Below are 109,859 nucleotides of genomic sequence, written 5' to 3' on the forward strand. Positions count from 1 at the left end.
CATCGGGATGGCACCACTCCGGGAAACAGTTACCATAGAGGGAGATAAAGAAATTGAGCTAACGCTTACGCTGTCCAATTTTAAATTAAAAGAGGTAGAAATCACAAGCAGGCCTGTTTCTGATATCAATGCCACGCATATGGGTAGTTCCTTTATCGATCAGAAAATGCTGACCCGCATGCCCAAACTATTAGGGGAGGCCGATGTGTTGCGGAGCGTTTCAGCATTGCCGGGGGTCGTGAATGCAGGCGAAGGTACATCGGGTTTTTTTGTACGAGGTGGCAGCGCTGACCAGAACTTAGTGCTGATGGATGATGCCCCATTGTTTAACGCCAATCACCTGTTCGGTTTTTATTCTGTTTATAATCCGGATATCCTTAAAAGCTATGAGTTGCATCGAAGCGGGATATCCGCTAGGTATGGCGGAAGAATATCTTCTATCTTAGATGTGAGCCTGCGGGATGGGAATGAGGAAAAAATGAGGTATGAGATCGGCGTGTCCCCTATTTCAGGCAAGTTTAGCATGGATGGGCCCATTTCTGATAAATTCACTTTCCTGCTGGCCTTTAGAGGCGCTTTCCCGGGCTACATAATGAAGCTCTTCCCTAATAGTAATATCAAGAACAGCTCCGGTAGTTTCTATGATGGCAACCTGAAGTTCAAGTACAAGCTGGACTCGAAAAACACCATCAGTTTCTCTGGCTACCACAGTGCGGACGGCTTCAAGTTTCCCAACGATACTACCTATCAGTGGAAGAATACGCTGGGCACGCTCAAGTGGAGTCATCTCTTCAACAACAACTTTACAGGTATAGCCACATTGGTTAAAAGCCATTATGCAAACAAAGTAGAAGGCATTTCTACGGGAGAAGAGTTTGAGCTCAATTCTGAAATAGACCTGACACAGCTGAAACTTGACTTCGGATATTTCGGACTCGAAAACCACCAGCTTGACTTTGGGGGAGATGCCTCTTTATATGTTATTCAACCCGGTGAGTTAGTGCCGTACGGCAGTTCGAGCCTCAACCGGCGCCGACTGGAGTATGATAAAGGGTATGAAACTTCCGCCTACGTAAATGATGAAATTACACTTACTGACAAGCTCTCTGCGTCTGTAGGGCTGCGCTTTTCGCAGTTTGCGAAACTAGGCCCTTCAGACATGTATGTGTACGCAGAAGGAGTGCCTAGGAGTGATGTGAATATTGTGGATACGCTTTCCTATAGTGCAGGGAGTGTGGTGCAAACGTATTCAGGGCTTGAGCCGCGCGCATCAATCAAATATTCTTTAACGAACAATTCATCTTTGAAAGCGGGCTACAGTAGAACTAGGCAATACATTCAGCTCATCTCAAATACGGCTGCAATTACTCCGGTAGATGTCTGGAAGCTGTCAAACAACTACATAAAGCCCCAAGTAGCGGACCAAGTGGCTTTAGGGTATTTCTATACGCAGGAAGAGGGTTGGTATGACTTCAGCTGGGAGGTGTATTACAAAAAATTATATAACCAAGTAGATTATAAAGACGGAGCAACGCTACTGCTTAACCCCACACTCGAATCCGATCTGTTATTCGGAGATGGAAATGCCTACGGCTCTGAATGGATGCTAAAGAAGAATCAGGGGCGACTTACAGGGTGGGTTAGCTTAACTTACTCTAGGTCTTTCAGAACGATAGCAGGTAAAACCGAAGCAGAAACCATTAATGGGGGGAAAGCTTATCCATCCAATTACGACAAACCCATCAACCTAAACATCTTTGCCGATTACCATCTTTGGCCTAAATGGAAAGTGACTGCAAACTTTACTTATACAACCGGGAGGCCTGTTACCGCAGCGGATTCCTGGTACTGGTACCAAGGACAGATCTTCGCCAATTATTCCGGGCGTAATCAGGAACGGATGCCCGACTATCATCGCTTGGATGTGTCTTTGAACCGTGAAATCATCAAAAGAGGTAAGGCTGAGTATAGTGGCAGCTTCTCCATTTATAATTTGTATGCTAGGAAGAATGCCTATTCTATGCTGTATCAGCACTATTATGGAGAAGCGCCCGGAGCCTATAAACTGGCTGTCATTGGTGCTCCCATACCTTCAATAAATTTTAATGTTAAATTTTAACTGGTATGTTAAGACGATTACTGCCATTTATCCTCCTGCTTCTCATGGGATGTATCGACCCGGTTGATACGGACCTAGAGACCCAGAAAAAGCATTTGGTTGTGGAAGGGTATTTTACAAACGAAGCCAAACTAAACTATGTGCGGCTAAGTTATTCTCAACCCCACTCCTCGCCTTACAATGAGTTTGAGGCAAAGGCGGTCGTAACCGTATGGAGCAACGAGGGGGAATGGTACTTGTTTTCCTATGATAAAGAAGGCTACTACTATCCTTCCGCTGGTAGCGAGGCTGTAGGGGTTCCGGGACATACGTATATGCTTAACGTCGCTGTAGGTAACCAGCTATACCAATCGGAACCAGTCATCATGAAAGAACCGATAGCAATAGACTCTATTCAGTTTGAGATTGGCGAGCAGACATTTGCCTTTCCTGGGGAGCGTGAAAAACAGTTACTACCTGGGTACAATGTGCTTGTTGACTACAACGATCCGGCAGGAGAGAAGAACTTCTTACGTTGGTCTTTCACGACACAGTACGAAGTCAGGACACAACCCCAAGATTACATTCATCCCTTCACCGGTATGCCCGCTCCCAAAAATTGCTGCATGCAATGCTTTCTTGAAGAAAAGCTAGAGCAGCTCAAAGTGATAGATGACCGCTTGACGAATGGCAAGAAGGTGCTTCATCAAAATGTGCTCTTCATGCCTTTTGAGAAATATTTGGGAGTCAAGAACAAGCTGACGGTTTATCAGCACTCGATTACCGAAGATTCTTACAATTTTTTCCGGATTCTGGAGCAGCAGAAGATAGCCACAGGTACTGTGTTCGATCCTCCCCCTGCTGAGGTAAAAGGAAACATGTTCAATGTAAATAACGAAAATGAGCAGGTGATAGGCTTTTTTGACGTCTCTGGGGTAAGCTCGAAAAAAGTAACCATCCTGCGTAATGCTATTGATTATCCTTTTGCACCGTTCCGCTTCCCCGATGATTGCCAAGTGATGAGAAACGCAACCAAAACAATACCTGAAGACTGGTAGATGTTGACGCCAAACCCCAAGGAAGAGCTCTTTTAAAAACTCTCCTTCCTGAGAGGCGCTTTCAGGTAAATCACTTATAAACCAAAAAGACAGCCGGTTGCTTGTGTATGTCTGGCAGTTTGCCCTTCCATTCGGCGATGGTTTTGGTTTGGATGAACTCGTGCTCCGGGGAGGTGATGTTAGCGGCAATGCAAAGGCGGGTGCCACCGCTCAGGGTCTGCAGTAAATCTTCTAGCAGTTTGTTGTTCCGATAGGGCGTCTCCATGAAAATCTGGGTCTGGTCGTGCTGCAGCATTTCTTTCTCCAGGTTCCGGAGCGCCTGCAAACGAGGCCCCTTTTCGATGGGGAGGTAACCATGAAAGGCGAAGCGCTGTCCATTGAACCCACTAGCCATCAGGCTGAGGAAGATGGCGGAAGGACCGGCAAAAGGCACCACCCGTATACCTTTCTGATGCGCGTACTTAGCCACCTCCGCACCCGGATCAGCTATACCTGGGCAGCCTGCCTCTGAGATAATTCCTGCGTCTATACCTTGCTCCAGCAGTGGCTTAAGCGAGGCCTGTACCTGAGCCGGCGTAGCATCCTTATCAACCTGCACAAACTGGAGCTGCTCAATCACCAGTTCCGGGCAAATGCTCTTGACGTAGCGACGAGCCGTTCGCAGGTTCTCCACAATGAAATAAGTCAGCCTCCGCACCGTATCCTTCACCTGCGGCGATATCACTTGGTCAGCTGTGTCGTCTGCGAGTATGGTCGGTATGAGGTATAGCGTACTAGTCTTTTTCATGGCGTATCCAAAAACCGTGTTACGAGATCGTATACCTCATCCGGCGCTTCGGCGTGTACCCAGTGGCCGGCGTTCGGGATGGTCTCCACTTCTACTAATGTAAATAGATGCTCAATGCTACCATATACATCTTCCGGTAGAATGTATCGTGAGCGCCCGCCTTTGATAAAAAGAGTGTTCTTCTTGAAAGGCGTATCCGATGTGATAGGGGCCGCGATTTTTTCGTAGTTCTTTTCTATGGCGTTGAGGTTCATGCGCCAACCGAAGCTGTTGTCCTCTTTTCGGTAGAGGTTTTTCATCAGGAACAGACGCACCTCCTCCTGCGAAATGGTTTTGGCCAATTGCTTGTCTACATCGCCCCGGCTGGTTACATTGCTCAGGTCCACTGACTGCAGGGCGTCAATAATCTCATCGTGATGCGGTGGATAAGCCTTTGGCGCGATGTCCACCACAATCAGTTTAGTGAGGCGGGTCGGGTACTTCAGCGCATAGTTCATGGCTACCTTTCCGCCCATGGAGTGGCCCATGATGGCGGGAGTTGGTATCTGGAGGTCATCTACGAGTCGTAGCACGTCTTCAGCCATGGCGTCGTAGTCGTGCTGCTCGCTATGCGGAGAGCGGCCGTGGTTGCGCAAGTCCACCATAAACACATTGTAATGCTCAGCTAGTCGCTTAGCCAGTGTTGCCCAGTTATCCAATGTGCCAAACAGTCCGTGCAAAATCAGCAGCGGCTGCCCATGGCCCATTTCCTTGTAGTGTAGTTTCATTTCTTTCAGTTAACAGTGATCAGTTATCAGTAAACAGTCTAAGCTTACGGAAGTACGTTGTAATTGGTCGCTATACTACCTTTATCAATTTTTTCTCACTTTTGCGCTCTTTCAGCACACCAAGCGGCTGCAGTTTCAAACCGTAATTCTCAAACACCTGCAGGACTTCTTCTCTGCCAGCCGGATCTACGGCGACTAACAGGCCGCCGCTGGTTTGCGGGTCACAGAGCAAGTGTTTCTGGTCGGGGGTGAGCTCGGCTATTTTGTGGCCGTAGCTGTCGAAGTTGCGGTGCGTACCGCCGGGTATGGCCTTTTGAGCCATATACTCGAGCGCTTCCGGCAGCACCGGTACTTTATCAAGGTATACCTCAGCCATCAGGTTGCTGCCTTCGCACATTTCCGAAAGGTGGCCCAACAAGCCAAACCCCGTTACGTCGGTCATGGCTTTTACTTGTGGCAGTTGACCAAGGTCTGCGCCTATTTTGTTGAGCTGCATCATTTGCTGCGGTGCTAGGTGCGCATGCTCAGGCTTTAGGATGGCCTTCTTCTGTGCCGTAGTGAGTATGCCTACACCGAGCGGTTTGGTTAGGTATAGCTCGCAGCCGGCGGTGGCGGTATCGTTGCGTTTCAGGTTCTTGATGTCGAGCATACCTGTTACGGCCAGTCCGAAGATCGGCTCGGGACTGTCGATACTGTGACCGCCTGCCAATGGTATACCTGCCTCGTGACAGATGCTGCGGCTACCCTCGATCACCCGCTTGGCTACCTCGGGGGCTAGCTTGTCTATAGGCCAGCCCAGCACGGCGATGGCCATGGTAGGTATGCCGCCCATGGCGTAGACATCCGAAATGGCGTTAGCGGAGGCGATGCGGCCGAAATCGTAGGCATCATCCACGATCGGCATAAAGAAATCGGTGGTACTGATGACGGCGCGGCCATTGCCGATGTCGTACACAGCGGCATCGTCGCGGGAGCTGTTGCCTACCAACAGCTTATCATTCTCTGGGTAGTGGATATCAGTGTGCAGGATCGTATCGAGCACTTTGGGGGAAATCTTGCAACCGCAGCCAGCGCCATGGCTGTACTGGGTCAGTTTTATATCTTGATGAGTTGTCTCTTCCATGGTATCAGATCAGCTGGTGCTGTTTTGCAAATTCAATCACGCGGCGGGCGTTTTCTTCCGGGTTTATACCTTCAAGCGGGAGCCGCAGCACCTGCTGCTTTTTAGCCAGTTCATAGGTATAGGCCTTGTCGTAGTAAGAGAGGGCAATGTCGACCATCTTTTCCATGTCGCCGGTATGGATGGCTTCGATCGCCTCCTTGGTGTCTAGCCCGCCCAATCGTTTCTTTATTCTGAGAATGGCAGCTTCCAGTATGGCTGGATCGGTGAGGCAGTATTCAGCTGCCAATTTTTGTATGCGCAGTACCTTTGGCACTTCGAGTACGATGGTAGGCGAAGCTTGCATCTGGTCGAAGAGCGGCTTGGGTAACTGGACCCGGCCGATGCTGATGCTTTCGTCTTCCAACCAAACTGGCTGTTGGCTATCGAGTTTGAGCATTTCCATACCCAGCAGGTTTTCGAAGTGCTCGGTGCTGGGCTGCGGTGCCATATCTATGCCTCCGAAAGAAGAGCCTTTGTGACTGGCTATACCTTCTAAGTCGATTATCTGCTGACCCTGCTGCTGCAGGTGAGGGAGTAGATCGGTTTTGCCACTGCCTGTAAAGCCACTCAGCACAACCAAAGGTCTGGATTTCTCGATCTGCTCGTGCATGAAGTGTCGGTAGGCTTTGTAGCCTCCCTGCAGCAGATGCACTTTAAAGCCTGAGAAGTCGAGCAGCCACGCCATGGAGCCGCTACGCATGCCCCCGCGCCAGCAGTGCACAAGCAGCTCTTTCTGCGGCGCCAGCTTTTCCGCTTCACGCACAAAACTTGACATCTTCGGTCCGAACAAGTCCAGCCCGATCAGTACGGCCGGGTCGTGCCCTTGCTGCTTGTAAGCAGTGCCTACGTTGGCTCGCTCCTCATCCGAAAAGATGGGAAAGCTGTGCGCCTGAGGGATATGACCGATGCCATACTCCTTAGGGGCACGCACATCGAGCACGGGCAATTGCGCCGCTTTCTCCAGAAACTCCTGTATGGTTATGCTGTTGACCACCGTTATTTAAGTTGACGCAGGTATAGCTGGATCGTGTTTTCCAGTCCGTAATACAGCGCATCGCAAATAAGGGCATGACCAATGCTCACTTCCAACAAGCCCGGCAGGGTGTCTTTTAGATACTTAAGGTTGTCGAGGTCTAAGTCGTGCCCGGCGTTGAGGCCGATGCCGAATTCCTGTGCTTTTTGTGCCGCGACAAGGTATGACCTAATGGCATCCTCGGGGTTGGTAGGATATCCTTTCGCATAGGCCTCCGTGTATAATTCCACCCGATCAGTGCCTATCAAAGAGGCGCCCTCCATCATACGTACATCCGGATCCACAAAAATAGAGGTGCGTATACCTAGCTCTTTCAGTTCCCCGATCACGTCGGTCAGGAAGTCTTTGTGCTGCAGCGTATCCCAGCCGGCGTTAGACGTGATGGCATCCGGTGCATCGGGCACGAGCGTAGCCTGTGCCGGTCGTACTTCTTTCACCATTTTTAGAAAGTCAGGGGTGGGGTTGCCTTCAATATTGAACTCGGTCGTTACCACTTCTTTAAGGTCATACACATCGCGGTAGCGAATGTGACGCTCATCCGGACGTGGATGTACCGTGATGCCCTCAGCCCCGAAACGCTCGCAGTCTTTTGCCGTCTGTACCACGTTGGGTCTGTCGCCGCCGCGGGCATTCCGAAGCGTGGCTATTTTGTTTATATTTACACTCAGTTTGGTCATGGGTATGCTTGTTATGGCCCTCGGGCTTGTGATACTTATCCCTACGGAAAGACTAAATTAATGTAATTTTGCTTAACATGATAACCTATGGCCTTTGCCGTAGTAGTGTATACTATAGAGGCAGGGCGCAAGCCACGGGCCGGTAACCTTTAATCAAAATAAAACCATGAGTTTAAAACAACGCATAGAAGGCGACATCAAGCAGGCCATGCTTGCCAAAGACAAACCCCGCCTGCAGGCACTCCGCAGTATTAAATCGCTTATTTTGCTGGCTGAAACCGAGAAAGGCGGAACCGACGGCTTAAGTGAGGACACTGAGATGAAGCTGCTAACGAGAGCTGCCAAGCAGCGCCGCGAATCGGCTGAGGTATACGCCCAGCAGCAGCGTACTGACTTGGAGCAAATCGAGCTGGCCGAACTGGCTGTGATAGAAGAATACCTGCCCAAGCAGCTGGACGAAGGCGATCTGCGTGTGCGCTTGCTTGAGATCATTCAGCGTGTGGGTGCCTCGGGTCCATCTGACCTCGGCAAGGTAATGGGCGTGGCTTCCAGAGAACTGGCCGGTCAGGCCGATGGGCGTGCAATCTCCAAGGCGGTGGGCGATCTGCTGAACAATACCGATTTTTAGTATTTGCACTTTTTGCAGCCCGACGGGCTATGAGGAGTGCAGCTTTTAAACTATATTTGAAGGCAGGAGCGACAGGTGTTCGCTTCTGCCTTAATTTTTTTCAGATTGAGTACGTTTGATATTTTTCTGGCTGTGCCTATCCTCTTTGGCGCATTTATGGGTTTCCGCAAAGGTCTTTTGCTGGAGCTGATCTCTCTCTTCGCCCTCGTGTTGGGCATCCTGCTCGGGCTCAAGCTGCTCGACTCCGGCCTGCCCATTATGAAAGAATACATCGGCGATGCCGGTGGTCTACTGCCTTTCGTTACCTTTCTGGTCATCTTCGTTGCCATTATACTTGGCGTGCGGGTATTAGGACTGCTTCTCAAAAAAGTAATTGACTTTACACCCTTCGGTTTGTTCGACAACATATTGGGTGGTATGCTGGGCGCTCTTAAATGGACGCTGGCCCTAAGCCTTCTGCTCTATGTGTCGGAGATGGCGGGTATCTCGATCACACCCGAAACCGCAGCCAGTTCTACAGTATATCCTTTTGTAGTCAAAACAACCCCTTACGCGCTCAGTGTTATGAGCTATGTGCTACCCTTTGTCAAATCCCTGTTGCTCTCCCTTAAAGAACATTTTTAGATTTTCAGATTTGGAAATTTGGAGATGTGAAAATGGGGCTGTGTGCTATTGATAGGTTAGGGTGTATTACAATTATAGAAAATGACCAGATCTCTACTTGAGCGAATACAGGATTGGTACAGAAATAACTGTGACGGAGATTGGGAGCATGGCTTCGGAATCAAAATCACCTCAGTAGATAATCCTGGCTGGTCGGTTGCGATAGAACTTCAGGATACGCCTCTTGAAAATGCCGAGTACAAGAAGCAGTATGACAATGGAGACGAAGACTGGTTGTTTATCGGTGTAAAGGACGGGAAGTTTACTGGTGCTGGTGACCCAGACAAGCTTAACGAAATCTTTAGGATTTTCTTAGATGAAGTCCTGCCTTATCAAGCAGATGCAAGCTATACTTATTCAATTTATGTTCCTGTGCCTAACACTAGAATACCTGTTTGGAAAGAAGTAACGGCAAGAGCAGTTAATGAAAGTGTATTTGAAATCATCCAGATAGATGATACGACACTCCAGAAATTGAAAGTGCTGGATATTGATGATTATCAAAACATAGATCTGAAGTCACTCGACAAATTGGAGTATAAAGAAGGCGACAAAGTAAAGTGCAAGCTGCAGACCTTCTTTGAAGGGTTAGGCCCAGTTGTGACAGAAAAAGTAGAATAACAAACCCTAACCCTGCACATAAGCCAAGCATCGGCTAGGCTTCGCTCGCTTTATGTACTAACCGATGTAAGCTGAGTTCGGATTGAGTTTGTCTTGAGCAGAGATTCACAAAGAATTTTTTCTGATTCATCACCAAGTATTGAGAAAGAGCTAAGCAGTTTCCAAAAAGGAAAAACTAAAAGTCGGTCCAAAGCTTAGATTTTAAGTTAAGTTTAAATTTTACGACTCTTATTAATTTCACATCTATACATCTCCAAATTTTCAAATCTCCAAATCTGAAAAATGCTTCTGCTGCTCGATAACTTCGATTCCTTTACTTACAACTTGGTGGATTATTTTGGTCAGTTGGGAGAGGAGGTGCATGTGGTGCGCAACGATGTGGCACTGGAGGAGATCAAGGCGCTGCCTGTTACAGGTATAATTTTGTCGCCAGGACCCGGAGAGCCAGAGAAGGCGGGCGTAATGATGGAGGTGATCCGGCATTACCATGAAAAGGTGCCGATGCTGGGCATCTGCCTCGGGCATCAAGCTTTGGGCGAGTTCTTCGGGGCCACTTTGGCGAAAGGTATAAAGCCCATGCACGGCAAGATATCTGAGATTGTCTGTGAGCCGGATCCGCTGTTCGCTGGCTTACCTCAAAAAATGCCGGTGGTGCGCTACCATTCGCTGGTTTTGAAGCAATGGCCTGACTGCATCGTGCCGCTTGCGTATACAGCCGAAAGAGAGCTAATGGCTTTTCGGCACAGAACGCTGCCGCTGCATGCGCTGCAGTTCCATCCGGAGGCCGCGCTCACTACTTATGGGCTGGACATGCTGCGAAATTGGCTTAGTATTGCTAATATTGCAGGTCGGAAGCAACCGATTTGAGTAACATCTATTTTAATTTACAGTTTTCGAAATGAATCTACAGATCAGACAAGAAGGCGAATTCCAGTATATAGACGAGGGTGAAGGTGAAGTATTGCTACTGTTGCACGGGTTATTTGGTGCCCTGAGCAACTGGCATGGCGTAGTAGACCATTTCTCGAAACAATACCGGGTCGTTATTCCGCTGATGCCGATCTACGAGATGGCACTACACAAAGCAGGCGTGCCGGGGCTCGTTTCTTTTATCGAGGATTTCGTTAAATTTAAGAACCTGAACGACCTGTCCTTGTTAGGCAACTCGCTGGGAGGGCATGTGGCGCTGGTGTATACCTTGAAGAACGCCTCAAAAGTGAAGCGCTTAGTGCTGACTGGCAGTTCTGGTCTGTTTGAAGACTCCATGGGTGGATCCTTCCCGAAGCGCGGCAACTACGAGTATGTGAAGGAACGCGTAGAATATACCTTCTACAATCCTGAAACCGCTACCAGAGAACTGGTGGATGAGGTGTTCGACATAACAAACAGCAATGCCAAGTGTCTGCGCATTATTGCCATCGCCAAGTCGGCCCAGCGCCACAACATGGCCAAGGATATCACAAACATAAAGGTGCCGACGTTGTTGATATGGGGACTGAACGATACGATAACCCCGCCGCTAGTAGCGCATGAGTTTAACCGTCTTATGCCTAACTCAGAATTATACTTCATCGATAAGTGCGGGCATGCGCCGATGATGGAACATCCGGAGCGGTTTAACAGTATCTTAGATAAATTTTTGGCCAAAACAGAAGCAAGGGAACCAGCCACATGATCGCAGAAGAACTCATCAACCAAATGATACCGCCGTTGAAGTTTTACGACACAGTCGACAAGGCTTTGCGATGGATGGATGAGTTCCGCGTAAACGAGCTTCCCGTGTCGCGCAACCGCAAGTACATGGGCTTGGCCACTGAGACCAACCTGATCGAACTGCCCGACCGTAACCAGACGCTGGAGCATGTGCCATTGGATTTTCAGGATGTGTTTGTGATGCACCACCAGCACTTTTACGATGTGATGGAGGCCGCCATCAAAAACAAGATTCAGGTAGTACCCGTGCTCGACGAAGAGCAGGACTACATGGGTATCATCACCATTAACGACACGCTGGCCGCCTTCGGACAGATGTCGGCGCTGCAGGGGCAGGGTAGCATTCTGGTGCTCACCATGCCGGAGCGAGACTACTCCCTAGGCCAGATCAGCCGCCTGATAGAAGAGGAGAATGCCAAAATCCTGAGCGCCTACGTGTCGCCGGATGAGGTGGACCCTTACAACATCAAGCTCACCCTAAAGCTGAACACCTCCGATCTTACCCGCATCATTGCCACGCTTGAGCGTTTCGAATACCGCGTGACGGCCCAGTTCCAAGATGCGTCCAAATACGACGTGGGCCGCGACCGGCTGGATATGTTGTTCAAGTATCTGGACATATAGCCACGGCAGTGCCTCTCCGCGTCGCCTTCTTCCTGTGCTTTTTCCTGTTGTGCCGAAGCTTAGCGGCCCAGCCTTGCGATTCCGCTACTGTTGTGATCGATAGCATCCGCTTTTCCGGTAACGAGGTCAGCAAGGCCCGCATGCTGCTTTTTGAGCTGAACATAAGCCCGGGCGATACAATACAGGCTGACCAGTTGGATGAGCGGGTGGAAGATAACCGCAAGCGTCTTTTTAACTTGCGCCTTTTTCATGAAGTAGGCTATACCTATACCTGCTATGAGGGGCGTGTGGCCGTGCTGTATACCATGCAGGAGCGCTTTTACCTGTACCCTATCCCCATTTTTGACTTGGCTGACCGTAATTTCAATGCTTGGCTTGAGCGCAGGGACTGGGGGAGGGTAGATTATGGCATAAACCTGATCCGCCGTAATTTCAGGGGCCGAAACGAAGAGGTGCGCATGCGGATACAGCAGGGCTTCAATAAAAGACTCGAGTTCACCTACCGGGTACCTTACATCAGTCGGGCGCATAAGCTGGGCATAGATTTCGGGATAGCCGACTACCGTAGCCGGGCAATCGATTACCGCACATCAAACAACCGGCAGCGCTTCTTCGTGCAGGACCAAGGCGTACCGATACAGCGCACCGTTCTAACTACCGGCCTTATACATAGGCAGAGTGTGCAGCGGCAAGAAGGCCTGCGACTTACCTACGTACAGGAGGGGGTGTCCGACACCGTGCTGGCGCTCAATCCGGAGTACTACAACTACAGCACACAAGAGCGACAGTATATGCGCCTAGAGCTGTCAAAGGTGGTGAACCTGCGCAATTCCTTTATTTATCCGCTCACGGGGAGTTACTTTGAGGCCATTGCGGCGCAAACTTTTTTTATGGGAGGAAGCGGATCACCCATCACCACGCTGCGTGCGAAGTATGTGAATTATCGCAACATATCCGGTAAATATTACTATTTTGTGGGTGGCGAAGCGCAGACCCGGCTATCGAGGCGCTATGCTTACGCTGATAATGTGGCGCTTGGTTTCCGGTCGCTGGTGCGCGGTTATGAGTTGCAAGTGGTTGGTGGGCAGCATTTCGGACTTTTTAAGCAGGGGCTCACACGTGAACTGTTTCAGCATAAGGGCGTGCACCTGAAGTTTATCCGAAGTCCGAAATTCAACAAGGTGCCGTTGGCCTTGTACGCCAACGCCTTCACAGACGCAGGCTATGCTTCGGACAATGTGTTTGAGAAAGGCAATCCGTTAGCCAACAGGCTACTGCTGGGTGCCGGCGCCGGCTTGCACTTGGTTACGTTCTACGACTTTGTGTTTCGGGCGGAATATACGATTAATAGGGAGGGGGCTAAAGGGTTTTATTTTAGTGGCCGATTCCCTTTTTAACTAAAGAAGATATATGAAAATAGCTATACTAGGAAAACCCTTTGAGGAGGAGTACGGCCCTTTTATTCAGAATCTGTTTGATGAGTTGCAGCGCCGCAAAGCCGATTTGATGGTGGTGGAGCACTTCAGTCTGTTTCTGCAGAACAGAATCAACCTGCCCACCGGTATACCTACCTTTAACCGTGGCGATAAGTTAGATGACGTGGATATTGTGCTGAGCATTGGCGGAGACGGCACGCTGCTGGACACGGTGACTTACGTGGGCGCACTGCAGATCCCGATACTAGGCATCAATACAGGCCGGCTCGGCTTCCTTGCAACGATCGCCCATGACAGCATTAACCTAGCCCTCGATGCTCTGTTCAAGGGGCATTATACCTTAGATGACAGGGCTTTGATCCGAGTCGACTCCGACCAAGAGATCTTTGACGGGATAAATTTTGGATTAAACGAGTTTAGTTTGCTAAAACGCGATTCGTCGTCCATGATAGCTGTTCATGCGTATATAGATGGAGAGTATCTGAACACGTACTGGGCCGACGGGTTGGTTGTCGCCACCCCTACCGGATCGACTGGCTATTCACTCAGCTGCGGCGGTCCGCTGGTGCTGCCGCAAACCAACAATTTCGTTATTTCACCCGTATGTCCACACAACCTCAATGTGCGGCCTATGATTGTGTCTGATCGGAGCGTGATCTCGTTTGAAGTGGAGGGCCGGAGTACTACATACCTTGCCTCCCTCGATTCAAGATCCGTACCTGTAGATATGTCAGTTCAGATAGCGGTGCGGCGCGAGAGTTTTGTGGCTAGGCTTGTTAAACTGCACCATGTTAATTTTTTAACAACATTACGCGGGAAGCTCAACTGGGGGCTTGATAAAAGGACAAATATTTTTAGGTAAGTTATATTTAATATTTGATATACATATTTTTATACCGAGAAATTATTTCTATTTTTGTCACAATAGTTTACTTTGCACGAGTTCTAACCCTTTGGGAATACGCTTAAAAGAAATTGGTTCGCTATGAAGAAATTTACTACGCTGTTTTTGCTCTTATTTGTTGTGCTTACCACGGTTTCGATTGATGCCGAGGCGCAGCGTTTCACAAAACGAAAGGAGTATGCCACGCTGGGTATTCAGCTGGGCGCCTCTAACTACTTCGGCGACCTAGTGCCGCAGCCGGACTTTACGAGTATGCGTCTTAAGTCCACTCGCCCGAGCATTGGTATTAACTATACCTATCGCCACTTCCCGCGTATTTCCTCCCGTGTTTCATTTAACTGGAACCGTATTTCCGGAGACGACGGCTTGGCGGCAGGTCCGGATGAAGGCGAGAACGCAGGCCGTTGGCTTAGAAATCTTTCCTTCCGGAATGATATCAAAGAGCTGAGTGCCGTAGCGATTATTGACCTTTTCGAAAACCGCAACTATTATCGCCGCCGTCCTGATTTCGTGCCTTACGGCTTTATCGGTATAGCTGCGTTCCACCACAATCCGAAAGCATATTATGAGAATGGCTCGCATCCGGGTCTTTCAGGAGGAAACGATATTCCTACTGGTTGGTATGAGTTGCAGCCGCTCGGCACTGAAGGGCAGTATGTAGATCAGCCGGGCACCGTAAGCAGCCCCTACAAGCGCGTTCAGATCGCTATTCCTTTTGGTCTGGGTGTAAGATACAAGCTGGACAGAAACTGGGACTTTAGCTTCGAAATGGGCTGGAGAGCCACCTTCACCGATTATCTTGACGACGTAAGTACTGCGCACGTAGACAAGGATGTGCTGCTAAGTGATAATAACAGATCAGAGAACCGAAATGCTTCTGTAATCTTCTCGGATAGGAGTGCGGAGTCCGGTGTAACGAATATATATCCTTTAGTAAGAGAGCCCAACGGATATAGCCGTTTGCAGCCATACGGCACAAGCAACAACCGCACCCGTGGTAACAGCTCAGACAATGACTGGTATATCCAAACAAGCCTAGGCCTGAACTATATCTTAAATCCGCGCGTAAGAAGACCGAAATTCAGATAATATAAAGGAGGCGGGTACGTTTTCACCTAAACTCCGAATAAAAGTATACATGACTTTACATACGATTAGACAAACACTCCTTATTTGTTTTATACTGCAAATAGGGAGTGTTTTTTTTGGCAATGCTGCTTACGCACAGTTTATAGAAAAAAAACCTGTCACGACCAGCGAAATAGGAGTGGGTATAGGAGGTGCCAATTACAAAGGCGAGATTTCTCCTAATTACCGCTTCCTGAATAACCAGCCGGCAATGACGGTGTTTTACCGTAAAGACATCTCGGCACCAATCACCTTGCGAGCAGGGTTGATGGGGAGTCACCGCATCTTCAACGACAAAGCTTTTAGAGATGAGTCGCAAGACCTGCCCTACCACGACTGGCGTGACGCAGAACTGAAGCTAAGCATGTTTGAGCTAGCACTCGGGGTTGAATATAATTTCTTGGACTACTATGAAAACATCAGAAAGCCACACCGGGTCTCTCCCTACTTTTTCATTGGAGCCGCTTTGCTCAACTATAATCATCAGCTAGTAGAGCGGGGAAATATTACAAAGCCATTTGATAACACATTCACGGTTTCTATGCCATTTGGCGTTGGCGTAAAGTACGCCTTAAGCAAACACTGGAACCTAGGACTAGAGTTTGGCGCCCGCAAAATGTTCAACGACGTACTTGACTACCTAGATGCGAATGATAGCAAGGCGAAAGCCAATCCGCATGACAATGACATGTACTTCTACAACGGCATAAGCCTTTCCTATACCTTCTATCGCAATAACTGCCCACCTGTTTACAAGCGAAAAGCTGGAATACTAGATTAACACGCTAAAATTTCATTAAATTATCTTGCTTTTTGTAACTTGCAAGGAAATTGTGGTTTAATGAATTTTAGGGAACAAGTAGATTTAGACAATTTGCCAAAGCACATTGCCGTTATTATGGACGGAAATGGACGCTGGGCAAAGAAGCGTGGAGGCCTTCGGATTTTCGGCCATCAGAGCGCCATTACAGCTGTTCGTGAGACAGTGGAGGCCGCGGCAGAACTGGGCGTCGAGTACCTGACCCTATATGCTTTTTCTACTGAGAATTGGTCGAGACCGGCCACCGAAGTTTCGGCACTGATGCAGTTACTCGTGTCAACTATCAGAAAAGAGACTGCCACGCTTAATAAGAACAACATCCGGCTGCAGACGATAGGAAACACCGATAGCCTGCCCAAAGCCTGCCAAAGAGAGCTGCTCGAAGCAATTGAAATAACAAAGGGTAACAAGCGCATGACTTTGGTGCTGGCCCTGAGCTATAGTGGTCGTTGGGATATCGCACAGGCCATGCAACGCATAGCTGTTGAAGTGGGTCATGGTACTATAGCGCCTCAGGATATTGATGAGGCCACCATTGCGGGCCACCTCTCAACAGCAGGTATGCCAGATCCAGAATTGCTTATTCGCACAAGCGGTGAGCAGCGCATCAGTAATTTTTTGCTTTGGCAATTAGCCTACACGGAGCTTTATATTACGGAGCTGCTTTGGCCCGACTTCCGCAAAGAAAATCTATACGAAGCTATTATCGCCTTCCAGAAGCGTGAACGCCGATTTGGCAAGACAAGTGAACAACTAACAAAGTGAACAAATTAATGACAAGATGCATATGGGTGCTTGTGTTTCTGCTAATCACAGGCACAGCTTCTTCACAAGTTCTAAACAATCCTGCACAGAACAATACCATTGATTACGCCCAACCCCAGCAGTACAGGATTGGAGGCATTGAGTTTACTGGTCTCAAGTTTTTGGACCCCACTTCGCTTATCGCTGTTACCGGCCTTAAAGTAGGGGATGAGATTACAGTTCCGGGAGAGGACATGAGCCGCGCCATCCAGAAACTGTGGGACCAAGGCATCCTAGGTGATATAGAGGTGTTCGTAACCCGTATCGAAGGCAATCAGATTTTCCTGAATTTCGACCTGAAGGAGCGTCCTCGCCTGTCACGTTTTGAATTTACAGGTATAAACAAGTCACAGCAGGACGCACTGCGCGAAAAGATCAACCTGATCAGAGGCAAAGTGGTGACTGACGCTGTACTGAATAGTACCCGCTCAATCATCCGCAAATACTACGCGGAGAAGAGTTACCTCAACGCTAAGATCAATATTACCCAGAAGCCAGACTCACTGTTGCCAAACAGTGTGGTTCTGAACATTGATATAGACAGAGGGGATAAAGTTAAAATCGCAGAAATTCTGATTGAAGGGAATGAGGCCTTTACTGACAATAAACTAAAGCGACAGCTTAAGAAGACCAAAGAAAAGCGTCTTTACAAGATTTTCACATCCTCTAAGTTCCAACGCAGTGAATATGAGAATGACAAGCAGCTCTTAATTGACTTCTATAACTCAGAGGGCTACCGCGATGCCATTATCGTTTCTGACACGGTATACAATGTAAGCCAAGACAGATTGGGCATACGCATTACTGTGGATGAGGGCAACCAGTATTACTACCGAAATATCACTTGGAATGGCAATTTCCTGTACGACGATGAGTATCTGTCGCGTGTACTGGGTATAAGTAAAGGCGATGTGTACAACAAGCAGGAACTCGATAAGCGCATCAACTACAACCCAGCAGGGGTAGACGTTTCTGCGCTTTACCAAAACGATGGTTACCTGTTCTCTAGCATCGATCCGGTAGAGGTAACAGTAGATGGTGACTCCATCGATATTGAAATGAGAGTAACGGAAGGTCCACAGGCTACCATCAACAAAGTAACCGTGACCGGCAACACCAAGACCAGTGACCATGTAGTACTGCGTGAGATCCGTACGCTCCCTGGTCAGAAGTACAGCCGCGACGACCTGATTCGCTCCCGAAACGAATTAGCGAACTTAGGCTACTTTGATCCGGAAACAATCGGACTAAACCCGATGCCAAACCCAGAAGAAGGAACGGTGGATATTAACTATACCGTATCAGAGCGTCCAAACGACCAGATTAGCTTGTCCGGTGGTTGGGGTGGCCCGATCGGTGCGGTAGGTACGGTAGGTCTTACGCTGAACAACTTCTCTACGCGTAAGCTGCTTAAATTGTCGGAGTGGAGACCGCTGCCTAGCGGCGACGGACAGCGTTTGAACCTGAATGTGCAGGCAAACGGAAGGTTCTTCCAGTCCTACTCCTTCTCCTTTACAGAGCCTTGGCTGGGAGGCCGTAAGCCAAACTCACTAACTGTGAGCTTGTTCAAGACCATTCGTCGAGATCCGAGAGCAGAGCTTGACAGCCGTTTGAATGTGGACGGTGGTGCGATAAGCCTAGGTAGAAGACTGCAGTGGCCGGATAACTTCTTCCAGTTAAGCCATTCACTGAGCTACAACCGATATACCCTGAAAAACTTCAGACTATTTGGTGAATTTGATAACGGAACATCAAACAGTATCTCATTTAATAACACGTTGGCCCGTGTGAGCATTGACAACCCTACCTTCCCGAGGAGAGGTTCAAATATCTCACTGAGTGTTAACTTGACGCCACCATACTCCCTGTTCTCCGAAAAGCGGAACAACTTTGAGTATGTAGAATTTAACAAATGGATGTTCGATGCCTCGTTCTTCATGAATTTGGCAGGGAATTTGGTACTGAACACAAGAGCGCACTTTGGTTTTCTAAACAGGTATAGCTCTAAGACTAGTATCGGACCATTCGAACGCTTTAGATTAGGTGGATCCGGACTAGGTGGTCAGAACATTTTTGTGGGAACTGATTACATTGGTCTGCGTGGTTACAGCGACGAGTCTGTGATTAACAATTCAGACCAAACACTGGCTAATACTGGTGGTATTGCCTATAACAAATTCGTGACGGAGGCTAGATACTTGATCTCTCCTAATCCGGGAGCTACCATTTATGGTCTGGCTTTCTTGGAGGCTGGTAATAACTTCGGTTCTTATGATCGATATACTCCGTTTAAGCTGTATCGCTCAGGTGGTGTGGGTGTGCGTATCTTCATGGCGGCGTTTGGCTTGTTAGGCTTTGACTACGGTTGGAGATTCGACGATCTGCCAGGCCGTCCGGATGATAAGCGCGGACAGTTCCACTTCATGATCGGCCAGCAGATTCGATAATGAATTAGTATGAAAAAGTTTTTGTTCATCTTTTTAGCTGGGTTTTTCTTATCGACTGTTTCGCAGGCGCAGAAGTTTGGTTATATTGATTCTAACTTTATTCTGAGCAAAATGCCCGCTTATGCGAAGGCACAGGTAGAGTTAGACAAGCAGAGCGCTGCTTGGCAGAAAGAGATCGAGGGGATGTACCAAGCCGTCGAAAAGATGAAAGAGGACTATAAGGCCGAAGAAGTCCTCCTGACTGAGGAGATGAAGAAAAAGCGCCAAGCTGAAATATCTCGGAAGGAGAATGAGGTGAGGGAGTACCAGCGCAAGGTCTTCGGTTTTGAGGGCATGATGTTCAAGCGCCGACAGGATTTGATCAGACCAATACAAGACGAGGTGTTTACGGCTGTGGAGAAAGTAGCCAAAGCAAGAGGCCTGCAGACGGTTTTTGATAAATCGGGTGACTTGATTATGATCTACACCAATCCGGTGCATGATTATACCGAATATGTGCTGGAAGAATTGGGATTAGCTACTGATAAGCAGAATGTACCGGGTAAAAGGCCAGCAGATGCTATCGTGGATGACCCGGAGAACCTTCCTGAAACAGGAGTAGAAAACGAAGAAGGCCAGACACAAAAGCAGACTAGGCAAAAGACACCGCCTACCAAAAAGAAGTCAAACAACTAATACAAGCATAACAAATTAACCATCCAATCATGAACAAAATCAAAACCTTAGTAGCAGCGTTTTTATTGATCAGCTTTGCTTCTTTTGCTCAGACCAATGAGCAGGCGACGAAGATAGGATATGCTAACGTGGAAGAGATTCTAAGCAAAATGCCAGAGAGAATGGCGATGCAGAAAGAACTGGAAACGTATGGCAAAAAGCTGCAGGAAGAATTTTCTACTAAAGAGAACGAGTATAACACAAAACTGCAAGCTTATCAGAAAGGCGCAACTGCCATGGATAAGGTAGTGCGTGAGGACAAGGAAAGAGAGCTGATGAACTTGGAGCAGTCTATCCAGAAGTTCCAGTACGACGCTCAGATGTCTCTTCGCGAGAAAGAGCAGTCTTTGATCCAGCCGGTTCTGGTAAAGATCGAGAACGCAATTAAAGAAGTAGCGAAGGAGAACGGTTACCTGTACATCCTGAGCGAGCAAGCAATCTTGGAAGGTCCAGAAAATGGTAGCATCAACAACTTGGTGTTTAAAAAGCTGGGTGTAGATCCTAGCAAGCAGCCAGCCGCTGCTCAGCAGGCGCAGCCACAACAGCAGCCAGCTGCTACTAAACCAGCCCAGAAGACTACTACTCCAGCCAAAAAGAAGAAGTAATCTAACTCCTTTGTGAGTACAGGAAAGCCGATGTTTTATACCTCGGCTTTCTTTTTGTTTATACCTAAAGCTAGTTGCCTGTGATTGATATTGATGAAATAGAGAGCATAGAGGATTCGGATGAATTATATGAACACCATCGCATTGTAGTGGATAAGGGACAGGCCTTGTTGCGGATAGACAAGTTCCTGATGGATCGCCTCCCGAATGTGACACGAAACAAACTGCAGGGTGCCATACGCTCAGAATCGGTGCAGGTGAACCAGAAGCCCGTAAAGGTAAGCTATAAGGTAAAGCCACTCGATGTTATCACCATCACACTGGCCAATCCACCACGCGACACAGACGTAGTGCCTGAGGATATACCGCTTAACATTGTGTATGAGGACAATGAGCTGCTGATTATTAACAAACCCGCCGGTATGGTGGTGCACCCCGCCTACAATAACTGGACTGGTACCTTAGTGAATGGCCTGACTTTTTATTTTCAGAATCTGCCCACTACCCGAAATGGAGAAGGCCGACCCGGTTTGGTGCATCGTATCGACAAGGATACATCCGGTCTGTTAGTTATAGCGAAGACGGAATACAGCATGGCCTTTTTAGCTAAGCAATTCTTTAAGCATACAATAGAGCGTACATACTATGCCTTGGTTTGGGGAGTGCCCAAGCAGGAGCAAGGCACTATAGTCGGTCATGTGGGGCGCAGTGCGAAAGACAGGCGTGTAATGGCTGTATATCCTGATGGTGAGTATGGCAAACATGCAGTGACACACTACAAGGTGCTGCGCAAGTTTAAGTATGTCTCTTTGGTGCAATGCAACTTGGAGACGGGACGCACGCACCAGATTAGAGCGCATATGAAGCACTTAGGACACCCGCTGTTCTCTGACACCACTTACGGTGGCGATAAGATACTACAAGGTATGCCAACGGGCTCATACAAGACTTTTGTAGAGAATGCCTTTAAGCTGATGCCAAGGCAAGCCCTACATGCTAAGTCCTTAGGTTTTATCCATCCTGTCACGAAGGAGTCTTTACTATTTGAATCTGAACTGCCGGAGGACTTTAAGGCTGTATTAGAAAAGTGGTCTTTGTATGAGAACCAGTAAGAGATTTTAAGTGGTTTGTTGTGAGTAGAAAACCATGTAAAAACAGAAAGCCCGCTCCATTTGGAGCGGGCTTTCTGTTTTTATAAAGACGTTAATTATTAACGTTTCTTTTTAGTCCCAGGAGTTTTGTTGATTTCAGCAAGTGCTGTTTCAGCCTGTGTATTCGTCGGGTCAAGCGTCTTTACTTCTGTCCAGTGCTTGATGGCGTTTTCACGCTCACCTTTCAGATAGAAGTAATAGCCCAGATAAGTATTAGCTTCGATAAGCTCTTTCTTGTACTTCTCCTTCTCACCTTCCGTCAGTTTTATAAACTCCTCGTAATGTGGCTTAGCAAGGCCTTGCTCGGTTTCAGGGTCTAAGTTAGACTGTGCACGGGCTCTCCAGATATGGGCATAAGCATAAGTTGGATTTGCATCTGTAATCTTCTTATATGTTTCGTCCGCCTTATCATATTGCTCAGCCAGCATATAGGCATTACCCAAGTGGAAATAGTCAGTATTAGAAGCTCCGAGTTTTTCCTGCTTTTTGTTGTATACCTCTACTGCTTTGTCGAACTGCTTTTCACGGGCATATTGGTTGGCCAGATCGTAGTACAGCTCTGCTTTGCTAGGATCCATCTCAATCGCTTTTTCCAAGTTTTGGATAGCCTTTGCAGATTGGTTGTTTCTGCCTAAGATTTTACCATAATACTCGTAGTCGCTCGCAATAAGAGTAGACGTGTCTGCCATTGTCAAATAGTTCTCCATGGCTTTCAAGGCTTCTTCAGGCTTGCCAAGCTCAAGGTAAGAGTAAGCCAACAGACGGTTCATTGTCTTGTTGCTAGGCTCAGTCTTCAGTACCTCCTGCGCTTCGTTAAGAGTTCCTTCATAATCTTTTGTCAAGAACAAGAAAGAGGCATACTTAGCACGAGTGGCTGGCGTGTTCTCAGCCATATCCATGTACTGTTTGAAGGTAGAGAGTGCTCTATCGTACTGACCAGCGAAATAATAAAGCTCGCCTAGGTCACTGTAAGCAGGAGCATAGTTCGGATCTACTTCAATTGCTTTTTTATAAGCTTCTTCTGCCTCGTTGTAGTTACGTGAGCTTGTGTAAAGCTGGCCTCTCTTCAAGTGCGCCTTAGCGAACTTGTCATTAAGCTGAGTCGCTCGGTCATAACTTGTCATGGCCTGACCACCATTGTTGAGTTTCAGGTATGCGTCACCTAAAAGTACATAAGCTTCGGCATTGTTTTTATCGCGTTCTACAGCCTGCTTCAAATATTCAACAGCCTTATTATAGTCTTGCTCTGTGGCGTTTGGAGCCTCAATGTAAGCCTCACCAATAGAAGCTAGCACATAAGCATCTTTCTTACCGCGCTTCATGGCATTATCAAAATGCTTTTCAGCAGCGGCACGATTGCCTTTTTCTAGCTCAACTTTACCAAGACCCACCATGTTGATAGCGGACTTAGAATTTTTGGCCAAACCCTGATTAAAGTAGTAAGCAGCTGAGTCTACGTTTTCAGTGCGCAGATACACATCGCCTAATGCAAAGTAGGCGTTGTCAGCTTTTTTGTTATTTAGCTGAGATTTATAAATAGATTTAGCTTCCTGATAGCGTTCTAAATCTACTGCTCTTCTTCCTTGATCGCCTGATTGCGCAAATGCCGCAGCAGTCGGGAACATAGCAGCTACCAGCAAAGCATATTTCCAGTTATTTGTCATTGTTCGTTAAATTTAGGTTGTGTTATTATTGTTTGTTTATTTTTACTCCTCTTCCTGGCTGAAACTCCTAGCCTTATTGTTGAAGCCTACTATACGTACAGGCATTGTGGCAGGCACAAGACCTGACTTCAAAATAATTCGCTGTCCTTTGTCACTTGCAACATAGGATGCAAAACCTGTGCCAAGACCTGCACGACCCTCAGTACTAATGATATACCAGAATCTTCTGAGTGGATATTCACCTTGTGCTATATACGCTTGGTAAGGCTGATAGTAGCTATCAGTCGTTATAGGATTGTCTTCAACACTTAAGCCTACTACTTTAACTTGGCTCAGGAAGTTTAGCGAAGTAGAGTCGTCGCGATCGCTTATCCAGTTCACGCCAATTACGCCAATTGCATTTTCATTCTTAGCCACATAATCGATAAGGGCAGGGTGCGAGTTACTCGCTGAGGCAGTAGGGGGCAGTGGCTGTCCGGCCATTAGCGTGTCGCGCATATACCTAGCCGTGCTTGAGTTATTATTATCAAACACGATGGCTATGTCTCGCAGGCTACTTTCCGGGTTTAGCTGCTTCCAAGTGGTTATTTTACCAGTAAATATGTCGCGTAGTTGATTCATCGTCAGGAGCGTGTCCTGATTTTTTTGATTCACTATCAGTGCAACGGCATCTATCGCTATTCTAGTATACCTAGGTGTCAATTTTCGCTGGTCGAAAACCGCCTTCTCTTCCTCGGTTAGCTTACGCGAAACAATCGCAATACGGGTGCTGTCATCCACTAAATCCCCGAATACCTTTCCTTCTGCTTTATACTGTGCGTTGATATTGGCATATCTGTAAATACCCTCAAAAGTGCTCACCTGACTCTCTATGATTGGTTGGAAAGTCTCATCCACACTAATACTGATGGTGCCAGTCGTAGAAGTATCACGGCTCGTCTCTGGATTACCACCGCATGCTGCTAAAGTTGCAAGGCTGATACCCAAAAACATTTTGGCTGCTTTAATCATTATATCTGTTTCGCTTAGAAGATTTGGAGTTTACCTGATACGCTCTGATAAAACGTATGATGCCGTATAAAATCAATGTACCGCCAAATATCATGCGGGCTGGTTCTGATATGTCTAGGTTGTACTGTTCATCATCCATAAACATGATGAACAAGCCAAGCGCGACATATACCAGTGTCATGAGCATGCCAAAGTAGCGTGCGAATTTATTGAAAAAAGTTACCGACGGTTTTTCGTCTTCCCTTCGTGGTCGTAGCATCGTTCAGGTTTTACTATATATGTAGGCCTAAATTTAAGGTATATACTTTAAAAACTAAAGCAGAAGCCTGCGCTATATGCATTTTGGCTTCTGCCTTATACTATATATACGGGTTTATCGTTGTAAGTTGAAGCGTATTGGTAAGGTATAGCGCACTGCCACGGGTTTTCCATTCTGTTTTCCCGGTGTCCAGTTAGGCAGGCTATTAATTACACGTAGCGCTTCTTCGTCCGTTCCGTAGCCCAGTCCTTTGATTACGTTTGCATCTGTTACCTTTCCATATCTGTCAACAACAAATGTTACGACTACGATACCCTCTACTTGTTCTTGAACGGCCTTTCTAGGATAACGCATTTTTTTGCTAATATGTCTCATTAGGCCGTTTTCACCTCCCTCAAAATAGGGCATATCGGCTACATGATCAAAAATTGCGTTTTCTCCACTATCTGTTGATGAGCCCGGGGTTGTACTTCCTGTTTCTATTCCTTCTAAGTTCTGTTGTGCCGTCAGTTCTCCATCTATATTCTGCGTTCCGATTATGGCTCCTTCCATTTCTTTAATGGTGGGAGTCGTTTCTTCTGGACCTGCATGGTTATCCTCAACTACTTTTGGAGGCGTATGTTGAATAGCTTTCACTTTGTTTTCCACGGGTGTCACTTGCTCAACCTTTGGTTTTGGATCTTCTATTGGTGGAGGTAAAATATCGGGCCCCAAGTATATTATGCCTTTATCGTCTTTATCAACTGGGGCTTGGTTTTCAATTTGCTTTTCAGGCATCACTAACGGCCATGCCAATGCGCTTACAAATAGTGTTGTGGCCAGTAATGCTGCTGTTAGTACATGTCTGCTGTAATCTCTGCGTAGTTCATAGGCGCCGTATTCCTTGTTTCTGCTGGCGAATACAACATTGTTAAATTGCATGTCGAATAAATAGCTCTCTTTCATGGCTCATTCATTTTATGGTGGATAAATACTTTTATGTTTCTCGTATTTTCCTATTAGATGAACCAACTGCTACTATTCCACAATATAGTTTAAGCTTTTTTAAAATATATTGGAGCTGCTATGCTTTTAGTTTTTGTTGATCGAGTTTTATGTGGTGATGATTCAAATGTAGCGCTTTTTGCAAATTTGCTGGAAACGAAAACGGCCCTGACAAGCAGGGCCGTTTTTGGTTGTTATGAAATTGATTTACTTAATCGCAAATCTAACTGGCAATGTATAGCGAACAGGTACTGTTCTACCGTTCTGCTTTCCTGGCGACCACTTAGGCATTGTTTTCACAACACGCATTGCTTCTTCGTCAGTACCAGATCCGAGGCTTTTTACTACCTCGATTTCGGAGATTTCACCTGTGCGGCTTACAACGAAAGAAAGCACTACTAGACCTTCTACGCCTGCACGCTGTGCAGCTGCCGGGTAGCGGATGTTTTTACCTAGGTACTTCAACATTTCGCTTTCACCACCTGGGAATTCAGGCATCTGCTCCACGTAAGTATAGGGTTTTTCTTCTACTACATCTGCTACGATATCGCTTGTACCGTCGATATCACCTAGATCGAGAGGAGCACCTTTAACACCTTCAACATTTTTAGTTCCGATGTCAATATCCTCCAGTTCTTCCTGATCCGGTACCTGCTCTTCTTCCACAACTTCTGCGTCACGCTTCACAACTGGAGGCGTAAACTTCACCTGTGCACGCACTGGCGGCGGCGGCGGCGGAAGATCTGGCGGCGGCGGTGGCGGTGGCGGCGTCGCTTCGTCAATTGGTGGTGGTGGGGCTAACTCTACCTCTGTTACAATTCGCTCTACGGGCACTACTTCTTCCTCTCCTTCTATCAGTTTCGCAACAAGCGGGATACTGATTAACAGCGCGAAGACAGAAATTGCTATTAAAGCTGCCGTAGATACGTGTTTATTGTACAGTTGGCGTAGTAGGTAGGCGCCATACGCTCGGTTTCGTCCTTCGAAGACGATATCGTCGAGCGATGCTTTTTCTAACTTACTAGTTTCCATGTGTTACTGTCCAAATTTGCTCTGAACCAATTCCTTATCATTGTCTGTAATGTCAACAATGGCAAAGCGATTAGTATCAGTGATTTTCAATTCATCTAAAATGTCTACTACGTTCTTGTAGCGCGATTTCTCCATTGGCTTCACTAGCACAGTCATTTTTTGATTGCCACGCACCTGTGGCGATATCAAGACTTTTCTGATGCCATTTGACGAATAATCTGTCTTTTGAACTTCCGGGTTCTCGGCAGGATCGCCAAGACCGAAATAGTAGTACAGATTGTCGTTCTCACCTAGGATAATCGTCATTGCATTACTTGCCTTCAGGGCAATTTGCTCATCAGGGTTGTCCGGCTTCACAGGCATGTTAATTTCCATGGTCTGTGGTTTACTGAACGTGGTAGTAAGCATGAAGAACGTCAATAGAAGAAACGCAAGGTCTACCATGGGCGTCATGTCCAGATGGACAGACATTTTCTTGGACCTCTTTTTCCCACCTTTACCGGAGTCTTTTTCTTGTACTTCTGCCATTTCTTAGCTCCTTTCTGTTATAGGTTAGTTGGTCTATTTTCCATGTCAGTAACCAGGTTGAACCTGTTTATCTTACGGTCTTGCAGCGTCTGAATTACCTTCTGCACAATGGTGTAGTCCACATCGACATCCCCTTTGATGGCAACTACCACTTTTTGGTTTGTCAAACGCGTCTGGTGCACCCAGTCACCCAATTCGTTTCTTGCAGAATCGACTGGAATACCTGGTTGGTTTACCTCTTTACGAGCAGTTGGCTCCATGGAGAGGTATGATTTAAGCTGGTTTACCGGAACGCCGAAGTTAGTTAGCAGGGAGAAGGTTTTACGCTCTTCCTCTGTGAAGCTAACGCCGTACTTGCTACCCATCTTGTCAAGCAACGATTCTTTAGTTCCCTGACCATCAACACCGAAGAACACCCGATTGTCTTTGTCAACCGTAATGGTGATGATGTTGGTGTCTGGAAGCTTGATCTCTGATACAGAGGATGGAGTATCTACAACCACCGCCTCTTCAGGAGCAAACTTTGTTGTCAACATAAAGAAAGTAACCAGCAAGAAGGCCAAGTCCACCATTGGCGTCATGTCCAACGTAGGTTTGGTTCTTTTTACTTTTACTTTAGGCATTTTCTTGGGTTATAGCGATTAGATAGTTGTATGCGGTCTTACAGTGTTTGCTGCAGTTTCGTGCTGCGAAGCGAACGTAGAGATGATGCTGAAACCAGCTTCGTCAATGCTGTAAGTCAACTCGTCAATCTTGCTTGTAAAGAAGTTGTAAGCAATGATCGCGATAGCAGAACCAGTTACACCAAGAGCCGTGTTGATAAGGGCTTCAGAGATACCGTTTGCAAGGGCTACTGCGTCTGGAGAACCTGCTGTTGCAAGAGCCGAGAACGCCTTCACCATACCAAGTACTGTACCGATCAAACCTGTCAGTGTAGATACCGAAGCGATAGTCGAGATAATCACTAGGTTTTTCTCCAGCATTGGAAGCTCCAGTGAAGTAGACTCTTCTATTTCTTTTTGAATAGCAGCTACTTTCTCAGCCTTAAGCAATTCTGGCTCGTTCTGCATTTCTTTATACTTCAGCAAACCAGCTTTTACCACGTTTCCAACAGAACCTTGCTGAGCGTCACAGGCTGCAATAGCTCCGTTGATGTCGCGCTGGTTTAGTTTAGAAGAGATTGTACGTACGAAACCGGCAACATTCTTAGTTCCTTTTGCTTTGCTGATGGTAAGAGAACGCTCAATAGCGAAGATGAATACCAGTAAGTTAAGTGTCAAAAGGATAGGTACTACCCAACCACCTTTGTAAACGATACCCAAGTAGTTATCAGGAAGTGGGTGATTCGCGTTGTCTCCACCTTCAAAGTTGGCTGGGTTACCGAATACGAACATATAGATAAGTACACATGCAATGAATGCAACCGGAATTACGATAGTGGCAAATAGAGAGGATGTGGTGCCGCTCTTTTTTTCTACATTAGCATCTTTGCTCACTACTGCAGTCTTTTTTTCCATTTTGTTTAAAAGTTTAAAGTTTAGCTGTTTGTGTTGTAATTAAATCGATTGTGTAATATAAGAATGTAATTGTTTTGGATTTAGTTCTTTCTTGGTTTTGCAATTTCTGCTTTTTCTTCAATTTTCAAATGCTTTTACGCTTTAAATTTTGAAAAATCCTATTGTAATACCGAAGACTCTGATAAAAATCTCTTTTTATGCAGCTTCCTTTTAGGCGTGCATTGCGGCTTTACAAATATATTTTATTTTAAATTCTAATCCAAAGTTTAAACTTCATGCTGTGTTTAGAAGCATCGCTTTAAAATCTGTTCATGATTGCTGCTCAAGCTTTTACTAATTAATCCGTTAAGATAAGCATATGTAATGAGCAGGCGCGACAGAGTTCTAGATTCCTGTATTTTTATAAGCTAGGCTAGAAAAGCAATGTAAGTGGAGCAAGGCATTCAAACTAATAGATACCAATAAAATAAACTGAATCAAGTTTGCTTGGGTGGCGCTTAGATACAAATCAAACCATAAATATAGTATCCACCTCGCAAACTTGTATGCATACCTATCTTTTTTTCGCTTGATTCCAGTAAATATCCATTTCTTTTAAGGTCATATCCTGTAAGCGCTTCCCGTCTTTAGCTGACTCTTGTTCCATATACTGAAATCGGTCTATAAACTTAAGGTTGGTTTTCTCAAGTGCCTCCTCAGGGTTTATATCGATAAAGCGGGCAAAATTAATAAGCGAAAATATTAAGTCACCAAACTCGTTCGTTGCTTTTTCGTGGTCTATCTGGTTGGTGTCTAGTGTGTTAAACTCCGATTCGAACTCATTTAGTTCCTCTTGCACCTTTTCCCATACCTGTGTTTTGTCATCCCAGTCAAACCCGGCCCCTCTTGCTTTCTCTTGAATGCGCATAGCCTTTACAAGTGCCGGCAACGAAGATGGTACGCCTCCTAGCACGGACTTGTTGCCTTCCTTTAGTTTGAGTCGCTCCCAATTTTGCTTTACTTCCTCTTCGGTAGTGGCCGTTACATCCCCATAAATATGCGGATGCCGGAAAATAAGCTTCTCACAAAGCGAATTGAGCACATCGGCGATATCGAAGGCTTGCTGCTCCGAAGCGATCTTGGCATAAAAGACCATGTGCAGCATAATGTCACCGATCTCTTTTTTGATCTCCTGCATATCCTTCCTGATAATCGCATCAGACAGCTCGTATGTTTCCTCGATCGTTAAATGGCGCAGACTGTCTATGGTCTGCTTTTTATCCCAAGGGCACTTTTCTCGCAATTCATCCATTACGTCAAGCAATCGATTAAAGGCTTGAAGCTGACGTCCGCGTGGTGTATCTTCAAAATTCTGATTATTCATAAAAGCAAAGATAATAAATTCCTCTTTGAGCGAGTTTTAGTTCTCATTAGGGTTTTAGTTATGTACATGCTTGTAATCAAAAGCGGCTTCGGCCAGTCTAACACCAGTTCTTTGGTATTTATGATGCAGAAAGGATGTAAATTCCATAAACTATAAAACCTAAAAACTAAATTATTACTTTTGCAGCTGAAAAAAACATATTTCAAGTGGCTTTAATAAAATCAATTTCAGGAATCAGAGGTACAATCGGGGGGCAAGCCGGCGACGCGCTCACGCCCGTTGATGTTGTAAAGTTCGCTGCCGCGTTCGGTACGTGGGTATTGCAGACTACTGGTAATAATACAATAGTGGTTGGCCGCGATGCGCGCATCTCGGGCGATATGGTGAATAAGCTGGTATGTGCGACCTTGCAAGGCTTGGGTATAAATGTTGTTGACCTAGGATTGTCCACCACGCCTACAGTGGAGATGGCCGTACCGGATTACAAAGCTGGAGGCGGCATTATTTTAACGGCTAGCCATAACCCGAAGCAGTGGAACGCCCTGAAACTTCTCAATCAGAAAGGCGAGTTTATATCGGATGTGGAAGGCAAACTGGTGTTGGAACTGGCCGAGAAAGAAGCTTTCAACTTTGCTGAAGTAACGGCACTGGGCAACTACACGACTGACGATACTTACTTTAAAAAGCACATTGATGCCATTTTGGCCCTGCCGCTGGTTGATGTGGAGGCTATTAAGGCCAAAGACTTCAGTGTAGCGATTGACTGCGTGAACTCCACCGGAGGTATAGCGATACCGATGCTGTTGGAAGCGTTGGGTGTAAATAAAATAGAAAAGCTGTTCTGTGAGCCGGACGGTCACTTCCCGCATAACCCGGAGCCCCTGCCAGAAAACCTGCGCGAGATTTCCCGCGTGATCGAGAAAGGCAAATTTGACTTAGGCATTGTGGTAGACCCAGATGTGGACAGACTGGCCCTAATCAACGAAGACGGTAGCATGTTCGGCGAGGAGTATACCTTGGTAGCTGTGGCCGATTACGTGCTCAAAAACCAAGTAGGCAACACTGTGTCGAACCTGTCATCAACCAGAGCCCTGCGCGACGTGACCGAGAAGGCAGGTGGTAGTTATTATGCTGCTGCCGTGGGCGAGGTGAACGTGGTAAATATGATGAAAGCGGAGAATGCGATCATCGGCGGAGAGGGCAATGGTGGTATCATCTACCCAGAGTTGCACTACGGCCGCGACGCTCTTGTAGGTGTGGCTTTGTTCTTGACGCATTTGGCCAAGTCAGGTATAAGCATGACACGCCTGCGTGCCAGCTATCCGAACTATTATATTTCTAAGAACAAGATCGAGCTGACACCTGACATCAACGTAGATGATGTGTTGGTACAGATGCAGGAGCGTTACGCAAAACAGCCGATCAATACGATTGACGGCGTGAAGATTGAGTTTGACAAAGAGTGGGTGCACTTGCGCAAGTCCAACACCGAGCCGATCATACGCATTTATGCAGAGTCGGAAAGTAACGCCACAGCCGAGCATTTGGCCAATAAGATCATTGATGACATCAAAGAGATCATCTCGACCAAAGCGTAATGTGTTGTTGCTGTAGCATATTATAACTAGCAATCAGAGGTTGCGCCAGAGGAGAAATGAAGTCTTTTTCTCTCTTGGCGCAACTTTTTTTTATACTTTAGTAGTTCGTTTAAAGAGAATCCAATACAAAATATCATGCGTGTTTATTTAGATAATGCAGCTACCACCCCTCTTGACAAGGAGGTTTTTGATGCCATGGCTCCTTTTATGCTTGAGCATTTCGGCAACCCATCGTCCATTCATTCGCATGGGCGGGAGGTAAGGTCTGCCATCGAAAAAGCCCGCCGCACGGTAGCTGCTTTGCTGAACACGTCGCCTGCCGAGATCTTTTTCACATCGGGTGGTACAGAGGCTGACAACTCAGCTATCGTTTGTACTTGTCGCTCATTGGATATCAAGCATGCCGTGACCACTAAGTTAGAGCACCACGCAGTGCTGCATACCATGGAGATGCTCGATAAGAAAGGCGAAATGCAGGTCAGCTACCTGCGCCACGACGAACGCGGCAACCTCGATCTAGAACATTTGGAAGAGATTCTTTCTAACCAGCCGCGCACGCTGGTTTCTATTATGCATGCCAATAATGAGATCGGCACGCTGAATGACATTGAAAAGATCGGAGAAATCTGCAGAAAACACGACGCCATTTTTCATTCGGATACGGTGCAGACGATGGGCCATTACAAGCACGATGTACAGAAACTGGGTGCTAATTTTATAATTGGCTCTGCACACAAGTTTCATGGACCAAAAGGAGTCGGCTTTCTGTATTGCGATGCTGGCACCAAGATACAGCCGTTGATTCAAGGTGGCGCGCAGGAGCGCAACATGCGTGGTGGCACCGAAAACGTGTATGGCATTATCGGTCTGGCAAAGGCGCTGGAGATTGCCTACCGCGATATGGAAGAGCATCAGAAGCATATGCAAGGCTTAAAAGATCGCATGATCCACAAACTGCGCGAACAGATGGAAGATGTGAGCTTCAATGGTATGTCCGAGTATGGAGACAAAAGCCTTTACACGGTACTGAACGTGAGTCTGCCAGCTTCTGACATCAATGAAATGCTGTTGTTCAGTCTGGACATTGCCAAGATTTCGGCTTCGGGCGGTAGCGCCTGCAGCAGCGGTGCCAACGCTGGCTCGCATGTGCTGCGTGCTTTGGGCGTTGATCCAAGCCGTGGTTCGGTGCGCTTCTCGTTCAGCAAGTATAACACGGAGGCTGAGATCGACTACGTGGCCGAAACACTTGCCAAAATGTATAAAAAACAGCTGGCCTAGGTATAGCCAAGCTTTATTAATATTATAAAAAGGCTTCAGCAGAAATGTTGGAGCCTTTCTTTATCAACAAAAATCAAGGTATAGCAATGAGAAGTATAGGTGTTTTTTGTGGAGCCAATGCAGGTATAAACTCTGTTTATGGCGAAGCCGCAGTACTGCTTGGCGAACTGATGGCTGTGCAAGGTATAAAACTAGTGTATGGCGGCGGCAACGTCGGATTGATGGGGGTGATAGCCGATGCCGTATTAGCCTGCCAAGGTGTAGGTATCGGTGTGATTCCGCAGAGTTTGGTGGATCGTGAAGTTGCTCACAAAGGACTGCAGGAACTAGTGGTAGTAGAAACCATGCACGAGCGTAAGGCTATTATGGCCGCCCGTTCAGATGCCTTCATCGCCATGCCCGGCGGCTTTGGTACGTTCGACGAAATCTGTGAGATCATCACTTGGAACCAGTTAGGTATTATTAAAAAGCCTGTCGCCTTTTACAATATCAATGGCTATTGGGACAAGTTCATCGAGATGATCGACCATACCGTGTCAGAAGGCTTTGTGAAGTTCGATCAGCGCGAGAACCTGATCATAGAAAGCGACCCGGAAGTGCTATTGCAGAAAATCAGAACCTACGCCGACGCCACTTCTGATTACTGGGTAGATTTTAAGAGAATATAAATTGATTTGAAGATTTGGAAATTTGAAGATGTGGAGAGGATTTCCTGAGTCAATTATTTGATTTTCAATTCAATTTCATAGGATGAAGGTATTAAATTGTCATTCTTAGCACAATGAAAACGAGAGCGCCGCTGCATGACTGTAGCGGCGCTCTCGTTCTATACCTGTAGAGACATCCTCAAATCTCCACATCTTCAAATTTAAAAAACCTAATGTTGCAGAATCAGATCTTTCACGGCTTGCACCCAAGTATCGTTTGAGTTCAGGCTTTCTACCAACTGCCACTTATCACCGCCGGCGTGCTCGAACATCTCCTTAAATTCTTCGCCTACCTCAATGGTCGTTTCAAGGCAGTCCGCTACAAAGGCAGGGCTATAGGCCAGTACTTTTTTGATTCCTTTTGCTGGCAGTGTTTTCAGCACCTCGTCGGTATACGGCTGTAGCCACGGGTCTTTCAGGAGCCTAGACTGGAAAGTAACAGTGTACTGGTCTTCGCGCAGACCAAGCTTTTCGGCCAGTAGCCTGGAAGTGGCAAAGCAGGCGGCGCGGTAGCAGTATTTGTTGCGCTTGTTGTAACTGTTGCAGCAGGCTCCCAACTGGCAGTAGCCTTTGTCACTGCCTTTCAGTACTTGTCGCTCTGGCAGACCGTGGTAGCTGAAGATCACATGGTCGTAATCATCCTGCGCCATGTGCTGCTTACCCAATTCTGCAAAAGCATTGATAAAGCCGGGGTCATCACAAAAAGAGGAGATAAAGTTAATGCTAGGTATAACCCACCATTCTCGCACGATCTCCATCACTTTATCCTGCACCGAGCCGGTAGAAGCAGCGGCATACTGTGGGAATAGCGGGAGCACGATAATGCGGTCCACGCTCTTCTCTCGCAACTCTTCCAAGGCGCTGGCGATGCTGGGGCTCTGGTAGCGCATACCAAAGGCCACATGATAGCCGGAGCCCAGCGCCTCCTGCAGCTTTTTCTGCAAGTCCAGTCCGTGAAATAGCAGGGGAGAGCCACGTTCTGTCCAAAGCTGTTTGTATACCTTGGCAGATTTTGGGGCCCTGAAAGGTGCGATCACGCCATTCACCAAGGCAAATCGGCCTACGGGATTAATATCGATCACACGCCTGTCCAGCAGGAATTCGCGCAGGTATTTTCTTACGTCAGGTGTGTTGGGAGTGTCTGGTGTCCCTAGATTCACCAATAACACGCCTATCTTACTATTTGCCTTCTTACTCATTCAACTTTAAAGGTTTATCGCTTGCAAAGATACAAAGTATAATAATGTTGGGTGTAAGGAATAAGCAAGGATAAAGATGATGTTCATCACCTCTTATTTGCCTTGGGCCTTCTGCTGTATAAGCTTGCAGAGCCTCGAAATGTTCTGCCAGCAGGCTGGTAAACTTAACATCATTAGCCTAATTCACTCATTTTCATAGCCTCTCATTCCGAAATCTTTACGGTAAGGTGACGGAAACCGTAAAAAAAGAAGTAATTTTGCAACCTCAAATTTTTAAGTATGTCTCAAGCTCCGCACAAAGCCGGTTTTGTAAGTATAGTAGGGAAACCGAATGTGGGCAAGTCCACGCTCATGAACGCCCTCGTAGGCGAGAAGCTTTCTATTATTACTTCCAAGGCGCAGACCACGCGCCACCGCATCATGGGTATCCTGAACGGAGACGATTTCCAGATCGTGTATTCTGACACGCCTGGCATCATCAAGCCGCAGTATGCGCTGCACGAGTCGATGATGAGTTTTGTGCGCACTTCGCTGGAGGACGCCGACATTATCCTGTTCGTGACCGACATTTATGAAAAGCACGACGAAGACGATGTGATCAAGCGTCTGCAACATGCTGAAGTGCCGATTCTGTTGCTCATTAACAAGATAGATCAGGCTACAGAGGAAGAAGTGAATGAGAAAGTGGCCTATTGGCAGGAGAAGATGAACCCTACCGAGATCCATCCGATTTCGGCCCTGCATAATTTCGGAGTAGAGCAACTGTTCAACCGTTTGATGGCTTTGTTACCCGAGCATCCGGCTTTTTATCCGAAAGATGAACTGACTGACAAGCCCGAGCGTTTCTTTGTGTCGGAGATCATCCGCGAGAAGATTTTCCTCAACTATAAAAAGGAAATCCCATACAGCTGCGAAGTGGTAGTAGAGGAGTTTAAGGAGGAAGAGGACATCATCCGTATCCGTGCCGAGATCAGTGTGGAGCGCAAGAGCCAGAAAGGCATTGTGATTGGCCACAAAGGTGAGGCGCTGAAAAAAGTAGGCACGCAGGCACGCCTGGATATGGAGCAGTTTTTCCAGAAAAAGATATTTCTTGATTTATACGTGCGCGTGAACGAGAACTGGCGAACCGACCAGAAGCTGTTACGCCGATTCGGCTACAGTGAGTAGCGCACTATTAAAGCTTCGGGGCAAGGTGCTCCGAGGGCACTTTAACTATTTTATTTTTATTAGATGTCAACCAACATCATTGCAATCGTAGGCCGCCCGAACGTGGGCAAGTCTACACTTTTTAACCGCCTTGTAGGGCGCCGCCAAGCCATTATGGACAATGAGAGCGGCGTAACCCGCGACCGTAGCTACGGGCACGGCGACTGGACCGGCAAGTATTACACTGTGATCGACACAGGTGGCTATGTGCACGGATCCGACGATATTTTTGAAGGAGAGATCAACAAACAGGTAGAGCTAGCCATTAAAGAGGCCGATGTGATCCTGTTTATGGTAGACGTGGAGGCCGGCCTAACCGGACTGGACGAAGAGTTCGCCAACGTACTGCGCCGCACCGACAAGCCTATTTATGTGGTAGCCAACAAAGCCGATACCAATTCTCGTGCACACCAGATGGGAGAATTCTACTCGTTAGGTGTAGGTATAGACATTTTTCCGGTTTCGTCGCAAAGCGGATCCGGTACAGGTGATCTGCTGGATGAGGTGGTGAAGCACTTCAAAACGGAAGGTACAGAAGACCCGGATGCAGGTATACCTAGACTTGCGGTGCTGGGCCGTCCGAACGTGGGTAAGTCCTCTTTCGTGAACATGTTGTTAGGTGTGGAGCGTAACATCGTAACGGATATTGCCGGTACAACCCGCGATGCCATCGACTCGCGCTACAATGCCTTTGGCAAAGAGTTTATCATTGTTGATACAGCTGGTCTGCGCCGCAAGAGCAAGGTGAGCGAAGACATTGAGTTCTATTCCGTGATGCGCTCAGTGCGTGCCTTGGAGGATGCCGATGTTTGTATCGTGATGCTGGATGCCACCCGTGGTATCGAATCGCAGGACGTGAACATTATCTCGCTGGCCGAGAAGAACCGCAAAGGCATCGTGATTCTGGTGAACAAATGGGATTTGGTAGAGAAAGAAACAAACACGACTAAGGAGTTTGAAGAAAAGATACTGGAGGCGATTGCGCCGATCAAGTATGTGCCAATCATCTTTACTTCGGTAGTAACAAAGCAGCGTGTGCACAAGGCTGTTGAGACAGCGATGGAGGTATACGAACAGAAAACGCGTAAAATCTCTACTTCAAAATTGAATGATAAGATCCTGCCGGATATTGAGCGTTATCCGCCACCGTCTGTAAAAGGTAAGTTCATCAAGATCAAGTATGTGACGCAGCTGCCGACGCACAACCCAACATTTGCGTTCTTCTGCAACTTGCCGCAGTACGTAAAAGAGCCTTATACGCGCTACTTAGAAAACAGCATTCGTAAGCATTTTGGCTTCGAGGGGGTGCCGATTAAAGTATTGTTCAAGAAAAAATAAAAGCTTCTATATCAGTATATTCAGATATAGTGTTATATTTGAAGCTTCATTTTATACAAAACACAAAACATCATGAAAAAAGTATTCGGTTTACTATTCGTTGCGGGTCTTTTCACATTCGCTTCATGCAACAACACTGAAGAAACTGCAACTGAAGTTGAGACTACTGAGACAGTAGAGGAAGTAGAAGTTGAAACTGAAATGGAAGTAGATACTACTGCCACTATGGATACTACTACTGTTCAGTAATTAAAACAGTACCAGTACTACCAGTTTAAGGCTGGACCATAAAAAAAGCACTCCTCGGAGTGCTTTTTTTATATAGGGTAAAACCTATACCTAGTAGGTGCGTATTGCAAGGAGCTTATTTCTCACCTTAACCAAAACGACAATGAAAAAGCCCTTATTCATGATTCTTGCAGCCGGCCTGTTCATGTTCTCATTTGCCTCATGCGACTCGCGCGAAGAGAACAGACAAGAGCGTATGGAAGACAGAGCCGACGAAGTAGGCGACGACTTGGAAGAAGCCGCTGAAGAAACGGAAGACGAAGCAGAAGAAGTGGTTCAATAATATATTGAGAGCACACAGAGATGGCAGGTCCTTTACGGGGCCTGCCATTTTTTTATACCTATACCTGATAGAGCTAAGGCCCTAGGCGCTTTTGGATCATGCTGTTCACGAGCGCGAAAAGTCGCTTCGGCGTATAGGTTCGCCAATGCAGGTCATCGAGGGTGCCACCCGAGTTGATGTAAGAATCAATGTTGTAGCCGCGCATTTCGCTGAGCACAAAGTCCCGGAAACTGATGGCCGCGATCCAGCCTTCCTCTACATCCTCAAACCATTCTTCGTAGTAGTCATCCTCAGAGCCATGGAAGTTGAACACGTTCTCGCCGATCAGGATGAAGTGTTTTATCCCTTCTTGCACCAGTGGGTCGATGATGTTGCGCTTCAGCTTCATAATGTCGTTGTTCAGCGCGTCATTCCACTCGCCTATAAACTCAATCACAGCATAACTGAGGTCATAGTCAGCGTAAAGTATTTTGATGTAAAGCGTCTCAGAATCGATGTCGTCCCACTGCGGATGAATGTAGTAGCCATAAATAGTATGGGTATAATGTGTCAGGCTGTTCTCAGCCCCATAAAGCGGAGAGCGAGGGTCGTCGGCGGCAGAATAAAGCTCCAGCCAATTGTAAAAGGGTTCAATGGTATGCATACGTTAGTCAATTCGGCTGCCTGTCTATTCTAGCAGGGCGGCTTTTGTCTGTCTACTTAAAGAATGTGGGCAAAGTTGGCTATATTTAAGGAAGAAACACGATGCCATCCAACTCTGTTGCGCTGATTCAGGTATAAGCGGATACAAATTGCAGACTTTACATGCTAAGAGCAAAACGAACACGTTATAACAGAACACGTTCTATCTGAAAACACCACCCATTTTATGCAGTTCACATTACGCCTCCAATTTCTAAAGAGTATAACCTCCTTTTTACTTTTGCTGGCATTGCTCAGCTTTGGCCATCAGGCGCTTGCCAAGGCCGATTACGTAAAGGACTACCATCCGCGCATCAACAAGGCGGAAATAATGGTGATGGCACAAGACTATGCAGGGGCGCTCGATCTTTACCAAAATGCCTTTGCGGCAGTGCCTCGTGGTTTTGCCCGTGATTATTACAATGCGGCTGTCTGTGCCACGCTGACCGAAAACGAGAAGCAAGCCATTAACTACCTCGAAAAACTGGTAGAGACTGGTGTTAGTTTGGAGTATCTGGAAAGTCAGGAAGTGTTTGCCCCTCTGCAGGAGTACAAGGGCTGGAAGAAGTTTGTGAGAAAGTACCCGAAGCGGCGCAAGGCGTTCCGGGAGAAAACGAACCTTGACCTACGTGCCGACCTAGATGAACTCTGGGCTCGCGACCAGTTCTTCCGGCAGGCGAAAGGTGGACTGCGTGTGCATGGCGACACGATCAAAAAGATAGAGGCTGATAACGTGAAAAAGCTGTTGGCATGGATAAGTCAGCACGGCTACCCGGGAGAAAAGCTAATCGGAGTGGCCGACACGATTGAGCAGCTGCCACGTTTCAGCATTGTGATACAACGTCAGACAGTGGCCCGCAATGGCTTCGATTTCACACCCGTGCTAACCAAGGCGGTGCATGAGGGTAAGCTGGATCCGCATGCAGCAGCTTACCTCATGGACCAGCAACAAGGCAGGAACCTATACCGCTCTAAAGTGCTGGCCAAGGTGAACTGCAACAATCCCAAAGAGTGCGCCGACGACGAGGAGTTGGGTGATCTCAGCAATCGCTACCTCACACAGAAAATAAGCGAAGAGGATGAGGCGAAAGCCAATGAACTGCGTGCCGCGCTTGGATTGGAGCCCGTAGCTGACTACCGCGAGAAAATGCGCTATGCTATGCAAGACCCTCGCTTCAAGCTAGGTTACGATTGGGCTGTGACCAACTATAGAGTGCCAAGCAAGGAGGCCGCTAAAGTATTGGTAGAAAGCATGGCGGCAATAGAATAATAGACTAGAAGCGGGCCGGATAAGAAAAAGGGCATGCTTGGGATAAACCGAGCATGCCCTTTATATTGATATCAGTTACAGCTATACGTTGTTGCCGTTATTATTGCGGTAGGCCTCTATGGCTGCTCGCACACTGCCGTATTTCTGAAGCAAGGCGGCAGCTTCGGGCTTTGCCAGTTGGAGCTCCTCCATCAGCATACGGGTGCCGCGTTCTACCAGCTTGGTATTCGAAAGCTGCATATCCACCATTTTGTTGCCTTTCACATGGCCCAGTTGGATCATGGTCGTAGTGGTGAGCATGTTGAGCACCAGTTTTTGAGCGGTGCCGGCCTTCATGCGGGTGCTGCCGGTTACAAACTCAGGTCCCGTGATCACCTCCACCGGATAGTCGGCTACGGCGGCTACGGCACTGTTGGCATTGCACACGATACAGCCAGTGGCTATACCTTGGCGGCGGCAAGCTTCCAGTCCGCCCACCACATAAGGGGTGCTGCCCGATGCCGCTATACCTACCACCATGTCCTTGTCAGTGATGTTATGCTCCTGCAGGTCTTTCCAAGCCTGTGCGGTGTCGTCTTCAGCAAACTCTACGGCTTTGCGGATGGCAGTATCGCCACCGGCGATAATACCGATTACCATACCATGGGGCACCCCATAGGTGGGAGGGCACTCTGATGCGTCTACAATTCCGAGCCGACCACTCGTGCCTGCCCCGATGTAAAACAGTCGGCCTCCTTGGCGAAGTCGCTCAACGGTGACATTTACCAAGGCTTCTATGTGCGGAATGGCCCGCTCTACTGCCAGCGGTACGCTCTTATCCTCTTGGTTGATGTTCTCCAAGAGTTCACGCACGGGCATTTGCTCGAGGCTATCGTAATGTGAGTCGGATTCGGTTGAAGACACTGTTATATGGTCAAAAAATTAATATTCAGTTATACGTGAGACTTAAGCGTTCTGCATTTTCAGGAGCTCCTGATGGTACTTAATCAGGCCTTCGCTCGGGCTGGAAATGATCACGCCTATGTGACAACCATACTTTTTGGCTACCAGCTTCAGGGTATCGGAAAAGTGAAACGCAATGGAGCCTACAAAGTTTACGGGTAATTCACCGAAGCCCTCGTACTTGCTCACGTGGCGCTCAAAAAACTCCTCAAAGTTCTCGTAAATCATTTCCTTGATCACCGGATTCTTGCGCTTCTCGTGCATGAACTTGGCAAAAGTAGCCAAGTACTGGCTCGGGATAGCAGAACCGTACACTGCATCCAGTATACCGTCTTTGGTCAGGTTATACCTGTTTTTGAGCGAGGTTGCCAGCTCTTCCGGAAGCTCGCGGTACATGTAGGCTTTGATCAGGAGTTTGCCCAAGTAGGCGCCGCTTCCTTCATCTCCCATCAGGAAACCCAATGAAGTCACGTTGTCGATGATATTCCTGCCATCGTAGAGGCAGGAGTTAGAACCAGTGCCCAGAATGCAGGCAATGCCCGGCTTGTGGCCGCACAGCGCGCGTGCCGCAGCCAGCAGATCGTGGTCTACATAGTTCGGCACGTTCGGGAAGGCGCGGCTCAGGGCGTCTTCCACGCGCTTGTTGCGCTCCGGGGAGCTGCAGCCAGCACCGTAATAATAGATGGCGCTGATGTTCTTCTCTTTCAGCTGGGGTAGAAGCTCTGTAGCGAATATGAGGTAAATCTGATCTGTATCGAGATACTGGGGGTTGATGCCGGTGGTATTTACCTGTTCATACTCCTTGTCGGCATCAATTATGCGCCAATCCGTTTTGGTAGAGCCGCTGTCAGCTATCAGAATCATAGTAATGGTATTTATAGTTAATCAGAAGTCCGCTTTGCCGGAGCCGCGGCTTTCTAAGTTTCATTTTCGGTATACTGAGTTTTTGACCTGTCCGATCACATCAAATTTGTCAAACACATATTCGGTGTGTGGCGCGTCCTTGAGTTCTTCGGTCAGGTCCTGCCCAGCCCAGTGCTCGTAGTGGTTTCCCGTGCGCCACAGTCTCGACTTTCTCACGTCGTAAATCAGCCCTTTATAAGCCACCCACACCTCATCACGATCCTGACCGTTGCGGAGGGCGAGCTGTTGCAGGGTGTATTCAGGGAGATTTTCTTCCATTTTTTCGGGCTCTTTGAGGCCCCGGATTGCAAAAATAATAAAATGCGCTGTTGATATGGGCAAACGTCACAATTTCAGGATTGTTTCTTCCTGTACCACCCTGCCGCATGGGTTGTAAAAAGCGTGATTACCCGATCCGTGCCTGCGTCAAAATCCAGCGGTTGGGCACTTCGCCTTTGATGGCCTGCAAGTAGTCTTCGTAGCTGCAAGGGATAATACGGGAGCCTTTGTCTTCGGAGAGAGGCTCTACTTCCATCCACCACTTTTCGCTTGCCTTGCTTTTGAAGAAGGTCATGCGATCAGGGTTGTCGCTGAAGGCCACAGCGTACTTGGTAAACTTTTTGGAGCTGAACTCAGTCTCGTTCTTGCGATGATAGAAGCCCTCAATGAAATACCAGATCATGGTGGCAATGGTCATGGCGGTAAGCTCATGACCGTCCTGTGTCGGATCGTATTCGTAGATGCCGAGCGACGTCATTTGATCATTCAGACCGGCATACCAGCAAATCTGGCAGGCCTCCTCACCGGTCAGGCCAAAAGGGTTGGCAGGGCTGTAGCCCGGCGCATCCTGATGGCGTATAGCCGAAATGTCGAAAGAGAGTAAGTCCGCCTGACGCACCACGGGTTCTATCTCCTGTATGCTGCGGTGTACTTCGCCCACCCGGTAGGCCTCAAAATGCAGCTTCTCAAAAGTCGCCATCACTTCCGGGTCAACTAAGTAGGATTGATAACCAATCTGGGCCATGCTGAACAGGTAATTCGGCTCGTGCATCAGGATTTGGCGCAGTTGCGTCTTGTGAGCCAACGCATCGGTGTCCTCTGTCATATCCACGCTACTGTCTACGGTCACCATGTTCACGGGGCGCTCCAAATGTTCGTAGCCCATAAACTGTCCGTACTCCAAGTCATGCGAACCGCCTATAATAACAGGTATGGTATTGTGGGAGATGAGTATTTCAACAATTTCCTTGAGCCGCAGGTAGGTATCTTCGAGTGTGATGCCCGGGCGCAGGTTGCCCAAGTCCACAATCTGCCCGCGGCCGGCTCCCTTGTGCAGGCTGTACAGTTTTTTGCGTACATAGCGGGCTGGCGCTACTTCGAGCTGTTCCTCTTCTCCGCGTCCTCTCGTTTCGTTCACCCCAACGATGGCGATGTCAGCCGCTCGCCAGTCCGGGAACTTACCGGTAAAGCGGTTGATGTAGGCGCCCAGTGTGCGGGGCTTATCCAACAAGGCGAAGATGTCCTCGTTTAGAGGCTCGAAGAAGATAGAAAGATTCATAGCATTACATCCCAAAAGTCAAATATAACAAAAATGCGGCAGCCATATGCCTGTTTAAGCCAAGTATAGGTTTTTGCCGTAGAAATTCCTGTGAATATAAGTGATGGTAAATATTTGTATAGTAGGGTATAGAAATTTCAGAAAAAAATAGTTAAAATGCAGTTAAGAATAGCCCGCATGTTCTTTGTTAGAACACCGAGCGCTATCAGAAACGAAGACACACACTAACCTTTAGCAAGCACAATGAACGTAACCCGCACTCTTGATCTGTTGCCTTTTCAGCTGCAGAACTCGCCACAGCCGGACTGTCTGGCTACAAAAGTTAACGGACAATGGATTAAATACAGCACACAGGATGTGCAGGACACTGCCAATCAGGTAAGTCTTGGCTTGCTGAAATTGGGCATCGGGAAAGGCGACAAAGTGGCCATCATTTCCCTGAACCGTCCGGAGTGGGTGTTTGCTGACTTTGGTATACAGCAAATAGGCGCCATCAGCGTGCCGATGTACCCAACCATCACCATAGAGGACTACCGCTACATCTTCAACGATGCGGAGGTAAAGGCTGTGTTTGTGTCAGATGCGGAATTATATAATAAAGTGGTGGCCGCTACTGAGGGAATGGATAGCATTAAAGAGATCTATACCTTCGACGAAGTAAAAGGTGCCAGCCACTGGAAAGAAGTGATCAAGCTAGGTGTAGGCGAAGACGTGGCCCAGCTGGAACCGCTGAAAGCCGGAGTTGGTCCTGACGATATCCTGACTATTATCTATACCTCGGGTACGACCGGCAACCCGAAAGGGGTAATGCTGACGAATAACAACATCATCAGCAATGTGACGGGCACGCTGCCTTATGTGCCGGTGAACAGTTCGCACCGTGCATTGAGCTTCCTGCCGCTTTGCCATATTTTCGAGCGCATGCTCCTTTATTTATACATGCGTATCGGGGTGTCGATCTACTATGCAGAGAGCATCGAGAAAGTAGCCGACAACCTGAAAGAGGTGCAGCCGCATGTGTTTACCACGGTGCCGCGCTTGCTCGAGAAGGTATATGACAAGATCGTAGCCAAAGGTATGGAGTTGACCGGTGTGAAGCGCAGACTTTTCTTCTGGGCGCTGGAGCTTGGTCTGGAGTATGACACCCGCGAAGACAAAGGCTGGTGGTACAACAAACAGCTCGATCTGGCTAACAAGATCATCTTTAGCAAGTGGCGCGAGGCGCTAGGCGGCAATGTGATCGCGATCGTATCGGGTGGTGCAGCTTTACAGCCACGTCTGGCCCGTGTGTTCTGGTCAGCTAACATCCGCGTGATGGAAGGCTACGGTCTGACAGAGACTTCGCCAGTAATCACCGTGAATCGCTTCGAGCCAGAGAACAACGCGATCGGTACAGTTGGTTTGCCAATTGACGGTGTGGAAGTGAAGATTGCCGAAGACGGTGAGATCCTAACCCGTGGACCGCACGTGATGAAAGGTTACTACAAGAAGCCTGACCTGACAGCCGAAGTGATCGATTCCGAAAACTGGTTCCATACCGGTGATATCGGTGAGCTAGTAGACGGCAAATACGTGAAGATCACGGACCGCAAGAAAGAAATGTTCAAGACGTCAGGTGGCAAGTACGTAGCTCCGCAGCCGATCGAGAACAAACTGAAGGAGTCGGTGGTGATTGAGCAAGCGATGGTAGTAGGTGCCGGCCAGAAATATGCGGCTGCCCTGATCGTGCCTTCGTTCTTAGGTTTGCAGGATTGGTGTGCGCACAAAGGCATACCATATACCTCTGATGCCGAAATGATCGAAAAGCCGGAGATAATTGACAAGTATAAGCGTGAAGTGGACAAGACGAACGAGGGATTGGCTCAATTTGAAACCATCAAGAAGTTCAAGCTTGTTCCGAACTTATGGACCGTAGAAAGTGGTGAGTTAACGCCAACCCTTAAGGTGAAACGAAAAAACATTACAACCAATTATCAGAAAGAAATAGACGCCATGTTCTAACAGAGTCATTTCAGACAACAAAAAACCCTTTCCAGACCGGAAAGGGTTTTTTGTTTGTAACCATTCTTCGAATTATACATAAACTATAGCAAAAGGTATTATAGTGCGAAATCCGCTTCAGCATATGAAGTCGGGCAGGAGATTAATTTTTAATTAAAATAGTATGCTTGCATAACATTTTTCTTTATATTTGGTATAAACAATACGATGCATGAAGCCCGAAGAGACCGTAGATTATAATGTAAAGGTATGTTGGCACGCTATCTCTCGTATGTATAATACAGAGGCGGCCAAAAACGACATCACCACTTCCATAGGATTTGTTCTTCTCAACATCAATCAGGAGACAGGCACTCCGGCCACCAAGATAGCCCCTTTGCTTGGGTTGGAGGCACGCAGCCTGACCCGCATTCTGAAAAGCATGGAGGAGAAAGGCCTTATCTATAAAGTGTCTGACGACAAGGACAAACGGCTGGTGCGGATTTTCCTGACTGAATTAGGGTTGGAGAAAAAAGAAGTGTCACGGCAGACAGTGCTCCATTTTAACCGTAAGGTGCAGGAGGCTATACCGCAGGAGGAATTGAATACCTTTTTCCGGGTGTCAGAGCGCATCATCAACATGATCGAAAATAAAGAGATTTTCTAACCATAGTAGACCATCAAGCTTTTTCTATGAAAAGAATTATTAAGAAAGTAGCCGTGCTGGGTTCCGGTGTCATGGGCTCCCGCATTGCCTGCCACTTTGCCAACATTGGTATGCAGGTGCTGTTGCTCGACATCGTGCCGCGCGAACTCACCCCCGACGAAGAGAAAAAAGGGTTGACGCTGGAAAGCAAGCATGTCCGCAACCGCATTGTGAACAGTGCGCTGGAGGCTGCCATCAAGTCAAACCCATCGCCGCTCTACCGCAAGTCCGACGCCCGCCTGATCCAAACGGGTAACTTCGAAGACAACATGAAGGACATCGCCACCGCCGACTGGACCATTGAGGTCGTGGTGGAGAACCTGAAGATCAAGAAGACGGTGTTTGATCAGGTGGAAGAGCACCGCAAGCCGGGTACGCTGATCACTTCCAACACATCAGGTATACCGATCCATATGATGCTGGAAGGACGTTCCGACGACTTCAAGAAGCACTTCTGCGGTACGCACTTCTTTAACCCACCGCGTTACCTCAAGCTTTTAGAAATTATACCTACGCCAGAGACCGATCAGGAGGTAGTAGACTTCTTGATGCACTACGGCGATCTATACCTTGGCAAGACTACCGTGTTGGCCAAAGATACACCGGCCTTTATTGCGAACCGTGTGGGTATCTACGCCATCATGCAGGGCCTGCAGGTGATGAACAAACTCGGTCTGAACGTGGATGAAGTGGACCGCATCACGGGTCCGATCATCGGTCGTCCAAAGTCAGCCACCTTCCGCACACTAGATGTGGTAGGTCTGGATACCTTGGCGAATGTAGCCAACGGACTATACCAGACTGGCGAAAAGGACGAGTCACGTGAGCTGTTCAAGCTGCCGGACTACCTGCAGAAGATGGTGGAGAACAAATGGCTGGGAGACAAGACTGGTCAGGGTTTCTACAAAAAGACAAAAGACGCCAAAGGAAAGACTGAGATTCTGACGCTTGACCTGAACTCACTGGAGTACGGACCGAAACAGCGTCCGAAGTTCCAGAGCTTGGAAGTGCTCAAGCCAATCGAAGATCTGAAAAAGCGCGTGAAGACCTTCTCAAAGCAAAACGACAAGGCTGCGCAATTCTTCAACGAGTCGCTTTATGGACTGTTCCAGTATGTGAGCAACCGTATACCTGAGATTTCCGACGAGCTATACCGTATCGACGATGCCATGCGAGCCGGCTTTGGCTGGGAACTTGGGCCGTTCGAGTACTGGGATGCCATTGGTGCTCGTGAGGCCGTGCAGCGCATGACCGAAGCTGGGTATAAGCCAGCGTCTTGGGTAGAGGAGATGCTGGAGAACGGCAAAGAGTCTTTCTACATCGTGGAGAACGGCAACCGCCGCTACTACGACATCCAAAGCAAAGAATACAAAGCGATACCGGGTGCCGAGAACTTCATCATTCTCGATAACCTGCGCAGCAACAAAGTAGTGTGGAAAAACTCTGGCGCTACCCTGATTGACTTGGGCGACGGTATCCTGAACGTGGAATTCCATACCAAGATGAACACCATCGGTGGTGACGTGGTACAAGGCCTGAACAAAGGCATCGAGATCGCTGAGAAGGAATTCCGTGGGATGGTAGTGGGCAGTGACGCCGCTAACTTCTCCGCTGGTGCCAACGTGGGTTTAATCTACATGTATGCTTTGGAGCAGGAGTATGACGAGATTAACTTCATGATCAAGCAATTCCAAGACACCATGATGCGCATGCGCTACTCGGCTATACCTGTAGTAGGCGCGCCGCACGGCCTGACCCTAGGCGGTGGCTGCGAACTGAACCTGCATTGCGATCATGTGCAGGCGGCCGCTGAGACCTACATGGGTCTAGTAGAATTTGGTGTAGGCCTGATACCGGGCGGTGGCGGTACCAAAGAAATGACACTCCGCGCAGCTGAGATGCACGAAGACGGCGACATCGAGTACAACACACTCAAGAATATCTACCTCAACATCGGCATGGCCAAGGTGTCCACTTCGGCCAAAGAGGCCTTTGATCTGGGCTTTATGCGCCAAGGCGACGCCATTACCCTCAACAACAACCGACTGATTGCGGACGCGAAGGCGCAGGCCATTCGTCTGGCAGAGGCAGGGTATACGCAGCCAGCCAAGAAAACCAAGATAAAAGTGCAGGGCAAGGGCGCGTTAGGCATGTTCCTGACAGGAGCCAGCGCTATGGTAACAGGCGGCTACATTTCAGAGCATGACCAGAAGATATCGCACAAGCTGGCTTACGTGATGTGCGGCGGCGACCTCTCTGCCCCGACAGATGTGAGCGAGCAATATCTGTTAGATCTGGAGCGTGAGGCCTTCCTGTCCCTGACCGGTGAGCGCAAAACGCTTGAGCGTATCCAGAGCATCCTGACTACGGGTAAGCCGCTGAGGAATTAATGTCTAATGAATAATGGGTAATGAATCATGATTGTGCTCTTCAGTCAAAGATCTGAGGAATCAACAATCAACCATTTAACAATTTAGCAATCAGAAAATATGAACAACGCATATATCGTAGCCGGATTTCGTAGCGCAGTAGGCAAAGCCGGGCGCGGGGGCTTCCGGTTCACCAGACCCGATGACTTGGCCGCTGACGTCATCAAACATCTTTTGGCTTCCGTGCCTTCACTAGACCCCGAGCGCGTAGACGACCTGATCGTAGGGAACGCCGTGCCGGAAGCGGAGCAAGGCCTGCAGATCGGTCGTATGATTTCTTTGCTGTCCCTGCCCATGTCGGTATCGGGTATGACCGTGAACCGCTACTGCGGCTCGGGTGTGGAGACTATTGCCATTGCCAGTAACCGTATCGCGGCAGGTATGGCAGACTGCATCATTGCGGGTGGTACGGAGTCTATGTCGATGGTACCAACTGTTGGCTGGAAGACGGTACCTAACTACAACATCGCCAAAAAGAATCCAGACTGGTACCTGAGCATGGGCCTTACAGCGGAGGCAGTGGCCAAAGACTACAATGTTTCACGTGAAGATCAGGACGAGTTTGCCTATAACTCACACCAAAAAGCCATTAACGCCATAAAGAGTGGTTTCTTTAAAGAGCAGATCGTGCCGATTACGGTAGAGGAAACCTACATCGACGAGAACGGCAAAAAGAAGACACGCTCTTATGTGGTAGACACCGATGAAGGCCCACGAGCTGATACTTCTTTGGAGGCTTTAGCTCGCCTGAAGCCGGTGTTCGCAGCTGGCGGTTCTGTAACAGCCGGAAACTCTTCGCAGACATCTGACGGTGCCGCCTTTGTGATCGTGATGAGCGAGCGCATGGTGAAAGAGCTCAACTTGGAGCCGATCGCGCGCATGGTAAGCTACGGCACAGGCGGCGTTGATCCGCGCATCATGGGTATGGGCCCGATCGCAGCCGTGCCAAAAGCACTTAAAATGGCAGGTATGACACTCAACGACATCGACCTGATCGAGATGAACGAAGCCTTTGCAGCGCAATCTATCGCTGTGATGCGTCACTTGGACTTTGATCCTGCGAAGCTTAACATCAGTGGTGGCGCCATTGCGTTAGGTCACCCGCTGGGTTGCTCCGGTGCCAAACTCAGCGTGCAGCAGTTCCACGAACTGCGCCGACTCGGTAAAAAGTACGGCATGGTGACCGCCTGCGTAGGCGGTGGCCAAGGCGTTGCCGGCATCTACGAATTATTGAAATAAGAACTAATCTGTACCTAAAACACTAATCATAATCTGCCATGGAAAATGTAACAGATAAAAATAAAGCCACTACCGTTCGCGGTGGTGAATTCCTGATCAAAGAAACTGATCCGCAGGACGTATTTATACCTGCCGAGTTTAGCGAGGAGCAGCGCATGATGGCGCAAACCTGTCTGGACTTTGTGCGCGAAGAAGTAACTCCACTCCTCGAGCGCCTCGACAACCACGAGGAAGGCCTGATGGAAGGTCTGATGAAGAAAGCCGGTGAACTCGGGCTGTTCGCGGTATCAATGCCGGAGCAATACGGCGGCCTGAACATGGACTTTAACACCTCGCTTCTGGTAACAGAATCAGTAGGTGGTGGACACTCGTTCCCGGTGGCTTTTGCGGCGCACACAGGTATAGGCATGCTGCCGATCCTGTACTTCGGTACGGACGAGCAGAAAGAAAAGTACTTGCCTAAACTGACTTCTGGCGAATGGGCGGCAGCTTACTGCCTTACCGAGCCGGGCTCTGGTTCTGATGCCTTGGCTGCCAAAACCAAAGCCGTACTGAACGAAGCAGGCACGCACTATATTCTGAACGGCCAGAAAATGTGGATCACGAACGCTGGCTTTGCCGATGTGTTTATCGTGTTCGCGCAGGTGGACGGCGACAAGTTCACGGGCTTTATCGTAGAGAAAGGCTACCCGGGCCTAAGCCTTGGCAACGAAGAGCACAAGATGGGTATCAAAGGTTCTTCTACACGTCAGGTGTTCCTGTCTGACTGCGAAGTGCCGAAAGAGAACGTGCTGGGCGATATTGGCAAAGGTCACTTGATCGCTTTCAACATCCTGAACATCGGTCGTATCAAGCTTTGCGCCGCTACCTTGGGTGCCTCTAAAAAAGTGGTAGACTTGTCGGTGAAGTATGCCAACGAGCGTCAGCAGTTCAAATTGCCTATCTCGAAGTTCGGTGCTATCCGTCACAAACTGGCGGAGCAGGCCATTCGCATTTATGCTGTGGAGTCGGCACTATACCGTTGCGGTATGGATATCTTCCGTAAAGAGCAGGAGCTGTTGGCAGAAGGCAAAGGCGAGAACGAAGCCATGCTGGGTGCCGCCCGCGAGTTTGCCGTGGAGTGCGCCATGCTGAAAGTAGAAGGCTCCGAAGTACTCGACTATGTGGTAGACGAAGGCGTGCAGATCTACGGTGGCTACGGCTTCTCAGCCGACTACCCGATGGACCGCGCTTACCGCGACTCCCGCATTAACCGCATCTTTGAGGGTACCAACGAGATCAACCGCATGCTCACCGTGGACATGATCCTGAAGAAGGCTATGAACGGCGAGCTTGACCTGATGGGTCCTGCTCAGGCTGTACAAAGCGAACTGATGGCTATACCTGATTTCGGTGCGGAAGAGGAAGGCCTGTTCGCGGCAGAGTACAAGGCGATCCGCAACCTGAAGAAGGCGATCCTGATGGTGGCTGGCACGGCGGTACAGAAGTACATGAACTCACTTGCCAAAGAGCAGGAGATTCTAATGAACATCGCCGACATGGCCATCAAAACCTACGTGGCGGAATCAACACTTCTGCGCGTGGAGAAGCTAGTAGGTATGAAAGGCGAGGATGCCGTGGCGAATCAGATCGATATCGTGCGCGTGACCGTGAACGATGCTGTAGATACCGCCTTCTTGGCTGGTAAGGATGCCATCGCTTCGATGGTGGAAGGTGATGAGCAGCGTCTGTTGTTTATGGGCCTGAAGCGCTTCACCAAGAAAGACCTCTACAACACCAAAGAGGCACGCCGTCGTATAGCAGCTGCTATGATCGACGCAAACGAATTTGTATACTAGATTCTGACAAATCTATAGTTTTGGAAAGGCTACCTCCGTAGGGGGTAGCCTTTTTGCTTTAATGAGTTACTGTTGAGTGACTTAATGGTTGAACATGCGTAAACATATCAGAATACCGAATTGTCATAAAACATAGAGAAAAGTATGGGGGTAACATGCTTGATTCCATGCCATAACGAACGAGACCGCATTGCAGCAGTGCTGGATGCTGTGACCAACGTGCATGGTATACAGCAGGTAATCTGCATCGATGACGGGTCGGCTGATGGCACAGCGACAATGGTAAGTAGGCGATGGCCGACTGTGCAAGTCATCCGCCTTAGCCAAAATCGGGGAAAAGCGGCCGCTATACAGTATGGTCTCCAATTTGTGCAGTATGAGACAGTTCTTCTAATGGATGCCGATCTGCAGGAACTGAATGGAACTGAGCTGGAAAAAGCCATCCATGCTTTCCAGAACACGACAAATATTGACATGCTGATCTTGCGGCGGATACGGTCGCCATGGTTTGTGCGCTGGTACCGAAGCGACATCTTATTATCAGGAGAGCGACTCCTGCGACGATGTGATTTGGAAGAGGTGCTAGCCCAGCCTGTGGCACGTTACCAGCTGGAAGTAGCCATCAACCGCTACATGATCAAGCGCCACAAACGGGTACGCTGGATGCCTTGGTCAGCCATGAACACTTATAAAGTAGATAAACTCGGAGTGCTGGAGGGTTCTCGCAGGGAGTTCAAGATGTACGTCGAGATCGTGGATTATGTCGGTTTTGTGCACATGCTGGTGCAGCTAAGCTCCTTTACCCGGAAACTCCGAAAGCAAAAAAGCGCAACCGGGTCACGGTCACGCTTTCTGCACAGTATAAAACTGTAAGTGCTATTTGATGTAAAGTCGACGTAACTGTAGGCTGTTCGCTTTCTTGCTTGGTCGTACCACCGTTACAAGGTCGCGCTCCGAAAGCCAAGCAGTGAAGTCCTTCACATAGGATATATTCTTATCATCGGCTACGTTGAGACCGGCTGCCTTGGGTGCTTCGGCTTTGCCTGTGCTGGTGTCGATGCGGCGCAGGTATAGGTCATGCTTTCCGTCAAGTTCCTCTAGCGTGAGCAGGTGCAACGTGTTACCAGTTAGGTGGTGTCTGTAAGAGATACCCGTAAAAGCCTCGTCAGCAGGCGCCTTTTGGTTTTTCATCAGTACAGAGCTCCACGCCGTGCCCATGTACTGGTCATAGGCAAACAGATGAATCTCTTTGGCATAGTAAGGCGAGTTCTCACCACCCTCCATGTATTTTTTCTCCGCCAGCACGATCAGTTTTTCATCTGGTGTCAGGATCAAATCTGTCAGGTAAATGTCTTCGAGACGATTGGATTTGGCTCCACCGCTTTTGTCAAGGCTGTTCACACTAGCAAGGTACTCCGGCGTAAACCTGAATTCCTCGGCAAACACCATGTCTTCGTTCTCAAAGTCGAACTTTACTGCTTTCAGGCTGTAGTATTCGCCGGATTTCTCGTCAGCGGTGAGCACAACGCCATACAGGTTGCCATTGGGCTGCAGGGCATACTTGCTGTCCATGATGTAAACACGCTTACCGTCAAAGATACCCCCCACCAGCACCGACATGCCCTTGGCATCCGGCGACTTCAAGGTATACTGGCGCACGGTGAGGCGGTCCATGTTCTCAGAAATCAAGCTGATAAACTGGTCGCCGGCGTCATTCACAATTACCTCAGCTGAAACAATATTGCGCAGGTCGCGCAAATTGTAATCCGTGTCTTTTACTTTCTGTAGTTTACCGTCGTACAGACTACCGCTTATACCTTGCACCACTTGGTTGCCGGTGGTGCTATACCTGTAGGCCAGCAGTTTAGTGCCGTCAGGCGATATGGCTATACCTGCTTTGCGGGCGCTAGCCGGAGCCTCAAGCAGCAGTACAGGCTTGTCTTTCTTGCCATTGCCAAGATTGATTCGGTGAGCATGTAGCGCTTGGGTGCCTTGCCCGTTGTCGCGATGGGTTACTACCAAGGCGGCATCCCCGTTCTGTACAAATGCCTCTATGGTTTCGTCTCCGGCAAGTGGGATGGTGGCCGACCAAGCTTTCTTGAGCGAGATGTTGTAACGCTCCACAGCGTATTCGGTAGGTTTGCTTCGGCTAAGAATCACAAAACCATCAGACCCGACAGGAAGTGTCTTGCTGCGGATGCTCTGGTTATACTGGTCTTCGGTGTTGTCAGGTATATAGCTGAAGGGAACAGACGCGTTGCGACCCTGCGCCAAGGCCGGTGCCATCGCGCAAGACAAAGCCAAAAAGAGGAGCGATAGAAATTGTAGTGCTTTCACGGTATGGTATTAGGTATAGAGTTGACTTATCTGGTAAAGAAGCATATAAATTTGCTGCAAGCCGCTAAACTTTGCAAGTAAAGTTGCACAAAAATAATACCCTGTTTCGCGTGGAACCTCGGCGAGCGCTTAACTAATACGGCTCCAGTTGACGGTGTTTACACTGAGCGACTTGATGTGCCGTAGGATATTCTGGTTCTGTGGTTGTTCTAACTGTGGATCTTCATTCAGCACGCGTTGTGCCGCAGCCCGCGATTCCTGCAGGATCGGTGCGTCTTTGGCAAGGTCGGCAATTAACAGATCGAGCACACCGCTTTGCTGCGTACCCATCAGGTCGCCCGGACCGCGCAGTTTCAAATCGATGTCAGCAATTTCGAAACCATTATTAGTGCGCACCATGGTTTCGAGGCGGGTCTTGCTGTCTTTGCTCAATTTGTACCCCGTCATGAGGATGCAGTAGCTCTGCTCAGCGCCACGTCCCACACGGCCGCGTAACTGGTGCAGCTGCGACAGACCGAAGCGCTCAGCGCTCTCTATGATCATCACAGAGGCATTCGGTACGTTCACACCCACCTCGATCACAGTGGTAGCCACCATGATCTGGGTCTCGTTGCGAACGAAGCGCTGCATTTCGTAATCTTTGTCCTGCGCCTTGAGCTTGCCATGCACCATGCTTACTTGGTTCTCCGGGAAAGCTCGTCGTATACTTTCATAGCCATCCGTCAAGTCCTTATAATCCATCCCCTCCGACTCCTCTATGAGCGGGTATACGATGTATACCTGTCGGCCCAGCTTGATTTGGTCGCGTACGAATTGGAACACACGCAGCCGGTGGCTGTCGAAGCGGTGCACGGTCACGATCTCCTTGCGGCCAGCCGGCATCTCGTCAATCACCGATACATCCAAGTCGCCGTAGAGCGTCATGGCCAAGGTGCGGGGTATAGGCGTGGCCGTCATCACGAGCACATGCGGGATGATGCGTGGGTTCTTGCGCCACAGCTTGGAGCGCTGCTCCACGCCAAAACGATGCTGCTCATCCACGATGCAGAGGCCCAGATTCTGAAACTGCACCACATCCTCGAGCAGGGCATGCGTGCCCACGATCATTTTCATGTCGCCGGAGCGCAGCTGCTCGTGCAGCACTTTGCGGTCTTTGGTTTTGGTGGAGCCGGTGAGTTTGCCGATGTTTATACCTAGCCGGTCCGCAAACTCCTTTAGGCCGGTATAGTGCTGGTCAGCCAGAATCTCGGTAGGTGCCATCAACACGGACTGCGCCCCGTTGTCGGCTGCGATGAGCATGGTGATGAAGGCCACAATTGTTTTGCCCGAGCCCACATCGCCCTGCAGCAGTCGGTTCATCTGCTTGCCGGCCGTCAGATCTTTGTGAATTTCCTTTACAACCCGTTTCTGAGCATTGGTCAGGTCAAAGGTCATGTGGTTTTTGTAGAACTCGGTTACGGTAGGTACCTGCTTGAACACCTGTCCGGCCAAGTCGGCGCGTCGCACCGTCTTTTGGCGTAGCAGTCGCAGCTGTATGTAAAAAAGTTCTTCAAACTTGAGGCGGAACTTGGCCGCATTGTACTTCTCCACTGACTGCGGGAAGTGGATGTTGATAAGCGCGTCCCTCTTGCTCATGAGCCGGTAATGGTCGATCAGCTCCGGCGAAAGGGTTTCCTGTATGTTAGGCACAGCCACTTTCAGCAGCATCTCCATCATGCGGGAGATCGTCTTGCTCTCTACCCGAAAGGCCTTCAGCTTTTCGGTGGTATGGTAGACCGGCTGCAGAAAAGCCGTAGTTTGTTTCTCTTCGGCTAGTTCCTCCAACTCGGGGTGTGCCATGCTAAACTTGCCGTTAAAAGCAGTCGGTTTGCCGAACACAATATAATCGGTGTGGTTTTTCAGCGTCTTCTGCATCCACTTCACCCCCTTGAACCAAACGAGGTCCATCTCGCTGCCGGCTTCATCCACCAAAGTCGCAGCGAGTCGCTGCTTCCGGCCTTCGCCTAATACTTCTTTGCCACGCACGCGCCCGCGCACCTGCACATAGGGCATGCTCTCGTCCAACTCAGCTATTTTATAGAACTGCGTGCGGTCGAGGTACCGGAAAGGGTAGTGCTGTATGAGGTCCCCGTAGGTATAGATATTGAGCTCCTTCTGCAGCAGTTCGGCCCGCTGCGGACCAACCCCTTTCAGGAATTCGATCTTGGTATGGAAGAAGTTGCTCAAGGGCTTTTAGTAATGGTGCGTTGGTCGGTCTACAAAGATAAAAGACAAAGGGCAAAAGACCTTAGGTTATACCTGATGTCTTTTGCCCTTTGGTTAAAGGGTATGCTTAAAGAGATTATTTCTTGTCCTTAAACTCCAGTGTATTCAACAGGTGCACAATATCCTTCTTCACATACTCAATAATCGGAGCTAATGAGTCGTTTTGGGTGGCGGTTCTGAAATATAGCGCACCCCTGAAGAAATGAGTAGTCGTATCCGTTACATAGAACTGAAACTGACTCGGGATTTCGCCCTCCAACTCAAATACGGAAGCTATATCGCCCTGTGGTGTTCTGACCTCTGTTTCCTCAATTGAGTATGCCTTTATCTGGTGTTTGCCCGTTAGTTTGCGTGCGTCCTCAATCAGGTTATTCAACATTTTCGGGTCGTTGTTGATGGCTTTGTAAGTCAGCTGCACGTTGGCCCCAAGACTCGGGTAAATGATGTTGATCCAGTGCGGCTGGGCGATCATGGACGAATCAGGGCGTATTTTGGCATGTTGTGAATACTCAAAGGTATAAGGATGCTCCTCCTGCAGCGGCTGGTAAGCAGTCTCTGGCAGATCGATGCGGTTATACCCTTTAGGTTTTGGTGTGTATTCGGCGCTGCAGCTGGCGATGGCTACGGCCATACCTGCCCACAGCAGCAGTTGGAGTTTAGCTGACTTTATGATAGTGCTCTTTTTTGCTTGCGACATTAATCTTTACTCGTTTTACACGCTTATTGTCCGCCGACTCAACCGTAAAATAATAGCGTCCGTACGATACTTCCTCACCTACAAAAGGTATGCGGCCAAATAGCGCCAGCATAAGGCCGGCCACTGTCTCATGCTCACTTTTTACCTCGTTGAAGGCATCGAACGGAATCTCCGTGATCTTGCAAAAGTCGTGCAGCGATGTTTTACCGTCAAATATAAAGGTATTTTCGTCGAGTTGAGAGTAAATGATGTCATCCTCATCGTCGTATTCATCGTTTATCTCACCCACAATTTCCTCGATTACATCCTCCATGGTAAGCAGCCCTACCGTTGTGCCGTACTCGTTCACCACAATGGCCATATGCACGTGCTTCTCCCGGAAGTCCTGCAACAGGTTGGAGATATGCTTGGTTTCCGGCACAAAGAAAGGTGCCCGGATCAGGTTCTGCCATTTAAAGTCAGCTCCCTTGTCTAGGTGAGGCAGGAGATCCTTTACATATAGAATGCCATCGATGCTGTCGGTGTTCTGGGTATAGACCGGCACACGCGAATAACCCCATTGGGTGATCTGCGGTAGCAGCTCCGGCAGGGTGGCGCTCTGTGGAAATGCCACGATATCCACACGCGGACGCATGATCTGCTTTACCGTGATAGACCCGAAGTTGACGATGCCACGCAGAATTTTGCGTTCTTCCGGTGAGGTTTCCTCATTAGTGAGAGCCACGTCAAGGCTGTGATGCAGCTCCTCCAGCGTTTGACTGTAGGAGCGCACCCTATAGCGTCTGTCTATGTAAGAGCTGATGCGTGTTAAAAGCCAACCCAGCGGACTTAATACAGGGCGCAAAGCATCCAGTACGGGGGCCATGCGCAATGCTATGGCGGGGCCATGCTTGCGGGCGTATACCTTGGGGAGCACTTCACCAAAGAAAACGATCAGGAAGGTAACCACCAGCAGGCTAATCAACATAGTAGTGGCGGCCATTGAAGTAGTGCCGGACAGCTGCCACGCAATGTAGCCGCAGAGCGTAATGATGCTGACGTTAATCGTGTTGTTGATGATCAGCAGCGAGGCCAATAGCTGGCGTGGGCTCTGGAGCAACTGGTGTACCAGTTGCTGCGCCTTGTGCTTGCTGGATCTGTTTTTTTCGAGCTCTTGCGGTGTAAGAGCGAAAAAAGCTGCCTCCGCCCCCGAAGTGAGGGCAGAGAGCAGCAATAGGATAAAGCAGGCCGAGATGGCTGCTAAATATTCAATTCTGAGTAAAGCGGTTGTGCTTTGTAAAAGTTGCAGTAAGCTATAACTCAGGGGGTCTCCGGGATCTAAACTGTCCAAAATAGAGCGGTTAGGTTAAACAAGGTTAGAACGGTAAGTCGTCTGGCTCATCGTTCTGGAACGCGGAAGCGTTGCCTTTACTGGCCGCCGCGCCGCTGCTTTGAGTGGATGCTTGCGCAGAAGAACCACTCTGGTAGTTGCTTGATTCGCTGTTGCCTGCGCTGCCACCTTCGCGTCCGCCGAGCATGGTCATGTTATCAGCCACGATCTCGGTGCTGTAACGCTGCACACCCTCTTTGTCTTGGTAGCTGTTCGTGCGAATCTTGCCTTCGATGAAGACAGACTGCCCTTTGCGCAGGTACTTCTCGGCCACTTCAGCCAGACCGCGCCACAGCACAATGTTGTGCCACTCAGTGCGCTCCTGACGGTCGCCATTTTTGTCTTTGAATGTTTCAGAAGTCGCGATAGGGAAACGCGCTACGGCTACTCCGCCTTCGAGGTGGCGAACTTCTGGGTCCTTACCAAGATTTCCGATAAGGATGACTTTGTTTACACTTGCCATGTCTTTTTTTGTTAAAAATTAAATTGAATTGGGCTACTCCGACAACCAAGCCGGAGGCAAATATGGCTTACTGAAACTTAGAATGCTTTTATGAGCGGAAAAGTTTCAGTCTATAAATTTACTAAAATCTTCTCATCTTTCAAATAGCTGTTGATAAGAATTGGCTTGGGAAGCGCCTCTATTTTGTCGGGGGTGTAAAGCGCCAGCCTTGCCTCCTGCAACACCTCTTCCCTTAAACGAGAATCGAGCCGAATCAGGTAAAACCGGGCGGTGATTTTTTGATGGCTCAGCACATGCTTATAGTCTTTGTGTGGCAGCTGTAGCTGGGCTTCTTGCACGGCTATACCTGCCTCGTTTAGCTCATGAAGTAGGGCGTGAGGCTCCAACGTCTTGGAATCACTTTCGTGCAGATAAAAATCATACAAGCCTTCCCAGATATCGCCGCTCATTCGCTTGCGGAGGTAGTACTGCCCTCCGTACTCAAACACGATGTAGTGGAAGAAACGGGGCCGGGCGGCCTTGGCTTTCGACTTGACCGGAAGCTCCTGTACCAATCCGTGGGTGAAGGCGAAGCAGGACTGCTGCAGCGGACAGAAGAGGCAGTCGGGCATGACCGGGGTGCACTGTATGGCGCCAAACTCCATAACAGCCTGATTAAAGGTGTCAGGTGCATCGGCAGGTATGAGCTCGTTGGCCAGTTGCTGAAATACCTTGCGCGAGGCCGGAGCCGCTATGTCGTCGGAGATGCCAAACACTCTCGCCAGCACTCTGAATACGTTCCCGTCGAGCACGGCCACCTGCTCTCTAAAAGCGAAAGAAGCTATGGCGGCGGCGGTATAGCTCCCAACGCCTCGCAGCTTCAGTAACTCTTCATACCTGTCAGGGAATACGCCATCATACTCCTGCACAATCTGTTTGGCGGTGTGATGCATGTTGCGGGCCCTAGAGTAGTAGCCGAGTCCTTGCCAGAGGCGCAGTACTTCGTCTTCTGGCGCTGCGGCTAAGTCTCGCACGGTCGGATAGTTTTCAGCGAAGCGCAGGTAGTAAGGCAGTCCTTGGTTCACGCGTGTTTGCTGTAGGATTACTTCCGAGAGCCAGATCAGGTATGGGTTGGTGGTTTCGCGCCAAGGCAGGGCTCTTTTATGGCGCTGGTACCAGTCCAGAAGGGTTTGGGAAAAGTATGCGTGAGGGGTGTTTTTCATAAAGAATGCAGATGCAGCTTAGGAGTAGCTAAACAGACAAAAGTAAAACAATGTTCTGAAAATGGGATGATGGGAGTCGCAGGTATTTCGCTATGTAATTAAAATATAAGTAGATAGGGTGCGTTAGGGAGGGGGTAGGCTGGCACGGGTATTGCAGTGTGGAGAGCAGGAGACGGGCCGGGTTAAGGCGGGGGCACGATCTGTAATAATTTAGTGCTAAAGCTTTTACTTGTCGAAAAGTAGGTATACCTTTGTGCCCCGAAAAATGGGTAACAGCCAAGCCGCTGGTTACCTGAAAGATAGAAAGTTAACTTATTACTAATTTATAAAAATCTAAGAAAGTGACTAAAGCAGAAGTAATATCAGAGATTGCTGATAAAACAGGGATTGATAAGGCTGATGTTCAATCTACCATTGAGGCATTTTTCAAAGTGGTGAAAGACTCTATGGCCGATGGTAACAACATCTATGTGAGAGGTTTTGGAAGCTTTGTGAACAAGAAGCGCGCGAAGAAAGTGGCTCGTAACATTTCGAAGAACACCTCGATCATTATCGATGAGCACTTCATTCCTAGCTTCAAGCCATCCAAAACGTTTATCGCTAAGATTAAGAACAGCAAAAAGATTAAAGAGCTGGCTCATTCTTAATTCTTTCGTATATTTGCCGATTGTTTGTTTATCCTTTAGAAAACAGCCACTTACGTAAAATAGAATGTCACGCGCTCAAATAATCATACTTGTTGCAGCTATCGCTCTTGCAGCGGCCATGTTCTTTTTGCCTAAAGTGGTCGTAACAAAGGATGATGACAGTTCGGTAGCCACTGCACAGACTTCCGCTATTCCGGAAGGCCACTCAGAGGATGATGGTCACGACCACGGCCCTTCACCGGCTGCTGCGGCTGATGGGGTGCATGCCTCGGCTACACCGGAGCAGATGATGGAACTGGCCACTGTGCGTGCCCGTTATAACAAAGCATCTGACGCTAAAACACGCGGCCTTCTTGCCGGCGAACTGGCAGAGGCCTATGCCGCGGCCAGCAAGTTCGACAGCGCAGGTTACTACTATGAAGTAGCAGCCGAAGCTCGTCCGGGCGAGAAGAACTTCCGCAAAGCTGGCGACCAGTATTTCGAGGCCTTCACCTATGCGGCAACGCAGCAGCGGGCCAGCGAACTGGGAGGCAAGGCGCGTAAGATGTACGAGCAGGTGCTGAAGAACAACCCGAGTGACATGGACGCAAAGACAAATGTGGCCATGACCTATATCGCGAGCGAAAACCCAATGCAGGGTATTACGCTGTTGCGAGAGGTGATTTCGGCAGACCCGAAAAATCAGAAGGCGTTATTTAACTTAGGTATCCTGTCAGTGCAGTCCGGGCAGTGGGACAAAGCCGCTGAGCGATTCCAAAACTTGGTAGAAGTGAATCCGGAACATGTGGAAGGGACCTTTTATCTAGCGGTGTCATTGGCTGAGATCGGTAAGAAAGAAGAAGCTATCAGAACTTTCAACAAGGTAAAAACGATGAGCAGCGACCCTGCCCTTAATGCCTCAGTTGATGAGTATCTTGCGAAATTGTAATAAAAGAAACATTCATTTAATAAAAACTTCAAGACTATGCCTTGCGGAAAGAAAAGAAAAAGACATAAGATTGCCACTCACAAGAGAAAGAAGCGTCTAAGAAAGAACAGACATAAGAAGAAATAATTTCTTCTGCGTTAATTGAGGCCCACATTGCTTCTGCAATTGTGGGCTTTGGTCTATACATCCAACTAATCTTTGAGAGAAATTGAGTAACGAGCTTATAATCAATTCTACTCAGGATGGAGAGCGCATCGCCCTTTTACAGGATAAAAGACTAGTCGAGTTTCACCACGAGAAAAAGGATACAAACTATATCGTTGGGGATATCTTCCTAGGCACTGTAAAGAAGGTGATGCCAGGCCTAAACGCTGCTTTTATTGACATTGGGTACCATAAGGATGCATTTTTGCATTACCATGATCTGGGAGCCAATGTCAAAACGCTAAACAAGTTTGTAAAGGCAGCACAGACTCAGAAGAACGCTTCTGCAAAGCTTAACCAGACAAAATTCGAGCCTGAGATTGACAAACTCGGGAAAATAGCTGATGTCCTTAAGAAAGGGCAGCAGCTGTTGGTCCAGATTGTCAAAGAGCCGATTTCAACCAAGGGTCCACGACTCTCCTGTGAGCTTTCGCTCGCCGGGCGATACTTGGTGCTTGTGCCGTTCTCAAACACGGTGAGCGTATCCAAGAAAATCGTAAGTAAAGAGGAGCGGACACGTCTCAAGCGTTTAATCACTTCGATTAAGCCGGAGAACTTTGGCGTGATCATTCGGACGGTGGCCGAGGGCCGCGAAGTTGCAGAGCTCGATAGAGACCTGCGCAACATGGTCGAAAACTGGGAAGAGGGCTTTAAATCGCTGAAGCTGGCTAAGCCAAATGACAAGATCATTGGTGAGCTAGGACGTTCTTCGTCCATACTGAGGGATCTAATGAACGAAAGCTTTGACAACATAGTAGTCGACGACGAGTCGCTCTATGACGAGATCAAAGCGTACATCGGTAGCATTGCGCCAGATAAATTAAGAATTCTGAAGCATTATACCGGTAAGACCAAAACCTTCGAACACTTTAACATCGAGCGGCAACTAAAGGCTGCTTTCGGGAAAACAGTGACCATACCAGGTGGCGGATACCTGGTAATAGAGCACACCGAAGCCCTGCACGTAGTCGATGTGAACAGTGGGAACAAATCTAATACCGAAACCGATCAGGAGGCTACCGCGCTGAATGTGAACATGATGGCTGCCAGAGAGGTGGCCCGTCAGCTGCGACTCCGGGATATAGGTGGTATCATTGTAGTGGACTTCATTGACATGAAGTCGCCTGAAAACCGCCAGAAAGTATACGAGGTAGTAAAAGAGGAGCTGAAGCGAGACCGATCCAAGTCGACAGTTCTGCCTATCTCAAAGTTTGGCCTCATGCAGATCACCCGCCAGCGGGTAAGGCCAGAGCAGAATATCGTGACCGGCGAAGTATGCCCTACTTGCAACGGCACTGGTAAAATTTCTGCCAGCATTCTGATTACAGATGAAATAGACGTAGCGGTAGACGACCTGCTAACAAGTCACAATCACAAGAGTTTGACACTGTACGTGCACCCTTTCCTGTATTCTTATTATACTACAGGGGTGATCTCAAAGCAGATGAAGTGGTTCTTCCACTATTTTAAGTGGGTGAAATTTGTGAAAGATACTTCGCTTGGCATTACCGACTTTAAGGTGATGGACGACAAAGGCGAAGAAATTGAACTGCGCACCGCCCTGACGGAGGTAAATGGTGTGGAGGAATAAGGAATTCTAATCAGATATAAGGCAATAAAAAGGCCGCTTCGATTGCTCGGAGCGGCCTTTTTATTTTGTTGGGTACACCTTAGAACTTGATACCCACATCAATGGAGACACCGTTGTTCTTAATGGCAAGGTTTTTATCGTTTAACTGCTCCTTATAGTAGTCATCAATGTTGCTGAGACCGCGCAAGTAGGTAACACCACCAAACAGCTTCGTGCTCTGTCCTAGTTGCATTTCAGCACCGGTGCCGAGTACAGCACTCGTTTCAAAAATATTAAAGCGTTTCGCTGTCTTCTCGCCGTTAATTACCTTTTTCTGGTCTACTTGGCCGGATACCTTCGTACCTAGCGCACCACCTACTTGGAAGTACAATACTACATCCGGAGCTATTTCATTAGTGAAAAGTTTTAGCGTGAGGGGTACTTCAAGGTACTGCACAGTCAGTTCATCGGTTTCTGGCGTAGCTATAACTTGGCCGTCGCCTCCTTCTGTCATGTAAGTATAGCTAATCTTAGAACCTTTGCTACGGTACATCAGCCCTGAGCTGAACGCATAGTTGTTTGAGAAGAAGTAGTCACCGACTACACCTACTCCCAAGCGCAGCGTGTTGCTGGACTTTTCAAAATTATGCCGGTCTTCCGCAATAAAGCGGTTGCCTGAGATAGTAGGAGAAAACTGGATGCCGATTTCCATTTGGGCCATAGCCGTGGAAGTGATGCCCAAAAACAGCAGTAGGAATGCGAGTTTCTTAAATTGCATATTATTTTAATGAGTTAATTTACTCTAATACCGGATAACCCTGTATTTTTGTGTCAAATATTCGGCAATGTATTACAGATTATTCTTACTCGCAACCATCATGTTGCTTTTTAGCTGCAAGAAAAAAGGCTGCGAATTACCTGAGGAAATTGAACGTATACCAGTCACGGTACAGATTGACCGTTTGGAGAAACCTTTTTTTGAAGCTTCTTCCAAACAGGAAATCGCCACTTTTCTGAATGACAACCCGTTATTTGCGGAGCGTTTCATACAGCGTAAAAGCTATCCTTCAGACTCTGCTGTTATAAATGCACTTTATAGTTTAGCCACAAACCCAGAACTACAGAAACTGGCGCAGGAGGCTGATGAGAAGTTTGGCGACATGGCAAGCGAGAAGCAGCAGCTAGAAACCGCATTTAAGTCTATTAAATATTACTATCCCGAATTCAAGGAACCACAGGTTAAAACATTTGTCTCCGGCCTTAACCAAGATCTGTTGGTGTCCGACAGCCTCTTGGTGTTAGGTATCGATTTTTTCATAGGAAAAGACGCCAGTTACCGTCCAGATACATATGACTATATTCTGAAGCGCTATGAGCGCCCGAACATGGTGCCCGCGGCTATGCTACTACTATCTAACCGCTTTAACAAAACCAGCTTCTTGGAGCGCAGCCTATTGGCTGAAATGGTGAACACCGGCAAAGCTTACTATTTTGTGAAGTCCATTATGCCCTGCACCCCCGATTCGACTATAATTGGGTATAGCGGACAGCAATTGGCAGATGTGAACCATAACGAGGGCCGCATTTGGGCACATTTCGTTGAGCAAAGCCTATTGTATGAGAAAAGCCCCTTTGTGGTAAACAAATACATCGGTGAGCGTCCGAACACGCCTGAGATAGATCCGACCTCTCCGGGAAGATTAGGCACATGGTTGGGCTGGCAGATCGTGCGCAAATACATGGAGCGTAATCCAAAGGTTACTTTGCAGGAACTGATGGCCGATGACGACTATCAGAAAATTTTCAACGAATCGAAGTATAAGCCTGAGAAGCGTTAACTAGCTCAACGCCTTTTCTGTTCCTGCGCATGCATATAGCTATTTTTAACCAGCATCATCATAATCCAGACTGCCCGGCAACTTGTCGGCACTATACCTTTCTGGAGTACTTGGCAAAGCGGCACAAGGTGAGCTTGGTAACCAGCAGTGCTTGGAAAGAGCTGCGCATCACAAATAATTATAAGTGGGTGCCGGAGGGAGTGGAGCTATATGAGCAGGAGGTGCCTTACAGCAACAAGATGGGGGTCCGCCGTCGCTTAGTCTCCTACGGTGGTTTCGCAGCCTACAGCCTTTCCAAAGGCTTAACCATGCCAAAACCCGATGTTATCTGGGGGGTATCGACACCGCTTTCCACTCCTTGGATGGCAGCCCGGGTGGCGAAGATGCGAAATATACCTTGGGTGTTCGAGGTACAGGACCTCTGGCCAAGCTTTCCGATCGAGATGGGAGCCGTTAAAAAAGAATGGCTCAAGCGCAGACTTTATAGACTGGAGAAGAACTTATACCAGAGTGCCAACCATATTATTACGCTCTCACCCGACATGGAAGAGTATGTGGTGGCGCAAGGTATAGCGCGTGATAAAGTAAGCACTATCCTGAATGGTACCGATCTCGAAATGGCCGATGCGTCGACTGATGTGCAGGTGGAGGCACTTAGGGAAAATTACCAGCTAAAGGGGAAGAAGGTGGTGCTCTATGCGGGGACTTTTGGCCGTGCAAATGATATACCCACTATCATGCAGGCAGCCGAACTGATGGTCGATCAGCAGGATATCGTATTTGTGCTGGCAGGCGGGGGTTATTATGACGAGGAGCTAAGAAAGCTGGCCCTTCGGCTTCCGAACCTGCGGCTACTGCCTCCTCAGCCACGGCCTGATGTTTTCAGTCTTTTCAAACTTGCCGACCTGTCGTTAATTACTTTTAATGATCTGCCGGTACTAAGTTCTAACTCCCCCGCCAAGCTTTACGATAGCCTCGCCTGCGGCACACCGGTTATTGTTACCAACCCCGGATGGACCAAAGCTTTTGTAGAGCAGCACGGTTGCGGATGGTATAGCCCTGCAGGTCAGCCAGAGGCATTAGCCCATAAAATACAGGAGAAACTTGCCAGACCTGAGGTGCTTCGCCAAGCCGGTATGCGTGGCGAAGCGGTAGCTAGGCAGCAATTTGATAGGCAGCAGTTAGCTGTCCAAGTAGAGTCAATTTTACTTCAGGTAGCTGGTAAGGTATAGCTTAATCTTGTATGCTGGCAGAGAGTTGCTTAAAGTCTTCCTTCAGCTGGGCCTCATTAGCTGCTAGTGTCCAGCAAAGCACTTTATAGAAGTGTGTTTTGGTTTCCACTGCTGAGATCAGCATAAAGAACTCTCCTTCTTCATCCTTCCATCTTAGCTCAGTCTGCGCCACATTGTTTCCGTTGGCTTCAAAGCTTCTTGTTTTCCCCAGTTTCCTTTTCTTCTCTTCTTTTTTATAGTCAGCTGCAAAGTTATTTAGGAACTCTTCTGCGCTGGTAAATTTCATGCCTAGTAGCTCTAAGTGCTCTTTCTCATCGTCTACTACAATGGTGTAGGCCTCTTTGGTTTTGTTGTAGTACTGCAGGCTGGCCACATCGTTTAGGTCAAATGTCTTTACCATATAATCAGGTATATCCATTTTATAGGCATGGCCACCCTTGCGTTCAGCAAATTTTGTCTGGGCTACAGAGATAGAAGCACCAACAAGAAGGAAAACTACAGTAAGCACGAACTTAGAAGGTAAAGATGTTCTCATAAGGTGTATTGATAAATTAAGTGGTAAGTAAGTTATTTAGACTTTTAAATATAGTAATATAACTAAATGATACCAGCGGATCTGAATCAAAAAAGGGCATATGGCGTTAATCGCCTTTATAGGCCTTTCTTTGATTCAGATAAGGGAACTGGTAAGTACCTCGTGCAGGTGGTTTAAAGTGAAGTAGTTTTTTGTTGTAAAACAATTTTCATTTCTGGCACAACCTTTGGATATAGGAAATGAGCAGAGCACATTTCTTATCTTAGACCTGCGCTTTGCTACTGAACATACTAGTTATAAGGAGAAAAAAATATGAAGAAGTTAATCGCAGCCCTCTCATTAGGCGTGTTAGTTGCCGGTAGCGCTTATGCTCAGACCAGCACCACTACGCAGCAAGACCGCAAGCCACGCAGTGAGATGCGTGCAGCCATGAAGCATAAGGCGCAGAAAAACCCTGAGGAAATGGCCCAGATGAAAACTGACCGTATGGCTCAGAGACTTGAGCTTAATGCCTCTCAGAAAAACCAACTGCAGGCCCTGAACTTGCGTCATGCCCAAGAAATGAAAGCCATGCGCGAAAGCTATAAAGCAACTGGTGAGAAAACAGCAGAGCAAAGAGCTCAAATGCAAGAAGCCAGAAAAGCAAGCCATAATAAATGGCAGGCAGAGTTGAAAGGCATTTTATCTGCAGAGCAGTTTGCCAAGTACGAAACTGATAAAGCTGAAATGAAACAGAAGCGTGCTGAGGGTAAGAAAGGCCGTAAAGGTGACTTTCAGAAAAAAGGCGATTACCAGAAAAAGCAGCAGCAAGGAAAGTAATCCTCAAAGATCCCATAGTTAAAGCGAGGGCAGACCACAAGGTCTGTCTTCGCTTTTTTATTAGGCTATACCGCCAACCTTATTTTCAGGGTCGTCGGGTATGTTCGGGTAGTGCTTCTGGAAAAACTGGCAGAAATGGGTGAGCGGGCACTCCTCGCACTTCGGGCGCCGGGCAATGCAGATGTAGCGCCCATGTAGAATTAACCAGTGGTGTGCTTTGGCAATCAGCTCCTGCGGCAGATTGGCCACAAGTTCTTTTTCTACATCCAGCGGTGTTTTAGCTGTTTTGGATACGAGCCCCAATCGCTTGCTCACCCGGAATACATGCGTATCCACGGCCATGGCTGGCTGGTTCCAGATCACTGACACGATCACATTGGCGGTTTTCCGGCCAACACCCGGCAGTTTCACTAATTCCTCCACAGTGCTTGGTACTTCAGCGTTAAACTGTTCCACCAGCATTCTTCCCAGCCCAGCCAAGTGCTTGGCCTTGTTGTTGGGGTAAGAGATGCTTTTAATGATCGGCAGAATCTCTTCAGGGGAAGCCGCAGCCAGATGCTCCGGTGTAGGAAAAGCCTCAAACAGGGCAGGCGTGACCATGTTCACCCGCTTGTCTGTGCACTGGGCACTCAACACGACCGCCAATATGAGTTCATAGGGGTTGGAATAAGCCAACTCCGTTTCAGGGTCCGGGAAGTTTTGGGTGAAGTGCTCGATCAGGAGCTTGTAGCGTTCTCGTTTGCGCATAAAAAAAGTTTGCAGCCGGTTACGACTGCAAACTTAAGCTTTTTGAATAATTTAAAATGTTGTTGATAGACCGCTTACTTGGGCTTTTGTGTGCGCCGTCAAGCAATCGCTGGATTAGCATGAGATCAGAGCAGCTTTCTGCCAGCTCGTTGTCGTGCATCAACGCTGTTTCCAGTTGCGTGCGGGCTGGGTCTGCCAACTCATCGTATACATACTGGATCAGCTCATTCTGAGTAGAGGTTTTTATCATAAGCAATGGTGCTGTTTAGCATCTTTTTTCTTAGGTTGATTAATGCGTAGCGCATACGACCTAGAGCTGTATTGATGCTCACACCGGTTGCCTCGGCTATCTCCTGAAAGCTCATGTCCGCGTAATGGCGCATCATGAGGACTTCCCGCTGCGCTTGTGGCAGCGTTTGGATCAGCTCGCGCAGTCGGGCATGGGTGTCTTCTTTGATTTGCTGCGACTCAGCGGAGTCTTCGGCAAAAGACAAAGCATTGAACACATTACTGCCGTCTTCCAGCGTGATCATCGGGCTTCGCTTCTCTTTACGGAAAAAGTCGATTGCGAGGTTGTGCGCAATACGGCATATCCATGACGAGAACTTGCCTTCTTCGTTATACCTGCCGCCTTTCATAGTATGGATCGCCTTTATAAAAGCATCCTGCATGAGGTCCTCAGCGGTATACGTGTCTTTAACAATCAGTAAGATCGTTGTGAATACTCTGTTCTTGTGTCTGTTTACTAGCTGTTCAAACGCATTTTCATTACCTGCGATGTAGAGCGTTACCAGTTCGGAATCGCTCAGCTGGGTAGTTGTATTCATCGTAAAGCTACATTAGTTTAACGTAGAGCTTTATACCATATTGTTGCGTTAAGCTGTTAGAACAAATATTTTTTTGAAGTGTAAATCAAATATAGGGAAAGCATTTTGACTGTGCAAGCACAGCTGCCTCTCCTTAACAAAAAATATTAAAGGAGCTATATGTTGGGTGCAGAATTACTGTTCTCTAATATACGGCAATATAATATAAACGTATATGCTCTGAGTTAAATTTAGTTTTCCACATATAGTGATTTATGATAGGCTATTGATTTTGAGGTAGTAAACATAGAAATGTGATCATTCTCTGATACTGGTATGGCACCAAAAAGGCGGCAGGCAGATCAATTTTTATTGGTCTGCCTGCCGCCTTTTTAAATCAGTTCTTTTTATCTAGTTATCTAGCTTGTAAGCTCTTTGCCTATTATACCGATCAGGCCCATCTTCATTTGAAACACCTGCGCAATGCTGGATGCCTTTTGCTTCAGTTCTTTTGTTTTCTCTCCTTCAAACAACTCGTCTGCCGTCTCTGTAAACAACGTTACCCAGCGTGCGAAATGCTGTCTGTCGACAGGCAAGCGCATGTGCTTCGGAAAGGGCTGCCCTTTGTAGGCCATGGTGCCAAACAAGACGGAGCTCCAAAAGCTGTACATAATGGGGAGATGGTGCTCCCAGTTTACGTTAGCGAAACCATTGAAAATAGGTCCGAGCAAGTCGTCTTCGTTTACCTTCGCATAAAAAGCGTCTATCAACACCTTTATATCTTGTTCGTCTTTTATATCTGCCTTCATACTCTCCTCCATTGAAACCTATGGTTTTGCAAAAGTACTGGTATGGATACTTCACAAAAATGACATTGGTCACTATCTGGCCAACGGGACTGAAAATAAGGGAAGGCAACAGCTTAAACTAAACGGCATAAAAAATCCTTCGTCAGAGTTTAGGTTCTGTACGAAGGATAGGTTTGACAAATTGCCTGATGATCTTTACTCCTCGCGGCTATACCTTTTCAGTCTGTTAAGGATAAGCAACAAGCGGCGGTTAATCTCGCGTTCCTCTACAGGCTTGCACTGCGCTGTGATGTCGCAAGGTTTCTGCAGCTTTGCCTCTACTGCCTTCAGATGCTCCAAGTAGCACTCAATGGTGGTGCAGGAGATATTCTGGTATTTAGAGGCATTGTTGTCAGATGCAACCTTTGAGTTTAGGTTGATGGCGTTTGTAATTTCGGTGTTTATCAGTTTAGTTACGTCAGTGCTTGAAGTAATTTCCTGCTGGTACACCTTCTTCTCGATGTTCTCCAATAAACTACGGATGTCCAGTTGTTCCATAATGTCGATATTTTTAAAATTAATAATCTAAATAAAGTCAGCAAGGCCTTGCCGAAGATACGTCTTCGAGTAGCTTGCGTTAACCCAAAAAAGGATTGTTAACAAAAGAATAAAATGCACTATTGGCGTCGGTGGTCTGCGCTTGGCGTAGGTTGGTCGCCACTGACTACTTGATATTGGAAGCGGGCTGTGAGCTGAGGGATTTCTGCCGCCTCCCTAAAAAAATTATACTTTGATAAGCATAGGAGTGTTACACTTAAATGCCGAAAAAATTAAATTTTTCAGATACTCCTGATTCTCATGGATAAAGCGATTGAGATTAGCTTCGCTTAATAGGGCCATGCTGGTTTTTTTAACACAAAAGCCCAAGGCTTTGCCTTGCGCATGCACGGAAGGTAAAGCCTTGGGCTTTCTAGTAGAAAAGTGCTTTTGCTTAGCTAGCGGCCGCTTCTTTCTTTTGGGTTTCTGTTTTTTGCTTGTTGGCTTTGCGTGGGCGTCTGTTGCCGTACGTGCCTTTCACAATTTTGCCTTTTCTAGACTTTTTATCTCCTTTTCCCATATTGCTGTTGGTTTAAATGATTTTTGATAGCAACCCATACATACGCAAGCGGTCGAAGGCAGTTTAGGTGGAGCGCTTTCAAGGTATGGCTTGCGTCTGTTTTTGAGCGCATTACAGGCTTTGCCCGAAATGCTTGATTATCGTGTTCAAACTCTCGTAAACCTAAACCTTTTTGCGGCTGGAGCTGTTTCAAAAGGATGCCTTGTCACATGGCGGGTATTCGTATCTTTACATCTTATTTTAGAGCAACGACAAGTTCAGGCGCTTCCGCTCTTTTGCAAGTCGCCGATGCTAAGTTTATATGGCAAACACATCCGATCAAAACCTCGATACCCTCGATCCTCGTCAGCACATTATTATAAAAGGGGCACGGGTACACAATCTTAAAAACCTGAGCGTGGCCCTGCCGCGCAACAAATTCATTGTAGTCACGGGGCTTTCCGGTTCTGGCAAATCCTCGTTGGCGTTTGATACGCTTTATGCCGAGGGGCAGCGCATGTACGTGGAGAGCTTGAGCTCCTATGCGCGCCAGTTCTTGGGACGTATGGATAAGCCCGATGTGGACTACATCCGAGGCATCAGCCCGGCCATTGCTATCGAGCAAAAGGTCAGCATCAAGAATAACCGCTCCACTGTAGGCACTAGCACTGAGATCTATGACTATCTGAAGCTCCTGTACGCCCGTATCGGCAAGACCTTTTCGCCGATTTCGGGAGAGGTGGTGCAGAAAGACAGCGTGGCCGATGTGGTGGACTTTATTTTCTCACTTGAGGATGAAGCCCGTGTGATGATACTGGCTCCGCTGCAGCTGCATAAAGAGCGCACCTTGGCTAAAGAACTCGACCTCTTGCTGCAGAAAGGCTATTCTAGAATATATGCCGACGGGCAGGTATACTTCATCGAAGAGCTGCTGGAAGAAAAGAAGCCGAAGCTAGGCAAAGAGGTATACATCCTCGTGGATCGTGCCGTAATCTACAAATCCGATGAAGACCTGCAGTTCCGCATTGCGGATTCGGTGCAGACCGCTTTTTTCGAAGGCCACGGCGAGTGCCGCTTAAAGTTTGGTGATGGCGAGGAGCGTGTTTTCTCAGATCGCTTTGAGCTAGACGGCATGGTGTTCGAAGAGCCGTCGGTGAACTTCTTCAGCTTCAACAACCCCTATGGCGCCTGCCAGACTTGTGAGGGTTTTGGCAGCGTGCTAGGTATAGACCCAGACTTGGTTATACCTGACAAAAGTCTGACGGTATACGAAGGAGCAGTTGCCCCGTGGCGCTCTGAGAAGATGAACGAGTGGCTGCAGCCGTTGGTGAAAAATGGAATCCGCTTTGATTTCCCGATTCACCGTCCGTACAACGAGCTTTCTGAAAAAGAACAGGACTTGCTCTGGACCGGCAATAAGTACTTTGAGGGGCTGAATGATTTCTTCCGACATCTACAGTCCCAGACGCATAAGATACAGTACCGCGTGATGCTGTCGCGCTACCGTGGCCGTACCACCTGCCCCGACTGCAAAGGCTCCCGCTTGCGCAAGGATGCCAGCTATGTGAAAGTGAATGGCAAAAGCATTACCGATCTGGTCTTGATGCCGATTACGGATGTGCTACCGTTTTTTAGAAACATCGAGTTATCACAGCACGACCTGAATGTAGCCGACCGCCTCGTAACAGAAGTAACCAACCGACTAGGCTATTTGGAGCGAGTGGGTTTGGGGTATTTGACACTCAATCGACTATCCAACACGCTTTCTGGTGGCGAGAGCCAGCGTATAAATCTGGCGACTTCGCTGGGTAGCGCCTTGGTGGGATCTATGTATATCCTCGACGAGCCGAGCATCGGTCTGCACCCAAAAGACTCTGAGCAACTGATTGGTGTGCTGCGCTCGCTGCAGGCCTTGGGTAACACTGTGATCGTGGTGGAGCACGAAGAGGAGATGATGCGTGCCGCTGACCAACTAATCGATATCGGTCCGGAGGCCGGATCGGGCGGTGGCAACCTTATGTTCCAAGGCAGTTTTGAAGATCTGGCAGCGAAAGGGGATACCTATACCGCCAAATACCTGAGTGGCCGCATGGAAGTGCCTGTTCCGGCCAAGCGCCGCAAGTGGCGCAACGCCATTGAGATACAGGGCGCCCGCGAGAACAACCTCAAAAACCTGAGTGTGAAAGTGCCTTTGGGCGTGATGACGGTCGTGACGGGTGTGAGTGGCTCCGGCAAATCCACTCTGATCAAAAAAATACTGGCTCCGGCCATGCAAAAGCTGCACGGCTCCACCTCGGAGGCTACCGGCAAGTTTGACAAATTGGCTGGCGAATACAACAAGATCCGACACGTGGAGTTCGTGGACCAGAACCCGATCGGTAAATCGTCGCGCTCTAACCCAGTAACCTACGTGAAAGCCTACGATGCCATCCGTGCGCTATACGCTGATCAGGCGCTTGCCAAGTCGCGCGGGTTTAAGCCGTCACACTTCTCATTTAACATTGAGGGCGGTCGCTGCGAGGTATGCCAAGGCGAAGGACAGGTGAAGATCGAGATGCAGTTTATGGCCGACATCTACCTAACCTGCGAGAGTTGCAATGGACAGCGCTTCAAACAGGATGTGCTCGACATCAAGTATAAGGAGAAGAGTATCTCGGAGGTACTGGACATGACCATCGCAGATAGTATAGACTTCTTCGCTGACCAGTCGAAGATCATCGAAAAGCTAAGACCACTTAATGACGTGGGCTTAGGCTACATCCGTCTGGGGCAGTCAAGCAACACCTTGTCGGGTGGTGAGGCGCAGCGCGTGAAGCTGGCTTCGTTCCTGACCAAAGGAGCGCAACCACATCAGGAAGACATCTTATTCATCTTCGATGAGCCAAGCACCGGTCTGCACTTCCACGACATCAGCAAATTGCTCACGTCCATCAACGCGCTGATCGAGAATGGCAACACCGTGGTGATCATCGAGCACAACATGGATATTGTGAAGTGTGCCGACTGGATCATCGACCTTGGCCCGGAAGGTGGTACAAACGGAGGCTATCTCCTGTTTGAAGGTATACCTGAGGAAATGGCGAAGCTGGAGGATAACCACACGGCAAGGTTCCTGAAGGACCGGTTGTAGGATGGATAATTAGAAATTATAAATTAAAAATTAGAAATTGCTTCTGTTTATTGGCGGGAGCAATTTCTGTTTCGGGCCGTATAAGAGCAATCAATCATCAACATCAAACTATAAAACATGAGAAAACGAATCGTTGCAGGTAACTGGAAAATGAATAAAACTTATGAGGAGGCGCTTTCGCTGGTATCGGAAATCGATAACATGGTGAAGGACGAGGTGAACGGTGAAGTGACCGTGATTGTGGCGCCTCCGTTTCCGTTTCTGCAGAGCGTAGGCAAACTGACACAGGGTAATGACCTGATGTATTTGGCTGCCCAGAACGTAAGTGAGCACGAAAGCGGCGCCTATACTGGCGAAGTGTCGGCCAGCATGCTGAAGTCTGTGGGTGTGCAGTACGTGATCATCGGCCACAGCGAGCGCCGCATGTACCACCACGAAGATGCCCAGACCTTGTACAAGAAGCTGAAGGCAGCCATTGCACAGGGTATGACTCCGATCTTTTGCTGCGGCGAGCCGCTGGAAGAGCGCGACGCCGACCGTCACTTCGACTACGTAGGCAAGCAGTTACACGATAGCCTCTCTTACCTGAGCAACGAGGAGTTCGACAAAGTAGTGGTGGCCTATGAGCCGATCTGGGCCATCGGTACCGGCCGCACGGCCAGCAGCCAGCAGGCGCAGGAAATGCACGCTTACATCCGTGAGCAGCTGTCCCGCATGTTCGATGCCGAGGCGGCTTTCAACTGTTCCATTCTGTATGGCGGCAGCTGCAACCCGGGCAATGCGCGCGAGCTGTTCTCGCAGCCTGATGTGGACGGTGGCCTGATCGGGGGCGCCTCGCTCAAGTCACGCGACTTTACCGATATTATCAAATCCTTCTAAAATAGGATAACACAGGAAAAAAGGCTGTCAACGGATAAAGTTGGCAGCCTTTTTTGTTGAAGATATAGTTATATTTGGCTAAATTATAGCTTATGATTCTGTTAATGACCTTTTGGCTCGCGCTTCTGCCTTATTTGGTGGCGCCTCAGCCGGTTGCTACGCCTTCTGTAACAGCCGTTAACAAAGACATTTGCCGCATTTACGGCTCTGTATACCTTGAGCGCGACCCAAGGTATAAAAACACGGCCGCTTATACAGTATACCTTGGCGACGACGAAGCCTTCGCGTCAATGGTAGTATACCGCGAAAGCAACAAGCTTTTTGCAGACGGCACGGCGATCTGGCATATCACCAATAAAAAAGCCTTTGCCGACCACGTGCTCTTCGTGACCGATAACCGAAATTTCGCTGACTTTACTGTACACTTTACCGACGTACGCTCTTATGCAGCGTGCCGCCCTTAACCTATTCACATGGATTTTATAGAAGTAGCCCTAAAAGTAAACCCTGAGTTTGCCGACATCCTGACCGCTGAGTTGGGTGAATTGGGATTTGATGCCTTCGAAGACACAGCCGAAGGTTTTAATGCTTACATTGATGAAGACAAATTCAGCCAAGAGGAGCTAGACGGCATGCTGGCCCGTTACGCTGACTTTGCGCCGGTGGAATATCAGGTACAGAAGATCGCACGCCAGAACTGGAATGAGGAGTGGGAGCGTAACTTCGAGCCGCTTTTTATCGGGGGGCAGGCATCTGTAAGAGCCTCGTTTCACGAGAAACCCGCTGAGGCGAAATATGATATCGTGATCAACCCGAAGATGTCATTTGGCACTGGTCATCACGAGACAACCACGCTCATGATCGAAAACCAGCTGACAATCAGCCATGAAGGCAAGCGCGTGCTGGACATGGGTTGCGGCACAGGTATACTGGCCATTATGGCGGGTGAACTGGGCGCTGCCGAGATTGTAGCCGTAGAAATAGAGGACTGGACCGTTGAAAACGCGCGCGAGAACGCCGAGCTGAACGGCTATGGCTCCATCGACGTGCGGTTAGGAGGGGCAGAGACCATTGAAGGTGACCAACCTTACGATATTATCCTAGCCAATATCAACCGCAATGTGTTGCTGGAAGATATGCCGGCCTACGTGGCGGTGCTTAAGCCGGGCGGTACGTTGTTGCTGAGCGGTTTCTATACCGAAGACCTGCCGGCGCTACAGGAGCGTGCAGCCGAACTGGGCTTGGCTTATGTGTCGCACCGCACAAAGAATAACTGGGTTTCTGCCATTTTCAAGAATAGCTAATTAGTAATCTCATTCCGACCTATGAAACATAAACTTCTACCCTTATTCTTCTTTCTGGCTGTTTTTGCAGCGCAGGCCCAGACCAAACTGTCGACAGAGCCGGCGCAGTATATCATCGATGCCAAAAACATGCTGGTAACGGGCAAGGCAAAAGATGCTGAACAGCTCGGTGCGGCATTAGAAAGCGTTTGGGGCAACCAGCGCCTCACCGATAAGCAAAAGCAGCATGTAGTTGATATCTCGCAACGCATGTACCGCAAGAAACTGCGCGTCAATCCGCACTATGCAGACTTCTACCAGATGTTGGTTGGAGCAGTAAACCACCACAACATGCGCGGCGCACAGATCGACAACATGCTGGAAGTAGTGGACAAAGCCGTGCAGCAGGAAGAGGGGGTAGCCCTTGATCGTTTTTTTCATAACAGCAGCAGCTACTTGTCGTCTGGCATACTGTATCAGAATAAACAGTACACACTGCGCACCATAGGCGGCACCGTAAGCTTTGCTTACGAGGGCAAAGCCGTTACAAAAGAAAAAGACAAAGCGGCAGAAGGTAGCGACTGGGATAACTTTTCTTGGGATGATGAGATTACCTCTGAAGGACAGGAAACAGTAGTTGATGATGGCTGGGGTACAGTAGTGACTACTCCCAAAAAAGTAGATCCGAAAGCGGCTGAGAAAAAGCGCCGCGAGGAATTCAAAAAGATGTTCATCCCGGCCCAGCCTAAAGTGTCAGGACCGGTGCTGAAGCTGAACAATGTGAACCTCAGCTTTGCGACTATACATGACTCTACCGCCATTACCAAAACAAGCGGGCAGTTGATGCTGGCATCCAACCTGTTTGTGGGTGAGGGCGGTTCATTTGCTTGGGAAGTGGAGAGTAAACCTGTATCAGCCGACTTCAGGGCTTATAGCTTTGATATTACGGCACCGGCTTTCAAAGTGCCCGACGCCACCATTACTTACAAGGCTGTGCTCGATGCCCCGATCGAGGGTGTATTTGAGTTTAGGAGCACCAAAGGAGGGAAGAACGGTGAGAAGACATACCCGCGCTTTGCATCGTTCACCAACGATGCAAAGGTGAATAGTCTGGGGAAAGATATCGCCTACACTGGGGGCTTCACGCTGGCTGGTGACCTGATCGGCAGTAAACCACTCGATGGCAGCATCTCGTCTTTGGCAGTGCTCGAGGGTGGGAAGAAGAAGTTTCGGTCCATGGCCCGCAACTACAACCTAAATGACTCCACGATTTTGGCAAGCAGGTCATACGTAGCCATTTATCAGAACCAGCGCAAAGATTCGCTTACACACCCTGCTATGCAGCTACGGTATTCGAAGCCCACACGCGAACTAGCGCTAACCCGCGACAAGGGTATGTACAGCAAAACTCCTTTCTACGACAGCTTCCATAAATTTGAGATTACGGCGGAGCGACTGTCTTGGGATCTGGAAACCCCTTTTGTCAATTTTTCTATCTTAAATACCAAGACGCTTATTCCTGTGCAACTGGAGTCGTCTCAGTACTACTCGAACATGCGCTTTCAACAGTTGGTGGGCGTGGCAAGCTTCCACCCATTGCAGGTGTTAGTGTCGTACGCGGCCAAGGCGAAAACAAGCGAGTTCTACGCTTATGACGTGGCCAAAGCAGTGAAAGTAAACGAAAAAGCCATAAGAGAGGCCGCCATCAATTTGGCACGCGAAGGTTATCTGGAATATGATGGCCAATCGAACTACATCTCCCTGAAGCCAAAAGCATGGCACTATGTGGGCGCCGCCCAAAACTTAAGCGATTTCGACCACTTGGTAATCAAGTCGGTGGTGCCATCTGGGCGTAATGCCACACTAAACCTGAGTAACAACAGGCTGACCGTACGCGGTGTGGAGAAGATCGCTTTTAATAACGACTCATCTACGGTATACGCTGTACCTGACAGCAGCATTGTTCATCTCTTGGATAACCGCAACATGGAGTTTGGTGGAAAGCTTTACGCCGGCCGCCTAAATTTCCGAGGTTCCCAGTTCAAGTTCGACTACAACGATTTCATGATCGATATGCAAAGGCTGGACACCGTGGCTTTTGTGACAAAGAAACGCCGTGTTTCTGCCGGCAATAAGCAAGTGCTGGAGCAGGTAATGACAAGCCGTTCTGGTAAAATGTCGGGTAAGCTGTATATCAACAAGCCGACGAACAAGTCAGGTCGCAAGCACTTTCCAGAGTATCCTAAATTTGATTCGCCAATGGGTGGTCAGGTAGCCTTCGGACGTCCTGATGTACTGGGCGGAGCCTATGATAGTACGGTATACTTCGATATCCCTTCTTATAAACTAGACAGCTTAAGCAAAGGGAAAAGCATGATCGGGTTTAATGGTACCTTCCATTCAGGAGGCATCTTCCCGCCGATTAAGACTAAGATCGTTATGATGCCGGATGAAACGCTGGGCTTTTACTACCAGCCGGGAGCGAAGGGACTACCTGCCTTTGGAGGCAAAGGTGTTGCCTACGACACCATCATGATGAGTTCGGCAGGTATACAGAGCAAAGGCACACTCAAGTACCTGACCTCTACTTTCGAGGCGCCAGAATATACTTACTACCTCGACCGGGTGGTGACACAAAAAGGAACGAGCGCCAAAGTGGAGGCCGGCGGCGGAGCAGCTGATTATCCAGTAGCTACATTTGGGCATTACGAAATGAGCTGGGTGCCCAAGCAGGACACCATGTATGTGATGGCTCTAGCTGAAGACCCGATGAAGATTTATAAAGAGGGGTATAAGTTCACGGGTACGGCCAAGTTGTCCCCGGGTGGTCTTTATGGCAGTGGAGAACTGGATAACGCCGATGCCAATATTGTATCAGATAAACTTCTCTTTAAAGGCCGCAGCCTGTCTGGCAACAATGCCCAGATGATTGTGAAGTCGGATGTGGAGGGCAAACCTGCCATGAAAGCACAGGATATGGCGATTGCCTATGATCTGGATAAACGGTTCGTAGAATTTGGCAGTGAGCAGAAAGGGGTCGCCAGTATAGAATTCCCGAAAACCCAGTACAAAACGTCCATGAGCCGTGCCACTTGGGATATGAAAGAGCAGAAAGTAAGTTTAGTCGCGGATAATACCAGTGGCAAAAACTACTTTTACTCCCAGCACCCAGCGCAGGAAGGCCTATATTTTAGCGCAGCAACCGGCGAGTATGATTTGAAAGTGAACTCTATTCTGGCAGGAGGGGTGCCTTACATTCCGGTAGGTGATGTACACATTATACCTGACAGCGGCAAGGTTGCCGTGGCAGAGGGAGCAACTATTAAAACGCTCCGTAATGCACGTGTAATGGCAGATTCAGTGCGCCACTTCCATCAGCTATACGCTGGTAATATTGATGTGCTTTCGCGTAACGCCTTCAGCGGCTCGGCTACGCGTGATTACCAAAACGCGGCTGCCGACTCTTTCAGATTGCAGTTTGCCGATTTTGCCTTCAAGCAGCATCAGCTTAAAAAGAAAGAGCATGTTAATACAACGTATGCACAGGCACTGGTACGGGAGAGTGACAACTTCTACATCTTCCCGCACATTCGTTATAGAGGCAATGTGAATATGTATTCGTACAGGCCTCATATGGACTTCGACGGTGATCTGAAACTAAACTTTACAGGCAATGAAGAAGATTCTGATTGGTTTCCGTTTAAGCGTGACTCCCTGAATCCGGACAATGTGCGCATCCCGATTATGAAGCAAAAAGCACCGGACGGAAGCCAGCTGTTTACGGGCCTGCATCTTTCTCGCGGAACGTTCAAGCCATACAACACTTTTGTGTCGAAGAAGCAGTATGACGACGATCTGGATATTTTTGTAGTTGACGGGGACCTATCCTATGATAAGGAGCGCAGCGAGTTTAAGATAACGGATGCGGCTCGTTCGGCTACAGGGTCTTATGAAGGCAACGAACTACGCTATAATGAAGGCTCTAAAACAGTGCACTTCGAAGGTAAACTAAACCTGACAAGCCCGCTGAAAAACTTCAGTATCGAGTCCACGGGTAATGGTATAGCCAAAACGGATAGCGGCTTTTATGCTATAGACGCATTGATGGCCTTCGATATGACCATGCCGTCGCCGGTAATCGCAGCATTAGGTAAGAAGCTGAGTGAATCAGCTATAAAGGATGGAAGCGAGGTAGGGCGTGATGAGGAAATGCTTTACAAACTAGGAAGTATAGTAGGTAACCGTGATGCCCAGCGCTACCGCGACCAAGGCGCCCAAGTTACGCTACCTAAACTATCAAATAAGCTGGTGCGCAGTATGGTGTTCCACGGTGTGGACCTGCGTTGGTCCAATAAGACAAACGCTTGGTATAGCGTAGGCAAGCTTGGCCTGTCAAACGTTATGAAGGATGAGATTGGTGCCAACATGGATGGCTTCATGGAAATAAAGCAGGACCTGAACGGGGAGCCAGTTGTACATATATACCTGCAGGCTGATCCTTATACATGGGTGTTCCTGAGTTATCTGGAAAATGGCCTTGTAGTGCTGTCATCTGATCCTGATCTGAACAAGACCATTCGCTCGAAAGCTAGTGGCGGCCGTGCCCGTAAATATGGCATGTATTTCGGTGAGGACATTGATAAAAACCGTTTTGTGGACCAGTTCAAGCACGATTACCTGAACGGTAAAGACTCCTTTAAAATGGCGACCCAGCCTCCAATAGCGGAGCAGGGCGGTTTTAATGTTGCCGAGGACGAAGAGGAGGATACCAGAAAGAAGAAGAAGAAAAAGAAAGGAAACAATGAAGAGGAGGGCTGGCAGTAACCGAAAATTGCACTGCGGCCGTATAGGGAAAGACATCCTCTTTTTGGATATTAAATTAACAAGTGCCTATATTTGGGTTCTTTTCTGAGAAAAAAACACGGGCAAAACTGCACTTAATTCTGTTAGGTATAGTTAATGCTAAACTAAAAAGCTGACACACAGGTCATGAACATACTTTTAATTGCCGCTTTATTTTTAGTAGCGTACTTGATAGGTTCTATCTCCACCGCCGTTTGGATCGGCAAAGCCTACTACGGAATTGACATTCGCCAACATGGCAGTGGAAATTCCGGAGCGACCAACACATTCCGCGTACTGGGCAAAAAGCCGGGTACTATCGTAATGCTGATCGACATCTTTAAAGGATGGGTGGCCACCTCATTGGCTGCTCTGCTGGTCATATTCAACGCAGTGCCTGCCGATGACCTGATTATCTATCAGTTGGCAATGGGCGCGCTGGCTGTGGTAGGACACATCTTTCCGGTGTACGAACGCTTCAAGGGCGGCAAAGGAGTAGCGACTTTACTGGGTATGATGCTGGCCATACACTTGGAAGTGGCGCTGATGTGCATGGTCATCTTTGTGATCGTGCTTTTCACTTCCAGATATGTGTCACTGGGCTCTATGATCGCGGCGCTTGCGTTTCCAATTCTACTCTTGTTGCCGCGTTTCCATCCTGACAATCCGATCCTGATTATATTCGGATTTGTGGTGTTTGCAGTGGTGGTTTTAACGCACCGTAAGAACATCAACCGCCTGATACACGGTGAAGAGAGTAAGGCAAACATCAAACTGGGGCTTCGCAAATAGGTATAGCAAGCACAGGTATAAGCATTCTAAAAGCCATCCTTTCCGAAGGATGGCTTTTTTTGTACCTTTAGGGCATAACCTTTATCTAGACTATGAATCAATATATCGCTGACAACAAAGACCGTTTTATAAATGAGCTGATGGATATGCTCCGCATTCCGTCGGTGAGTGCCGACCCTAAATTCAAGCAGGATGTGATGCGCACCGCTGATTTCGTGGCCCAGAAGCTACGCGATGCCGGAGCCGATAACGTGGAACTATGCGAGACTGCCGGCTACCCAATCGTGTATGGCGAAAAGGTTATGGATCCGGCTTTGCCTACGGTGCTAGTGTATGGTCACTACGACGTGCAACCCGCCGACCCGTACGAACTGTGGCACTCGCCTCCGTTTGAGCCGGTCATAAAAGACGGCAAGATTTATGCCCGCGGTGCCTGCGACGACAAAGGCCAGATGTACATGCACGTGAAGGCTTTTGAGGTGATGATGCAGAACAACGCGCTGCCTTGCAACGTGAAGTTCATGATCGAGGGTGAAGAAGAAGTAGGTTCTGCAAACCTCGCCACTTTCGTGAAGAACAACAAAGAGAAATTAGAAGCGGACGTGATTCTGATCTCAGACACAGGTATGTTGGGTAATGATACACCGTCTATTACCACCGGCCTGCGAGGCATGAGCTATGTGGAAGTAGAGGTAACCGGCCCGAACCGTGACCTGCACTCTGGTCTTTACGGCGGTGCTGTGGCCAACCCGATCAATATCTTGTGCCAGATGATCGCGTCGATGCACGACGAGAACAACCACATCACCATACCCGGTTTTTACGACAATGTGCAGGAACTGAGCCAAGAGGAGCGTGCCGAGATGGCTCGTGCCCCTTTTGATCTGGAGAAGTATAAGAAGGCCCTTGACCTGTCAGACGTACACGGTGAGGAAGGCTATTCTACGATGGAGCGCAACTCCATCCGCCCGACGCTGGATGTGAACGGCATTTGGGGAGGATATATTGGAGAAGGTGCTAAAACGGTTATTGCCTCCAAGGCTTTTGCCAAGATCTCGATGCGACTGGTACCTAACCAAACGTCAGAAGAGATTACAGAGAAATTTAAGAAGCACTTTGAAAGTATCGCCCCGAAGAGCGTGAAAGTAGAGGTGCGACCACACCATGGTGGCGAGCCAGTTGTAACGCCTACTGATTCGGTTGCCTATCAAGCGGCGGCAAGAGCCTATGAAGATACATTCGGTGTAAAGCCAGTGCCGGTTCGCAGCGGCGGTTCTATTCCGATTGTGCCTATGTTTAAATCAGAACTTGGACTGGACTCTGTGCTGATGGGCTTTGGTTTGGATACAGACGCGATCCACTCACCAAACGAACACTTTGGCGTGTTCAACTTCCTAAAAGGTATAGAGACTATTCCGCTGTTCTACCGCTACTATGCGGAAATGAGTAAATAGACTTATACTGATAGAAGAGAGCCCCATTGCTTTTGGTAGTGGGGCTCTCTCTTTAAAGGTATAGGTATAGCTTACCAGTTACCCGGTCTTCGCGCAGGTATAAGATAGCCGATTGCAAGCTGCCAGACGAGGTTGCGCTGGGTCAGATCGTTTTTAGGGAAAGGGCGCAAGCTACCGGTGTTGCGCACGTTCAGAAAGAAACCGCTCTCCAGCATCAAACCGCCACCAACGGCATAACCCACATCAAAGCTGTTAAAATCGTCTCGGCTGAAATCCGCTCGGCTAAAAATTGCGGGAGGATCAATAGCAGGGTCGGTGCTAACGATATTTACTTCATTACCCACGTTGAGTAAATAACTCATGTAAGGACCTGCTTCAACAAACAGTGCCGCTTTCTGCAACTTAATCATCAAGGGCAATTCAACATAGTCGAGGCGAAGGTCACCGGTTAAGGCAGTTTCTGGAGCTGTGTTGCGGGTGTAGGCATCATACACAAAACCCTTGCGGCTGTAGTGCAGTTCAGGCTGCACAGCTAACCTTGAGGCGAACTCATAAGAGAACACGAAGGCGCCGTGTATACCTGCCAAGTGATTGATTTGATCGGAGGGTGCGTCCTTGCCCACAGCAGTCGAGAAGCCACCGCCAGCTTTTACGCCATAACGATAATACTGCGCCTCTGCCGAAAGCATGCCGAAAAGCATTAGGCTTGCAAAAAGGATAATCTTCTTCATAGTTTCAATTCTAGTAATGTCGGATAGAGCTTTGCTAGATTGTACTCTTCGGAAACCAAAATAGTTAGCAACAAGATAATGGACTAGGTACAAAAAAGCCACCGAGTGTATAATACCCGGCGGCTTTCAAATATTTTGGTAGGTTACTATCTGCCTGTTGGCAAGGCAAGACCCACCGTCACCATAAAGGTAGAGTGGCGTGCATTGGTCAGGTCACCTTCAAAATTAACGTCCTCTTTCACAAAGTCGCTGAAGGCACCGTTGTAGCGCACACCGAAGCTGATGGCGTTGTTAGCAGATGTGAAACCGATACCGGCTACATAACCTACCTCAAACTCTTCCAAGCCTGATTTGCTTTTTTCGTCTATATTAGAAGATATCTGGTTTCCGCTTCCATCATAGGTTCTAGTTTCATTTTTAACACTTAGAAGGTATGAAGCCTGCGGACCAGCCTCAAAGTAAAGAGGTCCGGCTTTGATTCTGGCCATTACGGGTAGGTCTAAATAATTATAATGGACTTTACCTTCTCTGCGTCTCACTTGGCCAAGGAGAGGCAAAGTGAATTCAGAATCTTCATGCTTAAAGCCCTTCACAGAGTAAAGCAACTCCGGCTGGATAGAAAAGAAATTGTCGACAATGCCGAAGTTTGCCATGACACCAGCATGGAACCCAACCTTATTCTCGAAACGGTCCTCGTCTCTTAGATCACCTGAAAGGTTGGAGATGTTGGCGCCGCCTCTAATGCCAAAGCTGGCATTTTGAGCCTGAGCGGCAAATGCAGTAGATGCTGCAAACACGAACATTAATAGTAGCTTTTTCATAATTCGTAATTGGTTAATTTGGTATGATCTGAGCAATATACGTGCAAAACAATATTTTTATTGAGCGTTCTGGAGGGGTATTTTTTGGGGTTTACCTTTATGTGTGTGATTATCAGAATAATAAAATTTTATAAATTGTATCATTTATTTTCAGAAAGAAGTTTTCTGCAGTAACTCGACACAGCGTTGACATACTAATACTACCATCTCTGGCAAAGTAAGTTTTGGCGTTTGTCTAGAAGATATGGCGATTGCTCTAAATAAATAAAGCCCCGGACGGGCCGGGGCTTTTTAAGATAGTTTTATTCTGTACTAATGGAATCGGCTACTGTCTGCCGCCGAACAAATAGCCCAGCGTCAGCATAAATACGTCATTACGATAATTTCCTATGTTTGTGTTGTCATAGAGCTTAGAAATATCGCCATTGTAACGCACACCAACGCTTAAGCCAAGCGGAGTAGCCTGTAAACCTACACCTGCGGCATAACCGAGGCTGGTTCGCTTATAATCGTCTAGGTCATCAGTAATGGTAGTGTTATTCACATCCACTTCGCCACCAATTCTGAACGACACCTGCGGGCCGGCTTCAAAATACAGTGGACCTGCATTCACGCGACCTAGCACTGGTACATCCAGATAATTGATTTTCCACTTAACGTCATCACTTTTGGTTTCAGCACCTTTCATCGAGTAAAGAATCTCTGGCTGTATCGAGAAGAAGTTGTCTACTGATAGTGGGAAGTTGGCTGTTAAACCACCATGTCCGCCCCAGATACGGTCAAGGTTGTCGGCATCGGAGCCTCCGAAACCAGCATAGTTTACACCAGCCCTAATACCAATGCGCGGACCTTGCGCATGTGCCGCGACCACTGTGGTCATGGCTAAAAAGAGTAATAAAATGGTCTTCTTCATAGTCGTAAATGGTTAGTTAGATTATAATAAAATCTGTCAGGGCCTTTCTCCAGTGTTCTTCGTTCCTGACGTCCCATATTACGCAGCCCTCCAAGAAAAGTCTTAAAAAGTTTGATATTTTGAGTGGATGACAGTGCAATTAAATAGGCAGATTAAAACGGTGTTAAAATGAAAAGATCAACAACCAAGGAGGATGTTGATCTTTTTAATTTGCTTATTATTAAATAGTTGCGTTTGTAGGTGTTTTAGCCGGCCCAACCCTCTCGGTCAAGGCTTCGGTACTGAATAGCTTCGGCTAAATGTTCAATTTTAATTTCGGGGCTATCAGCCAGATCGGCTATTGTTCTGCTCACTTTCAGGATGCGATCATAGGCGCGGGCAGACAGACCGAGGCGCTCCATCGCAGTCTTAAGCAGGGTGCGTCCGGAGTCAGAAATTTGGCAGATCTCTTTCACCATCTGCGAAGGCATCATGGCGTTCGAATGAATCTGTTCAAAATCCTTGAATCGGTCTCGCTGCACTTCGCGCGCAGTCACCACACGTTCCCGGATCGTTTCGCTGTCTTCGGACTTGCGGGTTGCCGTCATCTCATCAAAAGTCACGGGCGTTACTTCCACGTGCAGGTCGATGCGGTCGAGCAAAGGGCCGCTCACCTTGTTGAGGTAGCGCTGTACCAAGCCGGGAGCGCACACGCATTCTTTTTCGGGGTGATTGTAGTAGCCGCACGGACAGGGATTCATGCTGGCGATGAGCATAAAGTTTGCCGGGAAGTCTAAGGTGGTTTTGGCTCTGGAGATGGTCACGCGGCGTTCTTCCAGCGGCTGGCGCATTACTTCCAGAGCTGTTCGCTTAAACTCAGGCAGTTCGTCCAGAAACAGCACGCCATTGTGGGCAAGGGAGATCTCGCCCGGCTGCGGTATGCCGCCACCGCCCACTAGTGCCACATCCGATATAGTATGGTGAGGCGAACGGTATGGTCTGGTAGAAAGGAGTGAAGATACTTCGCCAAGCTTGCCGGCCACCGAGTGTATCTTGGTTGTTTCGAGCGCTTCGTGCATCGAGAGCGGCGGTAGGATAGAGGGCAGTCGCTTGGCCAGCATGGTTTTGCCTGCACCCGGAGGGCCGATCATAATCACATTATGGCCACCCGCAGCTGCGATTTCCAGTGCCCGCTTAATATTCTCCTGTCCCTGCACATCCGAAAAGTCGGCGGCATACTGATTGGCAGAGCTTTGAAATACATCGCGGGTATCTACTTTAACTGGCTGAATCTCGAGTTCCCCATTCAGAAAATCGATCGCTTCTTTAATGTTTTCTACCCCAATCACATCAATTTGATTGACAATGGCCGCCTCGTTCGCATTGCGCGCCGGAAGTATAATGCCTTTAAAACCTTCTTTGCGAGCTTGAATGGCAATCGGCAACACGCCTTTGATAGGGCGCAGCGAACCATCGAGGGAAAGCTCACCCATAATCATGTACTGCGAGAGCTTATCTGGTTTCATTTGTCCGCCTGCGGCCAGCATACCCATGGCAATGGTGAGGTCGTAAGCAGCGCCTTCTTTGCGGATATCGGCAGGGGCCATGTTGATGATGGTTTTTTGCCGCTTCAGTTTGTAGCCATACTGGCCTAATGCCGCTTCTATCCGCTGTTCGCCTTCCTTAATGGCATTGTCGGGGAGACCTACTAAAAAGTACTTGGCGCCAGCGCTCACACTCACTTCCACGGTCACGGTATAGGCATTTACGCCCTGCACGGCGCTGCCAAACGTTTTGATAAGCATAGGGTTAGATGTTGATCAATATAGTGCAATCTTGGTAAAATTAGAATCGCAACATTGGCTATAGGCAATTGATTCCGAATAAGTGCAATAAAAGTACAAAACGATTGACAGTTATCAGTAAACAGTTATCAGTCAACAGTTATTAGAGGCAAGGTATGTTTTGAATAGGAAGAGATAGAAGTGAGGGCTGTGTGCTATTATCGGATAGCCAAAACTTCGCAAAGGTGTCGAGGCAGGAGAATTATAGGCACACTGATTCGTTTAAGGTAAATTATACCTTAGATGTGCATCAGATATACCGTATGCCTGTTTTATTAAGCGCAGATGCGCTTTTCGATAAGGAGGATGAGGATGTGGATGACTTTGATGTGGATCTCCTGCACGCGATCGGCGTAGCCTTGGTGCGGCACACGTACTTCTACATCGCAAAGTGGGGCAAGCTCGCCGCCGTCTTTACCGGTGAGGCCTACCACGGTCATGCCTTTGGCTTTAGCCGCTTCTGCCGATTTCAGCACATTGGCAGAGTTGCCGCTTGTGCTGATGGCCAACAACACGTCGCCTTGGTTGCCCAGCGCTTCGATGTAGCGGGAAAATACATAATCGTACCCGTAGTCGTTGCCAACGCAACTCATGTGGCTCACGTCAGAAATAGAGATGGCAGGTATGGCCTGTCGGTTGTTGCGGTAGCGACCAGTCAGTTCTTCGGCAAAGTGCATGGCGTCACACATAGAACCCCCGTTGCCACACGACAGAATTTTGCCACCCGCAGCCACAGCATCGGCCATGGCATTGGCCGCTTTTTCAATAGCCGCAATATTGTTAGGGTCAGCAATAAAGTTGTGAAGCGTTTGCTGTGCTTCCTGCAGCTCTTGGAGTACGATTTGGATCATGTAAGTATTTAGTTGCTCGCAACAGCCATTTCCATTCTCTCCATGCGGGATTCACGGTAGCTGTTACTTCTGAAAGCCTGTTTGCGCTCATATAGGTCGGCTTTGAGCTCATTTATTTTTACCTGAGCCATGTGCCGATCGTATTTCAGCGAAGTGATGTATAATTTTCCGATCAACAGCTTCACTAACATCAAGCCAGCACCCACGGCGCCAAGCGTTTTGTACAAAGTGAGGGTCTGTTCTTCGGTGCTGATCTCGAATATGGCGTTTTGATCTAGCAGGTTTGTCAGCAAAAGTGCTATAAACAATGCGTAGCAAAATACGACCACATCAGAGAGCGTTTTAAGTCCTTTCATGCTTTAAGGTTGGATTTGGGTGCAACAATGTATCGGGCTAAACTATAAAAAAAATATGAATATCCCGAACCCCTGTCTCCAAAATTTAATTTAAAGCAATGGTTTGTAATAATAAACAGCAATAAACCCTTATGACACCAATTGCATCTGGGTGAGTTTAGCGTACAATCCGCCATTTTGGAGCAAGTCTTCATGTGTGCCACGCTCCACTATCTCGCCTTGTTGTAAAACTACAATCTCGTCGGCATGCTGTATAGTACTCAGTCGGTGTGCAATGACGATGGAGGTTCTGTTCTTCATCAGGTTTGTCAGCGCTTCCTGCACCAGTTTTTCTGACTCTGTATCCAGCGCCGAGGTGGCCTCATCAAGTATAAGTATCGGCGGATTCTGAAGGATGGCACGTGCAATGCTCAGTCGCTGGCGCTGGCCACCTGACAGGCGGCCGCCCCGGTCACCGATCATGGTCTGGTAGCCCTCCTGTGTCTTTACAATAAACTCATGCGCATTGGCGATCTTGGCCGCAGCTATCACTTCCTCTTCTGTCGCGTCGGTTTTGTTGAAGGCGATGTTATTGAAAATGGTATCGTTGAAAAGAATAGACTCCTGTGTTACCACGCCTATCTTATCGCGCACCGATTCTGAGGTATAGTCCCGGATGTCGTGGCCATCGATGAGGATGCTACCAGAGGTTGGGTCGTAGAAGCGCGGAATCAGGTCAGCCAGTGTAGACTTGCCACCACCTGATGGGCCCACTAGTGCAACAGTTTTTCCTTTCTGTATGTTGAGGTCGATGTTTTGCAGCACAGTATGGTCGCCGTAACCGAAATTCACATCCCTAAATTCGATCTCATGCTGAAACGCAGGCAGTATCTTCGCATTTGGCTTGTCTGTTACCTGTGGCTTGGTATCGATCACTTTCAGAATACGGTCGCCGGATACCAGCCCCCGCTGTATGTTGCTGAAAGCGGCCGACATAGCCTTGGCTGGCACGAGCACCTGTGAGAAGAGAATAATATAGGTGATAAACTCTGCCGCACTAAGCTCGGACTCTTGGTTCAGCACCATCGTACCACCAAAGTACAGCAGAAGAGCCACTACGGTCACACCCATAAACTCTGAGAAAGGAGAGGCCAAATCGCGCTTGTTGGCGATGGAGCGCTGCAGGTGGGCGTAGCGGTCGTTCTGGTGGTTAAACTTATCCATGATATATGGCTCCGCATTAAAGGCCTTGATGACCCGTATGCCACTCAACGTCTCGTCGATGATGGTCAGGATAAAGCTTAGTGATTCCTGCCCTTGCTGCGCGGCCCGCTTCAGGCGCTTGGCTATACCTGCAATGAGTATTCCCGAGAGCGGGAGGAGTATCAGAGTGAAAAGCGTCAGCTTTACGGACATGGTGAATAGCACCGCGAAGAAAGCGATGATGGAGATCGGTTCACGTATAACCACCGTCATGGTGTTCACTACGGAGTTCTCCACTTCCTGAATATCCACTGTCATTCGAGTCATCAGGTCGCCTTTACGCTCGTTGCTAAAATAGCCAAGGTGCAGCTGCGTTACGCGCTCATAGGTAGCGTGTCGGATTTTCTTTACTACATGTGCCCGCAGTGCCCCGACAACCCGGAAAGCCAAGTATTTGAAAAGATTGGCTAAGAACACAGAGATGACCACGATGATGCAGACGAAAAGCAAGGCGCCTTGTCTGCCTTGCTCCAGTATCACCTGACCGAAATGGTAGTTGAAGAAGTCTTTGAGGTAATCGATGGATATCTTGAACTCCGGCTTCACGGTTGCCATAGCAGCAGCGTCATCGGCGCCCACTGTACCAAAAAGCACGTTAAGCAGAGGAATAAGGAGCGTAAAGTTGAGCAGGCCGAAAATAATGCCCAGCACGGTATAGATAGTATAAAGCGGTACAAAGCGACTATAGGGCTTTGCAAACTGCAGTATCCGGAGATAAGTCTTCATGTTGGTGAGGGGCAGCCAACCTTTGACAGGTATAGGCGGCCTCCGCTGGCTTTTCGTTTAAGGCGATCGGCTTGGCGGAAGTTTTTAATTATTAGGTAATTACTAAGATTTTAGGTTTGCTATACCCACTGTAAGCCAAACCGCTGCAAAGATAGCTAAAATAGAACAGGTATGTATAGCGAGCTTTTAAAACGGAAGCGGGGAGCCTTTATTTCTAAAGACTCCCCACTCAAGGTACAGCTATACCTGCCTGCTAAAACTCATGCAGGCGCTGCGCAATATTCCAGCGGAGTGCCACAGAGGTGAAGACCGTGTTCTTGTCAAAAGTATTTACCTCAGAATCGGTGCGACGGATAATGCCTTTCAGGTCCACAAAGAGATTATGTTTGAACTGGTAGGTAGCCGTCAGGTCCAAGTGAAGCTGGTTGGTAGTGATACCCTGTGCAATCTCATGGCCGTAGTTGTACGGTCTTAAGTTATAGTCCAAGTTCACGTTATTACCCCAGTTGATGGTGTCGCCTTCTGCGGTGATTTCATCTTGGCCGAACCTAGTAGCAATTGCTTTAGCTACTAGGTTGAGGCGTGGCAACGGCTGGTAGCGGACTATGCCTACAAACTCATATAGGTTGGCTCCCATCGGGTGTGCGAGCGGCTGACGATTGTGCTGGTAGTTGGAACTACCATCGCGGTGCTGGTACATGTATGGCCGGATAATATTCACCTCGCCTTGTAAGTCTAGGTTCGGAAGACCGAATACATCCACGTATTTAGCACCTATCTGGCCAGCCTGCTTGTTTGCCCACCAGCCATCACGGGCCTTCACCTCGTTTAGCACAAACTCGTCGAGCACCAGCTGGCCGTACAGCTGGGCCGTATTGAACAGGTTCCAGCGGAAATCAAGTCCGAGCATCGCGTTGTCTTGGCTGCCTAAGTTGTGTTCTACGCTGCGGTAGAAAATGATGGGGTTGAGGTATTGCAGCTCAAACCTGCCTTTTTCGCGGCCAAAAATAATTTGTTCAAACAAACCGATGTTGAAATTGTCGGTTACGTTCAAGCCCAAGCGGTGCAGGGCCATGTACTTTTTAGGCAATAGCCGGTCGCCGCCGCCACGTCGGCGGTAGTCGGCAGTCAGCTCTTGGAACAAATTCATGTAGTGCAGGCGCCATACACGAGTGTTCAGTTTCAGGAAGAAAGCTGGCGGGGCGTAGTCTGAGTACACCAAAGAGCGGTAGCCATCTCCAATGAAGTGACGGTCATGCCCCAATTGTATCTCCACATGTTTTGACAGGGCGTAGTTCATGTAACCACGGGCAGTCAGGAAGTCGTAACCGTCTGTTTTAAACCTTTTCCAGAGGCCCTCATGCGGCACCACGCCATCGCGTTGAATCTGGTCTACTACATAATCCGCAAAGCGGGCTTGGTTTTCCCCGACGAAGGTGTAGAAGCCGAAGCGATCATCTATGCTGCCCTCAACCTGTACACCCCGTGTGTTCACGTAGCGGTAACTGTCGCTTTGATTGTCGTGCCCCAGCTCCAAATGCAGCACCGGATTTACACGTACCGTAAAATCCTCCGATTCATAATGGAATAAGTCGGTCTTGTTACGGTACAGGGCATTGAAAATCGGGCGCTCACTGATGTTTTCGCTTTCCTGTGTAGTATAGTTCCAGTTGTCGTTGAGCAGGTAGTTGATATTGAACATATCCGCATTAGAGCGTGGCTCTCCGCTGGCGGCTTCGGCTAGGGCGGCTACATCGCGACGGCCGATCGGGCGAACCGCTGTGTGCAGTTGCGGGACCTTAGTGCCCAGTTTAATTTGGTAGCGGTCGATCAGGTGATAGGTGTCGCGGTCGAAAGGTACGTACACGTCCTGCGCCTGCAGCGAAGGTATAGCCAGCAGGCAGAGCGCCATAGCGGCGAGTATATTTCTCATAGTACTTATTTAAGAGGCTACAATATTAAGAAAAACACATGATATTGTAGGAATATAACCTCAAGGATTAGGTATAGCCCTTGCCTTGTACAGGTATAGCTAAGCTTGGGTTTAACGATTTTAGCGGACGAAGATTGCCGAAAGCCCGAAAGGCCGTATCTTTAGCACATCCTAAACCGCCTGAACTATGCAAAACGATAGCCTGCACATACTCACGGAGCGACCTTCGCTAGCCAACCACTTTGTAGCCGAACTGCGCGACGTTTCCGTGCAACACGACAGCCTGCGCTTCCGCCGCAATTTGGAAAGGTTGGGTGAGTTGCTGGCTTACGAAATCTCCAAAACGCTTCCTTACGAGACCCGCGACATCGTAACGCCGCTGGCCACAACACAAACCCAATTGTTGACGGCACAGCCGGTTTTGGCCACTATTCTACGTGCCGGACTGCCGATGTACAACGGTATGCTCAACTATTTCGACAAGGCCTACAGTACCTTTGTGGGCGCCTACCGCGTGGAAGAGCAGAACACCGAGCTCCAAATCAATATGGAGTACTTGGCCTCCACTGACCTGCACGACAAAATCCTGATCTTGGCTGACCCGATGCTGGCCACGGGCCGCTCGCTAGTGAAGTCTTACAAAGGCATGCTGCGCCACGGGAAACCAATACAAGTGCACATTGCGGCGGCCATTGCATCCCCTGAAGGTGTGGCCTATGTGCAGCGGGAAATCCCGGAAGCGCACATCTGGCTTGGTGCCATGGACGAGCGCCTCAACGAAAACTTCTACATCGTGCCCGGTTTGGGTGATGCGGGCGATTTAGCCTTTGGCCCAAAGGTATAGCTTGCCTTTTGAGTATGATCAGGCCATACGCTTTATCCGACAAACAGGACCTTATCAATATCCTGCGACTGAACACACCAGCTTACTTTGCACCGGAAGAGGAGGAGGAGTTTGTTGATTACATAGATAATAAGCGTGAAGATTATTTCGTGATAGAAGAGGCTGGCCGAATCGTTGGTGCTGGCGGACTCAATTATTTCGACAATAACACATGGGCTCGCATCTCTTGGGACCTCGTGCATCCCGATTTTCAGGGGCAGGGGATAGGCAAGGAGCTGACCCTTTTTCGGATCGGCGAAATCAAGAATAAGGGTACAATACGATTAATACAAGTGCGGACAAGTCAGGTAGTATACCTATTTTACCAAAGACTCGGTTTTGAGCTGGAGAAAACAGAGAAAGATTACTGGGCGCCGGGTTTTGACTTGTACCAGCTGAAAATGGAGATGAACAAAGCGGAGTGATAGAAGAGCTTCTCAAATATGTGTCGGTATACCTGATCAGCACGGTGAAATTCATTGGTGGTCCGCTGGCAGGTATGTCGCTAGGGCTGTCCTACCTCGAAACCGTGTTCCTAACGATTGCCGGCATGATGACAAGCGTTTTCGTGTTTTCTATTCTGGGGCGCGCTGCCTCCAGATGGTACTCCCAATACCGGCACAAGCGCAAAAAGCCGGTGTTTAGTCGCAAGAGCCGCCGCATAATCCGGATTTGGCGCAACTTTGGCGTTGTCGGTGTCGCTTTCTTCACTCCACTTTTTCTCACCCCCGTTTTTGGAACCATTGTGGCCGCCGTGTTTGGCGTGCCTCGCAAACAGATTTTTGTACACATGCTGTGGAGTGCCATCATGTGGAGTTTCATCCTGACGTTTATGGTATACCGTTTTCAGGAAGCGGCACTGGAGTACTTGTAAAGCAAAACACCCTGCCAAACCTGACAGGGTGTTTCCATATTATCGCTTCTTCTTTTTTGTCTTTTGCCAGAACGATGCTTTCGGGTCGCGCTTGCTCTCTGGACGCTTTTTAGGTATAGCTTTCTTTTCATGAAAGGCGCCTTTAAAGTCCGGGTTTTCGCTGCGCTTCTGGTGGTCGATGTCGCGGGCAATGGCCTGTTGCTCCTCAAAAGTGATATCGTGAATCTTTACTTCTGGAGGCATCTCCAGTTCCGGAATCTGTATGCGGATGAGTTTCTCGATCTTGCGGATGTGGTACATCTCCGCAGGGTTGGCAAAGGTGATGGCCGCCCCAACTTGCTCCGCACGGCCTGTACGGCCAATACGGTGGACGTAGTCTTCATACACAAACGGCACATCGAAGTTAATCACATGGCTCACCATCGTCACGTCGATGCCTCTGGAGGCTACGTCGGTGGCTACCAGAAAGCGAACTTCGCCTCCCTTAAAAGCCTCCATGGAATTGATGCGTGTGTTCTGCCCTTTGTTGCCGTGGATGGCACGCACCTCGCCGTACTCGCGCCGCTCTAAGAATTTGGCTACGTTCTCGGCGTTTTTCTTGCTGCGGGTAAAGATGATCACGCGGTTGAATGTCTCTTTATCGCGAATAATATGCTCCAGCATCGCGATCTTGGTGCGCAGGTTCGGCACTTGGTATAGCACTTGGCTCACCGTCTCAACCGGCGTAGCCTGCGGTGTGATTTCGATGCGGGTCGGGAACTCCAAGAACTCCTCGGACAGCTCGACCACTTTCGGGTGCATGGTGGCTGAGAAGAGCAGGTTCTGGCGCTTGCGCGGCAATACCTCCAACAGCTGACGGATCTGCGGCATGAAGCCCATGTCCATCATCTTGTCAGCCTCGTCTAGCACCAACGTTTTGGTTTCCTTTAGTATAAGCTCGCCTTTCAGGTATAGCTCCATGAGGCGCTTCGGTGTGGCAACCAGTATGTCGATGCCTTTGTTGATGATCTCGATCTGGGTTTTCGGTCCCAGTCCGCCATAGATAACGGTATGGCGCAGGTCGGTATACTTGGCCAGTAGCGTGATGTTCTCTTCGATCTGCATGGCCAGTTCGCGGGTAGGGGCAAGTATGATGGCGCGCGGGTTGATGCCCTGCGCATACTTCACCTTCATCAGGATAGGCAGCAGAAAAGCAGCGGTCTTGCCAGTGCCGGTCTGGGCGATGCCCATCACGTCGTGGCCACCTATTATAATAGGTATAGCTTTGAGCTGGATCGGCGTCGGCTTTTCGTAGCCAGCCTCCTCAATGGCGTTAAGCAGCTGTCGGTTCAGCTTAAAATCCTCGAATGTGCTTATTTCTTTCTCCGCTTCTTCTGCCATGGTGTTTCTAATCGTGTTGATATGCAAAGGTACGTGAAATTTGTGGGAGGGGGATAAATAGTGTATTTTGTATGCAGGACAATCCTGCATTGTTATCAAAGAAAGCTATATGATTATTGTTAAAGAAATTCGCCCCGCTAAAACGGGTTCTGACTGGGATGTAATTATATTTTCTAATAAGGAGGATAAATATGTTAAGTCAGCAACTGAAGCTTGGGGGTATATCTATGAGCCTAAAACGGCAGTCTTTCCAGCTAAGAAGTCTGTTCATAAATTTGAAATTGGTAATGTTTTTGATGAGAAAGAGATAATTACAAAGTCAAGTGAGTATCCATTTTGGGAGGGGCAAAGGTATATAGGTAGAGGGGTTTATTATAAAAATTTTATTGAAGACATAATAAAGCCAAGAGAGCTAGCTGTTGAGTTAATTAAAGGTTTTAATGATATACTTGGATTACATAATATCAAGTATCTGTATTTCAAATCTAAAGTTACTATAAGTGGCTTTTTACCTAAGGTAGAGCCATTGATTCAACCTTTAGAAATTCTGCAGCTTGACTACAAAGTAATTGTTCCTGATTATATTTTGCCAGATCAATGCGAGGGTAAACAAAAGCGTACTACTTATGTAGAAAATGTATGCTTGATTTTGGGATATAAAGTGAAACCGTCCCTGATGCATTTATTAACTTATTTAGGCGATAAGGTATTTGAGAATAATAGCCTTCAAGTGATAATAAGTTATGCTACATATGATTATAGTGATTATGGTCGTGTAAGTGCAGGGCAATCTGATAATTGCTACTTTGGTATAAACCTGTACTCGTCTGGTGATTACACAAATTTATCTGCTCCTATAAGCGCGAAAGAGTTTTTAGATTTAGATTTCACGAAACTCACTTCTGCTCAAATCTTAGAACTATTTCCTAACATCTATCCTTGCGATAGTGGGTATATAGAATATTTTCCTGAGGACAATTATAGGGATTATTCTAGCATTAACAGAGAGAACTATGAAGCAAATAGAGATGCATTTGATGCATTAACAGACGGTCAATATGGTGACTATGATAGTTCTAATGATTACTAAGGTATCAACCCTGCCATGCAACCATCTCACCCCCATTAGGGTCTTTCAGGTATAGACCTTTACCTTAATATGATACTTCTGATGATTAAGAACATATTTCTGTCCGGTATAGCCCTTGTGGCCATGAGCTTACTAACGTCCTGCCAAAAAGAAATGGCTGATAACTCTCCCAACACCCGCCCGCTAACGGCGCAGGAAGAAAAGACAGTGGCGAGCTCTAACGATTTTGCTTTCCGGTCTTTTGCACAATTGAGCGAAACAGAAGGGCCGAAGAACGTTTTTATTTCTCCCCTAAGCATCAGCATGTCGCTGGGTATGGCCTATAACGGGGCCGATGGCGAAACCAAAGAGGCCATGCGCCAAGCACTGGGCTTTACCCTGCCTTCCGATGAGGAGATCAATAAATCTTTTAAAGATCTGGACGTACTGTTGAAAGGTATAGACAGGAAAGTGGTGTTCACTTCGGCCAACTCTCTCTGGCATAGCAAGGAATATAAGTTGCAAGCACCCTTTATTAAAACGAACCAGACTTACTTCGACGCGACTGTGCAGGGACTCGATTTTTCATCGCCTGCAGCCAAAGACCAGATAAACAACTGGGTGAAGAGTAAAACCAATGGCAAGATCGAGAAGATCGTGGACGAGGTTCGTCGCGAGCACATTCTGTTCCTGATCAACGCCATTTACTTTAAAGGCACTTGGACCTATCCTTTCGATAAGACGCTAACCAAACCGGAGCCCTTCTATCTGGAAAATGGCAACACTATCACACCTGCCTTCATGACAATGAAAGACGGCGAGTACCTGCACTACCAAGATGACCAAGTGCAGCTAATCGACCTGCCGTACGGGAATGAACAGTACAGCATGACAATTCTGGTGCCCGGCCGGGATCGTAGGGTGCAGGATGTGGCGCAGGAACTGAGCGCGAACCGATTAGCAACCTTGCTGGAAGACGCTAACAAAACAACTTATGAGCTACACATGCCGAAGTTCAAGCTTGAGTACAGCAAAGAACTTAACGACATGCTGAAGCAGTTGGGAATGGGAATTGCGTTCGGTAATCAGGCTGACTTCAGTCGCATGGTAGAGGGACAGGCTAACCTAGCCATCTCCGAGGTGAAGCACAAGAGTTTTGTGGAAGTGAATGAAGAAGGTACTGAAGCGGCAGCGGCTACCTCCACAGGTATAATGGTGACATCTCTGCCTCCTTCTGTTCGCATCGATCGTCCCTTCGTTTTCATGATCCGCGAGAAATCCTCCAACGCCATTCTGTTCATCGGTAAGCTGATGCAGCCAGAATAGCGGCAGGTATAGCTTTTGCCGTCAAAGCATAGCAATCAAGGCGCTTTTGTGCAGGAATCTACGCTAATGTGTGTTAACTTTGTTGAGCACATATCTTAGCAGCATGAAATCTATCCTGATAAAGAACGCACAGCTTGTAAACGAAGGAAGCATAACCACCGCCGATGTGCTGGTAAAAGACGGCCGCATCGCACAGATCGGGCAAGGTATAGAAGCCGAAGCCGACCAGACGATCGATGCTACTGGCCTGCACCTGATACCCGGTGCCATCGATGATCAAGTACATTTCCGCGAGCCGGGGCTGACGCACAAGGCAAACATTGAGACAGAGGCGAGAGCAGCTGTTGCGGGTGGTACGACTTCGTTTATGGAGATGCCCAATACGGTGCCAAACGCCACAACGCAGGAGTTGCTGGAAGATAAGTATAAGATCGCAGCTGAAACGTCGCTGGCGAACTACTCCTTTTACATGGGTGCCACCAACGACAACCTTGCTGAGGTGTTGCTTACCAACCCGAATACGGTTTGTGGGATCAAGATTTTCATGGGCTCTTCCACGGGGAACATGCTCGTGGACAATGAGCAAACGCTGGAGCAGATCTTCTCCAAAGCCAAGTTGCCTATTGCCGTGCATTGCGAAGATGAGCAGACCATCCGCGACAACATGGCCATCTATGAGGAGAAGTACGGCGAAGATATACCGGTGAAGTGCCACCCCGAGATTCGCAACGAAGCGGCTTGTTTCAAGTCGTCCTACTTAGCTGTGAAGCTGGCCGAGAAGCATAATACCCGCCTGCACATCCTGCACATCTCCACAGAAGAAGAACTGAAGCTGTTCCGCAACGACATTCCGTTGGCGCAGAAGCGCATCACCGCTGAGGTATGCGTGCACCACCTCTGGTTCGACAAAGAAGACTACGACAAGTTCGGCACCCAGATCAAGTGCAACCCAGCCGTGAAAGAGCACCGCCACAAAGAAGGCTTGCTGCAAGGCTTGCTCGAAGATAAGCTCGATGTGATTGCCACCGACCACGCCCCGCACACTTGGGAAGAGAAGCAGGGCAAATACAAGCAGGCACCAAGTGGTGTGCCACTAGTGCAGCACTCGGTGCAGATGATGCTGGAGTTTGTGAAGCAGGGTAAACTGCCAATTGAAAAAATGGTGGAGAAAATGGCGCATGCGCCGGCCATCCTTTTCAATGTGCGTGATCGCGGCTACATCCGCGAAGGCTACTGGGCTGATCTTGTGCTGGTGGACCTTAACAAGCCCTACACTGTTACCAAAGAAAACACTTATTATAAGTGCAACTGGTCTCCGTTCGAAGGTCATACGTTCAGTAGCACCATTACCCATACCTTGGTATCCGGTCACCTTGCCTTTGCCAACGGTAAGTTTGACGAAAGCAAAAAAGGAGAGCGTCTGTTGTTTGACAGATAAGTGCTAAGTTTGATCGGGTAGGTATGGAAAGCATCATGTCGCTGCAATATGGTTTCGTAAAAGGATCGAGAGAGGTGCTTTTAAAATACTGTGAAACCATTTCAGTAGCAGATTTCCGTGCCGAAAACAGCTCGTTTGGGAGAGGAAGTATCCGCAATCTGTTGGTGCACATTGCCAATACATATGAGTTCTGGATCGGACAGCAGGCACTTCAGAAGGAGATGGTTTTTACTTCCTATGAGTCTGTGAGCAACGTGGAAGAAACCCGGCAACTGTTTAACGAGATAGATAAGTTAGTAGAGGAGTTTGTGACGAGCTTTAGTCGCAGTTCCCTGACTAATCTGACAGTCATTATTAACGATACAAGTACCAAAGCCAACCCACTCAAACTGTTCACGCATGTGATCACACACGAGTACCACCACAAAGGGCAAGTGTTATCGATGAGCCGACATTTGGGCTATACCCCGATTGATACAGATATCATGCGATAAACGTATAGAAGCAACAAAAACAGACACTATGGAATTAGAGCGATTCAAAGAGCTGCATACCCGCTTCTTTGGGAAGGAACTGTCGGAAGAAGAGCTGCAGTCTGAAGACTATGAAGCTTACAGCGATGCCATACATGGAGATGAAGCATGTTACAATTGGGCTACTCTAGAAAAACTGAAGAACAAAGGCTTCGACTACCAAAACTACTGTTGCCTGATGATGGCCGACAAAGTATACGAGAGCCTAGATGAGGAAGGAGAGATCAGGTATGACGACCCAGAAGTGATCATCAACAAGTGGGACGAAGGGTTCTATGGTATACCGGTGCATAATGGCGGAGCCACGATGGTGGTCATCAACTATTGCCCTTGGTGTGGCTCGGAGCTGAGTAAGTAGGAGCTAGGCCTTGCGAGTGCTGAATTGTAAGTCTAAAAGACACAGCGAGATACGATTTTTATCTAAAAAAATGCGTCCTGCGTATTGTAAATAAGAAAACGACACGTATATTTGCATTCTCTAAACGAGACACGGTGGTTGTAGCTCAGTTGGTTAGAGCACCAGATTGTGATTCTGGGGGTCGTGGGTTCGAGACCCATCTTCCACCCGAAGCCCTTGAAGCAAACCTTCAAGGGCTTTTTTGTTTATATTGCATGAGCATCTATTCACTCATTCAAAAATCACTCATTCAAAATTAAAAATATGAGCTTAGTAGTAGTAGGTTCGATGGCGTTTGACGCGCTGGAAACTCCCTTCGGAAAAACAGACAAGATCGTTGGCGGTGCCGCCACTTATATTTCGCTTTCAGCTTCTTATTTTGTGAAGCCCGTGAATGTGGTGTCGGTTGTGGGTGGCGATTTCGATCAGGATCACATCAGCCTGATGCACAATCGTAACATTAGCACTGAAGGGGTGCAGGTAAAGGAAAACGAAAAGTCTTTCTTCTGGTCTGGCCGCTACTTCAACGACATGAACAGCCGCGAAACGCTTGTAACCGAGCTGAACGTACTGGGCGATTTTGATCCGATCATTCCGGAAGCTTACCAAAACTGCGAGTACCTGATGCTGGGCAATCTGGCGCCACAGGTGCAGCGCACGGTGCTGGAGCGCCTCACCAATCGCCCGAAACTGATCGTGATGGACACCATGAACTTCTGGATGGATATTGCCATGGAGGAGCTTCAGAAAACAATCGGTATGGTGGACGTGCTGTCGATCAACGACGAGGAAGCACGCCAGCTGAGCGGTGAGTACTCGCTCGTGAAGGCTGCCCGCAAGATCATGGCGATGGGGCCGAAATTCCTGATCATCAAGAAAGGAGAGCATGGTGCCCTGTTGTTCCACGACGACAAAGTATTCTTCGCGCCGGCCCTGCCGCTGGAAGAAGTGTTCGATCCAACCGGAGCCGGCGATACGTTCGCAGGTGGCTTCATCGGTTATATCGCCGCGACAGGCGACACTAGTTTCGAGAATATGAAGCGTGCGATCATCCACGGTTCGGCAATGGCTTCGTTCTGCGTAGAAAAATTTGGTACTGAAAGACTGAAGAGTTTAGGGCAGCAGGAGATTGACAACCGCGTACAGCAGTTTGTGAGTCTGGTGGCTTTTGATACGGTATTGTCTTAAATATAAGCTATTTATATGTTTTGAAAAGGGAGGCTTTGGCTTCCCTTTTTCGTTTTCTGGCAGGTATAGCACGTAAGCTGAATTGCATTAAAATGTAACAAAGTAGGGGAGGAATAGGTAAAACTAAGTTATACGATTACCTAAATTTGAAAACGATGAGCTTAAAAAACGAAAATAAAAAAACGCAGGACGAATTGAAAAAAAATAACCCAAGAGGAGAAGATCCTAAGAAGCCAATGGGTAATATTGAAAACAATCCGAACAGAAATGCGTTAAACGCAGACGATACAAAAGTGCAGAATCCGAACCGCAACCTAGCAAAGGGCGGTAACAATACGCCTTACGACAAGAAGTAGTTTTAAGGCAATCAAACCTAACTTGGCGAAAGGTGCTAACAACACCCCTTACAATAAGTAAGCGCGTCAAGAATACAAAATAAGACTATGAAATAATGAGAGGAAGGCCCACGGGCTTTCCTTTTTTTATGCGCTTTTTTGAACAGGTATAGCGCTAGGCTCAAGTTTGATCTTTATTTTTAGCCTCCCTCAAGAGAAGCAACGCATGCAACAACACGACATCTGTATATTAGGCGCCGGACCGGGTGGCGCTTCCGCAGCCCTGCACTTGGCCAACAAAGGCATCCCCTGTGTGCTCATCGACAAGGCTGTTTTCCCAAGAGACAAGGTATGCGGCGATGCGTTGAGCGGCAAAGTGGTGAGTGAACTCAAGCGGATTTCCATGCACCTGCCCGCGATGCTGAGTGAGCAGGAAGCCCAGCTTCCGTCATGGGGGATTCATTTCATCTCACCAGCTGGGCATAAGCTGAGTGTGCCTTTCAAATACAATTACGACCCCGCACAGGATATTCCTTCCGGCTACATTTCCAAACGGGTCGACTTCGACAACTTTCTGATTGAGCAGGTAAGGCAACGGCCCGAAATCACGTTGGTGGAAGGTATAGATATTGCCAAAATCGAAAGAATAGATCAGGGGTTTTCGCTTACAGATAAAAGCGGCGAGCATCAGTTTAGCACACAATTGCTGATCGCCGCCAATGGGGCGCACTCTTCTTTTGCCCGTCAGACGGCAGGTATAAAGCAGGAGCCAGCGCACTACTGCGCCGGTCTTCGGGCTTATTACAAAAATGTGGCGGGATTGGACAAGGACAATTTCATCGAGCTGCACTTTCTCAAAGATTTCCTGCCGGGCTATTTCTGGATCTTCCCGCTGCCGGGCGGCTATGCCAATGTGGGTGTGGGTATGTTGAGCGAGACAGTGAGCCAGAAGAAAGTGAAACTGAAAAAGGAAATGCTCCGCATGATACAAGAGCATCCTGAATTCAGAGAGCGTTTCAGTGGTGCGGAGCTTATCGGTGATATCAAAGGGTATGGCCTGCCGCTAGGCTCCAAAAAGCGTTTGGTCTCAGGCGATAACTTCATGCTGGTGGGCGACGCAGCTTCGCTCATCGACCCATTCACGGGCGAAGGCATCAGCAATGCCATGATCAGTGGCCGCTGGGCTGCCACACAGGCTGAGCTGTGCCTGCAGCAGGAGAATTTCTCGGCTGAGTTTATGCAGGGCTACGACAAAGCGGTGTATAACCGCCTTTGGAAAGAGCTCAAGCTGAGTCGCCGCATGCAGCGCCTATTGGATTACCCATGGCTTTTCAACCAAGTGGCCAGCAAAGCTTCCAAAAACAAAGCCCTCGCCGAGACTATCTCCTGTATGTTCACCGACCTTGACTTGCGCGAGCGACTCAAGCAACCGTCCTTCTATCTCAAGCTTCTTTTCAACTAAAACTTCTGTTTCAGCCAAAGCTTGAAGTTCTGTTTCTCGGCGTCTGTCGCATCCGGTCTTTTGGCAATGCTATACTTGGTGTAGTAAGTTTGCTGACTCGGTCGCAACTGCACCTGCCGCAATTGCTTATTCCGGAACAGTGTCAACTCTATACCTTGGCTAAGGTCTATGTCTGCCAGCAGAGGCTGTATGTTTTGTTCGATTTTGCGTCCGTTTACTGCGATCAATTCATCTTCTACACGTAGGGTTGTGCTAGCCGGTGACTCTGGTGCGATAGCTGTTACTTTGGTGGTTTGCGCATCAGCAACTGTTTTAAAACCAAAGAGCCTTTCGGTAAGCATGGCATTTTCTTCTGCCTTTAGAGTGCAGCCCACAAAGTGCAGCTCTTCATCTAAGGCATCCTCAATCGGAGCGGTACCATTGATATACCTTTCAAAATAACCCTTAAACTCTTCCCCACCGATACGCAGCACCAGTTGCTCGTAATCTTGTTCGGTGTACCCGATGCCTTTCTTGCCAAACTCCTCCCATAGCAATCGCATCACAGTATCGAGGTTTTCTCGGTTGTCGGTAGCTCGACGTAGTTGCAGGTCTAAAAGCAAAGCCGTCAATGCGCCTTTGATGTAAATAGATACTTTGCGATCAGGTATACCCGGTTTGTAGCCGTCCAGCCACAGGTCGAAGGACGAGTCGGCCACGGACATGTGTTGGCGGCTGTGGTCGTCGAAGTAGCGCTGCAGCGTCGTGTTGAGTTCGTCGAAGTATTGTGGCGCTGTAAACACACCAGAGCGGGCCAGCATGTAGTCGCCGTAGTAGGTCGTTATACCTTCTGCCACATAGCCCGTCCTAAAGTAATTCTCTCCGGTAAAGTCATAGGGCAGCATCTCTTTGGGGCGGATTTGCTTGACGTTCCACGTGTGGAAAAGCTCATGCGAACTCACACCTAAAAACTCCTTGTACAAAGCAGGCGTCATCAGCAACTCGCCCGGGCCAAGCGTGATAACGGTTGAGTTAACATGCTCCACGCCATGGTAGAAGCGGTAGGGGAGGATCTCGTTCAGGTAGTGGTAATCCGCCACCGGGAAGTCACCGAACACGGCTAGTTGCTCTTTTGTAAAAGCCTCAAAGTCTTCTTTAATCCGCTCCCAGTCCGGCCGGCAATCACCTTGTATCCAGATGTGGAATGGTATATTGGCTACAGTATAAGTCTCTTTCTTAAGTGAAGCGCTGGCAATGAGCGGGCTATCCACCAATTGGTCGTAGTTCTCAGCTTGCAAGGTGTGGCGCTCTGTTTCGGGCAGGCCACAGGCAATTTGCCAGTTGTCAGGTATAGCCAGTTGCAATTGCTGCGGCTCGAGTTCGCGTCCTTCTACAGCCATCAGGCAGTTGATGCCGTTCAAATATAGCTGTTCTTCGTCGAGCCACGAGCCGCCCCCGTCCATCTGTCGGGCATAAAAGCTATAGCGTACTTCCAACTTATCAGCACCACCTGCCTGCACTAACCAGCGGTCTTTGGTTACCTTCTGCACAGGTATAGCCTGCCCATTGGCGCTGGCCGTAACACCGCGCAACTTCTGGGCGAAATGCTGCAGTTCATACCGGCCCGGTCGCCAAGCGGGTAGCTGCAGGTATAGCTCCTGTTCTTTGTTTTCAGGTATGATGATCGTGATATCGAGGAAGTGCGTGAGCGGATTGTTGAAGGAGATTTGGTGCTTTATCATGCTAAGAGTACTTAAAATGCAGGTATAAAGATAGGGTAAAAGCCGAGGAAGGAGCTCATTTGATGCCGACAGGTATGGCTTAGTTCGTGCACAATCGCCAGACTGTGAAAGAATTGGCCTTCTTTTGCCATGTTTTTTCAAATATTATAGAAGATGGATTGCTATTTAAGAAAAGCTTCCCTAATTTTGCAGGCCATAATAAAATAACCATTGGCAGACGATGAAAAGAACATTCCAGCCTTCGCAGAGAAAAAGAAGAAACAAGCACGGTTTCAGATCTAGAATGGAAACCGCTAACGGTAGAAGAGTACTTGCTAGCAGAAGAGCTAAAGGCAGAAAGAAACTTTCTGTTTCTGACGAAAGAAAACACAAGGCTTAATTTTCGGTTGCGCTTTGCTCAATCCGGAGCCGCTCTATTGTTGAATGGACCCCGTGAATGAACGATAAAGCACAGCAACCGAATACCTATACATTTTCGAAAGAAGAACGCTTGTGCAGTAAGCGCCTTATCACGCTACTGTTTAGCAAGGGTTCTTCTTTTAATTTGTATCCGCTCAGGTTTGTATATCACACACCCGAAGCACCTCTTTCCGAAAGTACGCAGTTGGTCATTTCCGTCTCGAAGCGCAATTATAAGCGAGCTGTAGACCGGAACCGCCTGAAGCGCCAGATACGTGAGGCTTACCGCCTTAACAAGCACATTCTTACCCAAAATCAAGGGCAGGCACCCCGCCTCCTTGCCATTATTTACATCGGCAAGGAAAAAAAATCCTTTGATACAATCCAAAAAAAACTAATTTCCGGTTTGGAACGTTGTTTGACTAGATAGTCTTACCCCGCCCCTAAACCCGGAATATTATGTACAAGAAGTCTATAGCCGGCCTCCTCATTGGCTGCCTTGCGCTGACCCTCTTCTCTTTTAAGACAGAGTCTGAGCGCTATTTCGAAATTGCCAAAAACCTCGACGTTTTTGCCACGCTTTTCAAAGAAGTAAATACCTATTATGTAGATGAAGTGCCTCCTGCCAAATTGGTGCGCACAGGTATAGATGCGATGCTCAAGTCGCTCGATCCTTATACCAACTACATTCCCGAAGACGATATTGAAGATTTCCGCACCATGACCACTGGTCAGTATGGGGGTATAGGGGCGCTCATCGGCAGCCGCGACAACAAAATTGTGGTGCAAATGCCTTATGAGAACTCACCCGCCCACAAAGCCGGGATTGTGATCGGGGACGAGATACTGAAGATCGACGGAATCAACGTATCCAGTAAGACTACTTCTGAAGTGAGCAAACTCCTCAAAGGGCAGGCCAACTCCACAGTAAAATTGGAAGTGAAAAGCTACGGCCAGACCAAGCCAAGAACGGTGGAACTGACCCGTGCTAACATCATGGTGGATAACGTGCCTTATTATGGCATGCTCGATAATGAAATTGGTTACTTCCAGCTTTCGGGTTTCACAGTGGATGCTTCTAAGGAAGTAAGAACCGCCGTGCAGAAACTGAAAGAGCAGGGTGCTAAGAAGATTATCTTCGACTTGCGCGACAATCCGGGCGGTTTGCTGCACGAGGCCGTGAACATCTCGAACCTGTTTGTAGACAAGGGCCGTGACATCGTAAGCACCAAGGGTAAGGTAAAAGAGTGGAACAAAACCTACAAGGCGCTCGACGAACCGCTAGACAAGGAAATTCCGCTGGTTATCTTGACGAGTTCTCGCAGTGCTTCGGCCTCTGAAATTGTGGCCGGTGTGATGCAGGATTACGACAGAGCTGTGCTGGTAGGGGAGCGCACTTTCGGCAAAGGCTTGGTGCAGGCGACACGTCCGCTGTCTTACAACTCACAACTGAAAGTAACAACCGCTAAATATTATATCCCGAGTGGCCGCAGTATTCAGGCCATCGATTACAAGCACCGCAACGAAGACGGCAGCCCTGGCAAAATTCCAGATTCGCTGAAGGTGGCTCATAAAACAGCCGGCGGACGCATTGTGTACGATGGTGCTGGTGTGAGCCCGGATGTGGAAGTAGAGCGGCATACTTATTCTGAGATTGTGAAGACGATTGCCTCGAAAGGCTATTTTTTCGAGTATGCTAACAAGTACAGAGCGGAAAACCCGTCTATACCTTCAGCCAAGGAGTTTAAGCTAACAGATGCCGACTACCAGAAGTTCGTCGCTTTCCTTGATAACAAAGACGTGAACTACACGACCAAGGTAGAGCGTGAACTGGAAGATTTGACCGAGCAGGCCAAAGACGGCAAGCATTTAGATGATATTAAAGCTGAACTCGACGCTATCAAGAAGAAAGTTTCGCACAACAAGTCAAAAGACTTAATGCGTTTCCGATCTGAGATACAGGAGATGCTCGAAGCCGAGATTGCTTCCCGCTATTATCTGCAGAAAGGCTATATCGAGTCCTCTTTCGACGACGATCCGGATATTCTAATGGCTAAGCGTGTATTGAGTGATTCGCAACAGTACGCTTCATACCTGAAAACGAAGTAAGCATACTATATTATAAGAGGAGGGTGATGCCGGTTTGGTGTCACCCTCTTCCATTTTAGTATCGACACCTGAAGCCGGAATTTGATTCTTCTTTTTCGTGCTGTACTTTTGCATTGTAATTATTAAATAGAAAGGCATGCCATTATTGCTCGCACTCGAGACCTCAGCTACCGTTTGTTCCGTCGCTCTATATAAAGGAGCCGTTTTGCTGGGAGCTTCCGAGCTTCAAATAGAAAAGTCTCACTCATCACACATTACCGTGATGATCTCGCAATTGCTCGAAAACTGCGGAGTGGAGCTGAAGCAACTGAACGCGGTGGCGGTGTCAGGAGGTCCGGGTTCATATACCGGTTTGCGCATCGGCAGCTCAACGGCCAAAGGACTTTGCTATTCGCTGGATATTCCTTTGTTGGAGGTAAGCACATTGTATGGGCTGGCGCTGCAGGCGATTCAGGCAGTTCCTAACCCGGAGAGATACTTGTTTTGCCCGATGGTGGATGCCCGCCGGATGGAGGTCTATACCTGTTTGCTCAATTCTAACTTGGAAGAACAGCTGCCAATCGAGCCTGTCGTCTTGGATGAACAGACACTGGAGGCGCAACTTGAGTCACAGCCGATCGTGTTTTTTGGAAACGGAGCGGCAAAATTCAAAAGCTTGAAAACCGGTCATACCAATGCGCTGTTCATCGACAGCATACAGCCATCCGCAAAACCCATTGGTCAACTGGCTTTGGCAAAGTATGAGCAGCAAGCTTTCGAAGACATAGCCTATTATGAACCCTTCTACCTGAAGGATGTTTATATTACGAGCCCTAGTAAGAACATAGTAAAATAAGTCTACCCATGTCAGATATAATAAATAAAGTAGCACAAAGCGCACTGGTGACGCTGAACTTAGAAGAGTTGCTTCATCCGGGAGAGCGTGTGGTGTATGATATAAAGGAAAACCTGTTTCAGGGACTGATCCTTCGTGAAAAGGATTTCAGAGCTTTTGTGAAAGAACATGACTGGTCAGCGTATGCCGGGAAGAACGTTGCCATTATTTGCTCCGTGGATGCCATCGTGCCAACATGGGCTTATATGCTATTGGCTACAAAGCTGCAGGCACACGCCAACTATTATGTATTTGGTGATTTGGAAGCATTGGAACAAGCCCTGATGCAGGAAGCGATTGCCAAAGTAGATCCGGAAGAATACAGAGATGGGAAAGTTGTAATCAAAGGCTGCGGCAGTATACCTGTGCCCACTTATGCCTATGTAGAAATCATGCGAAAGCTTTTACCAGTGGTAAGTAGCCTGATGTATGGCGAGCCATGCAGTACAGTACCCTTGTATAAAAGACCGAAAACAGCATAGCTTAATTTTAAATCAGACTGAGATTGCAAAGCCCTTTCCGAAAAGAAAGGGCTTTTGAGTTGAGAAAGCCAAAGCATAAGGTATAGGCTTCTATTCAATACAAGTATCAGAAGAAAATAAACTATTCAAGAAAAAAGTAGAATAGTATGGAACTTCTGGAAGAGAAAATACTGTTAAACACTAGCGCAGCAAGAACTGAGGCGCAGCAGCGTAGGGATTTTCCACAGATAGCGAAAGCATATCTCCTTATGAGGTTAACAGCAACACAACCTTTTTAGAGTAAATAAGAGCTCTGAAAACAAACAGACTATTAGCAATGCAGGTTAAAACGACCTGTATTGTTAGGAGACGACAAAAACCCGCAAGAAAGTTTAAAAGTATTCGCCGTGCCGGTCAGGCACTTAGGCGGAACCGCCCGGGGGAGAGGGC

104 protein-coding genes and 1 tRNA gene (1 of these 105 only partly in view) are annotated in these 109,859 nt (G+C 48.3%); 61 read left to right on the forward strand and 44 right to left on the reverse strand.

Translation table 11 applies throughout. From position 1 onward, the window contains the following. Window positions 1-2,119, forward strand: partial view of a TonB-dependent receptor gene (locus Q1A04_RS18230; RefSeq protein ID WP_299708985.1) — the 3' portion only. It extends 239 nt beyond the left edge of the window; 2,119 of the gene's 2,358 nt are visible here — the last part of the coding sequence; its start codon lies beyond the left edge, outside the window; it ends in the stop codon at window positions 2,117-2,119. Between the two features lie 5 nt (window positions 2,120-2,124). After that, a complete protein-coding gene (locus tag Q1A04_RS18235) occupies window positions 2,125-3,156 on the forward strand; it encodes a DUF4249 domain-containing protein (protein WP_299708988.1) in 1,032 nt (343 codons plus the stop codon). Window positions 3,157-3,226: 70 nt separating this feature from the next. Here the strand turns inward: Q1A04_RS18235 and Q1A04_RS18240 are convergent, their stop codons facing one another. From Q1A04_RS18240 to Q1A04_RS18260, 5 genes are all read right to left on the reverse strand, one after another. Beyond that, window positions 3,227-3,943, reverse strand: coding sequence for an SAM-dependent methyltransferase (locus Q1A04_RS18240; protein ID WP_299708991.1), 717 nt, complete (start codon window positions 3,941-3,943; stop codon window positions 3,227-3,229). After that, window positions 3,940-4,710 (reverse strand): alpha/beta fold hydrolase, encoded by a 771-nt coding sequence (locus Q1A04_RS18245; RefSeq protein ID WP_299708994.1) that lies wholly within the window; start codon window positions 4,708-4,710, stop codon window positions 3,940-3,942. Before Q1A04_RS18245 ends, Q1A04_RS18240 begins: the two co-directional genes overlap by 4 nt. 70 nt (window positions 4,711-4,780) lie before the next feature. Continuing rightward, a complete protein-coding gene (gene selD, locus Q1A04_RS18250; protein ID WP_299708997.1) occupies window positions 4,781-5,833 on the reverse strand; it encodes a selenide, water dikinase SelD in 1,053 nt (350 codons plus the stop codon). A 4-nt stretch (window positions 5,834-5,837) separates the two neighbouring features. After that, window positions 5,838-6,866 carry a tRNA 2-selenouridine(34) synthase MnmH gene (mnmH, locus tag Q1A04_RS18255; RefSeq protein ID WP_299709000.1) on the reverse strand — a complete coding sequence of 343 codons (1,029 nt, stop codon included), beginning with the start codon at window positions 6,864-6,866 and terminating at the stop codon, window positions 5,838-5,840. Window positions 6,867-6,868: 2 nt separating this feature from the next. Beyond that, window positions 6,869-7,582 carry a pyridoxine 5'-phosphate synthase gene (locus tag Q1A04_RS18260; protein WP_299709003.1) on the reverse strand — a complete coding sequence of 238 codons (714 nt, stop codon included), beginning with the start codon at window positions 7,580-7,582 and terminating at the stop codon, window positions 6,869-6,871. Window positions 7,583-7,748: 166 nt separating this feature from the next. Here Q1A04_RS18260 and Q1A04_RS18265 point away from each other — a divergent pair, with 166 nt between their 5' ends. From Q1A04_RS18265 to Q1A04_RS18335, 15 genes are all read left to right on the forward strand, one after another. Beyond that, on the forward strand, window positions 7,749-8,210 hold the full coding sequence (locus Q1A04_RS18265) for a GatB/YqeY domain-containing protein (protein WP_299709005.1): 462 nt from the start codon (window positions 7,749-7,751) through the stop codon (window positions 8,208-8,210). 105 nt (window positions 8,211-8,315) lie between these two features. Next, window positions 8,316-8,834, forward strand: a complete 519-nt coding sequence (locus tag Q1A04_RS18270; RefSeq protein ID WP_299709008.1) for a CvpA family protein — start codon at window positions 8,316-8,318, stop codon at window positions 8,832-8,834. 81 nt (window positions 8,835-8,915) lie between these two features. Beyond that, window positions 8,916-9,494: an immunity 53 family protein gene (locus Q1A04_RS18275; RefSeq protein WP_299709010.1), complete on the forward strand. Its 579-nt coding sequence runs from the start codon at window positions 8,916-8,918 to the stop codon at window positions 9,492-9,494. Window positions 9,495-9,776: 282 nt separating this feature from the next. Then, window positions 9,777-10,361 carry an aminodeoxychorismate/anthranilate synthase component II gene (locus Q1A04_RS18280; RefSeq protein WP_299709013.1) on the forward strand — a complete coding sequence of 195 codons (585 nt, stop codon included), beginning with the start codon at window positions 9,777-9,779 and terminating at the stop codon, window positions 10,359-10,361. A 31-nt stretch (window positions 10,362-10,392) separates the two neighbouring features. Continuing rightward, window positions 10,393-11,169, forward strand: coding sequence for an alpha/beta hydrolase (locus tag Q1A04_RS18285; RefSeq protein WP_299709016.1), 777 nt, complete (start codon window positions 10,393-10,395; stop codon window positions 11,167-11,169). Next, a complete protein-coding gene (locus tag Q1A04_RS18290; RefSeq protein WP_299709019.1) occupies window positions 11,166-11,831 on the forward strand; it encodes a CBS domain-containing protein in 666 nt (221 codons plus the stop codon). Before Q1A04_RS18285 ends, Q1A04_RS18290 begins: the two co-directional genes overlap by 4 nt. An 8-nt stretch (window positions 11,832-11,839) precedes the next feature. Continuing rightward, window positions 11,840-13,228 carry a POTRA domain-containing protein gene (locus tag Q1A04_RS18295; protein ID WP_299709022.1) on the forward strand — a complete coding sequence of 463 codons (1,389 nt, stop codon included), beginning with the start codon at window positions 11,840-11,842 and terminating at the stop codon, window positions 13,226-13,228. A gap of 13 nt (window positions 13,229-13,241) precedes the next feature. After that, on the forward strand, window positions 13,242-14,129 hold the full coding sequence (locus Q1A04_RS18300; RefSeq protein ID WP_299709025.1) for an NAD kinase: 888 nt from the start codon (window positions 13,242-13,244) through the stop codon (window positions 14,127-14,129). A gap of 123 nt (window positions 14,130-14,252) precedes the next feature. Beyond that, entirely contained in the window at window positions 14,253-15,260 is a 1,008-nt protein-coding gene (locus Q1A04_RS18305; protein WP_299709027.1) for a DUF6089 family protein, read from the forward strand. Window positions 15,261-15,309: 49 nt separating this feature from the next. Continuing rightward, window positions 15,310-16,080: a DUF6089 family protein gene (locus Q1A04_RS18310; protein WP_299709030.1), complete on the forward strand. Its 771-nt coding sequence runs from the start codon at window positions 15,310-15,312 to the stop codon at window positions 16,078-16,080. Between the two features lie 60 nt (window positions 16,081-16,140). Continuing rightward, window positions 16,141-16,884: an isoprenyl transferase gene (locus Q1A04_RS18315; RefSeq protein ID WP_299709033.1), complete on the forward strand. Its 744-nt coding sequence runs from the start codon at window positions 16,141-16,143 to the stop codon at window positions 16,882-16,884. Between the two features lie 8 nt (window positions 16,885-16,892). Then, on the forward strand, window positions 16,893-19,370 hold the full coding sequence (gene bamA, locus Q1A04_RS18320) for an outer membrane protein assembly factor BamA (RefSeq protein WP_299709036.1): 2,478 nt from the start codon (window positions 16,893-16,895) through the stop codon (window positions 19,368-19,370). A 9-nt stretch (window positions 19,371-19,379) separates the two neighbouring features. Then, window positions 19,380-20,045 carry an OmpH family outer membrane protein gene (locus Q1A04_RS18325; protein ID WP_299709039.1) on the forward strand — a complete coding sequence of 222 codons (666 nt, stop codon included), beginning with the start codon at window positions 19,380-19,382 and terminating at the stop codon, window positions 20,043-20,045. A 29-nt stretch (window positions 20,046-20,074) separates the two neighbouring features. Then, window positions 20,075-20,689 (forward strand): OmpH family outer membrane protein, encoded by a 615-nt coding sequence (locus Q1A04_RS18330; RefSeq protein WP_299709042.1) that lies wholly within the window; start codon window positions 20,075-20,077, stop codon window positions 20,687-20,689. Between the two features lie 80 nt (window positions 20,690-20,769). Then, a complete protein-coding gene (locus tag Q1A04_RS18335; protein WP_299709044.1) occupies window positions 20,770-21,801 on the forward strand; it encodes an RluA family pseudouridine synthase in 1,032 nt (343 codons plus the stop codon). A 98-nt stretch (window positions 21,802-21,899) separates the two neighbouring features. Here Q1A04_RS18335 and Q1A04_RS18340 read toward each other — a convergent pair whose 3' ends face one another. The 9 genes from Q1A04_RS18340 to mazG all read right to left on the reverse strand — a co-directional run bounded on the left by Q1A04_RS18340 (window position 21,900) and on the right by mazG (window position 30,198). Continuing rightward, window positions 21,900-23,504, reverse strand: a complete 1,605-nt coding sequence (locus tag Q1A04_RS18340) for a tetratricopeptide repeat protein (protein WP_299709047.1) — start codon at window positions 23,502-23,504, stop codon at window positions 21,900-21,902. A 42-nt stretch (window positions 23,505-23,546) separates the two neighbouring features. Further along, window positions 23,547-24,515, reverse strand: a complete 969-nt coding sequence (locus tag Q1A04_RS18345; RefSeq protein WP_299709050.1) for a PstS family phosphate ABC transporter substrate-binding protein — start codon at window positions 24,513-24,515, stop codon at window positions 23,547-23,549. After that, a complete protein-coding gene (locus Q1A04_RS18350; protein ID WP_299709053.1) occupies window positions 24,508-24,774 on the reverse strand; it encodes a hypothetical protein in 267 nt (88 codons plus the stop codon). Before Q1A04_RS18350 ends, Q1A04_RS18345 begins: the two co-directional genes overlap by 8 nt. Window positions 24,775-24,888: 114 nt before the next feature. Further along, window positions 24,889-25,719: an energy transducer TonB gene (locus tag Q1A04_RS18355; protein WP_299709056.1), complete on the reverse strand. Its 831-nt coding sequence runs from the start codon at window positions 25,717-25,719 to the stop codon at window positions 24,889-24,891. A 246-nt stretch (window positions 25,720-25,965) separates the two neighbouring features. Continuing rightward, window positions 25,966-26,790 carry an energy transducer TonB gene (locus tag Q1A04_RS18360; RefSeq protein ID WP_299709059.1) on the reverse strand — a complete coding sequence of 275 codons (825 nt, stop codon included), beginning with the start codon at window positions 26,788-26,790 and terminating at the stop codon, window positions 25,966-25,968. A gap of 3 nt (window positions 26,791-26,793) precedes the next feature. Continuing rightward, window positions 26,794-27,261: a biopolymer transporter ExbD gene (locus tag Q1A04_RS18365; protein WP_299709062.1), complete on the reverse strand. Its 468-nt coding sequence runs from the start codon at window positions 27,259-27,261 to the stop codon at window positions 26,794-26,796. 74 nt (window positions 27,262-27,335) lie between these two features. Next, a complete protein-coding gene (locus Q1A04_RS18370; RefSeq protein WP_299709064.1) occupies window positions 27,336-27,941 on the reverse strand; it encodes a biopolymer transporter ExbD in 606 nt (201 codons plus the stop codon). Window positions 27,942-27,959: 18 nt separating this feature from the next. Further along, window positions 27,960-28,835 (reverse strand): MotA/TolQ/ExbB proton channel family protein, encoded by an 876-nt coding sequence (locus Q1A04_RS18375; RefSeq protein ID WP_299709067.1) that lies wholly within the window; start codon window positions 28,833-28,835, stop codon window positions 27,960-27,962. A 553-nt stretch (window positions 28,836-29,388) separates the two neighbouring features. Then, entirely contained in the window at window positions 29,389-30,198 is an 810-nt protein-coding gene (mazG, locus tag Q1A04_RS18380; RefSeq protein WP_299709069.1) for a nucleoside triphosphate pyrophosphohydrolase, read from the reverse strand. A gap of 206 nt (window positions 30,199-30,404) precedes the next feature. Here mazG and glmM point away from each other — a divergent pair, with 206 nt between their 5' ends. The 3 genes from glmM to Q1A04_RS18395 all read left to right on the forward strand — a co-directional run bounded on the left by glmM (window position 30,405) and on the right by Q1A04_RS18395 (window position 33,742). Next, the gene (gene glmM, locus Q1A04_RS18385) at window positions 30,405-31,796 is read left to right on the forward strand and encodes a phosphoglucosamine mutase (RefSeq protein ID WP_299709072.1); all 1,392 of its coding nucleotides are present in this window, start codon (window positions 30,405-30,407) and stop codon (window positions 31,794-31,796) included. Window positions 31,797-31,931: 135 nt separating this feature from the next. Then, the gene (locus Q1A04_RS18390; RefSeq protein ID WP_299709075.1) at window positions 31,932-33,074 is read left to right on the forward strand and encodes a cysteine desulfurase family protein; all 1,143 of its coding nucleotides are present in this window, start codon (window positions 31,932-31,934) and stop codon (window positions 33,072-33,074) included. Window positions 33,075-33,160: 86 nt separating this feature from the next. Then, window positions 33,161-33,742, forward strand: a complete 582-nt coding sequence (locus tag Q1A04_RS18395; protein WP_299709078.1) for a TIGR00730 family Rossman fold protein — start codon at window positions 33,161-33,163, stop codon at window positions 33,740-33,742. A 209-nt stretch (window positions 33,743-33,951) separates the two neighbouring features. Here the strand turns inward: Q1A04_RS18395 and hemH are convergent, their stop codons facing one another. Then, a complete protein-coding gene (hemH, locus tag Q1A04_RS18400; RefSeq protein WP_299709081.1) occupies window positions 33,952-34,980 on the reverse strand; it encodes a ferrochelatase in 1,029 nt (342 codons plus the stop codon). A gap of 279 nt (window positions 34,981-35,259) precedes the next feature. Here hemH and era point away from each other — a divergent pair, with 279 nt between their 5' ends. From era to Q1A04_RS18420, 4 genes are all read left to right on the forward strand, one after another. Further along, window positions 35,260-36,147: a GTPase Era gene (gene era, locus Q1A04_RS18405; protein WP_299709084.1), complete on the forward strand. Its 888-nt coding sequence runs from the start codon at window positions 35,260-35,262 to the stop codon at window positions 36,145-36,147. A 63-nt stretch (window positions 36,148-36,210) separates the two neighbouring features. Continuing rightward, entirely contained in the window at window positions 36,211-37,524 is a 1,314-nt protein-coding gene (gene der / locus Q1A04_RS18410) for a ribosome biogenesis GTPase Der (protein ID WP_299709087.1), read from the forward strand. A gap of 72 nt (window positions 37,525-37,596) precedes the next feature. Continuing rightward, window positions 37,597-37,773 (forward strand): hypothetical protein, encoded by a 177-nt coding sequence (locus Q1A04_RS18415; protein WP_299709090.1) that lies wholly within the window; start codon window positions 37,597-37,599, stop codon window positions 37,771-37,773. Between the two features lie 142 nt (window positions 37,774-37,915). Further along, entirely contained in the window at window positions 37,916-38,095 is a 180-nt protein-coding gene (locus tag Q1A04_RS18420; protein ID WP_299709093.1) for a hypothetical protein, read from the forward strand. Between the two features lie 73 nt (window positions 38,096-38,168). Here Q1A04_RS18420 and Q1A04_RS18425 read toward each other — a convergent pair whose 3' ends face one another. Further along, on the reverse strand, window positions 38,169-38,738 hold the full coding sequence (locus tag Q1A04_RS18425; protein ID WP_299709095.1) for a hypothetical protein: 570 nt from the start codon (window positions 38,736-38,738) through the stop codon (window positions 38,169-38,171). Between the two features lie 225 nt (window positions 38,739-38,963). Here Q1A04_RS18425 and Q1A04_RS18430 point away from each other — a divergent pair, with 225 nt between their 5' ends. Next, window positions 38,964-40,046 (forward strand): hypothetical protein, encoded by a 1,083-nt coding sequence (locus tag Q1A04_RS18430; protein WP_299709098.1) that lies wholly within the window; start codon window positions 38,964-38,966, stop codon window positions 40,044-40,046. An 81-nt stretch (window positions 40,047-40,127) separates the two neighbouring features. Here Q1A04_RS18430 and murQ read toward each other — a convergent pair whose 3' ends face one another. From murQ to Q1A04_RS18450, 4 genes are all read right to left on the reverse strand, one after another. After that, window positions 40,128-40,949 carry an N-acetylmuramic acid 6-phosphate etherase gene (gene murQ / locus Q1A04_RS18435; RefSeq protein WP_299709101.1) on the reverse strand — a complete coding sequence of 274 codons (822 nt, stop codon included), beginning with the start codon at window positions 40,947-40,949 and terminating at the stop codon, window positions 40,128-40,130. Window positions 40,950-40,991: 42 nt separating this feature from the next. Further along, window positions 40,992-41,852 (reverse strand): hypothetical protein, encoded by an 861-nt coding sequence (locus Q1A04_RS18440; RefSeq protein WP_299709104.1) that lies wholly within the window; start codon window positions 41,850-41,852, stop codon window positions 40,992-40,994. Between the two features lie 60 nt (window positions 41,853-41,912). Beyond that, entirely contained in the window at window positions 41,913-42,170 is a 258-nt protein-coding gene (locus Q1A04_RS18445; protein WP_299709107.1) for a cytochrome b5 domain-containing protein, read from the reverse strand. 127 nt (window positions 42,171-42,297) lie between these two features. Continuing rightward, window positions 42,298-43,449: a formimidoylglutamase gene (locus tag Q1A04_RS18450; RefSeq protein WP_299709109.1), complete on the reverse strand. Its 1,152-nt coding sequence runs from the start codon at window positions 43,447-43,449 to the stop codon at window positions 42,298-42,300. Window positions 43,450-43,692: 243 nt separating this feature from the next. On the opposite strand from Q1A04_RS18450, the gene Q1A04_RS18455 reads away from it, so the two are divergent. The 6 genes from Q1A04_RS18455 (at window position 43,693) to Q1A04_RS18480 (ending at window position 52,514) form a co-directional block, all read left to right on the forward strand. Next, window positions 43,693-45,450, forward strand: coding sequence for a long-chain fatty acid--CoA ligase (locus Q1A04_RS18455; protein WP_299709112.1), 1,758 nt, complete (start codon window positions 43,693-43,695; stop codon window positions 45,448-45,450). A 211-nt stretch (window positions 45,451-45,661) separates the two neighbouring features. Continuing rightward, entirely contained in the window at window positions 45,662-46,096 is a 435-nt protein-coding gene (locus tag Q1A04_RS18460) for a MarR family transcriptional regulator (protein WP_299709114.1), read from the forward strand. A 26-nt stretch (window positions 46,097-46,122) separates the two neighbouring features. Beyond that, a complete protein-coding gene (locus tag Q1A04_RS18465; RefSeq protein ID WP_299709117.1) occupies window positions 46,123-48,525 on the forward strand; it encodes a 3-hydroxyacyl-CoA dehydrogenase/enoyl-CoA hydratase family protein in 2,403 nt (800 codons plus the stop codon). A gap of 99 nt (window positions 48,526-48,624) precedes the next feature. Then, complete coding sequence (locus Q1A04_RS18470; protein ID WP_299709119.1) at window positions 48,625-49,803, forward strand: acetyl-CoA C-acyltransferase; 1,179 nt, start codon at window positions 48,625-48,627, stop codon at window positions 49,801-49,803. A gap of 38 nt (window positions 49,804-49,841) precedes the next feature. Continuing rightward, window positions 49,842-51,641 (forward strand): acyl-CoA dehydrogenase family protein, encoded by a 1,800-nt coding sequence (locus tag Q1A04_RS18475; protein WP_299709121.1) that lies wholly within the window; start codon window positions 49,842-49,844, stop codon window positions 51,639-51,641. A gap of 159 nt (window positions 51,642-51,800) precedes the next feature. After that, window positions 51,801-52,514, forward strand: a complete 714-nt coding sequence (locus Q1A04_RS18480) for a glycosyltransferase family 2 protein (protein ID WP_299709124.1) — start codon at window positions 51,801-51,803, stop codon at window positions 52,512-52,514. Window positions 52,515-52,517: 3 nt separating this feature from the next. On the opposite strand, the gene Q1A04_RS18485 is transcribed toward Q1A04_RS18480, so the two are convergent. The 6 genes from Q1A04_RS18485 to mutY form a co-directional block, all read right to left on the reverse strand. Then, complete coding sequence (locus Q1A04_RS18485) at window positions 52,518-53,978, reverse strand: hypothetical protein (RefSeq protein ID WP_299709127.1); 1,461 nt, start codon at window positions 53,976-53,978, stop codon at window positions 52,518-52,520. Between the two features lie 129 nt (window positions 53,979-54,107). Further along, window positions 54,108-56,204 (reverse strand): ATP-dependent DNA helicase RecG, encoded by a 2,097-nt coding sequence (gene recG, locus Q1A04_RS18490; protein WP_299709129.1) that lies wholly within the window; start codon window positions 56,202-56,204, stop codon window positions 54,108-54,110. A gap of 115 nt (window positions 56,205-56,319) precedes the next feature. Then, window positions 56,320-56,874 carry a gliding motility lipoprotein GldD gene (gldD, locus tag Q1A04_RS18495; protein WP_299709268.1) on the reverse strand — a complete coding sequence of 185 codons (555 nt, stop codon included), beginning with the start codon at window positions 56,872-56,874 and terminating at the stop codon, window positions 56,320-56,322. A 25-nt stretch (window positions 56,875-56,899) separates the two neighbouring features. Next, complete coding sequence (gene gldE / locus Q1A04_RS18500; protein ID WP_299709132.1) at window positions 56,900-58,270, reverse strand: gliding motility-associated protein GldE; 1,371 nt, start codon at window positions 58,268-58,270, stop codon at window positions 56,900-56,902. Window positions 58,271-58,295: 25 nt separating this feature from the next. Further along, window positions 58,296-58,772, reverse strand: a complete 477-nt coding sequence (locus Q1A04_RS18505) for a single-stranded DNA-binding protein (protein ID WP_299709135.1) — start codon at window positions 58,770-58,772, stop codon at window positions 58,296-58,298. Between the two features lie 110 nt (window positions 58,773-58,882). After that, the gene (gene mutY, locus Q1A04_RS18510) at window positions 58,883-59,974 is read right to left on the reverse strand and encodes an A/G-specific adenine glycosylase (RefSeq protein ID WP_299709138.1); all 1,092 of its coding nucleotides are present in this window, start codon (window positions 59,972-59,974) and stop codon (window positions 58,883-58,885) included. Window positions 59,975-60,315: 341 nt separating this feature from the next. Between mutY and Q1A04_RS18515 the strand changes: the two genes are divergently transcribed. The 3 genes from Q1A04_RS18515 to Q1A04_RS18525 all read left to right on the forward strand — a co-directional run bounded on the left by Q1A04_RS18515 (window position 60,316) and on the right by Q1A04_RS18525 (window position 63,344). Then, window positions 60,316-60,621, forward strand: coding sequence for an HU family DNA-binding protein (locus tag Q1A04_RS18515; RefSeq protein WP_007655567.1), 306 nt, complete (start codon window positions 60,316-60,318; stop codon window positions 60,619-60,621). 64 nt (window positions 60,622-60,685) lie between these two features. Next, complete coding sequence (locus Q1A04_RS18520; RefSeq protein WP_299709147.1) at window positions 60,686-61,549, forward strand: tetratricopeptide repeat protein; 864 nt, start codon at window positions 60,686-60,688, stop codon at window positions 61,547-61,549. Between the two features lie 208 nt (window positions 61,550-61,757). After that, window positions 61,758-63,344, forward strand: coding sequence for an Rne/Rng family ribonuclease (locus Q1A04_RS18525; RefSeq protein ID WP_299709149.1), 1,587 nt, complete (start codon window positions 61,758-61,760; stop codon window positions 63,342-63,344). Between the two features lie 79 nt (window positions 63,345-63,423). Here the strand turns inward: Q1A04_RS18525 and Q1A04_RS18530 are convergent, their stop codons facing one another. Beyond that, window positions 63,424-64,101, reverse strand: coding sequence for a porin family protein (locus Q1A04_RS18530; RefSeq protein WP_299709152.1), 678 nt, complete (start codon window positions 64,099-64,101; stop codon window positions 63,424-63,426). Between the two features lie 67 nt (window positions 64,102-64,168). Here Q1A04_RS18530 and gldB point away from each other — a divergent pair, with 67 nt between their 5' ends. Together gldB and Q1A04_RS18540 are read left to right on the forward strand one after the other, a co-directional pair. Continuing rightward, a complete protein-coding gene (gene gldB, locus Q1A04_RS18535; protein ID WP_299709155.1) occupies window positions 64,169-65,161 on the forward strand; it encodes a gliding motility lipoprotein GldB in 993 nt (330 codons plus the stop codon). A 29-nt stretch (window positions 65,162-65,190) separates the two neighbouring features. Continuing rightward, window positions 65,191-66,393, forward strand: a complete 1,203-nt coding sequence (locus tag Q1A04_RS18540) for a glycosyltransferase family 4 protein (RefSeq protein ID WP_299709157.1) — start codon at window positions 65,191-65,193, stop codon at window positions 66,391-66,393. 1 nt (window position 66,394) lies between these two features. Here Q1A04_RS18540 and Q1A04_RS18545 read toward each other — a convergent pair whose 3' ends face one another. Then, a complete protein-coding gene (locus Q1A04_RS18545) occupies window positions 66,395-66,928 on the reverse strand; it encodes a hypothetical protein (protein WP_299709159.1) in 534 nt (177 codons plus the stop codon). Window positions 66,929-67,240: 312 nt separating this feature from the next. On the opposite strand from Q1A04_RS18545, the gene Q1A04_RS18550 reads away from it, so the two are divergent. Further along, window positions 67,241-67,747 carry a DUF4890 domain-containing protein gene (locus Q1A04_RS18550; RefSeq protein ID WP_299709160.1) on the forward strand — a complete coding sequence of 169 codons (507 nt, stop codon included), beginning with the start codon at window positions 67,241-67,243 and terminating at the stop codon, window positions 67,745-67,747. 60 nt (window positions 67,748-67,807) lie between these two features. On the opposite strand, the gene nth is transcribed toward Q1A04_RS18550, so the two are convergent. The 6 genes from nth to Q1A04_RS18580 all read right to left on the reverse strand — a co-directional run bounded on the left by nth (window position 67,808) and on the right by Q1A04_RS18580 (window position 71,205). After that, window positions 67,808-68,494: an endonuclease III gene (gene nth, locus Q1A04_RS18555; protein WP_299709162.1), complete on the reverse strand. Its 687-nt coding sequence runs from the start codon at window positions 68,492-68,494 to the stop codon at window positions 67,808-67,810. Between the two features lie 19 nt (window positions 68,495-68,513). Beyond that, window positions 68,514-68,744: a hypothetical protein gene (locus Q1A04_RS18560; protein ID WP_299709165.1), complete on the reverse strand. Its 231-nt coding sequence runs from the start codon at window positions 68,742-68,744 to the stop codon at window positions 68,514-68,516. After that, window positions 68,719-69,321 carry a sigma-70 family RNA polymerase sigma factor gene (locus Q1A04_RS18565; protein ID WP_299709168.1) on the reverse strand — a complete coding sequence of 201 codons (603 nt, stop codon included), beginning with the start codon at window positions 69,319-69,321 and terminating at the stop codon, window positions 68,719-68,721. The genes Q1A04_RS18560 and Q1A04_RS18565 overlap by 26 nt, the downstream gene beginning before the upstream one ends. A 398-nt stretch (window positions 69,322-69,719) precedes the next feature. After that, window positions 69,720-70,109, reverse strand: coding sequence for a group III truncated hemoglobin (locus tag Q1A04_RS18570; protein ID WP_299709171.1), 390 nt, complete (start codon window positions 70,107-70,109; stop codon window positions 69,720-69,722). Window positions 70,110-70,304: 195 nt separating this feature from the next. Continuing rightward, the gene (locus Q1A04_RS18575) at window positions 70,305-70,646 is read right to left on the reverse strand and encodes a hypothetical protein (protein ID WP_299709174.1); all 342 of its coding nucleotides are present in this window, start codon (window positions 70,644-70,646) and stop codon (window positions 70,305-70,307) included. A 433-nt stretch (window positions 70,647-71,079) separates the two neighbouring features. Beyond that, window positions 71,080-71,205, reverse strand: coding sequence for a 30S ribosomal protein THX (locus Q1A04_RS18580; protein ID WP_299709177.1), 126 nt, complete (start codon window positions 71,203-71,205; stop codon window positions 71,080-71,082). 301 nt (window positions 71,206-71,506) lie between these two features. Here Q1A04_RS18580 and uvrA point away from each other — a divergent pair, with 301 nt between their 5' ends. The 7 genes from uvrA (at window position 71,507) to Q1A04_RS18615 (ending at window position 83,564) form a co-directional block, all read left to right on the forward strand. Beyond that, complete coding sequence (gene uvrA / locus Q1A04_RS18585; protein ID WP_299709180.1) at window positions 71,507-74,314, forward strand: excinuclease ABC subunit UvrA; 2,808 nt, start codon at window positions 71,507-71,509, stop codon at window positions 74,312-74,314. Between the two features lie 117 nt (window positions 74,315-74,431). Further along, entirely contained in the window at window positions 74,432-75,193 is a 762-nt protein-coding gene (tpiA, locus tag Q1A04_RS18590) for a triose-phosphate isomerase (protein ID WP_299709183.1), read from the forward strand. A gap of 104 nt (window positions 75,194-75,297) precedes the next feature. Next, a complete protein-coding gene (locus tag Q1A04_RS18595; RefSeq protein ID WP_299709186.1) occupies window positions 75,298-75,657 on the forward strand; it encodes a hypothetical protein in 360 nt (119 codons plus the stop codon). 9 nt (window positions 75,658-75,666) lie between these two features. Beyond that, on the forward strand, window positions 75,667-76,497 hold the full coding sequence (gene prmA, locus Q1A04_RS18600) for a 50S ribosomal protein L11 methyltransferase (RefSeq protein WP_299709189.1): 831 nt from the start codon (window positions 75,667-75,669) through the stop codon (window positions 76,495-76,497). 21 nt (window positions 76,498-76,518) lie between these two features. Next, window positions 76,519-81,300, forward strand: a complete 4,782-nt coding sequence (locus Q1A04_RS18605; protein WP_299709192.1) for a hypothetical protein — start codon at window positions 76,519-76,521, stop codon at window positions 81,298-81,300. A 165-nt stretch (window positions 81,301-81,465) separates the two neighbouring features. Further along, window positions 81,466-82,110 (forward strand): glycerol-3-phosphate 1-O-acyltransferase PlsY, encoded by a 645-nt coding sequence (gene plsY, locus Q1A04_RS18610; RefSeq protein WP_299709194.1) that lies wholly within the window; start codon window positions 81,466-81,468, stop codon window positions 82,108-82,110. Between the two features lie 92 nt (window positions 82,111-82,202). Beyond that, window positions 82,203-83,564 (forward strand): dipeptidase, encoded by a 1,362-nt coding sequence (locus Q1A04_RS18615; protein ID WP_299709197.1) that lies wholly within the window; start codon window positions 82,203-82,205, stop codon window positions 83,562-83,564. A gap of 71 nt (window positions 83,565-83,635) precedes the next feature. Here the strand turns inward: Q1A04_RS18615 and Q1A04_RS18620 are convergent, their stop codons facing one another. The 8 genes from Q1A04_RS18620 to Q1A04_RS18655 form a co-directional block, all read right to left on the reverse strand. Beyond that, window positions 83,636-84,295, reverse strand: a complete 660-nt coding sequence (locus tag Q1A04_RS18620) for a porin family protein (protein ID WP_299709199.1) — start codon at window positions 84,293-84,295, stop codon at window positions 83,636-83,638. 146 nt (window positions 84,296-84,441) lie between these two features. Further along, on the reverse strand, window positions 84,442-85,116 hold the full coding sequence (locus tag Q1A04_RS18625) for a porin family protein (protein ID WP_299709201.1): 675 nt from the start codon (window positions 85,114-85,116) through the stop codon (window positions 84,442-84,444). 325 nt (window positions 85,117-85,441) lie between these two features. Continuing rightward, complete coding sequence (locus tag Q1A04_RS18630) at window positions 85,442-86,029, reverse strand: porin family protein (RefSeq protein WP_299709203.1); 588 nt, start codon at window positions 86,027-86,029, stop codon at window positions 85,442-85,444. A 245-nt stretch (window positions 86,030-86,274) separates the two neighbouring features. Further along, window positions 86,275-87,813, reverse strand: coding sequence for a YifB family Mg chelatase-like AAA ATPase (locus tag Q1A04_RS18635; protein ID WP_299709206.1), 1,539 nt, complete (start codon window positions 87,811-87,813; stop codon window positions 86,275-86,277). A 314-nt stretch (window positions 87,814-88,127) separates the two neighbouring features. Then, entirely contained in the window at window positions 88,128-88,703 is a 576-nt protein-coding gene (lpcA, locus tag Q1A04_RS18640) for a D-sedoheptulose 7-phosphate isomerase (RefSeq protein WP_299709209.1), read from the reverse strand. A gap of 8 nt (window positions 88,704-88,711) precedes the next feature. Then, complete coding sequence (locus Q1A04_RS18645) at window positions 88,712-89,059, reverse strand: hypothetical protein (protein ID WP_299709211.1); 348 nt, start codon at window positions 89,057-89,059, stop codon at window positions 88,712-88,714. A gap of 129 nt (window positions 89,060-89,188) precedes the next feature. Next, a complete protein-coding gene (locus Q1A04_RS18650) occupies window positions 89,189-91,027 on the reverse strand; it encodes an ABC transporter ATP-binding protein (RefSeq protein WP_299709214.1) in 1,839 nt (612 codons plus the stop codon). Window positions 91,028-91,280: 253 nt separating this feature from the next. Then, window positions 91,281-92,960, reverse strand: coding sequence for a hypothetical protein (locus Q1A04_RS18655; RefSeq protein WP_299709217.1), 1,680 nt, complete (start codon window positions 92,958-92,960; stop codon window positions 91,281-91,283). Between the two features lie 187 nt (window positions 92,961-93,147). Between Q1A04_RS18655 and upp the strand changes: the two genes are divergently transcribed. Genes upp through Q1A04_RS18670 form a run of 3 tightly spaced genes read left to right on the forward strand, consistent with a single transcriptional unit; the run spans window position 93,148 to window position 94,717 of the window. Continuing rightward, the gene (upp, locus tag Q1A04_RS18660) at window positions 93,148-93,804 is read left to right on the forward strand and encodes a uracil phosphoribosyltransferase (protein ID WP_299709219.1); all 657 of its coding nucleotides are present in this window, start codon (window positions 93,148-93,150) and stop codon (window positions 93,802-93,804) included. Window positions 93,805-93,818: 14 nt separating this feature from the next. Further along, window positions 93,819-94,268: a GNAT family N-acetyltransferase gene (locus tag Q1A04_RS18665; protein WP_299709222.1), complete on the forward strand. Its 450-nt coding sequence runs from the start codon at window positions 93,819-93,821 to the stop codon at window positions 94,266-94,268. Further along, on the forward strand, window positions 94,265-94,717 hold the full coding sequence (locus Q1A04_RS18670; protein ID WP_299709227.1) for a small multi-drug export protein: 453 nt from the start codon (window positions 94,265-94,267) through the stop codon (window positions 94,715-94,717). Before Q1A04_RS18665 ends, Q1A04_RS18670 begins: the two co-directional genes overlap by 4 nt. Before the next feature lie 39 nt (window positions 94,718-94,756). On the opposite strand, the gene Q1A04_RS18675 is transcribed toward Q1A04_RS18670, so the two are convergent. Beyond that, window positions 94,757-96,097, reverse strand: a complete 1,341-nt coding sequence (locus Q1A04_RS18675) for a DEAD/DEAH box helicase (protein WP_299709230.1) — start codon at window positions 96,095-96,097, stop codon at window positions 94,757-94,759. Between the two features lie 109 nt (window positions 96,098-96,206). Here Q1A04_RS18675 and Q1A04_RS18680 point away from each other — a divergent pair, with 109 nt between their 5' ends. The 9 genes from Q1A04_RS18680 (at window position 96,207) to Q1A04_RS18720 (ending at window position 103,845) form a co-directional block, all read left to right on the forward strand. Continuing rightward, window positions 96,207-97,187, forward strand: coding sequence for a hypothetical protein (locus Q1A04_RS18680; protein WP_299709233.1), 981 nt, complete (start codon window positions 96,207-96,209; stop codon window positions 97,185-97,187). A gap of 81 nt (window positions 97,188-97,268) precedes the next feature. Next, complete coding sequence (locus Q1A04_RS18685; protein ID WP_299709236.1) at window positions 97,269-98,492, forward strand: serpin family protein; 1,224 nt, start codon at window positions 97,269-97,271, stop codon at window positions 98,490-98,492. A gap of 103 nt (window positions 98,493-98,595) precedes the next feature. After that, the gene (locus Q1A04_RS18690; protein WP_299709239.1) at window positions 98,596-99,930 is read left to right on the forward strand and encodes a dihydroorotase; all 1,335 of its coding nucleotides are present in this window, start codon (window positions 98,596-98,598) and stop codon (window positions 99,928-99,930) included. Between the two features lie 23 nt (window positions 99,931-99,953). Then, the gene (locus Q1A04_RS18695) at window positions 99,954-100,424 is read left to right on the forward strand and encodes a DinB family protein (RefSeq protein WP_299709242.1); all 471 of its coding nucleotides are present in this window, start codon (window positions 99,954-99,956) and stop codon (window positions 100,422-100,424) included. A gap of 28 nt (window positions 100,425-100,452) precedes the next feature. Beyond that, entirely contained in the window at window positions 100,453-100,821 is a 369-nt protein-coding gene (locus tag Q1A04_RS18700; RefSeq protein WP_299709245.1) for a hypothetical protein, read from the forward strand. 133 nt (window positions 100,822-100,954) lie between these two features. After that, window positions 100,955-101,030: transfer RNA gene (locus Q1A04_RS18705), tRNA-His, on the forward strand. Window positions 101,031-101,124: 94 nt separating this feature from the next. After that, window positions 101,125-102,048: a PfkB family carbohydrate kinase gene (locus Q1A04_RS18710; protein ID WP_299709248.1), complete on the forward strand. Its 924-nt coding sequence runs from the start codon at window positions 101,125-101,127 to the stop codon at window positions 102,046-102,048. 155 nt (window positions 102,049-102,203) lie between these two features. Continuing rightward, window positions 102,204-102,404, forward strand: a complete 201-nt coding sequence (locus Q1A04_RS18715) for a hypothetical protein (RefSeq protein ID WP_299709251.1) — start codon at window positions 102,204-102,206, stop codon at window positions 102,402-102,404. A gap of 205 nt (window positions 102,405-102,609) precedes the next feature. Further along, the gene (locus Q1A04_RS18720) at window positions 102,610-103,845 is read left to right on the forward strand and encodes an NAD(P)/FAD-dependent oxidoreductase (RefSeq protein WP_299709253.1); all 1,236 of its coding nucleotides are present in this window, start codon (window positions 102,610-102,612) and stop codon (window positions 103,843-103,845) included. Here the strand turns inward: Q1A04_RS18720 and Q1A04_RS18725 are convergent. After that, window positions 103,842-105,566, reverse strand: coding sequence for a M61 family peptidase (locus Q1A04_RS18725; RefSeq protein WP_299709256.1), 1,725 nt, complete (start codon window positions 105,564-105,566; stop codon window positions 103,842-103,844). The genes Q1A04_RS18720 and Q1A04_RS18725 overlap by 4 nt on opposite strands. A gap of 220 nt (window positions 105,567-105,786) precedes the next feature. Between Q1A04_RS18725 and rpmH the strand changes: the two genes are divergently transcribed. The 5 genes from rpmH to Q1A04_RS18750 all read left to right on the forward strand — a co-directional run bounded on the left by rpmH (window position 105,787) and on the right by Q1A04_RS18750 (window position 109,430). After that, complete coding sequence (gene rpmH, locus Q1A04_RS18730) at window positions 105,787-105,945, forward strand: 50S ribosomal protein L34 (RefSeq protein ID WP_299709257.1); 159 nt, start codon at window positions 105,787-105,789, stop codon at window positions 105,943-105,945. 57 nt (window positions 105,946-106,002) lie between these two features. Then, window positions 106,003-106,395, forward strand: coding sequence for a ribonuclease P protein component (gene rnpA / locus Q1A04_RS18735; protein ID WP_299709260.1), 393 nt, complete (start codon window positions 106,003-106,005; stop codon window positions 106,393-106,395). Window positions 106,396-106,424: 29 nt separating this feature from the next. Beyond that, window positions 106,425-108,074 (forward strand): S41 family peptidase, encoded by a 1,650-nt coding sequence (locus Q1A04_RS18740; protein WP_299709262.1) that lies wholly within the window; start codon window positions 106,425-106,427, stop codon window positions 108,072-108,074. Window positions 108,075-108,210: 136 nt separating this feature from the next. Further along, window positions 108,211-108,909 (forward strand): tRNA (adenosine(37)-N6)-threonylcarbamoyltransferase complex dimerization subunit type 1 TsaB, encoded by a 699-nt coding sequence (gene tsaB, locus Q1A04_RS18745; protein WP_299709264.1) that lies wholly within the window; start codon window positions 108,211-108,213, stop codon window positions 108,907-108,909. 8 nt (window positions 108,910-108,917) lie between these two features. Continuing rightward, on the forward strand, window positions 108,918-109,430 hold the full coding sequence (locus Q1A04_RS18750) for a DUF2480 family protein (protein ID WP_299709266.1): 513 nt from the start codon (window positions 108,918-108,920) through the stop codon (window positions 109,428-109,430). Window positions 109,431-109,859 lie beyond the last annotated feature (429 nt).

It is taken from the genome of uncultured Pontibacter sp. (genome assembly GCF_947499215.1).
Lineage (GTDB): Bacteria > Bacteroidota > Bacteroidia > Cytophagales > Hymenobacteraceae > Pontibacter.

Excerpts from the sequence above, each read along its gene's own strand:
- Q1A04_RS18440 (WP_299709104.1), bottom strand. The coding sequence starts at position 41,852 with ATGATTCTGATAGCTGACAGCGGCTCTACCAAAACGGATTGGCGCATA.
- Q1A04_RS18720 (WP_299709253.1), top strand. The coding sequence starts at position 102,610 with ATGCAACAACACGACATCTGTATATTAGGCGCCGGACCGGGTGGCGCT.
- Q1A04_RS18545 (WP_299709159.1), bottom strand. The coding sequence starts at position 66,928 with ATGAGAACATCTTTACCTTCTAAGTTCGTGCTTACTGTAGTTTTCCTT.
- Q1A04_RS18325 (WP_299709039.1), top strand. The coding sequence starts at position 19,380 with ATGAAAAAGTTTTTGTTCATCTTTTTAGCTGGGTTTTTCTTATCGACT.
- Q1A04_RS18740 (WP_299709262.1), top strand. The coding sequence starts at position 106,425 with ATGTACAAGAAGTCTATAGCCGGCCTCCTCATTGGCTGCCTTGCGCTG.
- Q1A04_RS18340 (WP_299709047.1), bottom strand. The coding sequence starts at position 23,504 with ATGACAAATAACTGGAAATATGCTTTGCTGGTAGCTGCTATGTTCCCG.
- Q1A04_RS18310 (WP_299709030.1), top strand. The coding sequence starts at position 15,310 with ATGACTTTACATACGATTAGACAAACACTCCTTATTTGTTTTATACTG.
- prmA (WP_299709189.1), top strand. The coding sequence starts at position 75,667 with ATGGATTTTATAGAAGTAGCCCTAAAAGTAAACCCTGAGTTTGCCGAC.
- Q1A04_RS18715 (WP_299709251.1), top strand. The coding sequence starts at position 102,204 with ATGAGCTTAAAAAACGAAAATAAAAAAACGCAGGACGAATTGAAAAAA.
- plsY (WP_299709194.1), top strand. The coding sequence starts at position 81,466 with ATGAACATACTTTTAATTGCCGCTTTATTTTTAGTAGCGTACTTGATA.
- Q1A04_RS18285 (WP_299709016.1), top strand. The coding sequence starts at position 10,393 with ATGAATCTACAGATCAGACAAGAAGGCGAATTCCAGTATATAGACGAG.
- Q1A04_RS18505 (WP_299709135.1), bottom strand. The coding sequence starts at position 58,772 with ATGGCAAGTGTAAACAAAGTCATCCTTATCGGAAATCTTGGTAAGGAC.
- Q1A04_RS18365 (WP_299709062.1), bottom strand. The coding sequence starts at position 27,261 with ATGTCTGTCCATCTGGACATGACGCCCATGGTAGACCTTGCGTTTCTT.
- Q1A04_RS18625 (WP_299709201.1), bottom strand. The coding sequence starts at position 85,116 with ATGAAAAAGCTACTATTAATGTTCGTGTTTGCAGCATCTACTGCATTT.
- gldD (WP_299709268.1), bottom strand. The coding sequence starts at position 56,874 with ATGGCCGTAGCCATCGCCAGCTGCAGCGCCGAATACACACCAAAACCT.
- Q1A04_RS18700 (WP_299709245.1), top strand. The coding sequence starts at position 100,453 with ATGGAATTAGAGCGATTCAAAGAGCTGCATACCCGCTTCTTTGGGAAG.
- Q1A04_RS18620 (WP_299709199.1), bottom strand. The coding sequence starts at position 84,295 with ATGAAGAAGATTATCCTTTTTGCAAGCCTAATGCTTTTCGGCATGCTT.
- Q1A04_RS18580 (WP_299709177.1), bottom strand. The coding sequence starts at position 71,205 with ATGGGAAAAGGAGATAAAAAGTCTAGAAAAGGCAAAATTGTGAAAGGC.
- Q1A04_RS18725 (WP_299709256.1), bottom strand. The coding sequence starts at position 105,566 with ATGATAAAGCACCAAATCTCCTTCAACAATCCGCTCACGCACTTCCTC.
- Q1A04_RS18245 (WP_299708994.1), bottom strand. The coding sequence starts at position 4,710 with ATGAAACTACACTACAAGGAAATGGGCCATGGGCAGCCGCTGCTGATT.
- Q1A04_RS18420 (WP_299709093.1), top strand. The coding sequence starts at position 37,916 with ATGAAAAAGCCCTTATTCATGATTCTTGCAGCCGGCCTGTTCATGTTC.
- era (WP_299709084.1), top strand. The coding sequence starts at position 35,260 with ATGTCTCAAGCTCCGCACAAAGCCGGTTTTGTAAGTATAGTAGGGAAA.
- Q1A04_RS18290 (WP_299709019.1), top strand. The coding sequence starts at position 11,166 with ATGATCGCAGAAGAACTCATCAACCAAATGATACCGCCGTTGAAGTTT.
- Q1A04_RS18680 (WP_299709233.1), top strand. The coding sequence starts at position 96,207 with ATGATTATTGTTAAAGAAATTCGCCCCGCTAAAACGGGTTCTGACTGG.
- Q1A04_RS18750 (WP_299709266.1), top strand. The coding sequence starts at position 108,918 with ATGTCAGATATAATAAATAAAGTAGCACAAAGCGCACTGGTGACGCTG.
- Q1A04_RS18460 (WP_299709114.1), top strand. The coding sequence starts at position 45,662 with ATGAAGCCCGAAGAGACCGTAGATTATAATGTAAAGGTATGTTGGCAC.
- Q1A04_RS18465 (WP_299709117.1), top strand. The coding sequence starts at position 46,123 with ATGAAAAGAATTATTAAGAAAGTAGCCGTGCTGGGTTCCGGTGTCATG.
- Q1A04_RS18550 (WP_299709160.1), top strand. The coding sequence starts at position 67,241 with ATGAAGAAGTTAATCGCAGCCCTCTCATTAGGCGTGTTAGTTGCCGGT.
- Q1A04_RS18575 (WP_299709174.1), bottom strand. The coding sequence starts at position 70,646 with ATGGAACAACTGGACATCCGTAGTTTATTGGAGAACATCGAGAAGAAG.
- Q1A04_RS18390 (WP_299709075.1), top strand. The coding sequence starts at position 31,932 with ATGCGTGTTTATTTAGATAATGCAGCTACCACCCCTCTTGACAAGGAG.
- Q1A04_RS18690 (WP_299709239.1), top strand. The coding sequence starts at position 98,596 with ATGAAATCTATCCTGATAAAGAACGCACAGCTTGTAAACGAAGGAAGC.
- Q1A04_RS18560 (WP_299709165.1), bottom strand. The coding sequence starts at position 68,744 with ATGATAAAAACCTCTACTCAGAATGAGCTGATCCAGTATGTATACGAT.
- Q1A04_RS18360 (WP_299709059.1), bottom strand. The coding sequence starts at position 26,790 with ATGGAAACTAGTAAGTTAGAAAAAGCATCGCTCGACGATATCGTCTTC.
- Q1A04_RS18710 (WP_299709248.1), top strand. The coding sequence starts at position 101,125 with ATGAGCTTAGTAGTAGTAGGTTCGATGGCGTTTGACGCGCTGGAAACT.
- Q1A04_RS18655 (WP_299709217.1), bottom strand. The coding sequence starts at position 92,960 with ATGAGAAATATACTCGCCGCTATGGCGCTCTGCCTGCTGGCTATACCT.
- Q1A04_RS18595 (WP_299709186.1), top strand. The coding sequence starts at position 75,298 with ATGACCTTTTGGCTCGCGCTTCTGCCTTATTTGGTGGCGCCTCAGCCG.
- Q1A04_RS18395 (WP_299709078.1), top strand. The coding sequence starts at position 33,161 with ATGAGAAGTATAGGTGTTTTTTGTGGAGCCAATGCAGGTATAAACTCT.
- Q1A04_RS18675 (WP_299709230.1), bottom strand. The coding sequence starts at position 96,097 with ATGGCAGAAGAAGCGGAGAAAGAAATAAGCACATTCGAGGATTTTAAG.
- tsaB (WP_299709264.1), top strand. The coding sequence starts at position 108,211 with ATGCCATTATTGCTCGCACTCGAGACCTCAGCTACCGTTTGTTCCGTC.
- tpiA (WP_299709183.1), top strand. The coding sequence starts at position 74,432 with ATGAGAAAACGAATCGTTGCAGGTAACTGGAAAATGAATAAAACTTAT.
- Q1A04_RS18315 (WP_299709033.1), top strand. The coding sequence starts at position 16,141 with ATGAATTTTAGGGAACAAGTAGATTTAGACAATTTGCCAAAGCACATT.
- Q1A04_RS18530 (WP_299709152.1), bottom strand. The coding sequence starts at position 64,101 with ATGCAATTTAAGAAACTCGCATTCCTACTGCTGTTTTTGGGCATCACT.
- Q1A04_RS18520 (WP_299709147.1), top strand. The coding sequence starts at position 60,686 with ATGTCACGCGCTCAAATAATCATACTTGTTGCAGCTATCGCTCTTGCA.
- rpmH (WP_299709257.1), top strand. The coding sequence starts at position 105,787 with ATGAAAAGAACATTCCAGCCTTCGCAGAGAAAAAGAAGAAACAAGCAC.
- gldB (WP_299709155.1), top strand. The coding sequence starts at position 64,169 with ATGTATTACAGATTATTCTTACTCGCAACCATCATGTTGCTTTTTAGC.
- Q1A04_RS18415 (WP_299709090.1), top strand. The coding sequence starts at position 37,597 with ATGAAAAAAGTATTCGGTTTACTATTCGTTGCGGGTCTTTTCACATTC.
- mutY (WP_299709138.1), bottom strand. The coding sequence starts at position 59,974 with ATGAAAAACACCCCTCACGCATACTTTTCCCAAACCCTTCTGGACTGG.
- Q1A04_RS18280 (WP_299709013.1), top strand. The coding sequence starts at position 9,777 with ATGCTTCTGCTGCTCGATAACTTCGATTCCTTTACTTACAACTTGGTG.
- Q1A04_RS18605 (WP_299709192.1), top strand. The coding sequence starts at position 76,519 with ATGAAACATAAACTTCTACCCTTATTCTTCTTTCTGGCTGTTTTTGCA.
- Q1A04_RS18350 (WP_299709053.1), bottom strand. The coding sequence starts at position 24,774 with ATGCTACGACCACGAAGGGAAGACGAAAAACCGTCGGTAACTTTTTTC.
- lpcA (WP_299709209.1), bottom strand. The coding sequence starts at position 88,703 with ATGATCCAAATCGTACTCCAAGAGCTGCAGGAAGCACAGCAAACGCTT.
- Q1A04_RS18630 (WP_299709203.1), bottom strand. The coding sequence starts at position 86,029 with ATGAAGAAGACCATTTTATTACTCTTTTTAGCCATGACCACAGTGGTC.
- Q1A04_RS18540 (WP_299709157.1), top strand. The coding sequence starts at position 65,191 with ATGCATATAGCTATTTTTAACCAGCATCATCATAATCCAGACTGCCCG.
- hemH (WP_299709081.1), bottom strand. The coding sequence starts at position 34,980 with ATGAGTAAGAAGGCAAATAGTAAGATAGGCGTGTTATTGGTGAATCTA.
- Q1A04_RS18355 (WP_299709056.1), bottom strand. The coding sequence starts at position 25,719 with ATGAAAGAGAGCTATTTATTCGACATGCAATTTAACAATGTTGTATTC.
- Q1A04_RS18265 (WP_299709005.1), top strand. The coding sequence starts at position 7,749 with ATGAGTTTAAAACAACGCATAGAAGGCGACATCAAGCAGGCCATGCTT.
- Q1A04_RS18565 (WP_299709168.1), bottom strand. The coding sequence starts at position 69,321 with ATGAATACAACTACCCAGCTGAGCGATTCCGAACTGGTAACGCTCTAC.
- Q1A04_RS18475 (WP_299709121.1), top strand. The coding sequence starts at position 49,842 with ATGGAAAATGTAACAGATAAAAATAAAGCCACTACCGTTCGCGGTGGT.
- Q1A04_RS18425 (WP_299709095.1), bottom strand. The coding sequence starts at position 38,738 with ATGCATACCATTGAACCCTTTTACAATTGGCTGGAGCTTTATTCTGCC.
- Q1A04_RS18275 (WP_299709010.1), top strand. The coding sequence starts at position 8,916 with ATGACCAGATCTCTACTTGAGCGAATACAGGATTGGTACAGAAATAAC.
- Q1A04_RS18570 (WP_299709171.1), bottom strand. The coding sequence starts at position 70,109 with ATGAAGGCAGATATAAAAGACGAACAAGATATAAAGGTGTTGATAGAC.
- Q1A04_RS18450 (WP_299709109.1), bottom strand. The coding sequence starts at position 43,449 with ATGAATCTTTCTATCTTCTTCGAGCCTCTAAACGAGGACATCTTCGCC.
- Q1A04_RS18430 (WP_299709098.1), top strand. The coding sequence starts at position 38,964 with ATGCAGTTCACATTACGCCTCCAATTTCTAAAGAGTATAACCTCCTTT.
- Q1A04_RS18445 (WP_299709107.1), bottom strand. The coding sequence starts at position 42,170 with ATGGAAGAAAATCTCCCTGAATACACCCTGCAACAGCTCGCCCTCCGC.
- Q1A04_RS18615 (WP_299709197.1), top strand. The coding sequence starts at position 82,203 with ATGAATCAATATATCGCTGACAACAAAGACCGTTTTATAAATGAGCTG.
- Q1A04_RS18695 (WP_299709242.1), top strand. The coding sequence starts at position 99,954 with ATGGAAAGCATCATGTCGCTGCAATATGGTTTCGTAAAAGGATCGAGA.
- Q1A04_RS18300 (WP_299709025.1), top strand. The coding sequence starts at position 13,242 with ATGAAAATAGCTATACTAGGAAAACCCTTTGAGGAGGAGTACGGCCCT.
- Q1A04_RS18685 (WP_299709236.1), top strand. The coding sequence starts at position 97,269 with ATGATTAAGAACATATTTCTGTCCGGTATAGCCCTTGTGGCCATGAGC.
- uvrA (WP_299709180.1), top strand. The coding sequence starts at position 71,507 with ATGGCAAACACATCCGATCAAAACCTCGATACCCTCGATCCTCGTCAG.
- Q1A04_RS18370 (WP_299709064.1), bottom strand. The coding sequence starts at position 27,941 with ATGCCTAAAGTAAAAGTAAAAAGAACCAAACCTACGTTGGACATGACG.
- Q1A04_RS18375 (WP_299709067.1), bottom strand. The coding sequence starts at position 28,835 with ATGGAAAAAAAGACTGCAGTAGTGAGCAAAGATGCTAATGTAGAAAAA.
- Q1A04_RS18235 (WP_299708988.1), top strand. The coding sequence starts at position 2,125 with ATGTTAAGACGATTACTGCCATTTATCCTCCTGCTTCTCATGGGATGT.
- Q1A04_RS18635 (WP_299709206.1), bottom strand. The coding sequence starts at position 87,813 with ATGCTTATCAAAACGTTTGGCAGCGCCGTGCAGGGCGTAAATGCCTAT.
- bamA (WP_299709036.1), top strand. The coding sequence starts at position 16,893 with ATGACAAGATGCATATGGGTGCTTGTGTTTCTGCTAATCACAGGCACA.
- Q1A04_RS18240 (WP_299708991.1), bottom strand. The coding sequence starts at position 3,943 with ATGAAAAAGACTAGTACGCTATACCTCATACCGACCATACTCGCAGAC.
- der (WP_299709087.1), top strand. The coding sequence starts at position 36,211 with ATGTCAACCAACATCATTGCAATCGTAGGCCGCCCGAACGTGGGCAAG.
- upp (WP_299709219.1), top strand. The coding sequence starts at position 93,148 with ATGCAAAACGATAGCCTGCACATACTCACGGAGCGACCTTCGCTAGCC.
- mazG (WP_299709069.1), bottom strand. The coding sequence starts at position 30,198 with ATGAATAATCAGAATTTTGAAGATACACCACGCGGACGTCAGCTTCAA.
- rnpA (WP_299709260.1), top strand. The coding sequence starts at position 106,003 with ATGAACGATAAAGCACAGCAACCGAATACCTATACATTTTCGAAAGAA.
- Q1A04_RS18330 (WP_299709042.1), top strand. The coding sequence starts at position 20,075 with ATGAACAAAATCAAAACCTTAGTAGCAGCGTTTTTATTGATCAGCTTT.
- Q1A04_RS18470 (WP_299709119.1), top strand. The coding sequence starts at position 48,625 with ATGAACAACGCATATATCGTAGCCGGATTTCGTAGCGCAGTAGGCAAA.
- Q1A04_RS18455 (WP_299709112.1), top strand. The coding sequence starts at position 43,693 with ATGAACGTAACCCGCACTCTTGATCTGTTGCCTTTTCAGCTGCAGAAC.
- Q1A04_RS18305 (WP_299709027.1), top strand. The coding sequence starts at position 14,253 with ATGAAGAAATTTACTACGCTGTTTTTGCTCTTATTTGTTGTGCTTACC.
- selD (WP_299708997.1), bottom strand. The coding sequence starts at position 5,833 with ATGGAAGAGACAACTCATCAAGATATAAAACTGACCCAGTACAGCCAT.
- Q1A04_RS18650 (WP_299709214.1), bottom strand. The coding sequence starts at position 91,027 with ATGAAGACTTATCTCCGGATACTGCAGTTTGCAAAGCCCTATAGTCGC.
- Q1A04_RS18345 (WP_299709050.1), bottom strand. The coding sequence starts at position 24,515 with ATGATTAAAGCAGCCAAAATGTTTTTGGGTATCAGCCTTGCAACTTTA.
- Q1A04_RS18260 (WP_299709003.1), bottom strand. The coding sequence starts at position 7,582 with ATGACCAAACTGAGTGTAAATATAAACAAAATAGCCACGCTTCGGAAT.
- nth (WP_299709162.1), bottom strand. The coding sequence starts at position 68,494 with ATGCGCAAACGAGAACGCTACAAGCTCCTGATCGAGCACTTCACCCAA.
- Q1A04_RS18665 (WP_299709222.1), top strand. The coding sequence starts at position 93,819 with ATGATCAGGCCATACGCTTTATCCGACAAACAGGACCTTATCAATATC.
- Q1A04_RS18645 (WP_299709211.1), bottom strand. The coding sequence starts at position 89,059 with ATGAAAGGACTTAAAACGCTCTCTGATGTGGTCGTATTTTGCTACGCA.